The 115,343-nt window shown below is 47.0% G+C and carries 91 protein-coding genes (1 of these 91 running past the window's edge); 44 read left to right on the top strand and 47 right to left on the bottom strand.

Going from position 1 to position 115,343, the window contains the following annotated elements:
- The 3 genes in view from H6A28_RS05000 to H6A28_RS04990 are tightly spaced (at most 39 nt apart) and all read right to left on the bottom strand, a layout consistent with a single transcriptional unit that may run on beyond the window.
- Positions 1 to 548 carry the beginning of a tetratricopeptide repeat protein gene (locus H6A28_RS05000; protein ID WP_204474182.1) on the bottom strand. The gene continues 814 nt to the left of window position 1, outside the view, so 548 of the gene's 1,362 nt are visible here — the first part of the coding sequence; the start codon lies at positions 546 to 548; the stop codon falls past the left edge of the window.
- Between the two features lie 39 nt (positions 549 to 587).
- Positions 588 to 1,859, bottom strand: coding sequence for an OmpP1/FadL family transporter (locus H6A28_RS04995; RefSeq protein WP_204474181.1), 1,272 nt, complete (start codon positions 1,857 to 1,859; stop codon positions 588 to 590).
- Positions 1,849 to 2,574, bottom strand: a complete 726-nt coding sequence (locus H6A28_RS04990) for a type III pantothenate kinase (protein WP_204474179.1) — start codon at positions 2,572 to 2,574, stop codon at positions 1,849 to 1,851. Before H6A28_RS04990 ends, H6A28_RS04995 begins: the two co-directional genes overlap by 11 nt.
- A 180-nt stretch (positions 2,575 to 2,754) precedes the next feature.
- Between H6A28_RS04990 and H6A28_RS04985 the strand changes: the two genes are divergently transcribed.
- The 6 genes from H6A28_RS04985 to H6A28_RS04960 all read left to right on the top strand — a co-directional run bounded on the left by H6A28_RS04985 (position 2,755) and on the right by H6A28_RS04960 (position 11,589).
- The gene (locus tag H6A28_RS04985) at positions 2,755 to 3,963 is read left to right on the top strand and encodes a DUF4105 domain-containing protein (RefSeq protein WP_204479155.1); all 1,209 of its coding nucleotides are present in this window, start codon (positions 2,755 to 2,757) and stop codon (positions 3,961 to 3,963) included.
- Positions 3,963 to 5,546: an alkaline phosphatase family protein gene (locus H6A28_RS04980; RefSeq protein ID WP_204479153.1), complete on the top strand. Its 1,584-nt coding sequence runs from the start codon at positions 3,963 to 3,965 to the stop codon at positions 5,544 to 5,546. Before H6A28_RS04985 ends, H6A28_RS04980 begins: the two co-directional genes overlap by 1 nt.
- Positions 5,547 to 5,645: 99 nt before the next feature.
- Complete coding sequence (secA, locus tag H6A28_RS04975; protein WP_204479151.1) at positions 5,646 to 8,942, top strand: preprotein translocase subunit SecA; 3,297 nt, start codon at positions 5,646 to 5,648, stop codon at positions 8,940 to 8,942.
- 145 nt (positions 8,943 to 9,087) lie between these two features.
- Entirely contained in the window at positions 9,088 to 10,074 is a 987-nt protein-coding gene (locus H6A28_RS04970) for a DUF6340 family protein (RefSeq protein ID WP_204479149.1), read from the top strand.
- Between the two features lie 55 nt (positions 10,075 to 10,129).
- The gene (locus H6A28_RS04965) at positions 10,130 to 10,579 is read left to right on the top strand and encodes a hypothetical protein (RefSeq protein ID WP_204474170.1); all 450 of its coding nucleotides are present in this window, start codon (positions 10,130 to 10,132) and stop codon (positions 10,577 to 10,579) included.
- Between the two features lie 11 nt (positions 10,580 to 10,590).
- Positions 10,591 to 11,589 (top strand): MBL fold metallo-hydrolase, encoded by a 999-nt coding sequence (locus H6A28_RS04960; RefSeq protein WP_204479147.1) that lies wholly within the window; start codon positions 10,591 to 10,593, stop codon positions 11,587 to 11,589.
- A 588-nt stretch (positions 11,590 to 12,177) separates the two neighbouring features.
- Here the strand turns inward: H6A28_RS04960 and H6A28_RS04955 are convergent.
- The 5 genes from H6A28_RS04955 to H6A28_RS04935 form a co-directional block, all read right to left on the bottom strand.
- Entirely contained in the window at positions 12,178 to 13,608 is a 1,431-nt protein-coding gene (locus H6A28_RS04955; protein ID WP_204474166.1) for a nucleoside hydrolase-like domain-containing protein, read from the bottom strand.
- A gap of 328 nt (positions 13,609 to 13,936) precedes the next feature.
- Positions 13,937 to 16,615, bottom strand: coding sequence for a valine--tRNA ligase (locus tag H6A28_RS04950; protein ID WP_204474164.1), 2,679 nt, complete (start codon positions 16,613 to 16,615; stop codon positions 13,937 to 13,939).
- Positions 16,616 to 16,904: 289 nt separating this feature from the next.
- Positions 16,905 to 19,208, bottom strand: a complete 2,304-nt coding sequence (locus H6A28_RS04945) for a hypothetical protein (protein WP_204479145.1) — start codon at positions 19,206 to 19,208, stop codon at positions 16,905 to 16,907.
- A gap of 42 nt (positions 19,209 to 19,250) precedes the next feature.
- Positions 19,251 to 21,467, bottom strand: a complete 2,217-nt coding sequence (locus H6A28_RS04940) for a FimB/Mfa2 family fimbrial subunit (protein ID WP_204479143.1) — start codon at positions 21,465 to 21,467, stop codon at positions 19,251 to 19,253.
- A gap of 31 nt (positions 21,468 to 21,498) precedes the next feature.
- The gene (locus tag H6A28_RS04935) at positions 21,499 to 23,352 is read right to left on the bottom strand and encodes a hypothetical protein (RefSeq protein ID WP_204479141.1); all 1,854 of its coding nucleotides are present in this window, start codon (positions 23,350 to 23,352) and stop codon (positions 21,499 to 21,501) included.
- Positions 23,353 to 23,737: 385 nt separating this feature from the next.
- Between H6A28_RS04935 and H6A28_RS04930 the strand changes: the two genes are divergently transcribed.
- Positions 23,738 to 24,964, top strand: coding sequence for an MFS transporter (locus H6A28_RS04930; protein WP_204479139.1), 1,227 nt, complete (start codon positions 23,738 to 23,740; stop codon positions 24,962 to 24,964).
- A 72-nt stretch (positions 24,965 to 25,036) separates the two neighbouring features.
- On the opposite strand, the gene H6A28_RS04925 is transcribed toward H6A28_RS04930, so the two are convergent.
- From H6A28_RS04925 to H6A28_RS04895, 7 genes are all read right to left on the bottom strand, one after another.
- Positions 25,037 to 25,696: a carbohydrate-binding family 9-like protein gene (locus H6A28_RS04925; protein WP_204474149.1), complete on the bottom strand. Its 660-nt coding sequence runs from the start codon at positions 25,694 to 25,696 to the stop codon at positions 25,037 to 25,039.
- A gap of 32 nt (positions 25,697 to 25,728) precedes the next feature.
- Positions 25,729 to 25,884 carry a YqaE/Pmp3 family membrane protein gene (locus H6A28_RS04920; RefSeq protein WP_204474147.1) on the bottom strand — a complete coding sequence of 52 codons (156 nt, stop codon included), beginning with the start codon at positions 25,882 to 25,884 and terminating at the stop codon, positions 25,729 to 25,731.
- Between the two features lie 553 nt (positions 25,885 to 26,437).
- Positions 26,438 to 26,866 (bottom strand): Fur family transcriptional regulator, encoded by a 429-nt coding sequence (locus H6A28_RS04915; RefSeq protein WP_204474146.1) that lies wholly within the window; start codon positions 26,864 to 26,866, stop codon positions 26,438 to 26,440.
- Between the two features lie 81 nt (positions 26,867 to 26,947).
- Positions 26,948 to 28,135, bottom strand: coding sequence for an aminopeptidase C (locus tag H6A28_RS04910; protein ID WP_204479138.1), 1,188 nt, complete (start codon positions 28,133 to 28,135; stop codon positions 26,948 to 26,950).
- 40 nt (positions 28,136 to 28,175) lie between these two features.
- Positions 28,176 to 29,720 (bottom strand): dipeptidase, encoded by a 1,545-nt coding sequence (locus tag H6A28_RS04905; protein WP_430622418.1) that lies wholly within the window; start codon positions 29,718 to 29,720, stop codon positions 28,176 to 28,178.
- Positions 29,721 to 30,107: 387 nt separating this feature from the next.
- A complete protein-coding gene (locus H6A28_RS04900; protein WP_204474140.1) occupies positions 30,108 to 31,682 on the bottom strand; it encodes an Rne/Rng family ribonuclease in 1,575 nt (524 codons plus the stop codon).
- A 242-nt stretch (positions 31,683 to 31,924) separates the two neighbouring features.
- On the bottom strand, positions 31,925 to 32,200 hold the full coding sequence (locus H6A28_RS04895; RefSeq protein WP_007563675.1) for an HU family DNA-binding protein: 276 nt from the start codon (positions 32,198 to 32,200) through the stop codon (positions 31,925 to 31,927).
- Positions 32,201 to 32,406: 206 nt separating this feature from the next.
- On the opposite strand from H6A28_RS04895, the gene mutY reads away from it, so the two are divergent.
- From mutY to H6A28_RS04855, 8 genes are all read left to right on the top strand, one after another.
- The gene (gene mutY, locus H6A28_RS04890; RefSeq protein WP_204479136.1) at positions 32,407 to 33,471 is read left to right on the top strand and encodes an A/G-specific adenine glycosylase; all 1,065 of its coding nucleotides are present in this window, start codon (positions 32,407 to 32,409) and stop codon (positions 33,469 to 33,471) included.
- A gap of 4 nt (positions 33,472 to 33,475) precedes the next feature.
- Positions 33,476 to 33,907 carry a single-stranded DNA-binding protein gene (locus H6A28_RS04885; protein WP_204474137.1) on the top strand — a complete coding sequence of 144 codons (432 nt, stop codon included), beginning with the start codon at positions 33,476 to 33,478 and terminating at the stop codon, positions 33,905 to 33,907.
- A 43-nt stretch (positions 33,908 to 33,950) separates the two neighbouring features.
- Positions 33,951 to 35,318, top strand: a complete 1,368-nt coding sequence (gene gldE, locus H6A28_RS04880) for a gliding motility-associated protein GldE (RefSeq protein ID WP_204479134.1) — start codon at positions 33,951 to 33,953, stop codon at positions 35,316 to 35,318.
- A gap of 2 nt (positions 35,319 to 35,320) precedes the next feature.
- Positions 35,321 to 35,959: a 4'-phosphopantetheinyl transferase family protein gene (locus tag H6A28_RS04875; RefSeq protein WP_204479132.1), complete on the top strand. Its 639-nt coding sequence runs from the start codon at positions 35,321 to 35,323 to the stop codon at positions 35,957 to 35,959.
- Positions 35,960 to 35,997: 38 nt separating this feature from the next.
- The gene (locus tag H6A28_RS04870) at positions 35,998 to 38,997 is read left to right on the top strand and encodes an AsmA-like C-terminal region-containing protein (RefSeq protein ID WP_204479131.1); all 3,000 of its coding nucleotides are present in this window, start codon (positions 35,998 to 36,000) and stop codon (positions 38,995 to 38,997) included.
- 106 nt (positions 38,998 to 39,103) lie between these two features.
- Entirely contained in the window at positions 39,104 to 40,660 is a 1,557-nt protein-coding gene (locus H6A28_RS04865) for a peptide MFS transporter (RefSeq protein ID WP_204474128.1), read from the top strand.
- A gap of 163 nt (positions 40,661 to 40,823) precedes the next feature.
- On the top strand, positions 40,824 to 42,425 hold the full coding sequence (locus H6A28_RS04860) for a hypothetical protein (protein ID WP_204479129.1): 1,602 nt from the start codon (positions 40,824 to 40,826) through the stop codon (positions 42,423 to 42,425).
- Positions 42,426 to 42,571: 146 nt separating this feature from the next.
- A complete protein-coding gene (locus H6A28_RS04855) occupies positions 42,572 to 44,878 on the top strand; it encodes an outer membrane beta-barrel family protein (protein ID WP_204479127.1) in 2,307 nt (768 codons plus the stop codon).
- 264 nt (positions 44,879 to 45,142) lie between these two features.
- Here H6A28_RS04855 and H6A28_RS04850 read toward each other — a convergent pair whose 3' ends face one another.
- The 10 genes from H6A28_RS04850 to trpB all read right to left on the bottom strand — a co-directional run bounded on the left by H6A28_RS04850 (position 45,143) and on the right by trpB (position 55,316).
- Complete coding sequence (locus H6A28_RS04850) at positions 45,143 to 46,930, bottom strand: sensor histidine kinase (RefSeq protein WP_204479125.1); 1,788 nt, start codon at positions 46,928 to 46,930, stop codon at positions 45,143 to 45,145.
- 17 nt (positions 46,931 to 46,947) lie between these two features.
- Positions 46,948 to 47,634, bottom strand: a complete 687-nt coding sequence (locus H6A28_RS04845) for a response regulator transcription factor (RefSeq protein ID WP_204475916.1) — start codon at positions 47,632 to 47,634, stop codon at positions 46,948 to 46,950.
- A gap of 105 nt (positions 47,635 to 47,739) precedes the next feature.
- Positions 47,740 to 48,789, bottom strand: coding sequence for an asparaginase (locus tag H6A28_RS04840; protein ID WP_204475915.1), 1,050 nt, complete (start codon positions 48,787 to 48,789; stop codon positions 47,740 to 47,742).
- 86 nt (positions 48,790 to 48,875) lie between these two features.
- Positions 48,876 to 49,655, bottom strand: coding sequence for a tryptophan synthase subunit alpha (gene trpA / locus H6A28_RS04835; protein ID WP_204475914.1), 780 nt, complete (start codon positions 49,653 to 49,655; stop codon positions 48,876 to 48,878).
- A 13-nt stretch (positions 49,656 to 49,668) separates the two neighbouring features.
- Entirely contained in the window at positions 49,669 to 50,292 is a 624-nt protein-coding gene (locus H6A28_RS04830) for a phosphoribosylanthranilate isomerase (protein WP_204475913.1), read from the bottom strand.
- Positions 50,289 to 51,083, bottom strand: coding sequence for an indole-3-glycerol phosphate synthase TrpC (trpC, locus tag H6A28_RS04825; protein ID WP_204475912.1), 795 nt, complete (start codon positions 51,081 to 51,083; stop codon positions 50,289 to 50,291). The genes H6A28_RS04830 and trpC overlap by 4 nt, the downstream gene beginning before the upstream one ends.
- A 3-nt stretch (positions 51,084 to 51,086) precedes the next feature.
- Positions 51,087 to 52,085, bottom strand: a complete 999-nt coding sequence (gene trpD, locus H6A28_RS04820) for an anthranilate phosphoribosyltransferase (protein WP_204475911.1) — start codon at positions 52,083 to 52,085, stop codon at positions 51,087 to 51,089.
- Between the two features lie 49 nt (positions 52,086 to 52,134).
- Positions 52,135 to 52,701 carry an anthranilate synthase component II gene (locus H6A28_RS04815; RefSeq protein WP_204475910.1) on the bottom strand — a complete coding sequence of 189 codons (567 nt, stop codon included), beginning with the start codon at positions 52,699 to 52,701 and terminating at the stop codon, positions 52,135 to 52,137.
- Positions 52,702 to 52,707: 6 nt separating this feature from the next.
- Positions 52,708 to 54,108 carry an anthranilate synthase component I family protein gene (locus H6A28_RS04810; protein WP_204475909.1) on the bottom strand — a complete coding sequence of 467 codons (1,401 nt, stop codon included), beginning with the start codon at positions 54,106 to 54,108 and terminating at the stop codon, positions 52,708 to 52,710.
- A gap of 11 nt (positions 54,109 to 54,119) precedes the next feature.
- A complete protein-coding gene (trpB, locus tag H6A28_RS04805) occupies positions 54,120 to 55,316 on the bottom strand; it encodes a tryptophan synthase subunit beta (RefSeq protein WP_204479124.1) in 1,197 nt (398 codons plus the stop codon).
- A gap of 310 nt (positions 55,317 to 55,626) precedes the next feature.
- Here trpB and H6A28_RS04800 point away from each other — a divergent pair, with 310 nt between their 5' ends.
- Positions 55,627 to 56,337, top strand: a complete 711-nt coding sequence (locus H6A28_RS04800; RefSeq protein WP_204479122.1) for a DNA alkylation repair protein — start codon at positions 55,627 to 55,629, stop codon at positions 56,335 to 56,337.
- A 30-nt stretch (positions 56,338 to 56,367) separates the two neighbouring features.
- On the opposite strand, the gene prmA is transcribed toward H6A28_RS04800, so the two are convergent.
- Complete coding sequence (prmA, locus tag H6A28_RS04795) at positions 56,368 to 57,216, bottom strand: 50S ribosomal protein L11 methyltransferase (RefSeq protein ID WP_204479120.1); 849 nt, start codon at positions 57,214 to 57,216, stop codon at positions 56,368 to 56,370.
- A gap of 219 nt (positions 57,217 to 57,435) precedes the next feature.
- Here prmA and H6A28_RS04790 point away from each other — a divergent pair, with 219 nt between their 5' ends.
- From H6A28_RS04790 to H6A28_RS04735, 12 genes are all read left to right on the top strand, one after another.
- Positions 57,436 to 58,254: a TonB-dependent receptor plug domain-containing protein gene (locus tag H6A28_RS04790; RefSeq protein WP_204479119.1), complete on the top strand. Its 819-nt coding sequence runs from the start codon at positions 57,436 to 57,438 to the stop codon at positions 58,252 to 58,254.
- On the top strand, positions 58,241 to 60,826 hold the full coding sequence (locus tag H6A28_RS04785) for a SusC/RagA family TonB-linked outer membrane protein (RefSeq protein WP_204479117.1): 2,586 nt from the start codon (positions 58,241 to 58,243) through the stop codon (positions 60,824 to 60,826). Before H6A28_RS04790 ends, H6A28_RS04785 begins: the two co-directional genes overlap by 14 nt.
- 104 nt (positions 60,827 to 60,930) lie before the next feature.
- Positions 60,931 to 62,334: a RagB/SusD family nutrient uptake outer membrane protein gene (locus tag H6A28_RS04780; RefSeq protein WP_204479114.1), complete on the top strand. Its 1,404-nt coding sequence runs from the start codon at positions 60,931 to 60,933 to the stop codon at positions 62,332 to 62,334.
- A 12-nt stretch (positions 62,335 to 62,346) separates the two neighbouring features.
- Positions 62,347 to 63,267 (top strand): putative zinc-binding metallopeptidase, encoded by a 921-nt coding sequence (locus tag H6A28_RS04775; RefSeq protein WP_204475902.1) that lies wholly within the window; start codon positions 62,347 to 62,349, stop codon positions 63,265 to 63,267.
- Between the two features lie 14 nt (positions 63,268 to 63,281).
- Positions 63,282 to 64,376, top strand: coding sequence for a DUF4302 domain-containing protein (locus H6A28_RS04770; protein WP_204475901.1), 1,095 nt, complete (start codon positions 63,282 to 63,284; stop codon positions 64,374 to 64,376).
- A 15-nt stretch (positions 64,377 to 64,391) separates the two neighbouring features.
- Positions 64,392 to 65,030 (top strand): hypothetical protein, encoded by a 639-nt coding sequence (locus H6A28_RS04765; protein WP_204479112.1) that lies wholly within the window; start codon positions 64,392 to 64,394, stop codon positions 65,028 to 65,030.
- Between the two features lie 17 nt (positions 65,031 to 65,047).
- A complete protein-coding gene (locus H6A28_RS04760) occupies positions 65,048 to 66,175 on the top strand; it encodes a DUF4856 domain-containing protein (RefSeq protein ID WP_204479110.1) in 1,128 nt (375 codons plus the stop codon).
- Between the two features lie 17 nt (positions 66,176 to 66,192).
- A complete protein-coding gene (locus tag H6A28_RS04755; RefSeq protein WP_204479108.1) occupies positions 66,193 to 67,338 on the top strand; it encodes an imelysin family protein in 1,146 nt (381 codons plus the stop codon).
- Positions 67,339 to 67,351: 13 nt separating this feature from the next.
- Positions 67,352 to 69,865, top strand: coding sequence for a TonB-dependent receptor family protein (locus H6A28_RS04750; RefSeq protein WP_204479106.1), 2,514 nt, complete (start codon positions 67,352 to 67,354; stop codon positions 69,863 to 69,865).
- Between the two features lie 23 nt (positions 69,866 to 69,888).
- Positions 69,889 to 70,857 (top strand): sterol desaturase family protein, encoded by a 969-nt coding sequence (locus H6A28_RS04745; RefSeq protein ID WP_204479104.1) that lies wholly within the window; start codon positions 69,889 to 69,891, stop codon positions 70,855 to 70,857.
- Positions 70,858 to 71,043: 186 nt separating this feature from the next.
- Positions 71,044 to 72,009, top strand: coding sequence for a hypothetical protein (locus tag H6A28_RS04740; RefSeq protein WP_204479103.1), 966 nt, complete (start codon positions 71,044 to 71,046; stop codon positions 72,007 to 72,009).
- Positions 72,002 to 73,216, top strand: coding sequence for an acyloxyacyl hydrolase (locus tag H6A28_RS04735; protein WP_430622430.1), 1,215 nt, complete (start codon positions 72,002 to 72,004; stop codon positions 73,214 to 73,216). Before H6A28_RS04740 ends, H6A28_RS04735 begins: the two co-directional genes overlap by 8 nt.
- Positions 73,217 to 73,240: 24 nt before the next feature.
- On the opposite strand, the gene tpx is transcribed toward H6A28_RS04735, so the two are convergent.
- Positions 73,241 to 73,846 carry a thiol peroxidase gene (gene tpx / locus H6A28_RS04730; protein ID WP_204479100.1) on the bottom strand — a complete coding sequence of 202 codons (606 nt, stop codon included), beginning with the start codon at positions 73,844 to 73,846 and terminating at the stop codon, positions 73,241 to 73,243.
- A gap of 495 nt (positions 73,847 to 74,341) precedes the next feature.
- Between tpx and H6A28_RS04725 the strand changes: the two genes are divergently transcribed.
- The 14 genes from H6A28_RS04725 (at position 74,342) to H6A28_RS04660 (ending at position 89,418) form a co-directional block, all read left to right on the top strand.
- Complete coding sequence (locus H6A28_RS04725) at positions 74,342 to 74,707, top strand: BlaI/MecI/CopY family transcriptional regulator (protein ID WP_204475892.1); 366 nt, start codon at positions 74,342 to 74,344, stop codon at positions 74,705 to 74,707.
- 40 nt (positions 74,708 to 74,747) lie between these two features.
- Complete coding sequence (locus H6A28_RS04720) at positions 74,748 to 76,016, top strand: M56 family metallopeptidase (protein ID WP_204475891.1); 1,269 nt, start codon at positions 74,748 to 74,750, stop codon at positions 76,014 to 76,016.
- A gap of 119 nt (positions 76,017 to 76,135) precedes the next feature.
- A complete protein-coding gene (locus tag H6A28_RS04715) occupies positions 76,136 to 77,326 on the top strand; it encodes a TlpA family protein disulfide reductase (protein WP_204479099.1) in 1,191 nt (396 codons plus the stop codon).
- Between the two features lie 145 nt (positions 77,327 to 77,471).
- Entirely contained in the window at positions 77,472 to 79,364 is a 1,893-nt protein-coding gene (locus H6A28_RS04710; RefSeq protein ID WP_204479097.1) for a S9 family peptidase, read from the top strand.
- A gap of 210 nt (positions 79,365 to 79,574) precedes the next feature.
- A complete protein-coding gene (locus tag H6A28_RS04705; RefSeq protein WP_204475889.1) occupies positions 79,575 to 79,958 on the top strand; it encodes a hypothetical protein in 384 nt (127 codons plus the stop codon).
- A gap of 59 nt (positions 79,959 to 80,017) precedes the next feature.
- On the top strand, positions 80,018 to 80,980 hold the full coding sequence (bioB, locus tag H6A28_RS04700; protein ID WP_204475888.1) for a biotin synthase BioB: 963 nt from the start codon (positions 80,018 to 80,020) through the stop codon (positions 80,978 to 80,980).
- Positions 80,970 to 82,259: an adenosylmethionine--8-amino-7-oxononanoate transaminase gene (gene bioA, locus H6A28_RS04695; RefSeq protein WP_204479095.1), complete on the top strand. Its 1,290-nt coding sequence runs from the start codon at positions 80,970 to 80,972 to the stop codon at positions 82,257 to 82,259. The genes bioB and bioA overlap by 11 nt, the downstream gene beginning before the upstream one ends.
- Before the next feature lie 18 nt (positions 82,260 to 82,277).
- A complete protein-coding gene (locus H6A28_RS04690) occupies positions 82,278 to 83,453 on the top strand; it encodes an aminotransferase class I/II-fold pyridoxal phosphate-dependent enzyme (protein WP_204479094.1) in 1,176 nt (391 codons plus the stop codon).
- 19 nt (positions 83,454 to 83,472) lie between these two features.
- The gene (locus H6A28_RS04685) at positions 83,473 to 84,141 is read left to right on the top strand and encodes a DUF452 family protein (RefSeq protein ID WP_204479092.1); all 669 of its coding nucleotides are present in this window, start codon (positions 83,473 to 83,475) and stop codon (positions 84,139 to 84,141) included.
- Positions 84,126 to 84,875 (top strand): malonyl-ACP O-methyltransferase BioC, encoded by a 750-nt coding sequence (bioC, locus tag H6A28_RS04680; protein WP_204475884.1) that lies wholly within the window; start codon positions 84,126 to 84,128, stop codon positions 84,873 to 84,875. Before H6A28_RS04685 ends, bioC begins: the two co-directional genes overlap by 16 nt.
- An 18-nt stretch (positions 84,876 to 84,893) precedes the next feature.
- Positions 84,894 to 85,544 (top strand): dethiobiotin synthase, encoded by a 651-nt coding sequence (gene bioD / locus H6A28_RS04675; RefSeq protein WP_204475883.1) that lies wholly within the window; start codon positions 84,894 to 84,896, stop codon positions 85,542 to 85,544.
- Between the two features lie 9 nt (positions 85,545 to 85,553).
- Entirely contained in the window at positions 85,554 to 86,426 is an 873-nt protein-coding gene (locus H6A28_RS04670) for an EamA family transporter (protein ID WP_204475882.1), read from the top strand.
- A gap of 129 nt (positions 86,427 to 86,555) precedes the next feature.
- A complete protein-coding gene (locus H6A28_RS04665; protein WP_204475881.1) occupies positions 86,556 to 87,779 on the top strand; it encodes a hypothetical protein in 1,224 nt (407 codons plus the stop codon).
- A 25-nt stretch (positions 87,780 to 87,804) separates the two neighbouring features.
- Positions 87,805 to 89,418 (top strand): OmpP1/FadL family transporter, encoded by a 1,614-nt coding sequence (locus H6A28_RS04660; RefSeq protein ID WP_204475880.1) that lies wholly within the window; start codon positions 87,805 to 87,807, stop codon positions 89,416 to 89,418.
- A gap of 64 nt (positions 89,419 to 89,482) precedes the next feature.
- On the opposite strand, the gene H6A28_RS04655 is transcribed toward H6A28_RS04660, so the two are convergent.
- From H6A28_RS04655 to H6A28_RS04615, 10 genes are all read right to left on the bottom strand, one after another.
- Positions 89,483 to 90,643 (bottom strand): DUF4421 domain-containing protein, encoded by a 1,161-nt coding sequence (locus H6A28_RS04655; RefSeq protein ID WP_345944492.1) that lies wholly within the window; start codon positions 90,641 to 90,643, stop codon positions 89,483 to 89,485.
- Between the two features lie 14 nt (positions 90,644 to 90,657).
- Positions 90,658 to 91,647: a Gfo/Idh/MocA family protein gene (locus tag H6A28_RS04650; protein WP_072542950.1), complete on the bottom strand. Its 990-nt coding sequence runs from the start codon at positions 91,645 to 91,647 to the stop codon at positions 90,658 to 90,660.
- Between the two features lie 12 nt (positions 91,648 to 91,659).
- Positions 91,660 to 92,478, bottom strand: a complete 819-nt coding sequence (locus H6A28_RS04645; protein ID WP_204475878.1) for a transporter substrate-binding domain-containing protein — start codon at positions 92,476 to 92,478, stop codon at positions 91,660 to 91,662.
- 5 nt (positions 92,479 to 92,483) lie between these two features.
- A complete protein-coding gene (locus H6A28_RS04640; protein ID WP_204475877.1) occupies positions 92,484 to 94,571 on the bottom strand; it encodes a putative porin in 2,088 nt (695 codons plus the stop codon).
- A gap of 173 nt (positions 94,572 to 94,744) precedes the next feature.
- Positions 94,745 to 95,287 carry a 2-oxoacid:acceptor oxidoreductase family protein gene (locus tag H6A28_RS04635; RefSeq protein ID WP_204475876.1) on the bottom strand — a complete coding sequence of 181 codons (543 nt, stop codon included), beginning with the start codon at positions 95,285 to 95,287 and terminating at the stop codon, positions 94,745 to 94,747.
- Between the two features lie 14 nt (positions 95,288 to 95,301).
- A complete protein-coding gene (locus H6A28_RS04630; RefSeq protein WP_204475875.1) occupies positions 95,302 to 96,075 on the bottom strand; it encodes a thiamine pyrophosphate-dependent enzyme in 774 nt (257 codons plus the stop codon).
- Between the two features lie 21 nt (positions 96,076 to 96,096).
- The gene (locus tag H6A28_RS15300; protein ID WP_262483167.1) at positions 96,097 to 96,225 is read right to left on the bottom strand and encodes a hypothetical protein; all 129 of its coding nucleotides are present in this window, start codon (positions 96,223 to 96,225) and stop codon (positions 96,097 to 96,099) included.
- 45 nt (positions 96,226 to 96,270) lie between these two features.
- Positions 96,271 to 97,353, bottom strand: a complete 1,083-nt coding sequence (locus H6A28_RS04625; protein WP_204475874.1) for a 3-methyl-2-oxobutanoate dehydrogenase subunit VorB — start codon at positions 97,351 to 97,353, stop codon at positions 96,271 to 96,273.
- A gap of 32 nt (positions 97,354 to 97,385) precedes the next feature.
- Positions 97,386 to 97,616 carry a 4Fe-4S binding protein gene (locus H6A28_RS04620; protein ID WP_204475873.1) on the bottom strand — a complete coding sequence of 77 codons (231 nt, stop codon included), beginning with the start codon at positions 97,614 to 97,616 and terminating at the stop codon, positions 97,386 to 97,388.
- Positions 97,617 to 97,630: 14 nt separating this feature from the next.
- The gene (locus H6A28_RS04615) at positions 97,631 to 97,909 is read right to left on the bottom strand and encodes a tetratricopeptide repeat protein (protein ID WP_204475872.1); all 279 of its coding nucleotides are present in this window, start codon (positions 97,907 to 97,909) and stop codon (positions 97,631 to 97,633) included.
- 341 nt (positions 97,910 to 98,250) lie between these two features.
- On the opposite strand from H6A28_RS04615, the gene H6A28_RS04610 reads away from it, so the two are divergent.
- A complete protein-coding gene (locus H6A28_RS04610) occupies positions 98,251 to 100,545 on the top strand; it encodes a bifunctional dihydroorotate dehydrogenase B NAD binding subunit/NADPH-dependent glutamate synthase (protein ID WP_204479091.1) in 2,295 nt (764 codons plus the stop codon).
- A 162-nt stretch (positions 100,546 to 100,707) separates the two neighbouring features.
- Here the strand turns inward: H6A28_RS04610 and H6A28_RS04605 are convergent, their stop codons facing one another.
- A complete protein-coding gene (locus tag H6A28_RS04605) occupies positions 100,708 to 101,748 on the bottom strand; it encodes a DUF4468 domain-containing protein (protein ID WP_204475870.1) in 1,041 nt (346 codons plus the stop codon).
- Positions 101,749 to 101,982: 234 nt separating this feature from the next.
- Here H6A28_RS04605 and H6A28_RS04600 point away from each other — a divergent pair, with 234 nt between their 5' ends.
- Positions 101,983 to 102,756 (top strand): arginase family protein, encoded by a 774-nt coding sequence (locus H6A28_RS04600; protein ID WP_239465261.1) that lies wholly within the window; start codon positions 101,983 to 101,985, stop codon positions 102,754 to 102,756.
- A gap of 68 nt (positions 102,757 to 102,824) precedes the next feature.
- Here the strand turns inward: H6A28_RS04600 and rpiB are convergent, their stop codons facing one another.
- The 9 genes from rpiB to H6A28_RS04555 all read right to left on the bottom strand — a co-directional run bounded on the left by rpiB (position 102,825) and on the right by H6A28_RS04555 (position 114,485).
- A complete protein-coding gene (rpiB, locus tag H6A28_RS04595) occupies positions 102,825 to 103,259 on the bottom strand; it encodes a ribose 5-phosphate isomerase B (RefSeq protein WP_204475869.1) in 435 nt (144 codons plus the stop codon).
- On the bottom strand, positions 103,259 to 105,274 hold the full coding sequence (locus H6A28_RS04590) for a transketolase family protein (protein ID WP_204475868.1): 2,016 nt from the start codon (positions 105,272 to 105,274) through the stop codon (positions 103,259 to 103,261). Before H6A28_RS04590 ends, rpiB begins: the two co-directional genes overlap by 1 nt.
- A 136-nt stretch (positions 105,275 to 105,410) precedes the next feature.
- Positions 105,411 to 107,009, bottom strand: a complete 1,599-nt coding sequence (locus H6A28_RS04585) for a xylulokinase (protein ID WP_204479089.1) — start codon at positions 107,007 to 107,009, stop codon at positions 105,411 to 105,413.
- Between the two features lie 107 nt (positions 107,010 to 107,116).
- Positions 107,117 to 108,643 (bottom strand): L-arabinose isomerase, encoded by a 1,527-nt coding sequence (gene araA / locus H6A28_RS04580; protein WP_204475866.1) that lies wholly within the window; start codon positions 108,641 to 108,643, stop codon positions 107,117 to 107,119.
- A 46-nt stretch (positions 108,644 to 108,689) separates the two neighbouring features.
- Positions 108,690 to 109,382: an L-ribulose-5-phosphate 4-epimerase gene (locus H6A28_RS04575; RefSeq protein ID WP_204475865.1), complete on the bottom strand. Its 693-nt coding sequence runs from the start codon at positions 109,380 to 109,382 to the stop codon at positions 108,690 to 108,692.
- A gap of 4 nt (positions 109,383 to 109,386) precedes the next feature.
- Complete coding sequence (locus H6A28_RS04570) at positions 109,387 to 110,064, bottom strand: NUDIX hydrolase (RefSeq protein ID WP_204475864.1); 678 nt, start codon at positions 110,062 to 110,064, stop codon at positions 109,387 to 109,389.
- Positions 110,065 to 110,110: 46 nt separating this feature from the next.
- Entirely contained in the window at positions 110,111 to 111,265 is a 1,155-nt protein-coding gene (locus H6A28_RS04565; RefSeq protein ID WP_204475863.1) for an aldose epimerase family protein, read from the bottom strand.
- 180 nt (positions 111,266 to 111,445) lie between these two features.
- Complete coding sequence (locus tag H6A28_RS04560) at positions 111,446 to 113,191, bottom strand: sodium:solute symporter (protein ID WP_204479087.1); 1,746 nt, start codon at positions 113,189 to 113,191, stop codon at positions 111,446 to 111,448.
- 451 nt (positions 113,192 to 113,642) lie between these two features.
- Positions 113,643 to 114,485, bottom strand: a complete 843-nt coding sequence (locus tag H6A28_RS04555; RefSeq protein ID WP_204475861.1) for an OmpA/MotB family protein — start codon at positions 114,483 to 114,485, stop codon at positions 113,643 to 113,645.
- Positions 114,486 to 115,343: the final 858 nt, after the last annotated feature.

Below are 115,343 nucleotides of genomic sequence, written 5' to 3'. Positions count from 1 at the left end.
TTACGAGAGGACATATCCATCAAATCTTGGAACATGAAATAATCGGAAGCAGATTTTTCCAAGTCTACGGCTTCTTTAGTCATTTCATAAGCCTTATTCACATCAATGTTTGATCCAGAGAACATGATGTAGTCGTGAGCTTTCATTCCGAGGATGGAACCTTTAGTGGTCGGAGTTTTTACCAGTTGATTCAATCCGTCAAGGTATTTGATTCGCTGGTCATGAACGGCCATCAATTCATCCAGATACTTCTTCTGTTGTGCAGCATCTTTTGAACTGGCAATCAATGCACGTAGGATTTTTGCACCGTTTGTGTAAGTACTTACTTGAGCCAAAGGTGCTTCAGTAAATACAGCCATCCAAGGCTTGTATGCGTCCACATAGTTGTCAGTTTTTACATACTCACTGTAAATACTGATGTTTTGCAAACAGCGGAGACTGTCTTCTCCGTGTCCAAAACGAGAACCGTCTTCCACTCCTTTTTGAGCGAAAGTTGCTGTAGCACTTAAAGATAAAGCACACAGCATTGTAAACATTTTCATTTTCATCGTATGTAAGATTAGTTGTTCATTGTGTTTATTCTCATATTAATTAACTCTCCACTTCATGAACCAGTGTTCATTGAAGGTCAGACCTATTTTTAAGACAAACCGGTTTTCGGATAGCATGTTGCTCGTTGATGGTTTTGCATGGACATATTGGCCAGTGATGCTTAACACGCTGTTCCGCTGGTAAAGTCTCAACGGTAGTCCGAATCCGAAACTAACTCCGTATTCATCTGGTCCTTTTACCATATTCTGTCCGATTGGAATCTGGAGATTAGAGTTGGCATAATAGGCACCTACTCGATAGCGTATACGGCTGAGATAGTTTCTTCCGTATTCTTTGGGCAGGTATTCAGCTCCCACTGCTACTTTTGTACGGTCCTGATATAAATCAGTGCGGTTATTATATTTTACTCCGCTCCATTTCTGCAGGGTATAGTCTGCTTCTACAGTCAGATTCTTTTGGTGTTTCCAAGCTAATCCGGCCCCGTAGGTATGAGGAGTTCCATAAGAATCATCTATTCTCTGTTCATTCACGACAGAATAGTTGCTGCCATTTGTGATTTGTGTACCTTGGGTGTCATGGCTGTTGAGCACGTGCCCTAAGTTATAGGTCAATCCCAGTGTGATTTCATCTGTTTTATTGATAGGTTGAGTATACTGAAGACCGAAACTTGCATGATAAGTGCTTACCGATACGGTGTTGTAGGTAATGGTCTGGTCTCCTCCGTTACTAAGGGTGGCTGTAGTCTGATATTGAAGTTTTCCATACAGATAGCCGATGTTGGCGCCAATAGACAAGTGGTCAAACACCTTGAAACCCAGTCCTCCAAAGATCTGCTGCAAGCCTCCGTCGCCATAAAAGTTGTTGGAAATGGTAACATCGCTGCTGTTATCTATCGGTTTGGTTCGGGTAAAGTTGTATCCGACAGTAGAAAATGGAGTATATCCAATGGTCATACCCAAGCGGGGATGAAGTCTGAACTGCATGCCGATATAGTCAAAACTTGCATTTTTCGCGTTTGATTTATATTGTCCTTCCTGGAAATTCGAGCTTTTTAGTGACATACCTGCATCAAAAATAAAGGAAAGAGAGTCTACCGCCGTATAAGATGCTGGATTCATTGCGTTTATGTGTTCGTTTGTGCGGAGTGCATAGCCTACACCTCCCATAGCCGCATTGTTTGTGAAGCTCTGGTCAAACATGTCTCCTAATCCATAACGCGTGTAAGGTGAGTTTGTGCTTATCTGTGCACTCGCAATCGTAGCACTTGCTATAAAACATGAACCAACAAGTATCTTTTTACTTAACATTATAATTCAATATTCTGTTTAAACCTTTCAATACTAAAAATCTATCTGCAAAGATGATACTTTTTAAATTGGTATCAAAAGAAAATTTATCTCCTCCAGTTAAAAAAACCAAAAGGTCAGGATATTTCTTCTGCAGTAGGGTGATATAACCGATAATCTCAAATTCAATTCCTCGAATGACTCCGGCTCGGATAGCTGTTTCTGTGTCGAATCCGAATTCTGGTGTTTCCCCTTTACTTTCTATTAAAGGAAGTTTGTCGCAGCAGGCATTTAGTGTCTTGAAGCGAGTATACATGCCCGGTGAGATATTCCCTCCCCAGTAGTTACCTTCTGCATCAATAAATTCGTATGTGAGCGCTGTTCCGGCATCTACAACCAACAGGTTCTTTCCGGGGGCAAGGTAATTTGCGCCTACTACGGCTGCAAGTCGGTCCATCCCAAGTGTTTCGGGGGTCTTGTATAAGTTCCGGATAGGAATAGGGGTTTGATGGTTCAGTTCGATGACGTCAAACGGAACTCCGGCCAATTGTCGTCGTATAGTGTTGCTCAGTGTGATGACTGATGCGATAATCCCTCTTTCGATTGGATATTTGTTGCATAGCATTGACAGCCAGTCCAGCGAATGGTTCGATCCTCGTAAAACTTCCACCACTTTATCGCCTTCGAACACTGCCAGTTTTGCAACAGTATTGCCAATATCAATTACTAAATTCACCTTTGTTTGCTTTGTTTTGCTTGCAAAGTAAGATAAAATTTGGATATGTACCTCAATAAAACTGATTATTTATTTCGCGGTTATGTGAGAATCCATGTATTTTTGCATGCGAAAAAAGAATATTATGGATTATTCAGATTTCAGAAAGATGAATTTGAGGTCTGATAAGTATATTAAATTATGAAACGGAAGTGGATAGTTCTTTTATGGATTGTAGGGATGATTCAGCTGGTATTCCCTGTGGAGACTTATAGTGACATCCGGTCGGATGCAGAGTCGACTTTCCAGAATGATAGCATTCAGTTTAGTTTGTTGACGTGTGCTCCTGGTAATGAAATTTATGAACTTTTCGGTCATACGGCTATTCGTTACCAGAATTTTTCTCGGGGAATAGATTTGGTTTTTAATTATGGCATGTTCAGCTTTAATACTCCTCATTTTATATATCGTTTTGTAAAGGGAGAAACTGACTACCAACTGGGAATTATGCCTTATCCTTATTTTGAATCGGAATATGCATTGCGTGGTTCTTCTGTTTACCAGCAGGTCTTGAATCTGACTTCGTCCGAAAAGCAAACTTTATTGGGGTTGCTTCAAGAGAACTACCTCCCGGAAAACAGAACTTATCGTTATAATTATTTCTATGATAATTGTACGACTCGTGCGCGTGACCAAATAGAAAAGAGTATCCAAGGGAAAGTGATATATCCGTCGGGGGAGAGTGACAAGTCTTTCAGAGGGATTGTACATGAATTTACCGCACATTCTCCATGGGATGAGTTCGGCATTGACCTCTGTCTCGGAGCAGAGGCCGATGCGCCTATTGATAACAGAGGGCAGATGTTTGCTCCTTTTTATATGCGTCGTTTTGCCGGTGAAGCCTATATTCAGGGGGCGGATGGAAAGACTCGTCCGCTGGTGTTGCGGGAAGAGAAGATTGTAGATGTGGCCCCGGAAGTTGAACCGGCTTTTGCTCTGACACCAATGGGGGCGGGCTCGTTGTTCTTGCTTTTAAATGTATTGATTGGTTTCTGGCAGTGGAAAAAGAAACGCGTGTTCTGGGGATGGGACGTGATTCTGTACGCTGCACAAGGGATAGCGGGGTGTATTATTGCTTTCTTGTTTTTTGTTTCTTCTCATCCAACTGTAGGGTCCAATTGGCTCTTGATATTGTTCAATCCGATTCCTTTATTTTATCTTCCGTTTATGATTTATCTTGACATAAAACATAAAAAGGACCTGTATCATTTGGTGAATATGGTGTATTTAACACTTTTTATGCTGTTAATCCTGCTTTTGCCGCAAAAATTTAATTTAACAGTGTTACCTTTGGCACTCGGTTTGTTGGTAAATGCTGCAAGCCATGTATTAGTATTGAATAAGAAATAATGAAAGAACGCATACTGACATCTTTATTGACGGTATTTGTTATTACCGGCATTCAATCTCAGTCTTCTGCTCCCGTTCCGCGATTGGTGGTGGGCTTGACAATCGATCAATTGCGGGCAGATTATATTGAGGCTTTTTCTGCACTGTATGGAGAAAGAGGATTTAAACGTCTGCTCAAGGAAGGTCGTATCTATACAAATGCAGAATATGATTTCATTAATGTAGACCGCTCTTCAGCCACGGCATCTATTTATACAGGAACTACACCTTATTATAATGGGATTCCTGCGAACCGATGGATGGATCGCAATTCTTTACGGATTATAAAATCGGTAGACGACCAGAGTTTTATGGGCGTCTATACGTCAGAAAGTTCATCCGCAAAATTGTTGCATTGTTCCACGCTTTCTGATGAATTGAAGGTGGCCACTCAAGGGCAGGCAGAAGTCTATTCCATTGCACCGACGCGCGAAATGGCTATTTTGGCAGCAGGACATGCGGCCGACGGAGCCTTCTGGTTGAATGATGAAACAGGAAAATGGGCTGGTACAACTTATTATGGAGATTGTCCGGAGTGGGTGAGCAATTATAATGACAAGGAGGGACTTGATTTTCGTATCAACAGTCTTGAGTGGCTTCCTTATCTTCCAGTTACTTCGTATCAGTACGTAACTACAGAGACCAAACAATTAAGTTTTAAACATAACTTCTCAGACGAACGTCTGGATAAATATAAGAAGTTTAAAACGAGTCCGTATGTGAATGATGAGGTGAACCGTCTGGTAAATGTTTGTTTGAACAGTACACAGATGGGACAGGATGCGGCTCCAGATTTACTTACCTTATCATACTATGCAGGTAATTATGACCATAAACCTACCACAGAATATGCAATGGAAATCCAGGATATGTATGTCCGTCTGGACAATAGCCTGGGTGATTTACTCGATTTGATAGACCGTAAGGTAGGGTTGCGTAATACGTTGTTTTTCATTACCTCCACAGGATATACAGATCCGGATCCGGTAGATCCTGAGAAATATAAGATTCCCGGTGGAGAATTTCATATCAAGCGTTGCGCGGCTCTGTTGAATATGTATCTGATGGCCATTTATGGTCAGGGACAATATGTAGAAACTTATTATGACCGGCAGATTTATCTGAATCATAAGCTGATAGAAGAACGGAAACTGAACCTGGTGGAGGTGATGTCACGTTCGGCGGAGTTTATTGTGCAGATGAGTGGCGTACAGAATGCGTACTCGGCGCAGCGCCTGCTATTAGGGGCTTGGACTCCGAAAATAGATAAGATTCGTAATACTTACAATCCGAATTGTTCGGGAGATATCTATGTGGAAGTAATGCCGGGCTGGTCGGTTGTGAATGAATATTCTCAGAAAGTAGAGGTGATGCGGGCAGCTTGTGCCACAGCTCCTTTAGTTTTGATGGGATTTGATGTAAAGCCGGAAAAATTATATTCGCCGGTGAAAATCACTTCGATAGTTCCTACATTAGCTCATTTCATGCGTATACGGGCTCCTAATGCCTGTTCCGATGCTCCAATGCTTAATATTCGTAAATAAATATTGTGACAGAACGGAAAGATAATTCACAATTTGGTTATCTTTGCACCGGTGAGACCAAAAATTTTAATTAGTAAATAATAAAAAGAAATATATATAATGGGATTTAATGAATTTATAAGCAAGCTGTTCGGAAACAAGGCAACTCGTGACATGAAAGAAATCCAGCCATGGGTGGAAAAAGTAAAAGCCGCTTATCCGGAAATCTCCAAGTTGACAAATGATGAGCTTCGTGCGAAAACGGAAGAATTGAAGAAGTATATCAAAGATTCTGCCGCAGAGGAAAACAAGAAAATAGAGGACTTGAAAGCCACTATTGAGGATACAGACCTGGAAAAGCGTGAAGCTATCTTCTCTCAGATTGACAAGCTGGAGAAAGAGGTGCTGGAAAAATATGAAAAAGCACTGAATGAGGTACTCCCTACAGCATTTGCGATTGTAAAGGATACAGCCCGTCGTTTGGCTGAAAATGAGGAACTGGAAGTGACAGCTACTGATTTCGACCGTGAATTGGCGGCTCAGGGACGTGACTTCGTTCGCATTGAAGGCGATAAGGCCATCTGGAAGAATCATTGGAAAGCGGGTGGTAATGAAATGACGTGGAACATGATTCACTACGACGTGCAGTTGTTTGGTGGTGTGGTTCTGCATCAGGGTAAGATTGCCGAAATGGCGACTGGTGAAGGTAAAACCTTGGTGGCTACTCTCCCGGTATTCCTGAATGCGCTGACAGGAAATGGAGTACATGTGGTGACAGTCAACGATTACTTGGCTAAGCGTGACTCTGAATGGATGGGCCCGTTATACATGTTCCATGGTTTGAGCGTAGATTGTATTGATAAGCATCAACCTAACTCTGAAGCGCGTCGTCGTGCATATATGGCAGATATTACATTCGGTACCAACAACGAATTCGGTTTCGACTATCTGCGTGACAACATGGCGATTTCCCCGAGAGATTTGGTACAGCGTAAACATAATTATGCAATCGTCGATGAGGTCGACTCTGTATTGATTGATGATGCCCGTACGCCGTTGATTATTTCAGGTCCGGTCCCCAAAGGCGACCAGCAGTTGTTCGAAGTGCTTCGCCCGTTGGTAGAACGTCTGGTAGAAGCACAGCGTAAGTTGGCTACTCAATACTTGGCTGATGCCAAGCGTTTGATTGCTTCCGACAAGAAAGAAGATCAGGAAGCTGGATTCTTGGCTTTATTCCGCAGTCACAAAGCATTGCCGAAGAACAAGCCGTTGATTAAGTTCCTGAGTGAACCGGGTATCAAGGCTGGTATGCTGAAGACGGAAGAAATCTACATGGAGCAGAACAACAAGCGTATGCCGGAAGCGGTAGAACCGTTGTACTTCGTGATTGATGAGAAACTGAAGAGCGTAGATTTGACCGATAAGGGTGTTGATTTGATTACAGGTAACTCACAGGACCCGACCTTGTTCGTGTTGCCGGATATCGCTGCTCAGTTGTCGGAACTGGAAAATCAGAAAGGTCTTTCGGATGAAGAACGTCTGGCTAAGAAAGACGAGTTGATGACCAATTATGCGATTAAGGCTGAACGTGTGCATACCATCAATCAGTTGTTGAAGGCGTACACTATGTTCGAAAAAGATACAGATTATGTGGTAATGGACGGTCAGGTGAAGATTGTGGACGAACAGACCGGACGTATCATGGAGGGTCGTCGTTGGAGCGACGGTCTGCATCAGGCTGTGGAAGCGAAGGAAGGAGTGAAGGTGGAAGCCGCAACTCAGACATTTGCTACCATTACCTTGCAGAACTACTTCCGTATGTATCACAAGCTGTCGGGTATGACCGGTACGGCTGAAACAGAAGCTGGTGAGTTCTGGGATATCTATAAATTGGATGTCGTGGTAATTCCGACAAACCGTCCGATTGCCCGTATTGATATGAACGACCGCGTTTATAAAACCAAACGTGAGAAATATAAAGCCGTTATCGAGGAAATCGAGAAGATGGTACAGGCAGGTCGTCCGGTACTGGTAGGTACGACTTCTGTCGAAATCTCTGAAATGTTGAGCAAGATGCTGACCATGCGTAAGATTCCGCACAATGTATTGAATGCGAAACTGCACCAAAAAGAAGCGGAAATTGTAGCAAAAGCTGGTCAGAGCTCTACGGTAACCATTGCCACCAACATGGCCGGTCGTGGTACCGATATCAAGCTGAGTCCGGAAGTGAAGGCCGCTGGTGGTTTGGCCATCATTGGTACGGAACGTCACGAGTCACGTCGTGTAGACCGTCAGTTGCGTGGTCGTGCCGGACGTCAGGGAGACCCGGGATCTTCCGTATTCTTCGTGTCATTGGAAGATGACTTGATGCGTTTGTTCTCGTCCGACCGTATTGCGAAAGTCATGGATAAGCTCGGCTTCAAGGAAGGAGAGATGATTGAACACAAGATGATTTCCAACTCTATCGAGCGTGCCCAGAAGAAGGTAGAAGAAAATAACTTCGGTATCCGTAAGCGTTTGCTCGAATACGATGACGTGATGAACAAGCAGCGTACGGTAGTATATACCAAACGTCGTCACGCTTTGATGGGTGAACGTATCGGTATGGATATTGTGGACATGATTTGGGACCGTTGCTACAATGCTGTACAGCAGCCTACTTATGAAGATGCCAAGATGGAGATTCTGCAGGTATTAGCTATGGAGACTCCGTTCTCAGAAGAAGACTTCCGCTCCAAGAAGAAAGACGACCTGGCAGAAGAAACTTTCCAGAACGCGATGGCTCTCTTTAAACGGAAAACAGAACGTATGGCTCAGATTGCCAACCCGGTTATCAAGCAGGTATACGAGGCACAAGGTCGTATGTATGAAAATATCATGATTCCGATTACCGATGGCAAGCGGATGTATAATATCTCTGTTAACCTGAAGGCGGCTTATGAAAGCGAATCAAAAGAAATTGTGAAAGCATTCGAAAAAGCGATCTTGTTGCATACGATTGACGATGCATGGAAAGAAAACTTGCGTGAACTGGATGAATTGAAACATTCTGTACAGAACGCAAGCTACGAACAGAAAGATCCGCTGTTGATTTTCAAACTTGAGTCTGTGAACTTGTTCGACAACATGGTCAACAAAATCAACAACAATACGATTTCTGTATTGATGCGTGGTCAGATTCCGGTGCAGGAGCCCGAACAGGTGCGTGAGGCTGCTCCCGAACCTAAGGCTCCCCGTCAGCAGTACCGCGAAGAAAAACAGGATTTGAACGATCCGGCTCAGAGCGAGGCAGCTGGTCAGGATACACGTGAAGAGAAACAGGAACCTTATCGGGCTGAAAAAACCGTAGGTCGCAATGATCCATGTCCTTGCGGTAGCGGATTGAAATACAAGAACTGTCATGGAAAGAATGCTTGAGTAAGCATTTGAATTCCCTTAGATAGACACGTATTCTGTCGTTTTTCAGATTTTTATTTCTTAATTTAGAATAATCTGTGAAAACGATGGAATCCGTGTCTTTTTTATTTATTACTTTTGTTTCAAAACAAAAAAGTCACAGATTATGAAGAAATATATGATAGCTGGAATTGTGCTGGCAGCGACCATGTTGGTCTCTTGTGGAGGCTTGCAGTCGTTCTCTTTTGATCAGCTTCATCCGGCAGACGTCACTTTTCCTGAGCAGGTACGCACAGTAGCTATTGTCAATCATGCTCCTTCCATTCCTTCTCCTAAAAAAACGTTGCTTACGTTGGGAAAACTGGATGGGGATGGCAAGGTGCTGGCAGAAGGCTTGGCTGGCGGATTGGCTGATAGCCGATATTTTAATCAGGTTGTCATTTCAGATTCGATACTCACCCAGGAAAGGACGGGCGGAGAGTTGCTTCCTCAGGCTGTGGTAGATAGCTTGAGTCAGGTTTTAGGAGTTGATATGATTTTCTCTGTAGACCAGATACAAATCTTGACCGCAAAGAAAGAGATTTATTATCCAGGATTTGTGCCGTTGACAGCCTTTGATTTGAAAGTTCGTCCCGTGGTACGGGCTTATATACCGTCGCGTCTGATGCCTGTAATGACGTTGTCGAAAGTTGATAGTCTGATGTGGGATTTCACGCCTACTTTGTCTGATTACGATGTAGTGCATGAGGGCTCTAACCATGCGGCCTATACATTGGTCAATCTGTTAGTGCCTCATTGGCAAAATGCTGACAGAATCTATTTCGATGGTGGAAATCCGGATATGCGGGATGCAGCGGTTTGTTTGCGGGGAGGCGATTGGCAGGAGGCCGGCCGCATTTGGACGAATCTGTATGACTCCACCAAAAAAGGACGACTGAAATCACGGGCTGCCTTCAATATGGCGTTGGCTTGTGAGGTACAGGGACAAATGGAGGAGGCTAATTCTTGGATTGCAAAGGCGCAGCAAAGTGCTTCTCCCGGTTCGGAAGAGGAGCGTGCAGCAAAGTTCTATGCGACCATATTGCAGGAACTCACGAAAGATTTTCAGCGATTGAACCTGCAAATGCGCCGTTTTGGAAACAATTTCAATTAATATTTCTTGTCTGATTCATTTTTTTTTGTACATTTGAGTATAATAAATATAGCCTATGGAATTAAGTGAACAATCACGTGCTGCAATTGCTGCTGCTTTACAGGAAGCTCTTTGCCGTTATGCCACGGGAGGAGAAGAGTCTGTGGTAACAGACATTCATCTGCAACCGAATTCAGACAGCGGGGAATTGGTGATTTACGACGACGATGATCATGAGTTGTCGCGTACGATTATCAATGAATGGGTAGAGTATGAAAGCGATGACTTTTATGCCGTGGTAGAACCGATACTTCGCAAGGAAATCGAGTCTTTGAAGGAAACAGGACGACTGGATAAACTCTGTCTGATGAAACCTTATTCCTTTGTGCTGGTAGACGATGAGAAGGAGACGGTGGCAGAACTTCAGATTATCGATGAAGATGATACCTTATTATTGAGTGGCGATTTATTGAAAGGACTTGATGAAGAACTCGATGCCTTTCTAAAAGACCTGCTGGAACGCTAAATTCCGAGAAAATGGGAGAGCGAATCACATTCCGCCGCAACGAGGGGTTGCGGAGCATACATCCCCAATGGAGGGGGAATCCGACGGTCAACGGGAAATTTTTTAATCGTCAGCACCGTTGGAAGCCAGGTATGGGAAGTGTATTGAAGTGGCGTTTCTCTCCCAATCCCCAGCGGAAGGAAAAACGTACCATCAAATGGAATCCGAAAGTGAATTACCTCACCTCTTTAGAGAAAGTGGTGGGAAATTCCCTGATTTGGCTGGGGCATAATTCTTTTTTTCTACAGTTAGGCGGAAAGCGTCTGATGATTGATCCTGTGTATGGAAGTATTCCGTTTGTCAAACGCCGCAGTCAGTTTCCTGCTGACCCCTCTATTTTCCGGGAAATTGATTATTTGCTGATAAGTCATGATCATTTTGATCATCTGGACAAGCCGAGTGTAGCACGGTTGGTGGCTGATAATCCGCATATGAAATTGTTCTGCGGGTTGAATACGGGAGCGCTTATAAAAAGCTGGTTCCCGGATTTGGAAGTAATAGAAGCAGCATGGTATGATCAGTATACTGACGGGGATTTCCGACTTACTTTTCTTCCTGCACAGCATTGGAGCAAACGTGGAGTAAGCGACGGGGGAGAGCGTCTGTGGGGCTCCTTTATGATTCAGGGAGGCGGCATTACCATCTACAACAGTGGAGATACCGGATATGCTCATCATTTTGAGGAAATTGCCCGATTCTTTCCGCATATCGACTATTGCATGATTGGGATAGGAGCCTATAAGCCGCGTTGGTTCATGAAACCTAACCATATTTCTCCGTATGATGCCTTGACAGCTTCGGAAGATATGCATGCACGTGTCACGATTCCCATGCATTATGGTACGTTCGACCTTTCAGATGAACCACTGTTTGACCCGCCTCATGTATTTGCCGCTGAGGCTAAGAAACGTGGAATGTCGGTTATTATTCCTGAGTTGGGAGAAATTGTCAAGTTGCAGCCTCTTCGTTGATGGAAATCCTGTAGAAATCGATAGAAAGATGATATAACAAAAAAAGTCCGGAAACCTGCCCTCCGTCTTTCGACAGGGAACTGATTTCCGGACTTTCTATATGAGTCTGTTTTGTTCAAGTCATACATAAATCGCCGGTCATCGGCAGCGGGTTACTTCGTGTGAGTGTTTTCACTCAACATGACGTACCCCCAGATCATCGGATCTGCATTTGCAATTTTGTTTAGAATCTTTGTTACCTTTTTCATAACTGTTATCCTTTCATTTGCTTTTTGGTTAGTACCTATATATAATTCTAGTTTAGTTTTTTCCAGGTGCTCTTCGCAGAGGACCTTTCAAAATTCTATTGTTTGTTTTTGTTATCCTTAATCTTTTTATCCTTTCTCCGGTACCCTTTCGGGTTCCTTCGTTCGTTTTATTACACTGCAAAGGTAATGCCTTTTTTTTGAAAAACATGTTTTATAGCATATAATTTTATTTTCCCCTCTTTTTATTGACATAAATCAATGCTTTGATTGAAATTGACAAAATGACTTGCTAATTTGTCAGTTGGTTATAAAAAGCAGGACTTTTTGTCATATATCCTAACTATTTTACGTGGATAATTATTCTTCTATAACTTTTTAGATTGTATTTTCCGTTGTCTGTCACTTCGCATATTATGTGGATGGTTCTTCCTTTTGCTTCTTGGGGAATGGTGAGCTTGGCTATGGTTTTGTCTGTATCATTTATTTCAAGTGTTCCGTCGTAGTTTCCGGCTTCGGGCATATACCACCATTTATATGTGAGCAGGTCTCCGTCAGGATCGTAGGTGCCTGATGCATCCAGTTCAATTGTTTTTTCGACTTCGCATTTTATTGTAACTGCATTTAATCCTTTTTCCCCTTGTACAATTACTACCGGATTTCTATTTCCTTTCCCGTTCTTTGCCCACTCCATTCTGGCTGCAAAGTTATTGAATGCTGCATCGTAGAAATATTTCTCGTATTTCTGTGAGATGGTTTTGATTTCTTTTGAGCTATTGGTGTAGCAATAGGTTTCATTATCTGGAGTTTTATCCCATACAAAATATCCGCCCCATCCTATTTGGTTGGGCAGAGTAGGGTTACTCAGTCCGTTGGGGAGTACGTACAGGAAGGATGGGGTGTCTCCTTCTACTCCATATTTATTTTTAGGATACATTTCGCCCAGGTATCCATGCCCTTGTATGTGTTGGGCATATTCATTCCAGCGGCTTGCCCCTATACTGTTTTGTGAAAGCCATGCACTTTCATCCCAAATAAAGTTTATTTTATCTCCAAATTCTTTTCTTAACCAATAGTGAGAACTTAAGGTATGTTTTTCTCTATCGTTCCATGCCACATCTTGATCTGTGATGGCATAGATATAAATTTTCTTCAAAATCTTTTCCACCTCTGCTTTTCCTCTTTCTTGTTCGATTTTCCAGATAGCTTGTGCCAAGGTGTTTCCTCCTCCCCATAATCCAATGAAAAGAGGGCGGTTGTCTTTTTCATCAATTAGTGTAATTAAAAAATCACTTCCGTCGGAGTTGTTATTCTCGCCTAATATTTTGTGTCCGAATTCCAAGCTTCCCATTTTTATGCGGCTTCTTAAATATGCCGGACTTGGCCAGTAGCCTATATATTGTTTTTTAGCTTCTTCCTCAAGTGTCATGAATTCCTTCTGTTGCGAGCGTTTCATCAGATTTGTCACATCCTTTTCATACGCATTGATTACTTTATGAAGATTATTCGTCCATTCATTGGGATATTTCTTTCCGCTGCTGTTCCATCCACTATTGGTGATAAGCGCTTCTATTTCAAATAAGTCGGCATGAGAAAGTAGTCTTATCATAGATTCCATATCATCAGGTTCAACTTCCACTGGGGCAATGTCGGTCAAGACAACTAATCGGGGTTTTAGTATTTTGGTTTCCTTTGGGATACTTGCGGTCAATGGCTGATAGATAACAGAGGTGATAGCCATAAATAAAGATAGGATAAGTTTTTTTCTTTTCATGATATTTGCGTTTTTCAGATTAATACTGCAAATATACTTTTAGATAATACTTTGATTAAGTTTGTTTTTATTGATAAATAGAGTGAATACCGAGATTTTTAAGAGTTTTAACTCTTCTGGGAAGGATATAAATGAATATAGTTTTTCGTGGAAGAAAGATTATTGTTCTTCAACGACATCTTATCGCTTTTTGGGGAGTGATTCCTTATCAGATAGTGGGGTATAGCGTGTCATTTTCTTCTGGTTTTGTGGATATGATTTTCAGGTTATATAAAAAAAGAGAGCACGTCAATTGGCATGCTCTCTTTTATTTTGAAATGATGATTATTTAGCGTTTCAATGCAGCAATGCTTTCTTTCAAAGCTGCAATCTTAGTTTCAGCGTCAGCCTGTTTCTTGCGTTCCATTTCAATGACGTTAGCCGGAGCCTTGCTGACAAACTTCTCGTTGCTCAGCTTCTTCAGTACGCTCTGCAGGAATCCTTCCTGGTATTTCAGGTCAGCTTCCAGCTTCTTCAGCTCTTCTTCCACATTAATCAGGTTTCCCAGAGGTACCGCATATTCGGTAGTGCCCACCATGAAGGCGGCTGCTCCATCTGCCTTAGTAGCTACCTGTTTGATTTCCGACAGGTTGCAGAGTTTGGCAATGACAGAAGTGAACTCAGCTACCGGATTTTCTCCGATGACTTCCAGTGTCAGAACTTCTTTCTGTGCGATGTTCTTCTGCAAGCGGATGGTACGGATACCGCTGATGACCTCCTTCACGGCTTCAAAGCGAGTAATCAGGGTTTCATTGTACGGCATGTCTTTTACGAGGGTCTGCGTCATGATGCTTTCGCCCGGCTGACGGTCGTAAATGTGTTGCCACAATTCCTCCGTGATGAACGGCATGAACGGATGCAACAGTTTCAGCAAGGTTTCAAAGAAGGCCAGAGTCTTTTCATAAGTTACCTTGTCGATAGGCTGTCCATAAGCCGGTTTCACCATTTCCAGGTACCAGCTGGAGAATTCATCCCAGAACAATTTATAGACAGCCATCAGGGCCTCGCTCAGACGGTACTTGCCAAACAGGTCGTTCACTTCTTCTGCGGTCTTCGCCAGCATGGAGTCGAACCATTCAGTCGCAAGTTTTGCATATTCCGGCTGTTCGATGTCGGCCACCTGCCAGCCTTTTACTAGGCGGAAGGCGTTCCATATCTTGTTGTTGAAGTTACGTCCTTGTTCGCACAGAGCTTCGTCGAAGAGAATGTCGTTTCCGGCAGGAGCTGCCAGCATCATTCCCATACGTACGCCATCGGCTCCGTAACGGTCAATCAGATCCAGCGGGTCGGGAGAGTTACCGAGTGACTTGGACATCTTACGGCCCAGTTTGTCACGCACGATACCGGTGAAGTATACGTTGCGGAACGGCATGTCGCCCATGTATTCGTAGCCGGCCATAATCATACGTGCTACCCAGAAGAAGATGATATCCGGTCCGGTTACCAGGTCGGAAGTCGGGTAGTAGTATTTGATTTCCTCGTTGCCCGGGTTGTTGATACCGTCGAACAAAGAGATAGGCCACAGCCAAGAAGAGAACCAAGTATCGAGGCAGTCATCTTCCTGACGCAGGTCTTCCAGTTTCAGGTTGGCATCGCCCGTCTTTTCCTTGGCCAGTTCCAGTGCCTTTTCCGGAGTCTCAGCTACCACGAAGCCACCTTTCGGCAGATAGTAAGCCGGGATACGGTGTCCCCACCACAGCTGACGGCTGATACACCAGTCCTTGATGTTTTCCAGCCAGTTGCGGTAAGTGTTCTTATATTTGGCAGGATAGAACTTCAGTTCGTCGTTCATTACCGGCGGCAAAGCCATGTCGGCAAAGTGCTGCATCTTCAGGAACCACTGCATGGACAGTTTCGGCTCGATGGCCACGTTGGTACGTTCAGAGAAACCTACCTTATTGGTATAAGCTTCTACCTTTTCCAACAGTCCGGCAGCCTCCAGGTCTTTTTCAATCTGTGCACGTACATCGAAGCGGTCCATGCCTACATACAGGCCGGCAGCCTCACTCAGTGTACCGTTGTCGTTGAAGATGTCAATGGAAGGCAGGTTGTATTTTTCTCCTAACATGTAGTCGTTTACATCGTGTGCCGGAGTCACTTTCAAACATCCTGTACCGAATTCAATGTCTACGTAGCTGTCTTGAATGACCGGAATGACGCGTCCTACCAATGGCACGATAACCTTTTTGCCTTTCAGCCACTGGTTTTTCGGGTCTTCTGGGTTGATACACATGGCCGTATCACCCATGATGGTTTCCGGACGGGTTGTAGCGACTACGGCGTAACGGCGTCCCTGTGCATCGCGGTGTACCACTTCGCCTTCGGCTCCTGTCTCACCGCTCATGTCGTCGTCGGCAATATAATAACGCAGGTAATACAGCTTGCTGTGTTCCTCTTTGTAGATAACTTCCTCGTCAGAGAGGGCGGTCAGTGCTTTCGGGTCCCAGTTTACCATACGTACGCCGCGGTAAATCAATCCTTTGTTATATAGGTCTACGAATACCTTGATGACACTCTTGCTGCGGGTTTCGTCCATGGTGAACGCTGTGCGGTCCCAGTCGCATGATGCCCCCAGTTTGCGGAGCTGTTTCAGGATGATGCCTCCGTGTTCTTCTGTCCATGCCCATGCATGTTTCAGGAACTCTTCGCGGGTAAGGTCTGTCTTTTTGATGCCCTGTTGTGCCAGACGGTTAACTACCTTAGCTTCCGTGGCAATGGAGGCGTGGTCCGTACCCGGTACCCAGCAGGCATTCTTACCCATCATGCGGGCACGTCTTACAAGGATATCCTGGATGGTATTGTTCAGCATGTGTCCCATGTGGAGTACTCCTGTCACGTTGGGAGGAGGAATGACGATGGTGTAAGGTTCACGTCCGTCGGGTTTAGAACTGAAAAGTTTGTGGTCCAACCAGTATTGGTACCATTTTCCCTCCACGTCAGCGGGATTGTACTTACTTGCTAATTCCATGGTTATAATAGTCTTTTTATGTTTATCGTATAATCGGCTGCAAAAATAATAAAACTCCTTGGATTTTAGGGGCGATTCATCCGAAAAGTTCATTCCTCATTGTGCGGGAACAGGTGGAATGTGTCGTGTGGAAAGGTAAAATGGAGGCGTTGGGAAGGGGGTAAAAAAACGCAAGTGCGTTTGGAGTCAAACGTCAAAGAGTTTTTGTCCAAACGCACTTGCGTTTCAAGTAAAACGTCCTTACGTTTTCATCCAAACGCAAAGACGTTTTTGGGAACGTTATTCATAGTCACTCATAGATATATTCCACGTCCGATTTTTTGAACCGCAGAAGGCGGGAATCGTTGGAACCGGCTCCGTTCTTGCTCGGGTAAAGGCCGCCCATCGTACCGACATAATACCAGCCTTGTCCGTTGTCGGGAGAATACGTGGCCCACAGCATGGCATTGTAATGTCCGTGTTTGATGCCGCTGTCGTTCCATTGTGCTCCTGATCCGTACCACACGAGCGGTTCGTATTGCTGTTCTGCCTGGTTGTACATCTGGATATAAATCAGGTCGGTCATTTCGACGGAACCGACCGTTACATCGTTCCGTCGGCGTTGACGGCGCTGGATGGTGGTATTTCCGTTCCATGCAGTAGTATGGCTTCCGTCCCACATCAGCCAGATGGTACCGCTGGTGGAGTTCAGTACACGTTCGAAGTTTTCCATCGAAGGTAGTTCGTACCCGTCGGGAGCCATGGCTGTAGGTTCCAGCTTGTTGATATGGACGCTTGACGTGCTGTATCCTTCCAGCTTGGCTACTCCGTTGTCATCTATCACCTGCATACCCTGGGTGGTTTTTCCCTGATATTGCCATTTCCAGAGTTTGAAGAATTCTTCCGGAGTGCAGTCACGCAGATAATCGAAAACTGTTTTTCCTGCTTTCGCAGCCGGGTCGTTTGATGAAAGTATCTGGTCGTTGAAGTCCTTTGAATCGCCCATGGCATTGTACTTGCACCACCATACTCCGTTGAGGTACGTCACCGGGAGTCCCCAGTTGCGACGGCTCACCGTATATTCTTCACGTTCCGTGCCGTCGTTATTGCAGATTACCAGTGTGGCTTTCTGTACACGTCCGTTGGCTGTGGGGTCATTCGGTTTCCATCCTCCCAAGATGCGGAAGGAGTGGGAATTGTTTTCTCGTGCCGCCAGTTTAATCCAGTGGCCTTCTCCATTCTTATACTCTACAGTTAGTTTTTTAGACTCCGGCAAGGTCAGTACCCCCAGTTCATTGTCGATATAGCGGTCAAAGTGGAACTCGTAGCTGTCATTGTAATTGAGCAATCCTTCCATACGGGTCGGGTTCTCCGTCAGAACCACGGTCAGGAAGTCGTCCGGGTAAGTTTGTTGCAATCCCTTCCGGTGGTAGCGCAGCTTGATTTCTTCTCCGGGAACCCCTAAGCGCCATCTGTCTTTTTGTATACGGAACAGGTTCTTTTCCATGGTTTCTGCGCTGCTGCCTCCCAGTGTCTGTACGGTCAGCGGCATCGGGTCTGGGATGAACTCCAGCTGGTCGTCACAGTCAATGGCCAGTGTCAGTTCGGTAGCCGTATAAGGCAATACAATCCGGTTCTTTTCGTCGTTTACTGTCACATTTTCTGGAAGGGTAGAAGCTTGAGTATCTACTTTCAAGGCCCCAGCTTCGGAAGAGAGGTTGTGATCGCCTCCATTTTCCCATTCAATGACTTGGAGCTTCACGCTTCCGCTGACAGAGTCTTCGCTGAGGCTCAAGGTATAGACTGTGTTGCGCTTCAAGGTGGAAGGCAGGCTGCTTTCTACGGTAGTTTCTTTTCCTTTCTTTACGACATTAACCTGGGCTTTCACATCGGTACCAGTCTGTTCGTACAGGTAAGCCACTCCTTGGGTGCTGGCATTCAGCGTCTCTGAAAAATCAACGCGCTTATCTGTCCGTTCCGTATTTTCCGGACTTGCTACCGGATTCTGCGGGAACAGGAATGTGCGTTGTGCGATTTGGGTGAATGTGATTCCTTTTACCTGGAGGGAACTGTTGGCCGGTAAAGACAAGTCAAACCGGGCCGATCCTCTTTCCAGATCCGTGTGCAGCGTACTCTCATTATTCTTGCCCAAATCCAGCATACCGGAGAAGAATTCCGAAGCTTGTGCATCTTTCTTGGCGTATTCTAAAGTGGTTTTCAGCCATTCTTCTTCTGTCAGGCCTTGTTCCTTGAGGGCTTGCAGGTCAAGCTGGCTCGCTGTGTTACCCACGAAGTACAAGTGGCCGGCTTCTTTGTCGGTCTGAAGGGTATATTGGTCATCCTTTTGAGATAGTTGCGTATAGATATGGGTCAATACTCCTTCTTCAAACAGACAGGCTTGCAGGTCTGTGACGCTGTTTTCTCCAGAGAGAGAGGCATCTTCTCCTTCTATCTGGAAGGCCTTGACGCGGGCACTGACTGTCCGTACAGGGATACTTCCGTTGTCTTCATTCGGGGTATTTTCATCTTTAGGGATAAAATCGTTATTGCAGGCTGTTGTGAGCAAGATGGCCGAGAGTATCCCGAAATGCTGTATGTATTTTTTTATGTGCATATATGTTCGTTTACTTGTCTGTAAGGTAAAATCTGTTGTTTCTTATTCGTAGATGTATTCTACCGGAGTCTTTATGCATCGGATGGTACGGGTCTTTTGGGCATTGCTGCCTGCATACTTGAACCAGTTTCCTTTTCCGGTGCTTTTGGCATATCCTTCTATCATCCAGGTGTTTCCTGCATTGCCGTAGGTGGCAAACAGAATCATCATGCTGGAGAGGGTCGTTTCATTGTATTGGTGTCCCAGTCCGCAAAGCGTCAGATGATTGCCTTCGTATTCAAAATCATAGAACGAAATCGGACCATAGTTCAGCCCCTTGAAAGTGGCATTGCGTTCTACTACGTTGAAGTTGAGGCGTTGTCCCAGTCCGTTGTTGAAGACTCCGGGGTCGAAGTAAGCTAAGTTGCAGTTGGAGCCCCATGTATAGAAGCGGTAGTCGTCGTAATCCGGAATCTGGTATCCGTCGGGAGCCATCTCGGTGGGAGCCATTGTGCCGAAGTTACCCGTCTGGCTTTGATACCCTTCATAATAGAACTGGCCGTCCTTGTGAGTCAGTTTCAATCCATCTGGATTTCCTGCCTGATACTGGTCGCCTAACACTTGGAGGAAGTCTTCGTCCGAACAGCTTCGCAGATAGTCAGCCAGACTGCCGTTGGCCGCAGGATCCGATTTTATTAAAATCTGGTCGCTGAAACTTTTTACATTTCCTCTCAGGTTATACTTGCACCACCATACGCCGTTGATTTGTACCACTGGCAATCCCCAGTTGAGGCGTCGGATGGTATATACTTCCGAATGTCCACCGTTTGCATCCGCAATCACCAGTTCACCGGTTTGTGCCCGTCCGTCTGCTTTCGGGTCGTTGGGTTTCCATCCTCCTAACAGGCGGTAGGTGCGGTCTCCTTCTTCTGCCAGCTTCATCCACTGAGCTTCTCCCTCGTTGAAGTTCAAAGAGATGGTTTTTCCCTCTGGAAGGGTAATGCGAGCCAGTTCTCCGTCAACGTAAGTGTGGAAATCACAAAGTCCATTGTCGTCAAATTGCAGTGAGCCGGTCATTTGAATTGGATTAGGGATGAATACCAGTACGACACGGCCTGTCTGCACCTCGTTTTTATGTACGTCCAGATACATATATTCATAGTGGCTTCCCGGCATTTTCTGTTTGCTCGATACTTGGAACTGTGCCACCGGTGTGAGGGAGCGTGAAAGTGGAGTAGGTGTTACGGTGACTCCGTTGGCCTGTCCCTGGATTGTCACTTCCGCTCCGGCTTCTGCTGCCAGTGTCAGTTGAAAATCGCTTTTCCAGTAAGGAACGAATACCGTATCTCCTTGTGCATTCAAAGTCACTCCTTCAGAAAGTTGTGAGTTTTCTTTATCCACTAATCCTTTGTGGGTGAGACCTGATTCAGAAGAAGAGCCAGTTTCCCAGTCATTCGTCAGGACTTCCACTTTCCAGTTGGAACCGTTTCCATACACCTTGAGCGTGTAGACGTGGTTGCGTTTCAGTGCCGGAAGAGTAGTCTTCAACCGGTGCCATCCACCGTGGGTCGTTATCATGATTTCTACTTCATGTCCGTTTGAATTTTGTTCAGGAAGATAGAAAAGCGAAGTCTTGTCATTCTTGAAGGGTTGTTTGCCGAAATCTTTGGTCAGGTCGGTCGTTTCAAACTTCTCAGAGGTTTGGAGTGCATCCTGCTCATAGAGATAACCCGTCAGTGCCACGTTCTTGAGTACGACACTATTCACTTCAGCATCTTCGAACGGTGAATCCAGATCGATGCGGGCCACCGCACGTTTCAGGGATACTGATACCGAAGTATCGTCTGTGCCCAATTCCGTCTTTCCTGTCATTAGCATAGATTCAGAAGCCATGTTTTCGGCGGTGGCTTGCTGCTTTAGAAACGCTTCCAGAGTAGTGACTCCTTCTTTCAGGTTTTCTGGAGTGATGGCTTTTTCTCCGTTGGCCAGGAAGTAAAGGCTGCCTTGCATTGAAGCAATATCCAGGTGGCAGATACCTTCTGCATCCATTTGCAGGGAAGAGAATGTTTCTTTCAGAATGCCGTCTTCGAAATGATAACCGTTGAGTGTGTGGATCTGTGATTCTGCATCCGCATCTGTTCCGTTTATCATCCCTGCTTTGGAGAATTTTACAGCGAGCATTCCATGGGTATCCGGTGTTTGCCGGATATCTTCCTGCTGGCATCCGCTCAATAAAAGTAAGCTTGCACTGGTCAGTGCGAGTATATATTTCATCATCATTCGTTCAGGTATTTTTATGGTTTTCTTCTGTTTATTTGTATTGATAAGGATTCTGTGAGCTGTTCAGGTAATCACGTGAGTCAATCGGCATCTGCTGGATGTTGTCTACATAGAAGTTGTTCATCAACTGCTCTGCCCATGGACCGTACGTGAAGGAACTGCTATGTCCATATCCCATGACGTGTCCCAGTTCATGGAACATCACACTGCATGCATATCGGTTGAAGTAATGTTCGAACCATCCTCGTTGGTAGGCTCCAAAGGTACTTCCTCCTCCCAGTCCGATGATTCCGTTTCCAGGATAAACCAGTCCCACCTGAAGTGTTCTGCTGGCTCTCATTTTTTTCAAAACCTCTTCTACCTTTACAAGCTGTTTGTTGTCATCGTAAAGTTGGTGGGCATTGTCATGCAGAATCTGTTCGTGTTCCGGCATGTCAATCATGTAGGTGAAGTTCAGGAAGAGAGCGACCGATTCCCGGCAATGTACCGGACGGATTCCCATCCAGTTTCCTACTGGACCTCCATCTTCTTTCTCCGGGTCACCTCCGTAGAGTCCCCAGTAAATGGTCCAACCGTGTTTGATTTCCTGCAGCTTGCTCCAGTAAGGGTCGTCCGATTCAATCTTGAGTACGGCCTGACTCAATTCAGATGCTGTCTTCTTTTGTATTTCTATGTATCGTCCGGATTCTGTGCGGCACATGGCGGCACGTTGCAGCAACGGAATTTCTTCCCAGAAGTCGCCGAAAGCCGGAATTGAATCAAAATAAGCCAAGTCGAAGAACTCTTCACTTACTTGCGGCAGTTGCATCTTGATCAGTACATTGGTCAGTTTGCGAGGAGAGTAGAAGCGTGTATGCAGTTTTCCTTCTTCTGTGACGGAAACCTGTAGTGGCTGGGCAGTATTGAAGCACCGTACAGTCTTGTCAGTATATACTTCTTTCCGTTCTGTATCCTGCAGAATCAGGCTGTGCTCACCTTGATTATAGGCTGCTGGAGTGATGAACATGGTCACCGCTTTGTCGTCCGGATGATTCACTTGGGTTTCAACTAAATGAATATGGTTGGGGGCCAGTTCTTTCTGCTCGAAGCTGTATACCTGCTTTCTGTTTTCTTTTCGGTAGTTGCAAGTTGAGAGGTTGATATCTCCGTGAAGAGTTGAACCGTTGCACAAGGGCATGAACAGATAAGATGTCTGCTGGTTCAGTGAAAGGACGTCCATTGTGCCGTTGCTTTCTCCGCCTAAATCCCCGTTGCCAGAAAGAGTAGTATAGAACCGTACGTCTTCCAATGCCAGACTTTTGTCTGTGACCGCGTAGCCCACGTAGGGATTCTGATACGCAAAGTCAAAATCCACCCGGCTGACAATTCGTTTCTGCGTCACTTCCTCCGGGATAGAGGCTACTTCTTGGATGCCTTCTTCCGTTTGTTGTTCTACAATGGAGAAAGGAGTCTGTGAATAGAAGTATTCAGCTTCCAGCGGTTTCTGCAAGTCCGCCGGAAATTCGAGCCACTCGTCTTGAATATGTTCCGGAGTATGGATAATAGCCTGGTCAGCCGTCGGATTGCCTTTGATGCCTAATACCACCAATCGATACTCTCCTTTGTGAAGTCCTTCGGTATAGATTTCCGAGGTAGCGGCTTCATAATAGCTCTTGATGTTTTTTACTTTGTCACCGTTTTCATTGACAATAAAGTAATACAATTGGTCATAAAGGGAAGTCTCCGTTTCCGAGGCGCGTGAAGAGACTCCTTCATAGCCTTGTTTTTGCAGTTTGAATACAATCCCAGATTTGTTCTCTGTGGAAGATGTGCCTAAGTGTTCTTCCTGGTTACAAGAAACCAATAGCAAAGTGCATAAGAATGCAATAAAAGTAAATTTTCTCATTTTGTTGTTGTTTTCTCAGTAATCACAATCTTTCTATCGCTAATATCCTTAATTTATATGTCCAAAAAAGTAATTAATCAGTTACTTTTTCTGTTAGTTTCTGTGTATGTCGTTAGTAAAGTAGTTCGTTTTGTTCTTAAACGTAAATTGTTTTTGTTTTGTTCAATCCGGAAAGAGACTTGCGTGTATTTTTTATACTTTATATCCCTTAAACATCTTTGAATGAGGCTTTCATAAAATAAAAAAGAGCGGAATAAGATAAAATATTTTTTATATTCATTGTTCTTTTCGATGGATATCATTGATAAAAAGCATTTTTCCGATAGATGAAGATTGGAAGTGACGGCCTACCTTTGTTTTCCTAATCATGAAAGGAAAAAGGGAAATGAAAGAAATGAATCGTTCGCGTGAGGCAGTTGCTCGGTTTCGCCTGATACGTAACTGCATGTTTTTGTCCGGATTGTCGGTTTTTGCCCAGTTGTATTTGTTTCAACCCCTGCTTTCGGAAATGTGTCGGAACTTTGGCGTCAGTCCGGCGGAAAGCAGTCTGTCAGTGTCGGCCTCTACTGCCGGCATGGCATTGGGATTGATTGTTATGGCTTTCAAGGCTGATTCCGTGTCACGCGAACGCCTGATGGGAGCTTCGTTGCTGCTTTCTTCTCTGTTGACCATTGTGTCTGCCTTTACTGATAGTTATTTCCTTCTGTTGGTCCTGAATCTGTTGAAAGGAATGGTGTTGGCCGGAGTGTCATCGGTAGCGTTGGCTTATCTTTCGGAGGAAGTAGATAAAGCTATGATTGGGTTGGCCATCAGTCTGTATTTGAGTGGAAACACCCTGGGAGGAATGTCAGGGAGAGTCGCTGCCACGTTGGTGTCTGGATGGGGAGGATGGCAGTCGGCCGTGTGGTTGATTGGTATTGTCAGTCTGCTGTTAGGAGGATTGTTTTGCTGGAAGATTCCAGCGGGCCGGAATTTTTCGGCAGGTCATGTATCATTGAAGGAGAAGTTGCATCAGATGCGTTTTCTGCTGACGCGGGGTACTTTTGTTTCCATGTATCTCATTGCCGCGCTTTCCATGGGTATTTTTGTGAGCATCTACAATTATCTGTCTTTCTTGCTGGAGGCACCTCCTTTCTCATTGCCCCATCATTGGGTCGCACTGATTTTCACCATGTATGTGGCGGGAATCATCGGTTCGGTCGTGGCCGGCACTCTTTCAGATAAGTATAGTCCGGAGAGGCTCTTGCAAGGCACGTTGGGACTGATGGGGGCAGGAATGGCCTTGTTGCTCTGGATGCAGCTTTGGGCCATCGTGCTGGGACTGGGGTTGATGACTTTTGCTTTTTTCGGAACTCATACGCTGGCCAGTCGGATTGTATCGGTACATGCTGGGCAGATGAAAAGCAGTGCCACCAGCATTTACTGGTTGTTCTATTATGCCGGATCCAGTGTGGTAGGCTCTTTGTCCGGCATCGTGTTGTCGGGGTATGGGTGGAGCTCGTTCATGGAGTTGCTTTTTGTGCTATTGGCTGTGGCATGGATTATTTCCTTGAGCGTTCTATGGCTGTTTAAAGGAAAGAAAAGTGTTTATGTGTGGATTGCGAGGAAGTGATACGGACAGCGGCCTGCTTTCAAAATTCTATGTTTGAAGGCAGGCCGCTGGCGTGTTTATCAGGGGGGAGGATTATTCGAATATAACCTTCCCGAAGAATTCCGGACAGTGGAAGCACGGTTTCGGCAAGTCGATGGGATTCCATGACAGGAAGTGTGGCGTGTTCTGCAAGTCTCCGCATTTGTAGAAATTGGCACGAGCAGTCAGTCCTTTGAAGCCTTTCAGCTGATGACGGAAGAACGCTTCCTTGGGGATGCAAAGAGCCAGTTGCCAACTGCATTCTCCCATTCGTTCTTCAAACGGAGCCTTTCCGAGTGAAGTCCATCGGTCTACTTGCTGGAGAATCTCTTGGGGAGCATGAGGTCTGTCGCCCGGGCGTCCGCCACCGATAAGAAGGGTTCCCCCACAGTTACATTCAAAGTTATAATATACGTTTTCTTCCTGGTCTTCCGGAAGCTGGAAAAAGAATTCACAACAGGAGTCTTCCCAAACTCTGCCGTTGTCTTCGGCAGCGATGGCCCGTACGCTTTCTTCTTTTACGCGGTAGTTCAGCAAGATGCAATCGCCAGTGTGGGCCATTCGGAAGGACACCTCCGGGCAGTAGGGAAAATCTTTCCAGTTCACGCAGGAAATCGGCTGGAACTCTACCTGATGCGTATCGAGCAGGGTTGGGATGTCTTTGGCAGCCACGTGGGACTGTCCGGTAATTTCGGGTACATGTAATTCTTTCATGGTGTAAGTATTTAGGATATTGAATTAGAAACTTAATTTTGTTTGTTCAGGATGATAAGGGCGCCGATGACTCCTGGAATCCATCCGCACAGCGTGAGGATAAAGACAATCAGTACCGATCCGCACCCTTTGTCGATGACGGCAAGGGGCGGAAAAATAAGAGAGAGAATCACTCTGATTAATGACATTTCTGTGTTGGTTTTAGAAATTTGAGGGAAAGTTAGGGAAAAGATTTAGAACTGGCAAGGATTTGCTTCAGATTCAGGCAAGGGGGAGAGGTAAAAACAAAAATATCCCACCGACGGGTTCGGTAGGATACTCTTAGATTTATACCGGAATACCGGTACAGAATATGCAGTAAACTTTACAACTTTCAATTAAACAAGCTGACATCCTGGCCAGCAAAGGGGTTACTTGCTCCTTATCCGAGCATTACGTAACCCCAAACCATCGGATCTCCCTTGAAGATCTTCTGAATGAAATTTTTCATCGTTTTCATGTTGTTACCCTTTCTTTTTAAATAAACCTTAATACCTTTTCAATTTAACCTTAAAAATATCGTCTCCCGACGAGGTTGAAAACAATCTTATAATCTAAAAAAACAATCTTTCTACTGTGTGAATCATTGAACTTCCGTTCTTGATTACGCTGCAAAGATAGGGCTTTTCTGAATAGAATTCATGCTTTACAACATAAAAATGAAGGAAAACAGCGTTTTATTGATGTAGGTCAAAAAAACGTTCATTTCTGGTGCTTGGAGGCGCATTTGGCGCATACGCCTTTCACGATATAGTTCACTTTCCGGGCGATGAATCCTTCGGGCAGGTCGATGTGCGGAATGAGGTCCTGGCTCAGACAATAGGTATTCTGACATACCTCACAATAGAAATGGCAGTGGGCTTCATCGTCGTTGCAGTGGCCGTGGTTGTGGCAGATGCAATATTTGTGGGAGCCACTTCCGTCGTCTACACTGTGGATGAGATGATGTTCGTGGAAGAGCACGAGTGTACGGAAAATGACCGACTTGTCGATGCTGTCGAGTTCCTTTTCCAAAGTACTCAGACTGAATGTGTCGGTTTGTCCGGCAATGGCTTCGTAGATGAGTAGTCGGGTGGAAGTGGGGCGGATGCCAGCCGTTTCCAGAATGAGGGCATAGTCTTCTGTTTTCATAAAAAAGGATGCTTATCTTGTGACTTGCTGCAAAGATAAGCATCCCTTTTGGCAACCTGGTTGTTTTTCAGGTAGGTTTTTTTATTTGTCCAGACCGAGTTTCTTCTTCAAGTCCTTGGTCAAGGCATCCTTGTGCATCAGAATATAGATGGTTTTGGCACGTACGTAGCTTTCTGACATGTTCAGGTAGCCGCCGAAGTCGTTACGGTTGGTTCCCCAGGAGTTTTTGGTGATGTAGTACTTGGTGCCGTTCTGATCCTTGGCGATACCGGTGAGGTGCATCAGGTGGTCGTCGGTCGTAGTGAAGGTTTCGTAGCCTTTCTGGCGGATTTCAGGAGTCACCTTTACTTCCGGACACGGGTATTCAAACTTGAAGGCTTCGTCAAGTTTTTCCTTGGCATCCATTTTCTGCCAGCGGGCAAAGTCAGTGTCTTTCAAGTCTTCGGTCTTTTCTACTTCCGGATTGATGGCCACTCCGTGTTTGAACGAGAATCCTTTTTCACTGACATCTCCGTCCCAGGCAACGGTATATCCGTTTTCCAGGGCATGGTCTGCGGCCTCCATCATTTCGTCGAGGGGAAGATTATAGATTTTGGCGTGTTCCCAGTTGTCCGGAATTTCGAGGTCGAAAGCCTGATAGTAAGGCTGGTGTGTGAAGCTGGTCAGCATGACGTAGTCTTCCGGATGAATGTCCAGGCTCTGTGCAAAGGATTTCGGAGTATATTCCTTGCCTTTGTAGGTGAACTTTTCAGGAAGTTTTCCCAGGTAAATATCAAACAGACTCTGAATCAGTTTTTCATATTCAGGGCTTTGCTGGCGAAGCTTGATCGCCTTTTCGGCAATGGCTTCCAAGTAAGCGGTCAGCTCTTTGTGGTTGTGGGTAGGTGAGTTGTAGTTGATGCCGCTGTACACCTCTTCCGGAACGATGCCTACCTGCTTGAAGGCCGTAAACCAGCTGGGAGAGATACTTCCCGGGCCGATGTTGCCGCGTCCGTGGCGCAGGTAATTGTCCTTCAGCTGGTTCATGTATTTCTGACGGACGATGTACATTTCCGAAAGGTCGTATTCGCCTTTTCCCTGGCGGAGTAGTTCTGCTTCAATGAAGGAAGTGGTGGCAAAGCACCAGCAGGTGCCTGTGGCAGCCTGATTCTTGACCGGAGTCACTTTCTGGTTGACTACGGTAGTAAACTGATAGCCTTTGGCTTCGGGTTGTGCCTGGAGAGAGGCGGAAGCAAGCAATAAGGCTGAGATAAACGCAATTGTTTTCATATTTTCTGTATATTATAGGTAATGAATGAAATTGAGAGATTTAGAATCCGAAGCGGTAATCGTTCCAGTATTTGGCGGTCATCTCGTCCCAGCGCAGCAAGGTAGCTCCGATGAAGTCCTTGGTATAATCAGTCAGATAGGCTTTGGCAGCTTCTTCGCCTTCGCTCTTGACCAGTTCGGCATAACGCTGTTCCACCAGCGGGAGTTCTTCCAGTCCTTTCCGTTCAAAGTGCATCTGGTTCTTCTCTAAAATCTTCCGGGCATTTCCCCATCTCACGGTAGCCAGCTTGTTGGCCTGGCGGTAGTGCCACAGAGCTGCATCCAGACGGTAGCGATGGTTGCCGCAAATCTTGAACATTTCAGGAAGGTCGGTCGTACCACAGAAAATAGGTACGCGCGGGCTTTGTCCCGGGTTGTCCATGGCAAACCAGCAGACACCTCCTACGGCGTCCGGAAGCCAGCTTCTCAACTGGATGACGGTAGAGTAGGCACATTGTGGTACGGCGATGTTTCGGTTGGCTTTCACGCTGCCTTTCTGAAGCGCGTTGTACAGCTGTACTTCGTCGGTACGCATCCACGGGTTGGCCCGCGGGCTGGTGATAGTATCTGTTTTTCCCGTTTTCCGGTCTTTGACGACTACTTTCAGGTTTTTCGTCGCACTCCATTCCGTGCCTTCATAGGTCTGTCGCAGATAGGCCATGACATCGGCATTGCTGAGTTTCTTTTCCGGTTTTACGCTCAACGGCAGTTCTTCATCGTCCATGCTGAGCTTGAGTGAAGGAGCCAAGGTGCTCAGGATAAAGAACTCGCGGATGCTGAAGGATCGCATCTTGCCCGAATAGTTCGGACCTCCGTAGGCTTTCCAGAACTTGAACGGTTCTTTTCCGTCCCACAGCTTGAGCTTCTTGGCCACGCTGAACACATTGTCGGAAGCCATGTAATTGCGGGTGTCTTTCAAATCGAGAGTACTGATACGAGGAATGTTGGCTGATACGCCCACTTCATCGTCGGGAATACGGACAGCTGCCCATACACCTCCGATTTTATCAGGACCTTCGCCGAAGATTTCAAAGTGCCATACTTCCTGCGGGTCGGCAATGGTAAGGCATTCGCCTGAGTCACCGTATCCGTATTCCTTTACCAGTTTCCCCATGAGCTGGATGGCCTGGCGGGCGGTAGTGCAACGTTGCAGGGCTACCCGAGCCAGTTCTTCAATCATGAACATACCTTTGGAGTTGCGCAGGGTGTCTCTTCCACTAATGGTGGTTTCTCCCATGGCCAGCTGCTTTTCGTTGAGGCAGGGGTAAGCCGTATCCAGAAAGGCATAAGTGTGTTTGACTTGCGGAATTTGTCCCTTTACGGTCAGGTTGGTCTGGTCAGTGACCGATTCCGTGTGCATGCGGCCGTGGTAAATGTTCATGACTGTGTCGTTGGCATAATCTGCCGCTGGAACTACATTGACCCAGGTTCGGTACCAGCTGTCGCAGGTGTGACTGGTCATGACGGAGCCGTCGGTAGAGGCTGCTTTTCCCACCATGATGCTGGTGCAGCAGTCCGGGTCATGAAGCAGTGTCTGCTGTGCCATAGACAGCTGTGAGAATGTAATCCCAATGAAAAATAAAATGCTACTTATTTTCATGTTTTTGTGTTAAAATGTTATCTGTTTGCAAAGATAGAGAAAAATATGTGAATTATCAAAGTAATTCTCCTATGAAAATGCTTCGATAAAACTGAAGTATGCGTACAAAAATATTCATTTCTGGGTGAAAAGTAGTCAGAAAGCATAGGTAAATTTACCTCGACACGAACGTGCGGAGAGCTCAGCATGAACGTGACGAGAGGTCGACACGAACGTGATGAGGTCTTGACACGGTCGTGACGAGGTATTTATGCAAAGACGGTTGAATAAATGGGTGGGATGAGTATACAAAAAAGGCCGTTTCCTTTATTTTGCGGGAAACGGCCTTTTTGCTTATTTGATTTCGAATTCTTCCTTCATGTCCAGTTCCTGGTTGTGTGCATCGAAGAATTTATATTGCAGGAATGCCAGGTTCTGGTTCGGAATGACTTTGATGCCGAATCCATACTTCATCTGCCATTTTCGTTTCAAGGACATGAGTCCTTGGTTTACGTAGGCAGCCACATAAGGATGGATGTGCAGCGTGAATTTCTTCACTTTCAGCTTGTTGACCAAATAGTCTATCTTACTTTCCAATGTATCGGTGAACAGGATGGAAGGTTTGATTTTCCCCTTTCCGAAACAAACAGGGCAGTCTTCATCGGTAGTGACATCCATTGCCGGACGTACACGCTGGCGCGTGATCTGCATCAGTCCAAACTTGCTCAGAGGCAGGATGTTGTGTTTGGCCCGGTCTTTCTGCATGTTCTGACACATGCGTTCATAAAGTTTCTGCCGGTTTTCTGCCAGATTCATATCGATGAAGTCTACCACAATGATTCCGCCCATATCTCTCAACCGGAGCTGGCGTGCCAACTCATCGGCTGCGCCCAGATTCACGTCGAGTGCGTTTGCTTCTTGTCCGTTGGTTGATTTGGAGCGGTTTCCACTGTTCACGTCCACCACATGGAGCGCTTCCGTGTGTTCGATAATCAGATAAGCCCCGCTCTTGTAGGAAACGGTTTTTCCAAAGGAGGACTTGATTTGTTTGGTGATTCCGAAATTATCGAAAATAGGAAGCTGGCCGGTGTAGCGCTTCACGATGCCTGTACGTTCAGGGGCAATGAGCGCCACATAATCTTTTACTTCGTTATAAACGGTTTCGTCGTTGACGTAAATGTTTTCGTACGACGGGTTGAACAAGTCGCGCAGCATGGCTACGGTACGGCTTGTCTCCTCATAAACCAATGAGGGCAGTTTGGTGGCCTTCTGTACTTTTGTGATGGTATCTTCCCAATGTTTCAGCAAGACTTTCAGTTCCGCATCCAGCTCTGCTACTCGTTTGCCTTCGGCTACGGTACGTACAATCACTCCGAAGTTCTTGGGCTTGATGCTCTGGAGCAGCTGTTTGAGGCGAGCTCTTTCCTCGCTGGATTTAATTTTTTGTGAGACGGATACCTTGTCATTGAAAGGAATCAATACCAGATAGCGTCCGGCGAACGACAGTTCACAGGTCAGTCGTGGGCCTTTGGTCGAAATCGGTTCCTTGACAATCTGCACGATGACCTCCTGTCCCTGCTGGAGTACACTGGAAATGGTTCCGTCTTTTTCAATGTCGGGAAGCATGGAAGCTTTCGACATGGGATAGAGTTTTTTCCGGTCACTGATGACTTGCTTGAGGTACTTCTGGTAAGAATGAAATTGTGGTCCCAAGTCTAAATAGTGGAGAAAAGCGTCTTTCTCAAAGCCTACATCTACGAAACAGGCGTTGAGGCCGGGCATGAGTTTCCGGACTTTTCCTACGTACATGTTGCCGACCGAGAACGACAGGTTGCGTTCTTCTTTCTGGAACTCTACCAGCTTCTTGTCTTCCATGAGGGCGATAGAAATTTCCTTGGGCTGTACGTCTACTACTAATTCGCTTGTCACTTTTTGCTTGGTTTTTTGTTTTTACTAAATTGCTAATTACACAAAGAACAAACCTGAAAGACTTTTTTTAGCTTTGCAAGTTTGTTCTTTATTGAAGTCGGACAGACTAACAATTATTTTTTGCTTTTATGTCTGTTCTTTCTCAGTCTTTTTTTACGTTTGTGAGTAGACATTTTATGTCTTTTTCTTTTCTTTCCGCTTGGCATAGCTTCAAAATTTTATGGGTTAATACTAAATGTTAATTATTTTTTTACTGATAGAGTAAATGTTTTTGCAGGTTTGAAAGCCGGAATATTGTGTTCCGGGATGATGATTGTAGTGTTCTTAGAAATGTTACGAGCAGTCTTCTGCGCTCTTTTCTTCACAATGAAACTACCGAAGCCACGGAGATAGACATTCTCATCTTTCGACAAAGATTCCTTAACTGATCCCATGAACGCCTCAAGGGTTGCCAATACTGTTGCCTTGTCAATTCCTGTGTTCTTGGCAATTTCGTTTACAATATCTGCTTTAGTCATTTCGCTAATAATTATTGTTATACGTTATCTTAATTTTTTGGACTGCAAATATATAGCTTTTCTGTATCTTTTGGAAATATATCGGGAATATTTTTTTTGAAAAGTCGTGCTTTTCGAGGGTTTTATTCCTTTTTAAAGGGTGTGTGAAGAGGTTTGTCTGTATATGTCGGGCAAATATATTATTTTTGCGGGCAAATATGTGTCAGATGAATTTTTTTGCAGATAAGATAATCGGTTGGTACGAAGAAAACAAGCGTGATTTGCCTTGGCGGAACACCAAGGATCCTTATAAAATATGGATTTCAGAAATCATTCTTCAGCAGACCCGGGTCGTACAGGGATATGATTATTACTGTCGTTTTATGGAACATTTTCCCGACGTGGACACGTTGGCCCGTGCTTCGGAAGACGAGGTGATGAAGTGCTGGCAGGGATTGGGTTATTATTCTCGTGCCCGCAACCTGCATGCGGCAGCAAAGGTAATTGCCGAAAAAGGCAGTTTCCCTACGACCTATGAGGAGGTGAGGGCCTTGAAAGGAGTGGGAGACTATACGGCGGCGGCTATTTGTTCCTTTGCCTATGATTTGCCCTATGCGGTGGTCGACGGCAATGTGTACCGGGTATTGTCACGTTGGATGGGAGTGGAAGAACCCATTGATACAGGTGCCGGGAAGAAATTGTTTGCCTCCCTCGCGGGTGAGATGCTGGATAAGAACCGTCCGGCTTTATATAATCAGGCCATCATGGATTTCGGAGCCCTGCAGTGTGTGCCTTCGTCTCCTTCGTGTCTGTTTTGTCCGCTGGCAGACAGTTGCGTGGCCTTGCAGAAAAACTGGGTGGACAGGTTGCCTCGGAAGGAACGGAAGACCAAGGTGCTCGACCGCTATTTTTCATATATTTATGTGCGGGCAGGCGCATATACTTATATAAAGAAGCGGGCGGCAGGCGATATCTGGCAGAATCTGTATGAATTTCCATTGATAGAAACCGCTAAGGAGGTAGGAGAGGAGGAACTTCTCTCTCTTCCTGAATTTCAGGCTCTTTTGGGCGGTGGGGAAATGGAATCGTTCCGGGTGGTATGCCCTGAAATCAAGCATGTGTTGTCGCATCGAGTGATTCACGCCAGGTGCTATGAGGTGGTGTTGAAGGAAGAGCCTGTCGCACTTCCTGGGTATCAGCAGATTCCGATTGACGATTTTCATAATTTCCCGGTATCGCGCTTGATTTCTCGTTTTTTTTCGTTACTTTTGAAACCAAATCATAAAAAATAGAATTATGTCATTGAATAAAGTACAATTGATTGGTAACGTGGGTAAAGACCCTGAAGTAAGATATTTGGACAGTGGTGTGGCAGTAGCGACTTTTCCGTTGGCGACTACTGATCGTGCTTATACGCTGGCTAATGGCACGCAGGTGCCGGAACGTACGGAATGGCATAATATCGTGCTGTGGCGCGGATTGGCGGAGACCGCTGAAAAATATGTGCATAAAGGCGACAAATTGTATATTGAAGGTAAAATCCGTACGCGTTCGTATGACGACCAGAATGGTGTGAAACGTTATGTGACGGAAATTTTCGGTGACAATATGGAGATGCTGACCCCACGGAGTGCGCAGACAGCAGTGCCTGCACAAGCTCAACCGGCTTCTTCAGCATCGGCTCCGGCTCAATCTGAAAATAACCCTTCGGATGATTTGCCGTTCTGATACTCAGATAGTCTCTTTAATTAAAAAATAGGAATATTATAGGATGGACCCTGACTCGTGTTTGCTCCGCTTGTCGGAGCTGTGTGACGGAATTACCGTAATGCCCCTTACATGGGGGGCGGTTATAGCTTTACTTCTGACCCTGATGCTGCTGTATGTATCGGGTTTTGTGTCGGCTTCTGAAATTGCTTTCTTTTCGCTTTCTCCTTCTGATTTGAATGAAATTGAAGAGGAGAATCATCCTTCTGACACCAAAATCAAAGGCTTGCTGGATGATTCGGAGCGTTTGCTGGCCACAATTCTGATTTCAAATAATTTTGTCAATGTGACGATTATCATGCTGTTGAACTACGTGTTTGCCAGTTTGATAGATTTTGGTCAGGCAAAAATCCTGGAGTTTCTGATTGTCACCGTGGTACTGACCTTCTTGCTGCTGCTGTTCGGTGAAATCATGCCTAAAATTTATTCGGCTCAGCATACGTTATCGTTTGCCCGAAAAGCGGCGCCAGCCATTACTGTGCTGCGGACGGTGTTTTGGCCAGTATCTTCAGTCTTAGTCCGCTCATCGTTTTTTCTCAATCGTTTCTCTCAGAAGAAAGCACGGAACCTGTCGGTTAATGAACTCTCTCAAGCTTTGGAACTGACGGATATTCAGGATACCTCGGAAGAAAGCAATATGCTCGAAGGCATCATCCGTTTTGGGGAGGAAACTGCGAAAGAGGTCATGACCTCCCGTCTGGATATCGTAGACTTGGATATTGATTCTTCTTTTTCAGAGGTGTTGAAATGCATCAATGAAAACGGCTATTCACGTATTCCTGTATACGAGGAAACGCGCGATTGCATCAAAGGTATTTTGTACATCAAGGACCTGCTTCCGTATTTAGGAAGAGGCGACGATTTCAAGTGGCAGAATTTGATTCGGCCGGCTTTGTTTGTTCCGGAGAATAAGATGATTGGCGACTTGTTGCGTGACTTTCAGGCCAACAAGATTCATATTGCGGTGGTCGTGGATGAATTTGGTGGTACTTCGGGTATTGTGACAATGGAAGACATCATTGAGGAAATCGTCGGAGAAATCAATGATGAATACGATGAAGAAGAACGTACTTATGTGAAGCTGACAGAGAACGTTTATGTGTTTGAGGGAAAAACGTTACTTTCTGATTTCTATAAGATTATCAAAGACAGTGAAGATGTGTTTGACAAGGTTTCAGGGGATGCTGATTCGCTGGCGGGACTTTTGCTGGAGTTGAAAGGCGAATTTCCGGCATTGCATGAAATCATCAACTATATGAATTATCGCTTTGAAATCCTCGAAATGAATTCTCGGCGGATTTTGAAAGTGAAAGTAACCATCTTGCCTTCTGCTCCGGCGGAAGAAAACAATGACGAGAAGGAGAAAAAGTAATTATGCCGCTGTGGAAGACCTGGGAAGAAGAGGAAGGAAGATGGGGCATCTGGCGAGTGACCGAAACGCCAGAAGAGCTTCGTGCCTGCCTGTCGGATACGAGGGTACAGGAAGAACTGGACCGTTTGAAGGCTCCTTCGCGGAAGTTGGAATATCTGGCTGTACGGGTTCTGCTGAAAACCTTGTGTGGAAAGGAGGTCCGAATTGGGCATGAGCTGTCGGGAAAGCCTTTCCTGTGGGAGGATAGCAGGCGTATTTCCATCTCTCACACCCGAAATTATGTGGCTGTAGGCTTGCATGCCACTGCCTCTCCGGGAATTGATATCGAGTGGTATGGCGAGAGGGTCCGGAAGGTGGTTTCTCGTTTTGTACGGGACGATGAAATGCCCGACCGGAAAAATATGGAACCACAGGAAGAACTATATCAACTGTTGTTGCACTGGTCTGCCAAGGAAACGATGTTCAAGGTGCTGGATTGTGCAGAAGTCGACTTCCTGGCTCATCTGAAAGTGAAACCCTTCAAACTGGCTGCTTCCGGGACGTTTAGGGGAGAATTTTGCCGCCCGGATTCATCCAGGCATTTTATGATTCATTATCTGATTCATCCGGAGTTTGTCTGTACGTATGGCATGGGTACATAACGAGACAAATGATGGATGATTTTATTTTAAGGAAAAAGATGAACAAGAAATTACGTAAAACTATCCGGCTGACGGCTATTTCACTTGGTTCGTTATTGGTTGTTTTCTTGCTGGCCGTGACAATCGTGGTGAATTTTATTTTTACGCCGGAAAAACTGACTCCGGTGGTCTTGAATGTGGCTAACCGTACGTTGAATGCCCATTTGGAGATGGAGAAAGTGGAACTGACGTTCTTTTCTACTTTTCCGCGTTTCGGACTGAAAGTAACGGACGGAGTATTGGTATCCAAGGCGATGAATGATACGTTGTGGCAGAAAACCGATTCGCTGGTTTCGTTCAAGAAATGCGTGGTAGTGGTCAATCCCATAGATTATTTATGGAAACATAAAATCAATCTCCGGTATTTGGGACTGGAGGATGCTTCGGTATACGCATTTACCAACAAAGAGGGAAAAAGCAACTGGAATATCGTGAAGAATACGGACGACCAGCTGGAAGAGGATACAGTGGCGCAAAGGGATACCACGATTCAGGAGATAGAAATCAATCGGGTCTCTTTGAAGCGGTCGAATGTGACGTTTGATGACCGGAACACAAGGGTATATGCCCGGATACAGAATTTGAATCTGAATTTGAAGGCTTCCTTGAAAAAGGATTATTCGATGCTGGCACTGCAATATGACAATGAGAATCTGCTTTTCTGGCAAGACGGACAGTTGCTGGTCAATCATTTGGCCGTAGGGTTGAATGCGGATATGCAGCTGGATCGTGCTTCTAGGACGCTGACCTTTAAAGATACTGGATTGACGTTGAACGGAGTGGCACTCGATGTGTCGGGAACACTTGGCAGAGACAGCGTGGGTGGTCCGGCTCGGGTGGATATAGGCTACAGACTGCATGCACCTTCTTTGGAAACGGTATTGAACATGGTTCCGGAGAGTGTGTTGAAGCGTCAGAAGCTTACGGCTAACGGAGAAGTTACGCTGGAAGGTACCTTGAAGGGACTTTACGGTAAGCAGCACATGCCGGAGGCAACGTTAAAGGTGAACATACAGAAGGCTTCGGCTAAGTATGCCGATTTGCCTTATGGAGTGGATGAACTGACGGCGGAATTCAACGGTTACGTCGATTTGATGCGTCAAAAGGAGTCGTACGCTCATCTGGAGATTTTCCAGTTTAAGGGGGCTCATACGGATATATTGGCCGATGGAGAGGTGAAAGACTTGTTGGGTGATCCTGACATCACGTTTCACACTCGTTCGGAGATTGACCTGACATCGTTGGCCAAGACGTTTCCTTTGCAAGAAGGAGTGTCTATCGGAGGACGGGTAGGAGCCGATTTCCGGTTGCGCTGTCGCTTGTCGTCTATTCAGAAACAAGACTGGGGACGGGTACGTCTGAAAGGAAAACTGGACATGCAGAATATGTATTTGCGTGATACGAAGAAGAATTTTGAGTTTACCAGCAATGCGGCTTTACGTTTCATCGGAGAAGATAACCTGGCGGCTCAGATTAATATTCAGAAGGCAGTGTTGCGGGCTTCGACCCTGTCGGCCGAACTGGAGGCGCTGAATGCGACCATTAAATCAACAAATCCTCAGGATACCACTCGTTTGATTGATGTGGAGTGTAAATTGCAGATGAGTCGTCTGAAAGGAGGAATAGGAGACTCATTGAGGGTATTCAGTAAAAAGGCGAAAGCTTCTTTACATTTGCAGCCCAGCAAGCGGAACCCTTCCATGCCGAATGTAAAGGTAGCCTTGGAAACCGATACGCTTTTCTGCCGGATGGGTAACATGAAGATGGGCATGGACAAGGGTGGCTTTAATTTGTCGGCAGACAAAGTGCGGGATTCGCTCTGGCTTCCGAAAGGAATTGTCGGATTTAACCGGCTTACCCTCCGGACACCGGAACTGGCTTTGCCGGTAAGGATGCGAAAAACGGCTGTGACGGTCGGCGACCGGAAGATTACGCTGAAAAATGCCAGCCTTCGTATCGGGCGTTCCAATCTGACGGCAAGTGGAGCGGTATATGGGCTGTATGCAGCCATGAAGAAAGGCAAAATGTTGAAGGCCAATCTGGAGATTTCTTCCCGTAACTTGGACTGCAACCAGTTGATCAATGCATTGAACTTTCCTCAGGATACACTTCAGGCAGAAACGGATACGGTGTCAAGTACTGAACCGTTGCAATTGTTTGTCATTCCGCCGAAGATCGATTTCGAGCTGAAAACCAATCTGAACAAGGTGACGTATGGCAATATGGTCTTTGAGCAAGTAAAAGGAGCGGTGGATATTCGTAATCAGGCCGTATATTTGAGAAAACTGACAATGAAAGGTCTGGGTGCAGATGTGGAAACGACTTTGGTATATCGCGCTCGCAAAAAGACTCGTGGATATGCAGGATTTGATTTCCGGTTGCGGCAAGTTAATATCGGAAAGCTGGTCGATTTCATTCCTTCTTTGGATACGATTGTGCCGATGTTGCGTTCGTTCAAGGGAATGGTCGATTTTGATGCGGCTGCTGAAGCAGTACTTGATTCCAATCTGAACGTGAAGATTCCGACGTTGAAGGCAGCCATACACATCAAAGGTGACAGTCTGGTCCTGATGGATGGAGAAACCTTTGCAGAAATATCCAAGACGCTGATGTTCAAGAACAAGAAACGGAATGTGTTCGACAGTATCTCGGTGAATCTGACCGTGAAAGATGGAAATGTCACCGTCTATCCTTTCGTGCTTCAGATAGACCGTTATAAGGCGGCAGTAGGAGGAACGCAGGGACTGGATATGAACTTTAATTACCATATCTCCATTTTGAAATCGCCGTTGCCGTTCAAGGCGGGTGTCAACATTACCGGAAACCTGGATAAGATGAAGATACGCATCGGAAAGGCGAAGTATAAAAATGCAGTAACCCCGGTTGAGATTCGGAAGGTGGACAGTACCCGTGTCAACATGGGACAGGAAATCATTCATAGTTTTGAACGGGTTATGAATCGGGCCTATCGTGGAAGGCTTCCGGATGGAGCGGAGTAAATGAATCTCCATTTTGCATATTTATCTGAATAATTGTATATTTGCGAACTAGAGACAGAATATATACGAGTATTAACACTATTAACTATTAAAATCTTCATTATTTATGTTTAACAAGCATCCTAAAGGTCTGATACCTGCTGCACTTTCTAACATGGGGGAGCGTTTCGGCTACTACATCATGAATGCCGTATTGGTATTATTTCTTTGTTCTAAATTTGGTATAAGTGAGGAAAAAAGTACACTTATCTATTCATTCTTTTATGCAGGTATTTATCTGTTAAGTCTTGTAGGGGGTCTGATAGCCGACAGAAAGCAGAATTATAAAGGTACAATCATGGCCGGTCTCGTGGTCATGGCTGTGGGATATATTGCATTATCTATTCCTATTACTGCCAATGCAGGCAATACATCATGGTTGCTTACACTTACTTGTATTGCCTTGTTCTTCATCGCATTTGGTAACGGTCTGTTCAAGGGAAACCTTCAGGCTATTGTAGGTCAGATGTACGATGATCTTGAGGCAGAGGCTGCAAAGAAGGGGGAAAAGGAACTGATTGAAGCTAAAAGTAAGAGAGATTCCGGATTCCAGATATTTTATGTATTTATTAATATTGGTGGACTTATCGCTCCGTTTATCGCTCCTCTGTTGAGAAGCTGGTGGCTGAGTGCACACAATATGGTCTACAATGCAGGTCTTCCTGCTCTGTGCCATGAATATATAGCGAAAGGGGCTGACGGCATGTCGGCTGAGGCGATGGGCAACTTGAATCAATTGATGTCACAATGTGTGGGCGCAACTACCGATATGGCTGCTTCTTGCGCACAGTATTTGCAGATATTTAATGAAGGTATTCATTATTCATTTTTGGCATCTGTGGCCGCAATGCTTATTTCTTTGGTTATCTTCTTTGTGACCAAGAGTAAGTTCCCAAATCCGGGAAAGAAAGAAGCCGCAGCTGCTGTTACTTATTCAGCTGAAGAAAAGACTGCCATGGCGAAGGAAATCAAACAGCGTCTTTACGCATTGTTTGCAGTGCTTGGGGTGGTTATTTTCTTCTGGTTCTCATTCCATCAGAACGGTACTTCACTTTCACTCTTTGCGAGAGACTTCGTAGATACATCCACCATTGCTCCGGAAATATGGCAGGCTGTGAATCCGTTCTTTGTGATTACATTGACTCCGATTATCATGATGATTTTTGGTTCTCTTTCAAGAAGAGGCAAGGAGATTTCTACTCCGCGTAAGATTGCCATCGGTATGTTCATCGCTGGTCTGGCTTATCTCTTCTTGTCTGCATATTCACTCATTATGGGTTATCCTTCTGCTGCTGAATATCGGGAACTTCCTATTGACCAGCAGGTAAAGGCAGGTGCATGGGTATTGATTGTTCTTTACTTCCTGCTTACTGTGGCCGAGTTGTTTATCTCTCCACTTGGATTGTCATTCGTTTCGAAGGTAGCTCCAAAGCATCTTTTAGGACTTTGCCAGGGATTGTGGCTGGGTGCAACTGCTGTAGGTAATCTTCTGTTGTGGATTGGCCCTCTTATGTATAATGCCATTCCTATCGGATATTGCTGGGCTATTTTCATGATCGTATGCCTCGTTTCAATGGGAGTCATGCTGTTCATGGTGAAATGGCTGGAACGTGTAGCGAAATAAACTTTTAGACAGATTACATAGAGAGTCCCTCGTGCTTGTGGTAAGTACGGGGGATTTTTTTAATAAGAATGGTACAATTCATGAATAAGCGTCCACATATTATATTTCAATTATAGGATAGCAATAAAAAGAAATATATACTTTTGCATCAAAAGGGACAAATATGAGAAATATACTATATGTCATTATATTAGCAGTGGCGTTATGTGCTTGTAACAATTCCACACAAAAAGAGAGGATTTTAGATACGGCAGAATCAATGGCCGTTGAGCATCCCGATTCTGCCCAAACAATACTGGAAACATTATATCCATATTCAAAATTGACCCAGCAACAAAGAGCACGATGCGGCATATTGCTCGCTACGACAAAACTTCAACAAAGCAAAGCCTTTGCCTCTGATAGCCTATTGGACAACAGTGTATCATATTTCAAGCAGAATTGTGACAGTATAGAGCTATTCAAAGCCTATCAACTCAAAGTCTATCAGGCGATGTGGCGTGGACAACAGGATTCAATGTTCTATTATTGGCAGCAGTCAATCAACATGATAGGTGAGGGAAATAAAACCCAGCTGTATTCTTTGTATATGAAACTGGCAGATATTTATTGTGAACCGTCTGCTGAAAAAGATTACAATAAAGCAATACTATATGCAAGGGAAGCATTAACTTATGCGGAGACAGCACAACAAAAGGCCTATGCTCTGCACCAAATTGGAGCCTGCTATGGCTTCATCAATGAAAATGACTCCGCATTGGTTTATATCGCCCGCGCCATTGATTTTTCACAACAAGATAAAGGAGAATCTAATTATACCACCTATGTGCTGAATTATGCAAATACGCCAGGCGTAAATTACGAAAAAGCCAAAAGCTATTTAACGGAATTACCTGAAAACAGTTTGGGAAAATTGATTACATTAGGTTTTCTCAATCTAAACAACAGGCATACAGGCATTGCAAAATATTTTTGCGACAAAGCTGATTCGTTATATAGTAGCGCCCCTGATAAGTATTCAATCAATACATACAACAGTCTTAGAATACTCAATGCATGTGTAAAATACACCTTGGGTGAAGAAGTTTCTGCAAGTGAAGGGATTTCAAGGAACGATTCAATTTCACAAGTCATTTCAAGAAAAGAAGCTCTGAATAATGAGATTTCAAGCAACAACTTACTATTGCAGAAACACATTCATGAATCTCAACTAAGAACCCAAAGAAAGATTGTCATCATATTGTCAATCGTATTCTTTGGTATAATATTGTTCTTCCTATACGACAGAAATAACAAGAAACGATATATCAAAATAAGAAAAGAACTGGACCAGATTCGTGTCAATCAGATAGAATTACAATCTATCGATTCTGAAAATGACCAAAATTCTGAATTGACTAAAATTTGGAAGAAAAGAGTAGAAATTTGCAGAGACAATTTCATTCGGAATGGATGGATGAAGAAACTTCAAATATTGGAAGGGAATGACAAGCATTCCAATGGTTCTTTTCTTCCGCCTGCAGAAAGGGACAAGCTCAGGAAACAGTTATTCGAAGAATTCACAGACATGATAATCGATATAAAAGCGGCAGGCAATGGAGTCAATCTGGATGATTTGACACTATGTCTCTTTTGTCTTCTGAAAATAAATAATACAACGATTTCCAAGTGCATGGGAGCTTCGGAAAACGCTATCAGAACCCGAAAAAGCAGACTTAAAGAAAAGCTTGACCCTCAGATGTATCAATTTATATTCGGTAGATAATAGGCTGATATACATTATAATATACAGGGGTTGAAACAAAAGTGAAACACGGAAACCTTCATTGCAATAAATCTGCAATGCATAGTCCTGAAGCTCCTATAACTAAAATCATACTTTTGCATTGAGTCATAAAAATGCAAGTAAGTATGAAAAGAAATCTTTTATTTATTTTTGTTTTAATGATTGTGCCATTTACAGTCAAGGCGCAAATCAAAGGTGCGGTATGTGACGAGAATCAAAACCCCGTAGAGTTTGCAAATGTTATTTTGATGGGTGCTGATTCCGTATATATCGCAGGAACAGTAACAGACGCAAGTGGTAAATTTGATTTTTTTACCGATTATGCAAAAGCAAAGTTTCTACAAATTTCCGCTCTCGGATACAAGACAATTATAAAAACGCTGGATGAGAAAAATGATATTGGAACACTCGTACTTGTTTCAGACAATATCCTATTGGACGAAGTTACGGTAACGGCAAAACGACCTTCTCAACATTTGACAAAAGGGGGTATAATCACAACTGTAAATGGGTCTGTTTTGAGCCTGCTCGGGAATGCAATGGATGTGATTGGACAACTTCCGGGCGTGATGCGTGAAGATGACAAATTTACTGTTTTTGGCAAAGGGACACCAATCATATATGTGAATGGGAGAAAACTGACGGACAACAGCGAATTATATAGATTGTCATCAAAAGATATTGCAAGTGTAGAAGTCATCAGTAATCCGGGGGCTAAATATGGCGCGGAAGTAAAATCGGTGTTATTAGTCCGCACAATCAAGAAACAAGGAGACGGATTAAGCGGCTCAATACAAGGTGTCGTCCGGGCTGCTCACTCCTGGTCTAATTCAGACAACCTTTCTCTCAATTTCAGGAAGAATAATCTTGACATATTCGGGGCCTTTGCTTTTGACCATTCAAGACGATATCAGCAGCAGAACAATGTCACCATGATAAATACTGGGCATAATCTGTATGAGCTGAATTCTGACATTATCATATTGCCTGTCAGCACAACTTATAATGCCAATTTAGGTCTCAACTGGCAAATAAACCCTAAGAATGTATTGGGAGCAAAATATGAATTTCGAGGTACACCTTATAATCATTCAGACTGGACCACACATGAAACAATCGAATTAAATGGTGCCCTTGATGATAAAATAGATTACTATACCTACTGGAAAAGAAAGAATGTGCCGACGAACATATTGAATATGTATTACATAGGTGAATATGGTGATTGGACGCTTACTGTAAATAACGACTATTATTCAAGTCGCAATAAAGCTGAACAGGAAATAGATGAAGTCAGTTTATCGGAAGGAGAATCGACAATAAGCAGCCTGAATCACATCAACAGTTCAATGTTTGCCTCCAAATCCGTCCTGGATTACGACTTTGGCAAAAATACACTTGAGGCCGGTTATGAGTACACTTATACAAATAGAACTGACCGATATGATAACTATAATGATTTTTTGCCGGATGCAGATGACAATATCAAGGAACATAATATTGCTGGTTTCATAAGTGCCACTTTCCCCATAGGAGTGTATGAACTTTCAGGGGGATTAAGGTATGAGCATACCATATCCGATTACTATGAGAATGGGTTCTTGATATCAGAGCAAAGCCGAAAATATGACCGTCTGTTTCCCAATATAGACTTTACATTCCCTATTAAAAAAGCTAAGTTTACGCTATCATATACTGCCAAGACAAGGCGGCCGCTGTATAGTCAATTAAGCAGCAATATACAATATGATGACCGCTTTACCTATGAGACAGGGAATCCTCTATTGAAACCGGAAATGAATCACGATGTTTCTTTGGCTGGCATTTACAAATGGGTTTTCTTTTCAGCAGGCTATCAATATGTAAAAGATGCTATAGTCGGGATTGTGGAAGCATATAAGGAAGGAGAACCTGTAAATCTGATGACTTATATGAATTATGATCATATCTCAAAATATACAGCGATGGTATCTCTATCCCCTAAAATATCAATCTGGTCACCTCGTCTCCAATTTAATCTGATGGGACAAAACCTTAAAATACCATTTATGGGGACAGAACTGCGAATGAACAATCCATTGTTGTTTATCAATTTCTACAATAGTATATCTGTCGGAAAAGGTTTCACCATTACAGGTGATATGCTATATCATTCATCGGGAGATATGGATGTGGTTACACTAAAACCGTCATGGCAAATAAATCTGGGTGTAACCAAAACAATTGGTAACTGGTTTTTCCAGCTTAGTGCCACAGATATATTCAAAACAGCCCGTAATTCAATGATAACCTATGGAACTCAAATGAAACTTGATAAATGGAACTATAGTGATTCACAGGCTGTTCAGTTTACCATACGTTATGCATTTAACTCTACGATGAGCAAATATAAAGGAAGGGGTGCTGGTCAAAGTGAAAAGAATCGTTTATAAGATTAAGAGAATTGCTTTACTAAAAAGGGAGAACCCGGCGGCAATATGCCGAAAGATTCCCAGTTTATCAATTGAGAGATAGTCTGGTTAAATCAGGAAAAAAGTCTTTTCTCAGTACTGCCAAGGAAGTACTTCAGTACTGTCAAAGGAGTACTGTAGTACTTTCAGGGGAGTACTCCAGTACTTCCAAGGAAGTACTGGCATTGAGGGGAAGAATGGCAGCTTCAGTTCTTAATGAGTACAGAATGTCTTGCCTGAAGTGCCTTATCCTTGTTTTGCTTTCTGTAACGTGAAGACAAATTCCAGTCCGCCGGTCGGCATGTTCTTGGCAAAGATGGTGCCTCCGTGGAAAAGAACGGCATTCTTGACGATGGCCAGTCCCAATCCTGTGCCTCCTAATTTCCGCGACCGTCCTTTGTCCACTCGGTAGAAGCGTTCGAACAAGCGGTTCAGGTGCTCTTCGGGTACACCAACACCTGTATCCGAGAAGCTGAAGTAATAGAATTTCTCGTCTTCGCGGAAACACTTGATTGTGATTTGTATGTTCGTTCCTGCGTAGGCGATTGCATTGTCAATCAGGTTTCGGAAGATGGAATAAAGTAAGGAACTGCTTCCGGTCAGGGTGATGTTTGGCGGAAGTTTGTTGACCACGGTGATGTGTTTCTCTTCTAGTCCCAAAGTCACCTCATTCAATATGTTTTCTACAATCTTGCTGAGGTTGACCGATTCTTTTTCTACCATTTCCGGTGCTTCGTCCATGCGGGTCAGTACGGAAATATCCCGTAACAGGAAGGTCAGTCGGTTGCTTTGCGCATAGCTTCTTTCCAGGAAGGTGCGGACATTCTCTTGTGGAATATTTGGATTGTTGATGATGGTTTCCAGATATCCTTGAATACTGCTGACGGGTGTTTTCAGTTCATGGGCGATGTTCTGGGTCAGCTGGCGTTTCAAACGCGCCTGTTCTTCTTCCTGAGTGACGTCGATGATGGATATTTCGAACGACATATCTTGAAAGATGATACATTCGAGCGTGAAGCTGCGCGCATTCTTGTTGATATGCAAGGAATAGCGTTTCTCTTCTTTGTTAGGGTTGCCTTCGTTCCGGTTCAGAAATTCTGTGATAGGTTTCAGTTCCGGGATGTCGAAGATTTCATTGGTAGAACGAAGGTTCCGGTCTGAGATATTGTTGATGTATTGTGTGAACAGGTTATTGACCAGAATCTCCTTCCGCTCCTTGGTGAATACCCCGAGTCCTTCATGGGAGGTCTGGAGGTGAGAAATCAGCTTCTCACGTTCAATGTAAAGCGCTTCTTTGGCACGGTGCAGACGTTTGTATATCTTGATGATGTGCTGTGAAATCTCTCCCAGTTCGTTTTTAGGGAAAGTTTGCAGGATATCCATGTCAATCGGCTCATTGCGGTCGGCCTTCATGGCAAACTGCTGCAGTTTGGTGATGGACTTTCCTAACTTCCGGGTGAAACGGTAGAAGATAAAAATCAGCACCAGGCAGATGATAAGGGCAAACCACAGGTAGCCGGAATCTGCTTGCAGATGTTCTGCCAAACTCAGGTTATAGGGAAGGGCTGACCGTATGATGAGACGATAGGGGGGGAAATAACGTGTCGAATAAAAATATTCTTCCCCTTGAATGCTTTCTGACTGTCGGCTGATAGAATAGCCGCTTCCATACATCAGGGCATCTTGTACTTCTTTGCGGGAAGAATGATTGGCAAATTTATCCCAATGTGGGTTGGTATTGTCATAGATAACTTTACCGGAAGGTTCAATCAACGTCACACGCAGATTGGGCATCATGTGAGTGGTCACATAACGCTGCATGGAGTCGGGGTTGAATCCATGATGTTCGCCTATAAAGTCACACAACTGGTTGTTGTAGTTCTGTAATTGGGTGTTCAGCAGTTCTATTTTGTAGGCTTTTTCGCGTTTGTATTGGAAGAGCATGAAACATACCGCATAGGCCAAGAACAGGAAGATGACAGAAAAGAACAACCGCTGACTGAACGGAAGAATGCGATAATAGAATTTTGTCATGGTCGTGCAGCCTTCATTTATTCACATTCAAAACAGTAACCATAGCCCAATCGGGTTACGATATATTGTCCGTATTCACCAATTTTTTTGCGGAGGCGGGTGATGTTGACATCGATAGTACGGTCGAGTACGTACACTTCGTCATGCCATACTTTGGCCAGAATGTCCTCGCGTGAGAATACTCTTCCCTGGTTTTGCAGCAGCAACAGGAGTATTTCGAATTCTTTTTTGGTCAGTGAAACTTCTTCATTATTGATGGTGACCTTTTTCTTGGGTATATTGACCACCAGACCTTTATAAGTGAGCTGGTCCGGTACCTGTGTCTGTACTCCTCCCGTACGGCGTAATACCGCCTTTACCCGCATGATAACTTCACGCAGGGAGAAAGGTTTGGATATATAGTCGTCAGCTCCCAGGTTGAATCCTGTCAGTGTATCGTTTTCCGTATCTTTGGCCGTAATGAAAATGATAGGTATGTTTTCCGTATCTTTATTTTTTTTCATCATGCTGGCCATCTTGAAACCGGATATTTCGCCCATCATCACGTCCAGCAGGATTAAATTGTAGCATGGAAGATCCAGTTTCAACGCTTCTTCTGCAGAGTTGGCAGTATCTACCGTATAACCTTCCATTTCGAGATTGAACTTGAGAATCTCGCACAGGTCTTCTTCATCGTCTACGACTAAAATCCGATAATCGTTCATGTGCATTTTCTATTAAAGTTAATACAAAATTCTATATGATTTAGTTTTCGTGACAAAGATGCCCCTTTCTTGTTTCGTCCTTATGAAATAGATGTTACATTTGGGTTACAGTGTGGGCTTGGTGAACTCTCCGGCAATAGAACGGCTCATTTCAATGCGTATTTCCCTGGGGCTGAGCTTGTGTCCAAGCAAGAACATTAGTTTGGTCAATACACTTTCTACCGTTGCATCATAACCGCTGATGACTCCAGCATCCAGCAGATGAAGTCCGGTTTCATAACGTGCCATTTCGACCATACCGGTCTGGCATTGGGAGATGTTTACGATGACGATTCCTTTGGATGTAGCTTCCGACAGCAGCCGGATAAACCAAGGCTTTTGTGGAGCATTTCCCGAACCGTAGGTCTTCAATATGACTGCTTTCAAGCCGGGAGTATTGAGTACGGTACGTACCATGTTTTCCTGGATACCCGGGAAAAGAGTCAGGATAATCACATTGGTATCAAATACGTAATGAGGGTGCATGGGTAAATTCGGGTCTACCTTTCGGATGCGGTTGTATTCATATTTGATATGGATTCCGGCGGTGGCCAATGGAGGGTAGTTATAGGAGCGGAAGGCGTTGAAGTTTTCCGCATTGATTTTTGTGGTACGGTTGCCGCGGAGCAGGAGGTTTTCAAAAAAGATACAAACCTCCGGCACTACGGCTGTTCCGTCAGGATGTTTGGCGGCTGCTATTTCGATAGAAGTAATCAGGTTTTCCTTCCCGTCTGTACGTAAGACTCCGATGGGCAGCTGACTGCCGGTAAGAATCACCGGTTTGCTGAGGTTCTCTAACATAAAGCTCAGGGCAGAGGCGGTATACGCCATGGTGTCAGTTCCATGCAGAATGACGAAGCCGTCAAAATTGTCGTAGTTGTACTGGATAATCTTGACCAGTTTGGCCCACAATGCCGGTTCCATATCTGAGGAATCGATGGGAGGGTTGAACTGATAGGAGGAAATACGATAGTTGAATCGTTTCAGTTCCGGCACATTTTCTTGTAGCTGGTCGAAGTTGAATGCTTCCAATGCACCGGTTTCCGGATTTTCAATCATACCGATAGTTCCCCCTGTGTAAATCAGCAGTACGGAAGGATAATCTGGTTTTATCATGTGGCTCTTCGTTTAGTTTGGCACAAAGATAGCTAAAATATGCTGAAACCGAAAGAATAAGCCCTTAAAAATAGCAGAATGATTAATTATTCTTCCTTTTTCAGCATTTCTTTCAGTTTGTCGATGGCTTTTCCTGGGTCTTTTTCTTCTTCCAGCAGAGTGACAAACTTACTTCCGATGATGCATCCGGCTGCATGGGCTGCGGCTGCTTCATAAGTATTCTTATTGGAGATGCCGAAACCAATCATGCGCGGATTCCGCAGATGCATCTGTTCGATGCGTTGGAAGTAGGCTTGTTTCTGTGCGTTGAATTCTTTCTGTGCCCCTGTCACGGCAGCCGAAGAAACCATGTAGATGAATCCGTTGGTATGTTCATCAATCAGGCGGATACGTTCTTCGCTGGTTTCCGGAGTAATCAGCATAATCATGTGGAGGCCGTATTTCTCGGCTACGGGACGGTATTCGTTCATATAATCCTTGAAAGGCAGGTCGGGAATGATGACTCCGTCGATGCCACACTCTTGGCATTTCTTGCAGAAGTTCTCAAAACCATACTGCATGATGGGATTCAGGTAACCCATCAGTACCAGCGGCATCTGTACCTCCGGGCGGATATGCTCCAGCTGGCTGAACAAGGTACGGAGGGTCATGCCGTTGCGCAGGGCCTGAGTGGCGGCGTGCTGGATGACGGGACCATCGGCCATCGGGTCGCTGAACGGAATACCGATTTCAATCATCTGTACCCCTTTCTGTTCCAAGGTACGGATTACTTCGACAGTTCCTTCCAAGGTAGGAGTGCCTGCACAGAAATAAATGGAAAGTACATGGTCTTTGTGTGTATGGAATAATTGGTCAATGCGGTTCATAGTTGCTAATTTTTTAAAAGTTGTACTTGTTTTGTTTGAATGAATGAATAAAAGTGGAGAGAGAAGCGGCATCTTTTATACCAGGAGCCTGTTCAAAACCACTGTTCAAGTCAATGCCGGCCCACTGAGGGTGATGAAAGGCAGACAGGGCTTCCAGACTCGTAGGGTTCAATCCTCCACTGAGCAGGAACGGAACGGACCCTTGGTAGTGCGTCAGCAGTTCCCAGTCGAAGGTTTTTCCGGAGCCTCCGTATTCCTTGCAAGGGGTATCGAAGAGAAAATAGTCACAATAAGGAACATACTCTTCTGTGGCCTGCACGTCTTCGGGAGTGTGCAAGGAAAATGCCTTGATGACTTTTACGCCTGTAGGCCGAAGCTGTTGGCAAAAATCGGGTGATTCCTTTCCGTGGAGTTGTACGAAATCCAAGCGCCAGTCAGCGATTCTTTCCTGGATGTGTGGAAGGGAAGCATTGACAAACACTCCCACTTTTTGCAAGGAGGCCGGAAGGTATTCCGGTACTCCTTTTACATAACGTGGCGAACGGTCGTAGTCAATAAATCCCATCCAGTCGGCCCCGGTCTGTTCTACCTGACGGATATTTTCCGCGTCCCTCATTCCGCAAACTTTGACAATCATAAGGCAGCTGCTTGAATAAAATCTGACAATGCCTGTGCCGGAGAAGGCGTTTTCATGAATCTTTCTCCCATCAGGAACCCTCTGAATCCGGCTTCCCGCAGTTGCTTGAGGGTGTCAGGCTGTGAAATGCCGCTTTCGGACACCCATAAAAGTTCTTTGGGAAGTTTTTCTGCCAGGCGGAACGAATTCTCCACGTCTGTATGGAAAGTCCCTAAGTTGCGGTTGTTCACCCCAATCAAGTCTACAGATTCATTCACGTAGTCGAGTTCTTTTTCGGAATGAATTTCCAGCAGGACTTCCATTTCCAGCTGATGAGCCAGTTTGCCCAGTTCTTTACATTCCTCTATGGTCAGGTCGGCGGCAATCAGCAGGACCACATCCGCTCCTGCAACCTTGGCTTGATAAAGCTGGTAAGGACTGATGATGAAATCTTTTCGCAGTATCGGCAGCTCGGTCAACGGGCGGATGGTTTGTAAATCCTTCAGTCGCCCCCCAAAGAACTCCTGGTCGGTCAGCACAGAGATGCCAGAGGCTCCGGCCTGTTCGTATCCGGGAACGATAATAGCTGGATCAGCTCCTGGGGCAATCCACCCTTTGGACGGAGAGCGTCGCTTGAATTCAGCAATGATACCGGTTGGAGAGGTAGCCAGTGACTGTTTCAGGCTCTTTGCCGGGCGAGGAGGATTCGTTTCCAATTGTCGTATCAGGAAATCACGAGATACGGCTTCCTCCTGGTGGGCTATTTCTATACGCTTATGGGCGACAATCGTTTGTAAAATATCAGTAGTCATAATTTATTCTTGGTTGAGAGTAAGGAATTTTTGCAGGGTGGCCAGTGCTTTTCCACTTTCGAGCGATTCTTTGGCCAGTGCGACACATTCTTCGATTTTCTTCTGCGGTTCCAAGGCCTGGATGGCAAAGGAAGCATTGATCAGTACACAATCGGTCTGCGCCTTGCTGCCTTCATTGTGAAGTACACGGTCGAAAATGGCGGCTGCCTCTTCCGGGGTCTTTCCTCCGTAAAGTTCTTCTTGGCGGGCCATGGAGAAGCCCAAATCCGATGGACGGTAAATGGTCTCGTAGCGATTGGTCATTACCTTGAATTCGTCGGTCAGCGAAATTTCGTCGTATCCATCCAGGTTGTTGACCACCGCAAACTGAAGGCCGAGCTTCTGAAGTGTGTTGGTGTAAAGTCGCATTTGCGGCAGGTCGGCTACTCCCAACAGCTGGCAGGCCGGATGACAAGGGTTGACCAGCGGCCCCAGCAAGTTGAACAAGGTACGTACGCCCAGTGCTTTGCGGACAGGAGCCACGGTTTTCAGGGCCGGATGGAAGAAGGGTGCATGCAGATAGGCCATGCCACACTGTTCGATAGAGCGTTTCAGTTTGTCCGGATTGTTGGTGAACTTCACTCCGTAATGTTCCATGACGTTGCTGGCTCCACTTACGGAGGTCGCTCCATAGTTGCCGTGTTTGGCTACCCGATAGCCGGCTCCCGCCACTACAAAGCAGGCACAGGTAGAAATGTTGAAGGTGTTTTTTCCGTCTCCTCCGGTTCCTACGATGTCAATCGGATGAAATTCATGCAGGTCGATGGGGACACAGGCCTCCAGCAAGGCATCCCGGAAACCAATCAGTTCGTCTACCGTAACGCCCCGCATCTGAAAAGCCGCCAGCAAGGCAGCTGTTTGGGCTTCGTTCATTTCACCACTGGTCATTTTGTGCATCAATGAGCAGGCCTCTTCACGGGTCAGCTCTTCGTGGTGGAATATCCGTTTCAGTATTTGTTTCATATTGTATTTCTAAATTTTATCAGTTATAAAATGAGTTTCTTTTAGAGGCTTATTGGTGCTGTATCCAATTAGCCAGTATTTGCTTTCCGTCGGGAGTCAGCACGGATTCGGGATGGAACTGTACGCCGCGTACATCGAGTGTCTTGTGACGGAGCGCCATGATATACCCTTCTTTGCTGACCGCAGTGACTTCCAGACAATCGGGAAGTCCTTTTTGGTCCACTACCCAGGAGTGGTATCTTCCGACTTGGATCTGTGAGGGAAGTCCTTCAAACAGATAATCCGGGGTGGTCAGGGTGATGGGGCTCTGTATGCCGTGGAACACTTCATCCAGGTTGGTCAGTTTGCCTCCATACACTTCGCCGATGGCCTGTTCGCCCAGGCAGACACCAAGAATGGGCTTCTTTCCGGCATACGTACGGATGACATCCAACAGAAGTCCGGCTTCTTCCGGAATACCAGGTCCCGGGGAGAGAAGGATTTTGTCGAACTCTTCCAGTTCTTCCAGTTTGAATTGGTCGTTACGTTTTACAGTGACCTCAGCTCCCAGTTCTTTCAGTAGGTGACTCAGGTTGTATACAAATGAGTCATAGTTATCGATGATGACAATTTTCATAGGGTGTTATCTTTTTTCGGCCAGGAGAATGGCTTTCTTCAAGGCTCCCAGCTTGTTGTTTACTTCTTGCAGTTCATTGTTCTCGTTACTCTTGGCTACGATGCCGCCTCCAGCTTGGAACCAGAGTTCGTTGTTGCGGCTTACGAAGGTGCGGATGGTGATGGCTTGATTCAAGTCGCCGTTGAATCCGATGAAACCGATGCAGCCTCCGTAAGCACCTCGGTTGTGCGGTTCAATTTCACTAATCAGCTGCATGGCTTTCACCTTTGGAGCTCCACTTAGCGTGCCGGCTGGGAACGTATCAATGAACGTCTTGATGGGGTCGGCTCCTTCATCCAAGGTACCGCTTACTCGGCTTACCAGATGGATGACGTGACTGTAGTACTGCGGTTGCTTGTAGAATTCCACGTGCGTATTGTGGCAGTTCCGGCTCAAATCGTTGCGAGCCAAATCGACCAGCATCACGTGTTCTGCATTTTCTTTCGGATCAGCCAGCAAAGCTTCGGTCAAGGCTTCATCGGTTTTCTTGTCTCCGCTTCTGCGAGTAGTACCGGCAATCGGGTCGATGGTCGCTTTTCGATCTTCAATTTTGCAGTGAGTCTCGGGAGAAGAACCGAAAATACGGAATCCACCGAAATCAAAGTAGAACAAGTAAGGAGAAGGATTGATGCTTCTCAAGGCACGGTAGAGGGTGAAGTCATCGCCTTCGTAGCGTTGGATGAAACGACGGGAAAGTACAATTTGGAATACATCTCCTCTTTTACAGTGAGCGATACCTTTACGGATGTTGGCTTTGTGCTCTTCATCGGTCAGGGTGCTGGTAGTTTCACCGATTACCCGGAAGTCGTAGGTCGTATAGTTCCGGTTCTGGACTGCCTTTTCAATTTCCTCGATGTGGCTCGGTTCGTTGTCAGCTTGCAGTTCCACCAAGACCATTTCGCTTTGGAAGTCGTTGAATACAATCAGGTATTTGTAGAGGATGTACAGAATATCCGGTGCATCGTTTTTCGGGTCACTGCTGTCTTTCACCGGAATCGGTTCAAAATAACGGACCGCATTGAAGGTGGTGTAACCATAGACACCGGTGTAGCGGGCATATTCTCCTTTTACCTCGAAATGTTTCAGAAAATCCTTGAAAGCATCTTCCACTTGGAAGTTAGGAGACAAAGGACGTTCTTCGCGGCTTTTGTCAGGGAAGACGGTAGTGACTATTCCGTGGTTTACTGAAAAACTGGCGATAGGGTTCAGTCCGATAAAGGAGCGGTTGTTTTCCACTCCGTGGTAATCTGAACTTTCCAGCAAGATGCTCTGCGGAAACAGGTCGCGTACTGTCAGGTACGTGCTTACGGGAGTATGCAAATCGCCGGGAAGTGTTTTATAGCTGGTTGTATAAGCAAAAGTTTTCATTGTTTTCTCGTTTAAAATTGTTCAGGGTGATTTTTGTATCTCAAATAAGTTTCGATGTCTTTGTCTCCTCTTCCTGATACGGTCAGAACTACGATGTCAGAAGGTTGGAATTTAACTTTCTCCAGTGCTCCTAAGGCGTGAGCTGATTCCAATGCCGGAATGATACCTTCCAAGCGGGTCAGTTCGAAGGCGGCCCGCAAGGCTTCATCGTCGTTGATGGCCAATACGGTAGCTCGTTTCTGAGCGGCTAAGTTAGCGTGCATAGGACCGATGCCCGGATAATCCAGTCCGGCGGATACGGAGTAAGGTTCCAGAATTTGTCCGTCTTCATTTTGCATCACCAGAGTCTTTGAGCCGTGGATGATACCCAAGCGTCCCAACTGGATGGTAGCAGCCGAGAATCCACTGTGGATACCCTTTCCTCCGGCTTCTGCCAGAATGATTTTCACCCGGTCGTCGTCCAGATAATGATAGATGGTGCCGGCAGCATTGCTTCCGCCCCCTACGCAGGCCATCAGGTAATCCGGATAGTCACGTCCTTCGTGTTCCATCAGTTGTTTCTTGATTTCCTCGCTGATGACCGATTGCAGACGGGCCACCATGTCCGGATAAGGATGAGGCCCTACCGTAGAACCAATTACATAGTACGTGTCTTCCGGGTGGCAGCACCAGTCGCGTATGGCTTCGTTGGTGGCATCTTTCAGGGTCATGTTGCCGGAGGTGACGGCTTCCACTCTGGCTCCCAGCATTTGCATGCGTTCCACGTTCACCCGCTGGCGTTCCACATCGGTCTTTCCCATGTAGACCACGCATTCCATTCCCATCAGGGCACATACCGTAGCGGTTGCCACACCGTGCTGTCCGGCTCCTGTCTCGGCAATGATTCGTTTCTTTCCCATTCTTCGGGCCAGCAGTACCTGCCCGATGGCATTGTTGATTTTATGGGCTCCCGTATGGTTCAGGTCCTCTCTTTTCAGATAGATTTTGCATCCGTATTTTTCCGACAACCGTTTGGCGAGGTAAAGCGGAGAGGGGCGTCCTACATAGTCTTTGAGTAAAGCTTGATATTCTTTTTGGAAACTTTCATCTTCCAGTACCTGGAGATAAGCGTTTCGTAATTCTTCCACACAGCGATGGAGAATTTCCGGGATGTAGGCTCCACCAAAATCTCCATAAAATCCTTCTTGATTGACTTGATAACTTTTCATGAGTGTATTTGTATTTTTTAGGGGTAAAAACAAAAAAGGCTGTCGTAAGTACGACAGCCTTTCTGTATGGTTATATCTTTTTGAGGTATATACGCGCGACTGAGTTCCCTTACGACTATTAGAGTTGTAAGCGGCGCCACCAGAAGAATGTATTTACCATAGAATGTTTCATAATGTTATTTTTCTTGTTCTTTCTTTGTTTCGGCTACAAAGGTAGCGAATCGGATGAAATATCCAAACAAAAATGCATAATTTTTTCAGTTTTTCCTATCTTTGCCCGGAATTTAAAAAATGCGTATATAATAAGGTCATGGAGGAATTCAGACTGGACGGTTTGACCGTCAAAGAACATCTGCTGATATTGGCGGAAGATGGGAACCGCAAGTTTACGGAAGGGCTTCACCCGGGTGTAGAACATGTGTTGGGCATTCGTTTGCCGGCACTGCGGAAACTGGCTGCCAGGATTGCCAAGAGCGACTGGGAAAAGTATCTTGAAACAGCCGACGGGTATTACATGGAAGAACGTATGTTGCAGGGGATGGTATTGGGATGCATCAAGCCCGATGAAGATATAGAGGTCTACCTTCACCGTGTCACCTGTTTTGTATGGAACATCAACAGTTGGTCGGTGTGCGATACGTTTAAGTTTGGGGGTGGTCCGGCGTTTGTCTGTCAGCATTCAGCCCGTCTTTGGAATTACCTGAAGGAATGGATGAAGGCATCGGGCGAGTATGAAGTTCGCTTCGGGGTGGTGATGGGCATGAGTTATTTCTTGGATGCGAATCATGTGGATGAATTACTTTCCTTGCTCGATGGTATCCGGCATGAAGGATATTACGTACGCATGGCTGTGTCATGGGCCCTTTCAGTATGTTTGGTGAAATTCCCGGAAAAGACTTTGGCTTTCCTTCAAAACTGTCACTTGGATGATTTCACCTTCCGCAAGACCCTTCAGAAGATTGGTGAATCTTATCGGGTAAGTGAAGAAATGAAAAAGGCTGTCAAAGCATTGAAGCGCTGACAGCCTTTGCTGTTTTCTTATTGGAGAATCTTATTTTTTCATGATGAATTTTACAGCTGCCCAATTGTGTTTTTCTCGGTGGTGTACATATTCCATGCCCAAGCTTTCTGCCTTTTCACGTAATACCGGAATATCTTGTGTATAAAAACCACTAATGTACAATTCTGAACCTTTTTTCATACAGGCTGCATAAGCCGGCATATCTTGTAACAGAATGTTGCGGTTGATGTTAGCAATGATGACATCAAACGGTTCGTGTCCTTTCAGCAGGGAAGCGTCGCCCAGTTCCACGGTGATGTTGGAGATGCCGTTCAGGGCAATGTTGTCGCGTGAATTGTTCACGCACCAGTCGTCAATGTCGATGGCAGTCACCTTTTCTGCTCCTCTCATGCTGGCCAGGATAGCCAGGATGGACGTTCCGCATCCCATATCGAGTACCGATTTGCCTTTTAAATCGGCTTCCAGCAATTCACCCAAAATGGAACTGGTGGTTTCATGGTGTCCCGTACCGAACGCCATCTGCGGATTGATCACGATGTCGTATTCCGCCTTTGGGTAATCTTTATGGAAAGTACTGTGAATCACGCAGCGGTTGTCGATGACGATGGGCTGGAAGAAATTCTTTTCCCATTCCTCGTTCCAGTTTTTGTCTTCCGGCTCCGTGATGGAGTAAGTAATGGCTGTATCAGGTATTGGGAAATTTTCCACTACCTGTTTGAGGGCCTCTTCATCAAACTGGCTTTGCTGGATATAGGCCTGCATACCGTTTTCACATTCCACGAAACTTTCAAAGCCGATGTCGGCAGTCAGTCCCGAGAGTACGTCGGTGATGATCTCATTGCACGGCTGTGCGGTAAAGGTCACTTCAAAATATTTCATACGTTTGTGCGGTTTAAAATAGAATTTTAGACAAATGTACGGAAAATCCTTGACATAGTGGATTTATCTGATATGAAAAACAATCACTATATGTGGGGATATTCTATCGTTTGTGGATACGTAAAATAACCATTTTTGGCGATTTCCCATGGAATAGGCTTGTCGTATTTTTGCAAAGAAAATTTTTACTTGTGTAAAAAACCTTAACCGAACTATTTTATGGATAAAAATCACAACGTAGGGCTCTTCTTGGCTCTATCTTTCCTGTTGCATATAAGCGCTTTATATGCAAGCTCTTCTCATGGCACCCGAGAGGCGATGCCACAGATTGTGGTGAGGGGAGTCGTGACCGATGGCGGTGGAGAGCCGTTAATCGGGGCCGCTGTACAGAATGTACGGAAGAAAAGCGGTGTCGTCACAGATTTGAACGGTCAGTTTGAAACCCGTACTTCTGTGGGTGAAAAATGGACGGTCAGTTATATTGGGATGAAACCCTATGAGTTTGTTGTCAAGTCGGAAAAGAAATTGCACATCGTGTTGGAATCCGATGTGCAGGCCTTGGCGGAGGTGGTCGTGACGGGATATAGTAAGGTGAATTCCCGACTGTTTGTAGGGGCTGTCACCAAAGTTTCTACCCAGGACTTCCTTTCAACCCCCCAAGCCGATTTCAGTCGCCTGTTGGAAGGAAAAGCGCCGGGGTTAAATGTCTCTGCGGTTTCCAGCACTTTCGGGGCGGCTCCGAAGGTCAACATTCGAGGAGGCAGTTCCATTCATGGAAATGTGCAGCCTTTATGGGTGGTGGATGGAGCAGTAGTAGAGGATATGGTCGCTTTGAACGAGGAACAGCTGGCTTCCGGGGATGCCATTACGTTGGTCAGTTCTACACTGGCCGGACTGAATCCGGCAGACATTGAAAGCGTGGAGGTGTTGAAAGATGCTTCGGCCACTTCCTTATACGGAGCCGGAGGGATGAACGGAGTCATCGTCGTGGAGTCCAAGGCTGGCAAACGCGGAAAAGGACTCAATGTTGACATATAATCTGACGACCTCTTTGCGGCTCAGACCGTCGTATACGCAGTTTGACATGATGAACAGTGCCGAAACGATGCAGGTTTATCACGAGATGGAGAATAAAGGCTATTTTACGATGAACCGCGCCCTTTATGGGCGAAGGGGAGGGGTATATTCTCAAATGTATCAGCTTATCGATTCCTTTCAGCAAGACGGATTCGGTTTACCCAATACGTTGGAAGCCAGAAGGGCGTTTTTACACAAGGCATCCACGCATAATACCGATTGGTTCAAGCACATCTATACCCAGTCGCTGACACGAAATCATTCTTTGTCCTTGAGTTATGGGGGAGAGAAATCGGCCACTTATGCCTCCGTGAGTTTTTACAATGATCCGGGTGAAACGGTAGCGGAGAAGGTGAAACGCTTTACGGGTTTCTTGAATTCGAGTTTCTTTCTGTCTCCCCGTCTGAAAGTATCTGCCAATCTGCAGGCCAACTTCCGGGAACAGCGTGCCCCGGGAACGTTTCCACGTATCCGGAATCTGGAGGCAGGAGCTTATAAGCGTGATTTTGACATCAACCCGTTCAATTATGCGTTGAATACGTCCCGTACGTTGCGTCCTTACGATGAGGCAGGAAATTATGAATATTACCGGAACGATTGGGCACCATTTAATATTCTTCAAGAGTATCAAGAAAATTACATGCGTATCCGCGTGTCTGATTTCCGTTTCTCGCTGAGCGGGGAATGGGAGCCTGTCAAGAAACTGCGTCTGTCGCTTTTGTTGAATACCCGTATGGCGGTGACGGGGATGGCGCATTTTTTGGGAGAAAACTCCAATGTGTTGTGGGCGTACCGGGCCGACCGGGGATTGTGGGAAAGACAGCACAACATTTACCTTTACCGTCCAGAGAAGGGGGAGCCGCAGGTGATTCTGCCCATGGATGGGGTTTACCAGAAATCGTCACAGACGATGAATAGTTATCTGGGACGTGCCTCATTGGATTATGCTCACGAATGGGGCGGACACCGGATCAAGTGGTTCTCTTTTGCCGAGGTGAAGATGAAAGACTTGTCGTCCGATACTTTCAAGGGATACGGTATTGGGTTTAACCGGGCCAACAGTGTCATGACTTCACCGCTGGTGTTTGAAAAGACACTGAATGAAGGGGAGGACTATTTTTCCTTGCGCGACCACCATGAGCGTGACGTCGTTTTTTCCGGCTCTTTCACCTATGACTACCGGGATCGGTACATTTTGAATCTGGTAGGAAATTACGAGGGTTCCAATGCGGCCGGAATTGGTTGTCGGGTCAGATGGTTGCCCACTTGGAATGTGGGGGTGAAATGGAATGTGGATGCCGAGTCGTTCTTTGCGCCTTTCCGTCGTTTCTGGAACCAGTTTTCCCTGCGCATGAGTTATGGGTTGGTGGCCAAGATGAATAGTGAAGCCATCAATTCCTTGCCGGTGTACGACAGTCGTCTGACCTTCCGCAAGGATATCTCCGACCGGGAATATGCCATTTACATCCAGCACTTGGAAAACCGTGACCTCACTTGGGAAAAAATGTATGAGTTCAATGTGGGGACCGACCTGTCTTTTTGGAACGACCGGATCAGCTGTTCGCTGGATGTGTATTCGCGCCGTTCATTCGATTTGATTGACTGGGTACAGACTTCCGGTATCGGGGGGGAGTACAAGAAATGGATGAACTTTGGGGATATGAAGACCGTGGGCCTTGATTTTCTGTTGAATACGCAGAACATCCGGCAGAAAGATTTCAGCTGGAATACGGTCTGGGGATTTTCGTTCTATCACCAGGAGATAACCCGTCTGCTGAATCGACCTACCACTTTCGACATGGTGGCAGGCAACGGGCGAGGGAACATCGAAAGGTTTCCTCGGGGAGGATTGTATTCTTTCGACCTCCGGGGACTGACGGATAGAGGATTACCCCAGTTTTATTTTGGCAATCTGCCATTGTCGTCCAACGGCTATTCGCAGATTGCGGGGGCCAATTTTTATGATACGACTTATAACCGGTCTTATCTGTTGTATGAGGGCCCTTCCGATCCGTTTATCACCACCAGTTTGGAAAACACTTTCCGCTACAAAGGCTGGAGCCTCTCCGTGTTCCTGACTTCCCGGATAGGCAATAAAGTGCGAACCAGTCCGACATTTGACCCGGAATACAACGACCTGAATGTGTTCACCACCCGGTATCGCGACCGTTGGCTGGTAAAGGGGGATGAACAGACCAAGCACATTCCGGTCATTCCGGGATATGACATTTACAGCTTGATGGGAAAAGAGAATGTGGAGCGGGCTTACAATACCTACAACTATTCGCAGGTGAATGTGGCCGACGGAAGTTTTGTGCGCTTGAAGAGTCTTTCACTGGGATATACTTTCCCTCGCGCGGTTTGTGAGAAAATGAAGATGAAAGGCCTCAGTCTGTACGCCCAGGTGACCAATCCTTTTTTGATTTATGCGGATAAGAAACTGCAGGGAAGAGATCCGGAGTTCATCAATTCCGGAGGGGTTTCTTCTCCCACTCCCAGGACGTACAGTATGTCGGTACAGTTAAGTTTTTAATGAATAGAAAATATGAGAAAGATAAATAGATATGTTTCCTCCCTTTTGGGAGCGGTTTGCCTCGTACTATCTGCCTGCAATGATTTTCTGGAACAGTATCCCGATTGGAAGTCGACTCCAAAGAGAAGATTGCCCAACTGCTGACGGCTGCTTATCCGGAAGCCAGTTATTTCCGTTTCCTGGAGTTGCGGACGGACAATGTAGACGACCGGAGCGTGCAACTGCCGGCTTCACGGTTGAACGAGGCCATGTTTTATTGGAACGATTACCACGAGGAAGAGTTGGATTCTCCCAAGCTGTATTGGCTGGATTGTTACCGGGGAATCGCCCAGGCCAATCAGGTGCTGGAATTGCTGGCCGCTTATCCGGACAAGGAAGACCCGCAGTTGCAGGCCCTTTATGCCGAGGCGTTTTTGGTTCGTGCTTACCTGCATTTCATGGTGGCCAATATCTGGGCGCCGCCTTTTGCCGACGAGGAAACCAACAAAGGCCTGCCCGGCATCCCTTATGTGGAGAAATCCGAGAAGAATGCGTGGGTGTCTTATCCGAAAGAGAACTTGCAGGACACTTACCGGAAGATTGAAAGAGACCTTTCTTACGGTCTGGCTTGGGTGCGGGACGAGTATTATGAGAAGAAAAAATTTCATTTCCATAAAAAAGCGGCTTATGCATTGGCCGTCCGCTTTTTTGCTTACACGGGGCAGTGGCAGAAAGTCATCGACTATGCCACGTATGTGCTGGGAAACGATGTCAAGAAATCCATCTTGCCTTATCAGGAGTATAAGGAAAAATCGGTGGAGGAGATGGTGGAGGGGTATGCTTCGGAAGATAATCCCAGCAATCTGCTGATTACTACGGTGGAGAGTCTTTGGGAAGAGAACTACAAGACCGACCGCTACGGACTGGGAAGCGTATCGTATGAGGAGGTTTTCCAGCGTTTCTCGTCCAAAAGTATCCGGCAGATAGAAGGTTATTTCAAGGCGGTGCGCAGACTCGACCGGACCCGTGCCTACTGGCCGAAGTTTACCCATTTCCAGTCGGCCGACGGATTGCTGAACGAACGTCGCGGACAGTACACAAAGAATGTCTTGCTGACCACCGAAGAAGTTTTTCTGCACCGTATTGAAGCTTACGCCATGACGGGCCGCGCTGATTTGGCCAAAGACGACCTGATTACGTTCATCAACCAGAAGCATATTGCGGATGGCATCGGGAGTGAGTTGTCGGGTACTGAAATCGAGAATGTGAAACCGTCCGACCGGGAACGGATACAGCCTTTCTATCGTCCGCTTACGCAGGAACAGACGGGTATTCTGTACTATGTTAGTGAGGTGGCCCGGCAGCAGTTCATTCACGAAGGACTCCGCTGGTTCGATTTGCGTCGCTTCAATATCAGTGTAGACCGTAACCGGGTGGGAGAGGCTAAGAAGGCACGCTATGTGTTACAGCCGGAGGATTCCCGCAAAACGCTCTCTTTGCCCGAGGGGGTAACTCTTATTAATCCGTAAACTTATAATGATATGCGAAAACAGATTTATTTATTGCTTTTGGTAGGAATCGTTTGCTTGGGAGGGGGATGCCGGAAGGAAGAGGGGGCCGTACAGTATCCTTTTGCTTCGGAACCTGGACCACAAACCGAACTGGACCAATGGCTGTCGGAGGAATTTACTCGTCCCTATAATATAGAGGTAGGGTACATCCGGACGCCTTATAGAGAAACAGACTGGCCTGACAACCTGCCGCCCAATCGGGAGAAAATTCGTCCGTTGCTGGAGGCCTTGAAGGCTTTGTGGATAGTACCTTTTGAACAGGCCGGTGGTACGCCTTTCGTGAAGGAATATGCCCCCCGGCAAATCCTTCTGCTGGGAGAGGTCAATTTGAATTCCTTGCAGATAGGTGAAATTAATACCTCTTTGGGGGAAGCTGTTCTTCCGGTGTTTGGGGCCAATCGTTTTTCGGCGGAAACGGCAGAAAAGTTGTTCCCGTATGTGCGGATGGCGACTTTTGCTTTTGCCAAACGGCTGGTACAAGGACGACCTTCCTTACTCGACAAGTTTGCAGCGCTCAATCCGTCTTCTCTTTATTATGAGTGGTCGAAAAGTGCGGACATACCCAAAGGGGAGTATCAGTTTCAGGGTACACCTTACAGTTGGAAGAAAGGTTTCTTCAGCAATGGGGCGATGGAATCTTCCCTTTGCGATTTTGCCGAGACATTGAGCATGCTCGTGAGCTTGTCTGTCAGTGAAATCAACGAATGCCTGAATACGGCACAAGAGCTGGGAGGTGAAGGAGCCAAGGCGATATTGCAGCGTAAAATGGCTTTTGTCGATGAGTTTTTGTGGGAGAACTTTAAGATTCGCAGGGAAGCGCAGCTGACCCGGGTCATTTCAGCTTCTCTCAAGCATTATAATCAACAACCACACGATGCTCCGGCCTCGTGATAAAAAACAGTGTGATGAAAAAATTGATGTTTTGCATAGTGATGGTTTGCGGATTAGGTATGGGGTGCAGCAAGCAGGAACCTGTATCGGTGAGTAATATTGAGGACTTGCCGGCGGCAAAGGATTTCCGGGAACGCTTGTGTCAAGCCGAAAACGGATGGCTGGTGCGTTATTTCCCGCAAGTGGACAATTATTTGAATACGAATATCACCGAAAATATAAAGACAAATTACAACTCGTTGTATCCTGAAATCTTATCCCGCCGTCTGGGCGTGGGTGGCTACAATCTGTTTGTGAAGTTCCAACCCGACGGTACTTTGAAGATGCTGACGGATATCGCTTACCGGCAGTCGGACGCTGACCAAACGGAAATGGAGCGAAAAACCTATTATGCTCCGGAATTCAATCTGGAGGTGATGGAGGCAAACTATGAGATAAAGGTGGCGGAGGGATTGAACCTGATTTTGACGACGCCTACTATGCTCGATCAGCTAAAAGGATTTGAAGTCAATGTGGAAAACCGATTTTCTCCGGTACGTGTGGAGAAAGACAAAATCGTGTTGCGTACAGCAAACTATCTGGGGGAAGGTTCCGAATGGATTGAACTGACTCCTCTCGATTTCTCGATGGAGGAATGGAAGGAACGGATGCAACGGCGGATTGACCGGAAAGAACGGTTTCGGAAACGCTCTTTTGTCGCAGGCAGCCAGAAATCTCAACGTCCCTGTGTTTTACAGGTGTTGTTGACGGCCACCGGAGAGGTGGTGTATCAGAGTACCATGGATTTTGGGTATACGCTGATGGACGACCGTATGACTTATCATTATGGACATACGCGGGAGAATGGAGAACGGGTGGCCCGTTACGACCGTTTGCAGTATGAGCTGTTCTACAAGAACGAGCAGCCGGAAAAGACGGTGGAAGGCTACGATGGCAGCACGTATTACACGGCGTTGGGGTCGGGATATATGGCTACTGAAGAGGGCGTTTTTTTCTTGCCCGGACTGAAGTTCAACGAGGAGGTCGTATTTCAGGAGTTTGTAGAAAAAGGAAACCGCGAGTGGGAAGGAGTGGCAGGACCTTATACCGCCCGAATAAAATTGAATTGATAAATGAAGAAATGTATGAAATATTATGTATGGGTAGGAATGGCCGTGCTGCTGGTTGGTTGTCAGGAAGAAACGGTGGAGATGCCACCCGAAGATTACAGCAAGTTTATTTCCTTGAAGGAAGCCGACAAGTTGCCGCTGGAGTTGGGAGTACCTTTCAACTGTTTCCCGAAGCATCCGGGCGACTGGGGGATTACTCCGTCGGACGAGTTTCAGAGAGAGGATCACAATACTTATTCGATAGAGTTGAATTTCTATGCGCGGGCAGACATTCACAACCGGCAGGACCCGACCAATCTGACGGCCATGGTGATTCAGTACTTGGACACCGATAACCGGTTGGTGGTCGACACCTTGTACGACGGGAAGAACTGCATTGCTTCCAAGGTACGTAACGGAGTATTGTCTTTTTCCGGCAAGCAAGTGGACCGGAAATACACGATTGAAAAGAGAAGTGGCGACCTCTTCTATTTTGCCGTGTTCCTCAGTCCGTATGGCCGGGTGGATGTCTCTTCGGAATTCTATGTCAATGGAGATGCCGATGATACGTTCTACGGAATGCAGTATGAGTATAGCCGGAACGCGGAATCTTTCCATATCACCGATTATGGGGTGGACTACCTGATTTATTCAAAAGCTATGTATTTACCTTAACTTAAATAATTTATCAAATGAAAAAAATCACTTTATGGATGATGTATTTGGGAAGTGCAGCTTGTCTGCTCTCCGGTTGTGCGAAAAAAGAATTGGAAAGAATGACCGATTCAACCGAAGAGAAGAAAGAGGAGCTCCTGATGGAATATAAGTTTACTCAAAACGGAATTTCTACGGTGGACATTGGAGAATCGAGAGACATGATTCTGGCTTTCCGCCATTTCAACAATGCCATCAACAGCAAGACGCAGAGCAATTTTTCCAAACAGCTGGAGAACTACCGGAAGGTCATTGCGAGTGCCTTGTCTCCGACGAATGAAGCACTCAGAAAGCCGGTAGCCGACCGTATTTCCGGACTGGCAGACCAGCTGTATGCACTGGTGAATAGTGAGGCAGTCAGCCGGAAAGCACAGCTAGGCGTGTCGGGTACGGTGGCGGTGTCGAATGAAGAATCTCGGATGCTGGACGAAAAAGGGGTGGAATTAGGGCAGGTCATCCAGAAAGCCCTGATGGGGGCTTTGACGCTCGACAAGGTCGATTATTTCCTGGAAAAGGCCCTGAAGGCGGACAATGCATCGCTGGTGGCCGGTAAGAACTATACGGAGATGGCGCATTGCTGGGACATTGCTTATGGCTATTTGGGTACGTTGGACGTAGACCCGAATCGGCTGGCTCCTTTGTTCTTGGCTAACTATATTGAAAAAGAGGCGGTGGGCATGCAGGGACTGAGCGGCATCAATACCTCGGTCTATCAGGCTTTTTACAAGGGACGGAAGGCCATTGGGGACCACAATCTGGAGGAAGTGCGGAAGCAGGTGGCTTTCCTTCGCGGGCAGATGGCCCAATTGTTTTCCTTGCGTACGGTCTATTATTTGCGGGAAAGCCAGACCTTCCTGGAACGGACAGTTTCGGTGCCGAGCGAAGGCTATTTCCATTCCATGGGAGAGGCGCTTGGGTTTATCCTGGCCCTTCCGTTTGTGAAGGATGAGGCTGGGAAATCCCGGATCACGTGGGAGCAGGCGGTCGCCCTTTACAACGGACTGACGCAAGGCGAGACAGGCGTGTGGGAGAAAGACCGACTCACCGGGGTACAGGAAGGTTCCATCAGCGCGGCTATTGAAAAAGTACATCAGTATTTTCACTAAAAAAGCATTGACCAAACATGAAGAACTATGTGTGGATAGGCCTGCTTTTGCTGGGTAGCATGGTGGGTTTTACCTCGTGTGTGTACACCCCCATCAAAGGATACAATGGAAACTCCAAGATTGATCCGCAATACCTGGATTTCTGGTATCGGCAACAGATATTACCTGCCTATGCTGGCTATTTGGCTCAGGTGCGGCGTTTGGATGAAATCGCTGGAGAACTGGAGAAATATCCTGAAAAATTAGTAGAGCTGAAGCAGCAGTATGAGACCGCTTTCCTGTCCTTGCAAGACCTGATTATTTTCGACCAGCCTTATTTCGTGGGAGAGCTTTATGGTCTGTACCCGGTATCGGCCCGTTTTCCGGTCAATAAGGCCCAGTTGGAAGATGCTGTGCGGAATCGGTATTCGGCAGAGGCTTTGTCGGAGCGGTTGGACCGTGGGGTGTTGTCTCCCAATGCCTTGGGCTATGCGGCACTCGATTATTTGCTGTATTCCGGCCGGGTGGATTTAACGGGAGAAACGGGACGAGAGTATCTGTCTTTCTTTCCGGTATTGACCCGGTTGTTAGTGAAGCAGGCTGAGGCGGTGTATGCCTCTTATGAGAAAGGTGGCGACAATTTTGTGCGTAACGATGATTTCTCCGTGGGCGGTAGTCTGAACGTGGTGCTCAACCTGCTGATGAGTAACTTTGAGGCCCATATCCGGACAGCCAAGGTCGGCATTCCGGTGGGCATTTATGGCGTTTCAGTCCATCAGCCGGAGCCGATGACGGTGGAGGCTTATTACCATGGAGAGGGACTTTCCACCCGCTTGTTGGTTCGGTCTGTTCAGGCTTTCCAACGCTTCTATGACGGTTATCCGTATGGGGAGTCCTCGGTCAAGAATGGGGCGCTTTCTTTTGCCACGATGTTGGGAGAATACCTTCCTCCTGCCAAGAGAACGGAGATTCTGCAAAAAATGGAACAGGTGTTCACGGCGCTGCATGCCGAACTGGATAAGGAGACGACCGACCTGGCCCGGCTGGCTGCAACTCCGGAAGGAACGGAGAAGCTGAAGCGGGTGTATGCGGAACTGCAGAAAGTGGTTGGAATCTTGAAAACGGAAGTGGTGTCGGCGTTGGGGCTTACGGTGACGTACAGCGACGGCGAAGAGGGCGATTAAAAACGGAGGACCGATGAAAAAGATTTTATTGTGTATCATTTTATGCGGTGGAAGCATCGGGTGGGCAGTGCCGGGATTTTCTCAGTCACTGCTGCATCTTTACGGCGATATTCAATGGGAAGAAAAGCAGGTGAAGGGACCCGTTTGCCTGGAGATTTTCGGTCTGGCGGGTAATCAGTCGGTACAGGTGCAGACCAATGACAAAGGAACTGGGTATGCGCTTACCGTGAAACGTCCTGATTACACCTTCCTGTCCCTGATGTTCCGTCGCTGCGGACAGCCCGACAAGGTGACCTACGTCAACGTGCAGCTGACGGAGCGTGATTCCGTGCGGTGCGACCTGTCGTTCCGCCCCCAGGAGTATATGTTAGGTGAGGTACAGGTGAAGGGCAGTGCTTCCCGCAAGGAACAGGGACAGCGCTTTATGCGCGATGTGGAGGAAGCCATGATTTTCGCCGGCAAGAAAAGTAACGTGACTTTGACGGAAAATATGCTGTTCAACAAGGCAGCCAACAATACCCGTCAGTTGTTCCGGAACGTGCCCGGCATCACGATTCAGGAAGGAAGTGAGGGCGGGCTGCAACTGAACATCGGTACCCGGGGACTGAACCCCAACCGTTCTTCCAATTTCAATATGCGGCAGAACGGCTACGACATCAGTGCCGACCCTTTGGGCTATCCGGAAAGTTATTACACCCCCAATGCCAATGACATCAAGGAGGTGCAGGTGTTTCGCGGGGCTTCGGCCTTGCAGTACGGTTCACAGTTTGGGGGGATGGTGAACTTCAAACTTTCGGAGCCTCCGGCCGACAAGAAAGTGGAGGTAAGGCAGCACGTGTCGTATGGCAGTTACGGTTTTTTGAGTTCCTATACCCGACTGTCGGGTACGTTGGGCAAATTCGCCTACTACCTGTCGGGGACGGTCAAGAAGGGAAACGGGTGTCGTCCCAATGCCGACTTCAAAGGATACAGCGTGTTAGGTCAGTTTTTCTACCGGCCCAGTACCTATGAACTTTACAAGCTGGATGTGCTGAAATACCATTATCTGGAACACCAGCCCGGCGGACTGACCGACAAGATGTTTGCAGAGAATCCCTACCAAAGCAACCGGGAACGCAACTGGTTCATGGTGGACTGGAACATTCTGTCGTTCAAGTACCGGAAAACCTTTGAGGAGAGTGGGGATGAGGTGAATTTCCATGCGGTCGGTTTGTATGCTCGTCGCTTTACGGTGGGATACCACACCAAGCGGGTGGGGTCACCCGACCCGCAGAATGTAGATCGGGATTTGCAGCGCGGCATCTTTGTCAACTGGAGCCTGGAGGCCCGCTACTTGAAACGATTCCATCTTCCTTTTTCAGAAGTGAAATCCTCGTGGGTGGTCGGCATGAAATACTATCAGGGACGGAATACGGGGGAACAGGCTCCGGGCAGCCGGGGAAAAGGCCCCGATTTCACGCCAGTGGAGCGGACCACGGATTTGTCGGACATGAACGGCAGGGTCGGACTACATTCTTTCTACCGTTATCCCAACCTGAACCTGGCCTGCTTCAGTGAGGCTTCCATCCGTTTGGGAGAGAAGTGGACCGTGGTGCCGGGTCTGCGTTTCGAGATTATCCGTACCGGAATCTTGGGTGAGTTGTCACACTACCGTGTGGCCTACACCGACGGGACACCCCAACTGCAAAACGATGTGCTGAAAGACCGGGTGCATAAGAACCGGACCATCCTCTTGGCCGGAATTGCGGCTTCGTGCAAGTTGCCCCGTGCTGAATTCTATGCCAACGCCACCCGGAATTACCGGGCCATTACGTTCAATGACATGCGTACCGTATCCCCTGGACTGGCCGTCAATCCCGACTTGAAGGATGAGTCGGGCTATTCCAGTGATGTGGGAGTCCGTTCCCGCGGGAAGAGTCTGCTCAGTTATGATGTCAGTGCTTTCTTCCTCTACTACGGTAACCGCATCGGAGAATACTATCGGGAGAATCCGGAGATGAAGGGCACCTACCACCGTTACCGCGACAATGTGGGGAACGGTATCAGTTATGGGATGGAAGGTACTTGTTCAGTCGACTTGTCTTCCTTTGCCCGGGTGATTCACGAGGATCTGAAGCCGGAAGTCTATGCCAGTGTGGCTGTGACCGGTTCCCGTTACCTGGGGCAGTCCCGGAAGCAGATAGAGTTTGTGCCGTTGTATAACCTGAAAGGAGGACTCAATTTGAGTTTCCGGCGCTTCTCGGCAGCCGTGCAGGTGAGCGGTACCTCTTTCCAGTACACCGACGCTTCCAATGAACCGATGGACCCTAACGACGGAGTGTATGGTATCTATGGAGCCATTCCCGGTTTCTGTGTGGTGGATGCGAGTGTCAGCTACCAAGCCACCCGTTATGCGGGGCTGGTACTCTCTTTGCAGAACATCGGAAACGAGATTTATATGACCCGCAGGGCTACAGGCTATCCGGGGCCAGGCATCATTCCCTCGGCTCCGTTCAACATGATGCTGACCCTGGAATTACATTTCTAAATCAACGCAGAAAAATGAATTGGATGGAATTATTTAAAGAAGCAGTCTGGTTGCCAGTGGCGTATTTGTTCGACCCTGCACGGAGAGTCTTTATCGGTTATCTTCTGATGTCCGGACTGATAGGGCTCTGTCTTTTGTATTTTGTACATAGAAAATCGTTGGCGGAAAGCTGGCGGGAATTGTTTGCCAAGCGTAACTGGTGGAGCAGTTCTGCCCGTACAGACTATGGTCTGTTCTTCATCGGTTTGTGTTTCAAGGCGGTATGCATCGTGCCCTATTTGTCGGTCGGTTCCATGCTGGCCTACGCCTTGTCCATACAACTGACCAATTGGCTGGGACCTCGTCCGGACGCTTCTTCCAGTCTGTGGGTGGCTTTTTGCTATCCCGTGGTTTTGTTTCTCGTGAAAGACTTTTTTGTCTTTGTCACGCATTACTACTTGCACCGCAACCGTTATCTGTGGGAGTTTCACAAGGTGCATCATTCGGCCACGGTCATGAACCCGTTTACGCTCTATCGTATGCATCCCGTGGAAATCCTGTTGCAGAACTTACAAGGTATGGCGGCTTTTGTGCTGGTGACCGGCCTTTTCTTCTACTTCAACAATCACTTGGTGGCCCGCGCCACGATTTGGGGCGTCAACTCGTTCAGCTTTCTGTTCTTCATGGCTGGGGCCAATCTCCGCCATTCTTCTGTGCCTTTGAAATATCCGCGGTGGCTGGAAGTAGTGTTGATGAGTCCTTATCAGCACCAGATTCATCACAGTGACGAAGCCCGGTTCTGCCACAGCAACTTCGGTTCCCGCCTGGCTATTTGGGATTATTGGTGCCACACGTGGGTACGTTTCGTCGATTGTCCGGAAAAAGACCTGCACTTCGGTCTGCCGGGGCGGGGACTTCATGCTTCGAATACCATAGCCGGAAATTTGCTTTCTCCTTTCAAGGGATGTGTCAGCATTTTCCGAAACTCAGGTTGCCGGAAACATCGTATGTAAGTAAAGAGGAAGATTGGTAAGAGCCCGTCATTGCTAAAAATAGTTCAATGGCGGGCTTTTTTATGAGAATCTATTTGTCATATTGAAAAAAACTCTAATTTTACGCGACCAAAGCTGTCAGTCTGTTTGTCGGCAAAAGATTCACGTTTGAATGAAATTACAGGTATGATGAAAAGCACGTTTTGTATGCTGCAATGCAGTATCCTAAGTTTGATGTCGGTGTTGGCTGGATGCAACAGCGAGGTCTTTATTGATGAATTTTTGACGGATTGTCCGACTGTTTCCCTTTCGGAGACAGAAAACGAGGTTACGGTTCGTTTTGATACCGACAATTGGAGCATTATAGATATAAATTATTTGCGGTCGGATATGTCCGTGTTTGCCACCGACCTGGAAGGGAAGAACGGAAAATCGCTTCCGTTTGAAGAAGGCGAAACCGGTATTGTGCATTGCCGAAATACCTTTCTGGATTTTCAGGTGGAAAAAAGGACTAGTCGCGAATTGCATCTGATTGCCGGAGAAAATCTTTATGACAGGCCGTTTGAGGCCGCAATCAGGGTAGGCAACCGTTACGAAGAAAAGATGATTCAAATTTCTTTTGCACCGACCAGGAAATATCAGGTAGACAGTGTAGCATACGACTGGAGTCAGTTCTCTTTTTATGACAATATGTTGGAGCCGGTAGACGAAATGGTAGTGAATACCCTGAACAGTACCCAGCCCGTGACAGTGTGTTTTTATCCCTACCGCAATTCAGCCCGTACAGTAGAATTTTCCATGTTGGGTAGCAGCGGAAATATAGGGAGAGAGGATGTACAGCAATTGTTGGAAGATTCTCTTTCTCAGGTTGAGATTCCGGATGTGGTGAATGGCGTGCCGGGATTATATGGCACGAAGGTGCCTTTCTGTGTTCAGGAGCAAAGGCTGGATGCGGGGCTGGACAAAAACCTGGGGGTGGAAAAGAAACTGGAACCCGGCAGGAAAGTACGCTTGGAAGTCTTTACTGGAATGAAGATGTATAATATACCTTATAAGGTTTATCTCTCCAATTCGTTTACCGGAAAGAGAATGATATTTTCCGGGACGCTTTCCAGTTCAACTCCATTCGATTATTTGATAGTACCTTTTGACATTACCAATGAAGATGAATAGATTCATAGTCAGGATGTACGTAGGTGCAGTCTTGTGCACTTGCGCCCTGTTGTTGTATGCAGGCGGCCGTGACAGCCTTTCCCATAAGATGGTGCATGCGGTAGGCTTTGACCTGAAGCCGGCCTATGTGTTCCCCACCCATGAGTTTTTTGCCGGAAACAATGCGGTTTTTGCGCCCATCCGGAAAAACCTGTCGGTCAACCTGAAATACGGATTCAAGTTTGCCCCCGATTCATATTTCGGCCGGATGTATCCTCATGCCGTGCAAGGTATCGGAGTGGGGTACCACTCGTTTTTCAATTCGGCCGAGCTGGGAAATCCCTGGTCTGTTTATGTGTTCCAGACTTCCCGTATTGCGAGTATCACTCCCCGTTTGTCTTTTGATTATGAATGGAACTTTGGAGCCTCTTTCGGGTGGAAAAAGTTTGATGCAGAATCGAATCCCTACAACCGGGTGGTCGGTTCCAAGGTGAACGCTTATCTGCATCTGGGATTTCTGTTGAACTGGCAGCTGGATGCACAGACCAGTCTGCGGGCCGGGGTTGTCGCTTCCCATTTTTCAAACGGGAATACGGGCTATCCCAATGCGGGTGTGAATACGGTAGGAGCCACTATCGGCATTACCCGTTATTTTGGAGGGAGTGAAAAAGCGGCATCTGCCTGCACCTTCCGGCGTCCGGCTTTCAAACCCTATCTCAGTTATGATTTGATTGTGTATGGTTCCACCCGGAAGAAAGGCGTGTTTCTGGAAGACGGCACTCCCATTCTGGTGCCCGGCTCCTTTGGTATTCTAGGATTGAATTTTACGCCGATGTATAATTTCAGCCGCTATTTCCGTGCCGGAATATCGTTGGATGCCCAGTATGATGAGAGTGCGAATATTTCCCATCATATCGCCAACAGTGCGACACCTCCCGATGCGGAGACCATCAAGTTTTATCGCCCTCCGTTCCGGGAACAGTTTGCCGTCGGACTTTCGTTGCGTGCTGAAATTGTGATGCCCATTTTCTCCATCAATCTGGGAGTCGGACGAAACCTCATCTGTCAGGGAGCCGACACCGACGCCTTTTATCAGGTATTGGCCTTGAAGACGGATATCACCAAGAACCTCTTCCTGCATGTGGGCTACCAGCTGCATGATTTCAAGGACCCCAACAACCTGATGCTGGGAGTGGGGTTCCGTTTCAATGCCAAAGGAAGGGAATAGCGTATCCCTTCACTTTGGGGCAGATTATTGCACGGCTTTCAGTGCGGCTTTATAATCAGGCTCATTGGAGATGTTCTTCACCAGCTGCGTGTAGCATACCTTCCCATTTTCATCCACCACGATGACCGCCCGTGCCATCAGTCCTTCCAGCGGACCATCAGCTAATTGCAGACCGTAGTTCGTGACAAAATCCCGGCTGCGGAACACCGACAGCGGCACTACGTTGTCGAGTCCTTCGGTAGAACAGAAACGTGATTGCGCGAAAGGCAGATCCATGGAAAGGCATAAAACTACGGTATTTTCCAGTCCTGCTGCCTTGGCATTAAACTGTCGGACAGACAGCGCACATGTCGGCGTGTCCAAGCTGGGGAAAATATTCAGAATCACTTTCTTCCCTTTGTAGTCCGACAAACTGACCTCTTCCATTTTCGCATTGACCGCCCGAAAGTCGGGGGCTGTTTTTCCCACTTTGACCATCGGTCCGGAAGTGTGTGCTTCTACTCCCCGGCAGATAACGGTTTCTCCATTTTTCTGTGACAGGTGGCTGGCGGATGGGTTGGCTGTCACATTCAGTGACAGACAGAGCAGGCACGCCGCCGTCATTCCTAAGATTCTACTGATTTTTTTCATATCAAAATAATTAAGGGCTAGGGCTCTAAAGATACGGAGATTTTTCGATTCTCCAAATGGAATGGGAAATCTTTCCAAGTTTTTAGGCACATCGTATATCGGATGCTGAGGAGATGATAATCACTTGATTTTGAGGAAAATCTCTTTGAACAAACAACCACCTGTCAAGGCCTTTTTTACGTTTTCCTTACTGGAAACGTACGTTTCGTGGCAGGGAAACCTACGTTTCCGCCAGGAAAGACGTACGTTTCTGGACAGAGAAACGTAAAAAACGATAAGGCACTTTGCTCAAAATGTGGGCGCATTGCCGGAAACAAATCGGGGTGTTTGATATGATTGTCTGTGTATAATCTGAATCTGCGCTGCGATTTTGGGTGTGTATGGGTGAGATAAGAAAAAATAATCTTTCCTTTTAAATTAATTAACTGTTTGTTTGAATGACTATTACGACAACTTCGTAGATTTGCGAAAAGTTCGTAGAAAACCTAATTCGATATGGAAAAGCTAACTTATCAGGAAGAAGAGACCATGCGTTTCATCTGGCATTTGGGACCGTGTTTCGTGAAAGAAATCGTGGCATGTTATGACGAGCCGAAGCCGCCTTACACCACGGTGGCCTCGATTGTGAACAACCTGAAGCGGAAAGGCTACCTGAAGGCCGAAAAGTTTGGGAACACTTACCGCTATACGCCGCTGGTAGCGCAGGAGGAATATACCCGCAATTCGGTGGGCAACCTTGTGCGCAACTATTTCGCCAACTCTTACAAGGAGATGGTGTCGTTCTTCGCCAAGGAGCAGAAAATCTCCAAGGACGAGCTGAACGAGATTATCGACCTGATTGAGAAGCGGGAAGACAAATAGAATATTTTAGATTTACTTACCTTTTAAATTGTTTTTTACTATGCTATATCTTCTTCAAGTCAATCTCGGGCTGGTCCTGTTTTACGCCTTGTACAAGCTGGTATGTACGCGGGACACATTTTTCCGTTCCAGAAGATTCATTCTGCTGCTGGCGCTGGTGCTGCCTTTCGTATTGCCGCTGGTCGACGTGCGGGAATGGCTGGAAAGTCGTGACAGCCTGATCATGCTCACGCATTTTGACTATTCGGTGGTGTTGCCGGAAATAGTGGTGGGAAGTGAAACGGCGGAAGCGGGAAACGGCGTGTGGGTGTTGTCCGATTGGATGGAATACCTGTATCTTGCCGGTATGCTGGTGCTGTCTGTCCGGTTCCTCGTGCAAGCGTGCAGTTTGTGGCACCTGATCTTGCGTACGCCGGAGAAGACGATAAATGGCATCCGTGTGAAATGCCTGAATGGCTCGTCCGGACCCTTCTCTTTCTTCGGGTGGATTTTCCTGAATCCGGCGACGGTGAAGGAAGACGAGCTGGACGAAATCCTGACGCACGAGATGGCACACGTAAAGCAGCGACATTCCGGCGATGTGCTGCTTGCCGAGATGGTCAGCATCTGCTGCTGGATGAATCCTTTTGCCTGGCTGCTGAAACGGGAAGTCCGGCTCAATCTGGAGTTCCTGGCCGACAAGAGAGTCGTGGAAGCGGGATTCGCCACCAAGAGTTATCAATATCACCTGCTTGGGTTGGCTTATAGCCACAAGTATGGATTATCCAATAATTTCAATTTCTCTCATCTTAAAAAACGTATCATTATGATGAACAAGAAAAAATCAAACGGAACAGGGCGTATTAAATATGCACTGTTCATGCTTCCGGCCTTTGCTCTACTCGTTGCCGGAAACACCTCCTGCTCGCAGGGAGCATCCGAAAAACAGGATGCCAAAGAAGAAACCGTCGCACCGGATTCAGTAGCGGCTCCTACTGACAGTGTGGCAAAGGACGAAGTGTTTATGGTAGCGGAACAGATGCCTGAATATCCAGGAGGGATGAAGGAGTTGTTCAAATTCCTTCAAGACAACCTGAAATATCCGGAAAGTGCCAAGAAGAACAATGTGCAGGGACGGGTAATCGTGCAGTTTGTAGTGGAAAAAGACGGAACTCCTACCGAGTTCAATGTGGTTCGTGCGGTGGATCCGGATTTGGATGCAGAAGCTTTGCGCGTGCTGAAGACCATGCCTAAGTGGAAACCGGGCATGCAGAAGGGAGAGGTCGTGAGAGTGAAATACACCGTGCCTGTTACGTTCAGACTTCAGTAATCAGTTTTTTGAGTCCGCTTTCAAATCGGTTTCTACGCATGTTTTATATGCTTCTGAGAGAAGTTGAAAGGAAGAAACCGCATTTGAAAGCGGACTCATTTTTATAAAAATATAATACCATGAAAATCACTACAATATTATTCTTTTCCATGTTATTGGGGATGGTGATAGGGGGGTGCCATTCTGGGCAGAAGGTTCCGGAAGGTGAATTCCTGATAGAAGGATTTGTGAAGAACCTGCCCGACAGTTCAATTGTTTCCCTCTTTCAGTTTGAAAACAGAAAGTATGCGGCCGCTATGCTATCTGATACGGTTACAGATGGCAGGTTTGTGTTAAGGGATACCATTACTTCAAAGGAATCTTGGCAGCTGTTGCTATTAGTAATCTATAAGAAGACATTTTCAGTGTGGCCGCTTTCTCTATGGGTAGTTTCTGGGGCAAAAATCCGGATCCAGGGTGAAGGCATGCTCTGTCCGTTCTGGACGGTAGAAAGTGAGGTACCGGAGCAGCAGGCGGAGGCTGAATTTACCAAGCTGGGAATGCCGGAAATGGTGGAAGCCTTTAAGCAAGAGATGATAGTCTATGAAATGTTTGACAAGAGCATAAATGATATTTCCATCCGAAACAAGATTGATTCTATCCGTCGGAATCATATATATCCTCTGCAAGACAAAGTTCGGTTACGGGAATTGGAATACATGAAAACGGCTCCGGTCACAAAAGTCTGGCTGGAAAAGTATTGTGATCAGTTGTCTTTCCTCAATTGGAACCCCGACTCTCAATATTCCCATAAAGAATTGGTTTATCCGTTGTATGCACGTTTGTCTGAGGCTGACCGCAAGTCGCTGGTAGGACGTGAAATAGCAACTTATATCAAGATGGTGGAACCAGTAAAAGAAGGCGACCACATGGTAGACGGCACACTGTATGATACGGAGGGGAATAAGCATCATCTCTCTGAATTTGAGGGTAAATACATTCTGCTTGATTTCTGGAACCTCGGTTGCCAGCCTTGCATGGAGGCACTGCCGGAAATGGAAGAAGTGAGTCGTATGTATAAAGGCAAGCTGGAACTGGTTAGCATTTGTGGGGCTGCGAAGAACAGGTGGAAGAAGTTTGTGGCAGAAAAGAAACTGACCGGCCATCAATGGAATGAACTTCGTGAGGTGAATGACAGACTTGCAGCGGTTTATGGTGTAAAGGGAGTGCCTCATTATGTGCTGATTTCACCGGAACGCAAGGTGATACATAGCTGGATGGGGTATCGTAAGCATATCTTGAAAGAGAAAATGGCAGAATTTGTGAAATAGTCGTTATTTTTTCCAGACTATAGGAAAGTAGGTAATGGCAAACTTGTAGACCGAAAAAATGTATTCTTCCAGTACCTTGTATTTTCTGTAGATTTTTCTATACATTTGCAGCCGTATATTTATATATAAACAAAAATAAGACACAATGAAAAATTTAAGAAACATGCTGGCAGCCGGTCTGTTCATGGCTGGAATTTGCTTTACCGCCAGCGCACAGACACAGATTCCGCTGGAAAACTTTTTCAAGAACCCGGAAAAGATAAACTATCAGGTATCGCCCGACGGGACCTACTTCTCATTCATGGCTCCCTATGAGAACCGCATGAACCTTTTTGTACAGAAAATCGGATTGGATACGACCATCCGTATCACCTCTGAAACGGAACGTGACATCGCCGCAAGCATGTGGGCCGGCAATAATCGCATCCTTTTCGTCAAGGATACGGGAGGCGACGAGAATTACCAGCTCTATGGCGTGAACATCGACGGTTCTGACCTGAAATCGTACACCAATTTTCCGAAAGTCAGAACCCATATTATCGACCCGCTGGAAAAAATCGATTCACTGGTCATCATCGGCATGAACAAGCGTAACCCTCAGGTATTCGACCCGTATCGCTTGAACCTGAACACAGGAGAACTGACTCTGCTGGCCGAGAACCCGGGCAATATACAGGGATGGATGACCGATCACGACGGCAAGCTGCGTGTAGCCCATGCTATAGTAGACGGCGTCAATAAGCAGATACTATACCGTGAAACGGAAGACCAGCCGTTCCAACCGGTATTGACCACCAACTTTAAGGAAACCGTCGGTTTTGCCGTCTTTACGCCCGACAACAAGATGGTCTACGCACTGACCAACATCGGACGCGACAAGACCGCACTGGTTTTGATGGATCCGAAAACCTGCGAAGAGAAGGAGGTCCTGTACATGAACGACAAGTACGACATCTCGGATTTCGGCTACTCCGAAAAGAAGAACCGGCTGACAGTAGTAGCCTGTGAAGGGCACAAGGACATGATCCGCCACTATTTCGACAAAGAAGAAGAAGGGATACGTAAGAAACTGGAAGCCCAGCTTCCGGGCTATAACGTCAGTATCACCAGCCAGAGCCGAGACGAGAATATCCGCCTGATCCATGCCGGCAATGACCGTACATACGGATCTTACTACCTCTATAATGTGAAGGAAAACAAGCTCACCAAGGTGGCCGACATAGCGCCCTGGATCAAAGAAGAGGAAATGTGCGCTATGAACCCGATTACCTATACCAGCCGTGACGGACTGACCATAGAAGGTTACCTGACTCTGCCGAAAGGTTATACCATGGAAAATGCAAAGAACCTACCGGTTGTAGTCAATCCGCATGGAGGACCGTGGGCCCGCGACACCTGGGGATACAATCCGGAAGTACAGTTCCTTGCCAGCCGTGGCTATGCCGTACTGCAGATGAATTTCCGCGCCTCAACCGGATATGGACGCAAGTTTACCGAGCTGGGCTACAAACAATGGGGACAGGCCATGCAGAATGACATTACCGACGGAGTAGAATGGCTGATCAAGGAAGGTATAGCCGACCCGAAGCGGGTGGCCATCTATGGAGCAAGCTATGGAGGTTACGCTACCCTGGCAGGAGTGACTTTTACTCCCGACCTGTATGCCTGCGCCGTCGATTACGTAGGAGTGTCCAACCTGCTCTCGTTCATGAATACGATTCCTCCCTACTGGAAACCGTTGCTCGACATGATGCACGAAATGGTGGGCGACCCCGCAACCGACAAAGAAATGATGGAAAAATACTCGCCTGTATTCCATGTAGACCAGATCAAGGCTCCGTTGTTCATCGCCCAGGGTGCAAACGACCCGCGCGTCAACAAAGCCGAATCTGACCAGATGGTAGAAGCCTTGAAAAAACGAGGTGTGGAAGTGGAATACATGGTAAAAGAAAATGAAGGACACGGATTCTATAATGAAGAGAACAAGTTCGACTTCTACCGTGCCATGGAGAAATTCCTTGACAAGCATCTGAAATAAACACTTCAGGCTTACAGACAACTTGCCGATTATAGCCATCCGGATGCCATGCCGATTTTCCCGTTTTTTGAAACTTGGAACCATATACAGGAAACCCAAGCTAACCGGAAGACATAGTGGAATATTGCGCAAGAAAGGAAAAATCCTTGCATTTTCTGTAGATTTTTCTATACATTTGCAGCCGTACATTTAAACAAAGAGAAAAAACAGATGCATCGTATCGCTTCCTATTCGCGCAAAGTCATGCTTCGGTTCCGTCGCTGGAGCCGGAAGGAATATGCTGCGTTCGTGAGCCTGCATCGCCATGTTACCATCGGACAGGTGGGGCGGGGAATTGCAGATGCTTCATTGGGCAAGCAGAAAACGGCGGTGTGCAAAGGGAAGAAGACTGAGGTTGCATCATGGAATATCCTCTCAGAGGAGGATGTACTCTTTGGAAGCGGAGGACCGGGACTTGGAGGAAATCTATTCGAGATAGACCAGAAAGGATTGTGGTGTCTGGTGGTGCCGCAAAAGGAAGAAGTGTCTGCGACGCTTGTAAACAGAATAAATAAGATAATAAATAACCGAAAGGGGTGTACCCGTTTCAGGTAAAGTCTGACAGACTTAACCGAAGCGGATACATCCCTTCTTTTTTATTTAATACAATACGTATGGAAAGATTACAGAAATTAGAAGAGAAAATAAAAGAAGGACAGGTGCTGACCGCCGAAGAAGCTTTGTGGCTGTTGGAAGAAGCGCCTTTTGACGCATTGTGTGAAACGGCCCATCGCATCACCGAGGCATATGCTTCGCGGAAGTTTGACATGTGTTCCATCATCAACGCCAAGTCGGGACGTTGCCCGGAAAACTGCAAGTGGTGTGCCCAGTCGGTACATCATCACACGGGCGTGGAGGAGTACGGACTGGTGAGCGAAGAAGAATGTTTGCGTCAGGCACAGATGAACGAAAGCCAAGGAGTATCGCGCTTCTCGCTGGTGACCAGCGGACGCCGGCCTTCGGCGGGAGAAATAGAAAAGTTGTGCCAGCACGTTGAATATCTGCGGGCACACAGCGGCATCAAGTTATGTGCATCCTTGGGACTGGCCACGGAGGAACAGCTCGTGGCCCTGCACCGTGCGGGGGTGAGCCGTTATCATTGCAATCTGGAAACGGCACCGTCGTTCTTCCCGAACCTGTGTTCCACGCATACCCAATCCCAGAAGATAGATACGTTGCAGGCGGCTCGCCGGGCAGGCATGGACGTGTGCAGCGGAGGCATTATCGGCATGGGAGAAACACCTGCTCAGCGGGTGGAACTGGCGCTGACCTTGCGGGAACTGGAGGTGCAGTCCATCCCGCTGAACTTGTTGCAGCCCATCAAGGGAACGCCGCTGGAACACGCGAAACCGCTGACGGCGGAAGAGGTGTTGCGCACGGTGGCCATGTTCCGCATGGTGAACCCGACGGCTTTCCTCCGTTTTGCTGGAGGACGTTCGCAGTTGAGTGAGGAGACGGTAGACCGTGCCCTGTATGTGGGCATCAATTCGGCCATTGTGGGCGATTTGCTGACTACTCTCGGTTCCAAAGTATCAAAAGACAAAGAACGTATAAAAGGAGCAGGATATGAATTGTGAGAAACTGTTTGACGAATTTGACCGGGACCACCTGTGGCACCCGTACACTTCGACCTCAAATCCGTTGCCTACTTACAAGGTGGAACGGGCAGAGGGCTGTACGTTGACCTTGGCCGACGGCACGGAACTGATTGACGGCATGTCGTCGTGGTGGTGTGCCGTGCATGGATACAATCATCCGGTATTGAACCGGGCGGTGGAGGAACAGGTCCACCGGATGTCGCACGTGATGTTCGGGGGACTGACCCATGAACCGGCCATCGAACTGGGAAAGGAATTGCTGAAAATCGTGCCTCCCAGCATGGAGTATATTTTTTATGCCGACAGTGGGTCGGTGGCCGTGGAGGTGGCCTTGAAGATGGCGGTGCAGTATCAGTTTGCGGCCGGTTATTCGGAGAAGAACAATTTCGTGACTATCCGCTCTGGATACCACGGCGACACGTGGAACGCCATGTCAGTGTGCGATCCGGTGACGGGCATGCACAGTCTGTTCGGTTCGGCCCTTCCGGTGCGCTATTTCGTGCCTGCTCCGCAGTGCCGTTTCGGTGCGGAATGGGACGAAAAAGACATCGAGCCGTTGCGGGAAGTCATCATGCAGCACCACGACGAGCTGGCGGCCCTGATTTTAGAGCCGATCGTACAGGGAGCCGGCGGAATGCGTTTCTACCATCCGCAGTATTTACGGGAGGCGGCACGCCTCTGCCGGGAACACGGCATGCTTCTGATTTTTGACGAAATTGCCACGGGCTTCGGGCGTACGGGCAAGCTCTTTGCGTGGGAACATGCGCAGGTGGAACCGGACATCATGTGCATCGGTAAGGCACTGACCGGAGGGTACATGACCTTCTCGGCGGTGCTGGCTTCGGCGAAGGTGGCCGACTGCATTTCTTCCAAGGAACCGCGTGCCTTCATGCACGGGCCTACGTTCATGGGTAATCCGCTGGCGTGTGCCGTGGCACTGGCTTCCGTCCGGCTGTTGTTGTCGTCGGGCTGGCAGGAGAAGGTACATCGTATCGAGGCACAGTTGAAAGAGGAACTGGCGCCGGCGGCTTCGTTGCCGCAGGTGGCCGATGTCCGGGTGCTGGGGGCCATCGGGGTGATTGAAACCAAGAAGCCGGTCGACATGGGCTGGATGCAGCGGCGGTTTGTGGAAGAAGGTATCTGGGTACGTCCGTTCGGACGGCTGGCTTACATTATGCCGCCTTTCATCATCCGTCCGGAACAGCTGACCAAGCTGACGAGCGGTTTGTGTAAAATTGTGGGCGAAATGCCGGAATAAAAACAAAGGAGGAACATCATGGAAAATGAAATACAACCCGGACCGGACAGGGATTTCCAGCTGGAGCTGGACAAGCTGGAGGCGTGCGGCAACCTGCGCGTGTTGCCGGAAACCTGCTGTGACGGGAGATGGATTGAAGCCGGTGGACGGCGGATGCTGAATCTATCGTCGAACGATTACTTAGGACTGGCTTCGGACAAGGCGTTGCGCGAGGAGTTTCTGCGGACGGTGAAGGAGAGGGACTTGTACTTTTCTTCTTCGTCCTCACGGTTGCTGACGGGCAACTTCCCGGCTTATCGGGAACTGGAAACGCTGTTGGCTTCGCTGTTCGGGGCGGAGAGTGCGCTGGTGTTCAGCAGCGGGTATCACATGAACACGGGGATTCTGCCGGCGGTGACCGATGCGAATACCCTGATTCTGGCCGACAAGCTGGTGCATGCGAGCTTGATTGATGGCATCCGCCTGTCGGCGGCCAAGTGCATCCGCTACCGCCACCAGGACTATGCACAGCTGGAGAATTTGCTGGCCAAGTATCACGGGGCGTATCACCGGATTATCATCGTGACGGAAAGTGTGTTCAGCATGGACGGTGACGTGGCTTCGCTCGATCGACTGGTGGCACTGAAGCGCCGGTATGACCACGTGATGCTGTATGTGGATGAGGCGCACGGCATTGCGGTGCGGGGGGCGCACGGACTGGGGGTGGCCGAGGAACAAGGCTGCCTGAAGGACATTGATTTCCTGTGCGGCACCTTCGGTAAGGCGATGGCTTCTGTCGGGGCGTATGTGGTGTGCCGGAAGGTGATTCGGGATTATCTGGTGAACCGGATGCGGACATTGATTTTCACCACGGCCTTGCCTCCCATCAACGTGGCCTGGACGCGCTTCGTCTTGTCGCGGTTGGAGGAGATGCAGGCACGGCGGGAGCACCTGGCACGGATTTCAGCACGTTTGCGGGCGGCTGTCCATGAAAGTGGGGCTGATTGTCCGTCGGAAAGCCACATCATCCCTTTGGTGGTAGGGGCCAACGAGAAGGCTATCTGGAAGGCTATGCAGATGCAGGAACACGGCTTCTATGTGTTGCCCGTACGTCCGCCTACGGTGCCCGAAGGGACGGCACGGTTGCGTTTCTCGCTGACTGCGCTGATTGAAGAGGACGAAGTGGCGCGTTTGTGTCACGAATTGAAGGAATGAATCGGAAAGAATTGAAGGAATGAAACAACTGTTTATCAAGAAAGAAGGAAACCCGGTGTTGCTGCTTTTCTTTGCGGGCTGGGGGTCAGACGAAAACCTGTTTGGCAGTCCGGTCCCGGAAGGGTGCGATTACTTGCTGTGTTTTGATTACAAGAATATGGACTTTGACTACAGCCTGTTGGACGGTTATCAGGAGATACGGGTCCTGGCTTGGTCCATGGGCGTATGGGTGGCCTGCCAGACGTTGACTGGGAAAGATTATCCTTATGGAATGAGGCTGGCTGTGAACGGGACACCTTATCCTATCCATGATACCAAAGGAATTCCGGAAGCCATCTTCCGGGGAACGCTGGAGAATTTCTCGGAACCGGTGCTGGTGCGTTTCCGTCGGCGCATTTGCGGGTCGGCGGCGCAGGTGAAAGCTTTTCTGGCACATCACCCTTACCGGACGTTGGACGACTTGCATCAGGAACTGGCAGACGAATGGACAATGGTGAAGGCCCGTCCGGCGTGGAAGTGGGACTGGGACAAGGCGATTGTCGGGACCTCGGATAAGATTTTTCCACCGCAGAACCAGCGGGAAGCGTGGCAGGGCGTACCGGTGGAAGAGAAAGACGTGGAACACTATGACGAGGAGCTGTTCCGGCAGTTGCTGAGCGGAGAAAGTAGTTTATGGACAAGACCCTGATTAGTCGGCGTTTTGCGAAGGCCGTGGGCACTTACCTGGACAAGGCTGACGTGCAGCGTTACGTGGCATCCCGGATGGCGGAACTGACCAGTCGTTACATTCCTTCGGACATACAGGAACGGGTGCTGGAAATAGGCTGTGGCACGGGCATGTTCACGCGGATGTACTTGCAGCAGGCTGCACCGGAAGAAATGTGGCTGAACGACCTTTGTCCGGAAGTGGAACCTTATCTGGCGGATGTGTTGGGTGAAAAGGTGCATTTCATGGCGAAGGATGCGGAGACACTGGCTTTTCCGTCAGGACAGGACCTGATTGTGTCGTGCTCGGCGGTGCAGTGGTTCGACGATTTGCCGCGTTTCTTTTCGGGATGCCGAAGGCTGCTGCACGAGGGGGGCTACCTGGCTTTCAGTACTTTCGGCCCTCACAACACGGAGGAGGTGGCGACGTTGGCTTCGGCTGGGCTATCGTATCCGTCGCTGGAGGCACTGCGGGAGATGCTGGCCGCCCGTTACGAGGTAGTGTATGCCCACGAGGAGCAGTTGCGCCTGTCGTTCGCTTCCCCGCTGGAGGTGTTGCGGCACCTGAAAGAGACGGGAGTGACGGGCACGGCGGCACAGGCCTGGACACGGGGCAGGCTGCAGGAGTTTTGCCGGGAATATACCCGGCAGTTTTCGGATGAACGGGGCAGGGTGTACCTGACTTTTCATCCCATTTATATGATATGTAGAAAATAGAATAATAACTATACGAGAATGAAAAAGAATGTATATTTTGTGAGTGGCATCGATACGAACATCGGAAAGAGTTATGCTACGGCTTATCTGGCTAAGACATGGAACGAGCGGGGCATCCGCACCATTACGGAAAAACTGATTCAGACGGGTAACATGGACTTGTCGGAGGACATCGAGCTGCACCGTCGGATTATGGGTACCGGTTTGCTGCCGGAGGACAAGGAACGGCTGACGATGCCGGAGATTTATTCTTATCCCTGCTCTCCGCATCTGGCTGCAGAGATTGATAAGCGTCCGATTGACTTCGGCAAGATTGAACGGGCGACGGAAACCCTGAGCGAACGCTACGATGCGGTGCTGCTGGAAGGGGCCGGGGGACTGATGGTTCCCTTGACGCGCGACTTGTTGACCATTGACTACGTGGCGCAGAAACAGTATCCGTTGGTGTTCGTGACTTCCGGACGGCTGGGAAGCATTAACCATACGTTGTTGAGCCTGGAGGCGATGAGCCGCCGGGGCATCCGTCTGCACACGCTGGCCTACAACCTCTTTCCGGAGGAAGATGATGAGATTATCCGCCGCGATACCGAAGCGTATATGCGTGACTTGCTGAAACGGGACTATCCGGAGGCAGAGTTTGTAGTGGTTCCTTTTCTGGGTGACAAATAACGGGAAATAGTGAAACTGGGATATTATCACCTGCTGGCCATTTTGGTGGTCGCAGTATGGGGATTGACGTATATCTCCACCAAGGTGTTGATTCAGCATGGACTGCATCCGCACGAGATTTTTTTCTATCGTTTCCTGATTGCGTATGCGGGTGTCTGGGTGATTTCCCCCCGTCGGTTGCTGGCTGATAGCTGGAGGGATGAAGGTCTGCTGCTTTTGGGCGGCTTCTTTGGAGGTGCGCTGTATTTTTATACGGAGAATACGGCATTGGGCATCACACAGGTATCGAATGTGGCCTTTCTGTTGTGTACGGCTCCTCTGATGACGGCGTTGCTTTCGTCGGCGCTTTATAAAGGGGAACGGCTTACCCGACGATTGCTTGGCGGTTCGGCACTGGCCTTGTGCGGCGTGGCCCTGATTGTGTTCGAGGGGCAGCACGGGGTACAGGTCTCTCCGTGGGGCGACTTGCTGACCTTGTGTGCGGCGTTTTCGTGGGCGTGCTACAGCCTGGTGATTCGTCAGCTTTCGGGGCGTTATCCGGTGTCGTTCATCACCCGGAAAGTGTTTTTCTATGGAATTATCACCATCCTGCCGCTGTTCGCGGTTTATCATTTCCGGCTGAACGCAGAGATTCTGGTGCAGCCGCCGGTTTGGATGAACCTGTTGTTCCTGGCTTTGGTGGCCTCGCTGGTCTGCTTTGTCGTCTGGAACGTGGCACTCAAAAAAATCGGAGTGGTGCGGACTTCCAACTACATCTACTTGGGACCGCTGGTCACGCTGGTTGCTTCCATGTGTATTCTGGGAGAGAAACTGAGCCTTTGTGCGATTGTGGGGGCTGCCTGCATTTTGTGCGGAGTCTATTGGGCGGAAAAGAAACATTGAATTTTTTTGCTCAACCGACAAGTTTAGGGAAATCCCTATCTCAAAATAGGGATTTCCTGCTTGACGGGGAGAAATATCTTCCTATTTTTGTACCAGAATAAAAAGGTAAAACCGTTAAAAGATAGAACTATGAGGAAGTTGAAAGTATTTGCTTCGTTGATATGGGCAAGTTTACCGCTTTTTATGGCGGCCCAGAGTAACGACGACCTTTACTTCGTGCCCAAGAAAAAGGCAGAAACGAAGAAGGAGACCGTAGTGGCCCCGAAGCAGAATCAGGGGACAACGGCATATTCCACATTGTCTTCTTCCACTCCAGTGGTGGTGAAAGATGCAGCTGGAAATACACGTGATGTAGATGAGTACAACCGTCGGTATACTTCACGGGAGAATACGTTCTCCATGCAGAACGATACACTTTACATACAGGAAAAACCGTATGGAGAGCGGGGAGAATGGGTGAACGGATTTGAAGGTTCACAGGATGATTATGAGTACGCCATGCGAATTGTCCGTTTCCGGAGTCCGCGCTACGCCATTCCGGTAAGCAGTCCGTTGTATTGGGACGTGGTGTACGGTGCCTTCCCATCTTGGGATTGGAACGTGTATGACGATGGCTTGTATGCATACATTTTCCCGACTTACAGCAACCCGATGTGGTGGGACTGGAGATGGAACTGGAGCATTGCCGGACCAAGTTGGGGCTGGGGATGGTATTCTCCATGGTATTATAGTTGGTACTCTCCATGGTATTCTCCTTACTGGTACGGTGGCTACTGGGGTGGCTATTGGGGAGGTTACTGGGGTGGTTATTGGGGCCCCGGATGGCATCACCATTACCCGTATTATGGATGGGGAGGAGGTGCTTATCAAGGACATTCCTATACCTACAATAACCGTCGTGCAGAGCAGGTGGTACGGAGAGGTACCGTGGGTTCTGTGTTTGACCGTAACGGCAGAACGGGCGGTCGTGTAATGGGTGGACTGGACCGTAATAGTAGAACGGGTGGTCGTGTTGTGACTGGTACCGATGGAATACGTTCTATCCGTCCGGATGGTGCTTCCAGAGTGCGCAGTACAGGCACAAGATATACCCGTCCGTCACAAGGTTTGGGTGAATCTACTTATTCTCGTCCCAGCAGTACACGCCCGAATTCTTATCGTAATACGGATGTGTTTAACCGGATGAACCAGAACAACAGCAACCGGATGAATAATGGATTCAATAATTCACGTACCAATTCTTCTGTCAGAAGTTATAGTAACTTTGGAGGCGGTAGCTACCGTTCTACTACGGGTGGCGGCGGATCCAGAGGAATAAGTACGGGCGGCGGTGGCGGCGCACGCAGAAGATAAATGTGTAACTAAAAGGAGATTGAAGATGAAAAAGAAATACATGTATGCAGTGGCCTGTTCATTATTGTGCGGTGCACAGGCCATGGCACAGACTGCTTATGATGCGGCCCGCTATGCGGGGGATGAGTTGAACGGAACGGCCCGTTTTGTCGGAATGGGTGGAGCCATGAGTGCGCTGGGTGCAGATATTTCAGTGATCGGCACCAACCCGGCGGGTATCGGTTTGTTCAGAGGCCATGAGGTGGCTACGTCATTTGGCATGAATGCCACAAAGGCAGAGAGTGACTTTAATGGAAGTGTGATGAATGACAAACGGAATAAGGCTTCGTTTGACCAGATTGGTTTTGTGTACTCTACAAAGATTGGTAACCGCACGACGCTCCGTTACCTGAACTTTGGATTCAACTATCATAAGAGTCAGAATTTTAACCGTCAGTTTGCGGCAGGAGGTATGTTGAATGGTTTATCCCAGACGCAGCAGCTGGCCAATATGGTAGCAGGCTCTATTTACTCCATCAGTGAGATGGATGATATTTATAATTATGGAGTAGAAGGACACAGCGGTCTTTCGAACCCTTATTATAATACCAATTATCCGTATTTGGGAGTGATGGGTGTCCGGTCGGAACTGGTTGGAGTGGGTACCTTCGAGGATGGAAAAGGAGGTACTGTTCAAATGCCGATGGGATGGAACGGAAATGCTAACGGATTCCGCAGTCGGGAAGAAGGTGGTATCAACCAGTACGATTTTAATGTGGCCTTTAATGTGGAAGACCGGATGTATTTCGGAATCACCTTGGGTGTGAACGATGTGAACTATACGCGCAGTACGTATTATACAGAGGATGTATATGATGGCAATCATTCAGGATATTATGAGTTGCGGAATGCGTATCGTACAGAAGGGACCGGACTGAATCTGAAGTTTGGGGCCATTTTCCGTCCGATAGAAGATTCTCCATTCCGTTTTGGTCTGGCCATTCATACACCCACCTGGTACTCGCTGACTGATACCTATTCTGCTGAACTTTATTCGGAACTGAATTACAAGTTTGCCAATGAAGCTGATAATACGCAGTTCAAAGCAGACGAGCGGACGATTGATTATGCAGGAGAATCAGTTCAGGATTATCGTTTGGTGACCCCGTGGAAATTCAATGTAAGTGCCGGAACTACGGTAGGCAGTTTCTTGGCTATGGGGGCAGAATATGAATATGCCGGTTATAACGCTTGCCGGATGTACTATAACGACGGGACTCCGATGGAGAACCAGAATGAGTACACCAAGTCTATTCTGAAAGGACAGCACACGGTACGTGTGGGACTGGAGGCACGCATTTCTTCAGCTTTCAGCGTACGGGCCGGTTACAATTATTCTACATCGGCTTTCAAAGATGGAGCATATAAATCGTTGAATGCAAACGATATGCGTACAGATACGGAATATATGAATGATTTGTCACGCAATACGGTGACCGCAGGTTTAGGTTATAGAGGAAAATGGTTTTATACGGACCTGGCTTACAAATACAACGTGTACAAGTCTGATTTTTATGCGTTCAGTGATGAGGCTTTGCCAGCCACTAAGGTCACCAACGAACGTCACCAGGTGTTGCTGACACTGGGCGTTCATTTCTAAGCGTTCATTGTGTTTGTTTTATTTAATAGAGGAGTTGCTTTAATTTGAGGGGCGGCTCCTTTTTTTATTCTTTTTTTTCACGGTACTCTTTCTTTTTCCAGAAATTGAATCCCATGTAAACGCGCAGACTTCCGAAGGAATTGGTGATGGAGAAGGTGGGCTTGCGGTAGTTGTAGGTGTGGAGCACCAGCGAAGCTCCCACATAGTATTTGCTGTTGTTCCAGGTAATACCGGCCCGCGTAATCAGATCGAAATTGATGTCTCTGATCCATTGTGCCCAGCTGGTACCGCTTTGGGTAGGTTGGTCGTTGATACGTGATTTCTTATAGGCAATGGCCGGGAGTAGGGATACATTCAGCAGACAGTTTTTCGCGAATACCCAGTTGTAGCCGTAGCCCACGCTAAGATTGTAGTCGGTATAACGCAGGCTGTGGAATTGCAGGGAGGGATTCAACTGCTGTTTTATTTCATCAGGCAGTTGAGTATGGTCGAACGAAATGTTGTGCTGTGAGTAGGAGAATCCTGCCAGTAAAGAGCCGCAGCTTTTCCGTTGATTGGTCGACTGACTGTAAGCGGCCGGATAGGAGAAACGCTTGTGGTTGAAAATCCAGTAGGCATTCAGTCCCTTGATGTCGCTTTGGAAGCCGTTGAACGGGGTGTTCGTGTAGTCCTTGCTCAGATTGAACTTCTCGTAGGAAGAGATCTTGAAGTCACTTCCCGTTTTTCGGTAATAGAGATCGACACCGAATTTGGCACTGTACAAGTTGAACACAAATTCTTTTCGGGGAGCCTTGTTCTTCCCTTTTCCAAGCAAGTCTCTGATGTCGAAAGAGACTCCTAAGAAAATCCATCTCCATCCGAAATACACGCCTAACTTGGTATTGATGTTGGGTGCGAAGCTCAGGCTTTGTCCGTCGTTGCTTCCCAGGCGGTAGTGCTCATACCAGGAACTTTGTTCCAACATGAAAGCCAGGTTATATTTGTTGGGAGAGATGTAGGTGGTATCTACCGTGTTCAGCTTGACGCCGACTTTCTTGATTTCTTGTCCGGTGAACTTGATAGAGCGTACAATGTCATGGGTCAGACTGCCCAATAAGGGACGCGAAGATGGAACGGGAGCAGGTTCCGTATTGGCCACACTGTCTCGCTTCTCTACTTGTGCCTTTCCATAGGCGGGATAGAGAAGAAACGAAGGCAGTATGGTCAACAAGGAAAGGTATTTCACCTTATGAAAGAAGTTTATAGTTTGTTCAGAATACGGTCCATGACCCAGTTGGTGGGTGTGGCACTGATGCCGTCGCAGGTACATACTGCTTTTCCTTGCAGGTGTTCCACCACGGCCTTAATCAGCGGTAGCTGTACGTGAGGCGGATTGGGCGGAAGAATCTCTTCGCGTCCGCGTTCGGTGTGCAGGGCTATCGGGTCGTAGGTAAAGACGGAGAAACAGATCATGCCTTTATCACCGATGATTTCGATACGGTCTTCCTTGGCCGATTCATGTGCCACGAAGCACCAAGAACCTGAACCCGGCAGGCCGGAATCGAACTTGAAGCAGGCACTGATGGTATCTTCTGCTTCATAGAGTCCGCCGCGGTTGCTCTTGTATCCTTCCGCTTCGAGGATACAGCCGAACATGTCCTGCAATAAATCCAGCTGGTGTGGAGCCAGGTCGTAGAAATAACCTCCTCCGGCAATATCGGGTTGCACGCGCCACGGTAAATTCTTGCTGTTGTAGTCCAAGGCCCGAGGGGGTTGTGCGAAACGGATCTGTACGTTGATGACGTTACCGATTTCTCCTTCGTCGACCAGTTGCCGTACTTTTTGGAAATAGGGCAGGTAGCGGCGGTAATAAGCTACAAAGCAAGGCACTCCCGTTTCTTTGGAGATACGGTTGATACGGGCGCAATCCTCATAGCTGGCAGCCATCGGTTTTTCGATGTAGACCGGTTTCCCGGCTTTCATGGCCATGATGGCAAAGGTGGCATGTGAGGACGGAGGGGTAGCGATGTAGATGGCATTCACATCTTCGTCGCCAATCAGTTCTTGCGCGTCGGTGTACCACCGGGGAATCTGGTGGCGTATGGCGTAGGATTTGACTTTTTCTTCTTCACGGCTCATGACCGCTACCACTTTGGAGCCTTCAATCATGTTGAAAGCCGGACCGCTTTTCTTTTCGGTGACTTCACCGCATCCGATGAATCCCCAGTTTACTTTATCTAGTTTGATCATAGATGAGTGGTTTTAATGAAAGTATTTTTTATATAAATTCCGATAGTCTTCACTCTTCATATACTGGTCGAGCCAGCTGTTCAGGCTGTCGAGCAGGATAGGGGCATATTTAGGCGCTCCCCATGCATAAAACTGAGTGAAACTGATATCGGTATCAATGTCCAGATTGGGATACAATGCGATGTTGCCTTTGGCGATGTTTTCGTCGCAGACGGCATAGTCGATGTCACCTCCGGAAACCATGGCCATGAGTTGTTCGGGGCCATACTGGTCTACTTCCTGCAGATAGATGGTATCGGCTATTTCATTGATAAGGTTGTGCAGGCGCAGCAAAGCCGGTGAACCTTTGACTACGTGCAAGGTCTTCCCTCCCAATTCCAGCTGGTTGTGGATATAAAGGCTGTCTTTTCCTTTTTCCGGTTTGCGCTGTACTAAGATTTGCTTGCTCAGCCACAACGGATGGGTGAAAAGCAGGGTATCTTTGGAGCGGGTAGTAATCACAGTCCCCGTGGCAATCAAATCGTATTTTCCTTCGGCAATACCTTTCAGCCGTTTTTCAAAGCTCATTTCGGGAGTGACTTCCAACTGCAGGTGTTTGGCTTGGGCAAAGGCACTCAGCAATTCATAATCAAACCCGGAGACGCTGTCCTTGTCGGCATGGTAACTGAGGGTGTTATACTCCGTGACTGCCCGCAAGACTCCTGAACGGAGGATGTCGGGATAGTCACGTGGTGTGAATTCCGGACGAGGCTCTGAATGGGAGCAGAGGCGGATGACTACCAGCAGAAGGATAAAGCCGCCCAGCAGATAATAAGTCTTGTTCTTTTTCATGGCCGTTAATCAAAGAAGTTCCATGAAATACCGATTTTCAAGATACGCGGATTGAGCGGGTAGTGGGGAGCGAGGAAGTAACTCTTCTCGCCGGTACGTTGCAGCAGATTGTACATCTGCACGAAGATACGGGTACGTTTCAGATGCAGGTTGATGTATCCGTTGATAAGCGGATAGCCACCCACTTTGTAGCGAGTATCTGGATTCTGCAGATAGAACTGTCCGATGGCCGGTGCATAATCGGGAGCATAATATTGTGTGAAGTAACGCATATCGGCTCCCATTTCAATTTGGAGTACCTTCTTGGCCAGTCCGAACCGGATATACAAATCATGGTAAAGCACCAGTTCCGGTAAGGGCAATACGGTTTCGTTGCTGGTCTTCTGGTAGGTGATTTCATTATCCAGGTGCAGGATTCCTAATTTGAAGTCCTGCCGTAAGGTAGCACTGAATACCTGGATACTTCCGGAATACTGACTGACGGCCATGTTATTCTTATAGCTGGTCACATCATTGGAGTTCGTGTATTTTACCGACGTATTGTCAAGATAGGTGTAATTGGTGATGTTTTCCACTCCTGCCTTCAGTTGTGTCCGCCAGCGGTCGATGCTCAGTTTTCCTTCAATACGGGTACGCATGATTTTGCTCAGGTCATTGTCCCACCAATAGTGCTTGGAATGGAAATGCCGATAGTAGAAAGTCGGGTTCAGGTTCTTGATGTAGGCATTGGCTTCTAAGCGCACTGTATCATTGAACAGGCGGAAGTTTAGGTCACCTTGTCCTTCTACACTGAATTGTCCTGCATCTTCTCCAATCATGGCGATTTCACCCAGCACATTGTAGTGCAAGGTCTTTCCCTGCGATTTGATGAGCTGACCGCCAATGGATACCACATTTTCCTTGTGGCTGGTAGGAATACGTCGGCCCGCTGTTCCCGTAATGGTATCCGTCAGGGTAAAGTTACGGTGTTCGAAGCTGGCAAACACCGTCAGTCCAGCTTTGGCCCACTTGTTGAAACCTTCCCGCAGGGCGATACCCACCGTATTCTTGATGGAGAAGTTCTTGGTGACATCCAGCGAGTCTTTTCCTAAGTAGTTGTGTTCAAAATATTCCTCGTTCTGGTCTGTATTGTAAGAAATATATTTTCTCCGGTTGATGTCCATGTTGACCGTATGGATAAAACTGGTGACCGGTACAAACTCTGTTTTGGTAATGGTATCGTTTTCGGTCGTCACGTCACGATAGAACCCTAAATTGTAGCGATGGGTCAGGAAGGCGTGATATCCCGTGTTATGGTTCCAAATGTCCGATAGGTTGGTCGGAATGGAGTAGGTTTCATACGTACGGTTTCCTTCAGCCATTTCCAGCGGGTTGGTAATGTAACGGTCGTCCGTGATACCTCCGTTCTCGGCCACTTTCAGATTGTCGTTGATGAAGCTGAAATGCATGTCGTACTTGTCGCCATGGTAATAAGCGAAAAGGTTGCCGTTGAACAAGGCAGTAGACTGGCTGTCGTACTTACCACGCCCGTAGGTATAGTCGATATCGAAACCGAATCCCAGTCGTTTGTTCACGTTGACGGCGAAATAGGCCTTGAAGCGTTCCTCTCCGTTGCGTCCGCCACCTTGTTTGAAATAAGTCAGGTTGGTAAACGGTGATTTGGTGTTGGTATAAATCACGTCCTCCGGTTTTCTCACGGTGAAGTCGTACGGATCGGTAAAGAAGAACTGGCTGCTCTCTTTCCGTTCGAAAAACACATGCGAAATACGCGGTGCGCCGAGGTTTCCTAAGTATGTATAGTGTCCGGTTGGACCTCCCGTGTCGTTGGAGTTCTGGAATCCGTGTTGTAGAGTATCTATGGGAACCGGGGTCATTTCGCCGAAGCGAGTGTCAATTTTCCAGGCACTCAGTCCTACCGGTACGGTGCTGGCATCGATGACGGCAGTTGTATCTATCGGGTTTCCATTCCGGTCATACCTGTTATTATCCATTCCGGTGGCAGACATTCCTTGTCCGTATTGTGAAATGGTGTTCTGAGCAAATAATGTGCCGCACAGAAACAGGAGTATGGCTGTAAAAAGTACTTTCTTCATAATGGGGCAAAGATACAATAAAAAAGCGAAAACGGGCGGTTGTGCCTTTCAAAAAGTAGGGAAGTTTGGTGGATTCGGAAAGTGTATGGCAAACAAAAGGCTGCATGGAAATTCGATTGATAAATTTCCTTGCAGCCTTTCCGTTTTTAAGTTATATCAGTTTCCGATGAGAATCAGACTTCCTTGATGATTTCCATGCCGATTTTGATAGCCTCTTCGTTCATCGGAATGAGGTGATGATGGCGTTCGGGCAAGGTCTTGCGGAGTGCCTTGATCACACTGTCGATAGATACGATGGGGCGTATCTTGAGCAGACCGCCCAACACAATCATGTTGAAGGTCTTGGCCATTTTCCGTTCGTTGGCTTCATCCATGGCATCGATGCGGTATACGTGGATGTCCTTACGAGTCGGAGGATTGATGATGCCATAGCCGTCGTAAATCAGTACGCCGCCTGGTTTTACTTTGTTTTCAAACTTGGCAAGCGAAGGCTGGTTCAGTATGATGGCCGTATCGTATTTGCTGAGAATCGGGGAAGAGATACGTTCGTCGCTGACGATGACGGTGACGTTGGCCGTACCTCCGCGCTGTTCGGGACCGTAGGCAGGCATCCAGGTCACTTCCTTGTTTTCCATCAGCCCGGAGTATGCCAGGATTTTTCCCATGGAAAGTACCCCTTGTCCTCCAAATCCTGCGATGATAATTTCTTCTTTCATAGGTATGCGAGTGATTATTTAATATCTGTAGTATCTTTCAGGTCGCCCAGTGGGTAGAACGGGAACATATGTTCTTCCATCCATTTGTTGGCATCGGCGGGTGACATCTTCCATCCGGAGTTGCAGGTAGATACGATTTCTACCAGGCTGGAGCCTTTTTTCTGCATGGAGCATTCAAAAGCTTTGCGGATGGCTTTCTTGGCCTTACGGATAGCGGCAACTGACTGTACGGACTGGCGGGTCACGTAGGCTGTTCCTTCCAAAGTGGCCGCGATTTCAGTCATTTTCAGTGGATAACCGTGGATTTCCGGTACACGGCCGTAAGGACAGGTAGAAGTTTTCATGCCCACCAGTGTGGTCGGAGCCATCTGTCCGCCGGTCATACCGTAGATGGCGTTGTTGATGAAAATAATGGCAATGTGTTCACCACGATTCAATGCATGGATGGTTTCTGCCGTACCAATGCAGGCCAGGTCACCGTCGCCTTGATAGGTGAATACCAGACGGTCGGGCCAAAGGCGCTTGATGGCCGTAGCCAAGGCAGGCGCACGTCCGTGTGCGGCTTCCTGGCAGTCGATGTCCAGGTAGTTATACATGAATACGGCACATCCCACCGGACTTACTCCGACGGCTTTCTCGGCCATACCCATTTCGTCGATGACTTCGGCAATCAGTTTGTGGACTACTCCGTGGCTGCATCCCGGACAGTAGTGCATCGGGTTATCGTTCAGCAACCGAGGCTTCTGATAAACCAGATTTTCAGGTTTGATTATATCTTCTTTTGTCATAATAGGTTCTCCTGTAGGTTATCATAGAAAGAAACGGAACACGAACTCCATCATCTTCAGAAAGAGAGAAGCACCGCATACGTAGAAGAATACGGTTTTGTCATCTCCCAAGGTGAAGTAGAGTATTACGGAAATCAGCGCTCCAATCATAAACAATACGTTTAAGACGGCTCTTATTCTATCGGTATCCATAATTTATTTCTGAATCAGTTTTTCTTTAATGGCTTCGATTACTTCGTCCGGGTCGGGAACGATACCTCCCAAACGGCCGAAATGTTCTACCGGCACCTTGCATTCCACGGCCAGGCGGACGTCTTCAATCATCTGTCCGCTGTTTAGTTCCACGGTCAGGATACCTTTCACCTGTTTGGCTCTTTCTTTCAGCGCCTTGCTCGGGAACGGCCACAGGGTAATCGGGCGGAACAAACCGACCTTGATTCCCTCTTCGCGGGCATGCTCCATGGCTTTCTGTGCGATACGGGCGCATGAACCGAAAGCTACAATCAAGTATTCCGCATCTTCTGCATCCAGTTCCTCATAGCGGGTTTCTTTCTCCTCGATTTCTGCATATTTGGCTTGCAAATGCAAGTTACGCTGTTCCATTACTGCCGGATCCAGTTCCAGTGAAGTGATGATGTTCGGTTTGCGCCCTTTGCAGCCAGTGGTAGCCCACGGGCATTGTGCCAGGATTTCCTCTTCGGTACGTCTGGGGCGGAATTCCGGGAGAACCACTTTCTCCATCATCTGTCCAATGACACCGTCGGCCAGAATCATGGCCGGATTACGGTATTTGAAGGCCAGTTCGAAAGCCAGTCCTACAAAGTCGGCCATTTCCTGTACGGAAGCTGGAGCCAGTGCGATGAGGTGATAGTCACCGTGTCCGCCGCCTTTGGTAGTCTGAAAATAATCGGCCTGACTCGGCTGGATAGTACCCAGACCCGGACCGCCACGCATGACGTTGACCACCAGACACGGAAGTTCTGCTCCTGCAATGTAGGAGATACCTTCCTGTTTCAGACTGACACCGGGGCTGGAGGAGGATGTCATGACCATTTTTCCGCTACCAGCGCCTCCATACACCATATTAATTGCTGCTACCTCACTTTCTGCCTGGAGTACGACCATTCCAGTAGTTTCCCATGGTTTCTGTTCGGCAAGCGTTTCCAATACTTCAGATTGGGGAGTGATGGGGTAACCGAAGTAACCGTCCACGCCGAAACGGATGGCGGCATGGGCTATAGCTTCGTTACCTTTCATAAGAACAACTTCTTCTGCCATAATTTCTTAGGTTTTGCTTGTTGGGCATTTTTTTATTCTTCACATTTAGCTCTATATACGGTAAGACATCCGTCCGGGCACACAATGGCGCACGAAGAGCATCCGTTGCAGGTATCTTCCACTACCTGCTGTACATAAGTATATCCTCTTTGATTAACTTTTGGGGTGAGTGACAGTACGTGCAACGGGCAAGCCACCACGCATAGGTTGCATCCCTTGCATCGTTCTGTGTTTACTACAACCACTCCTTTCATTTTAGCCATAGTTCTTTATATTCTTATTGATTAAACATATCTTTGTTATAGAAGTTCAGTATATCCATCATCATGCTTCGGGCTTCTGCGGCCGGACTGTCCGGATCCAAGGAGATTGCTTCCTGGTAATTGTTCAACGCACCTTGCCAGTCACCTTTCTTTCGAAAGGCGTTCCCCAGAAGATAATAAGCTTCCGGCATGGGTGAGGAAGCGGTGAGGATTAAATCATTCAGGCAGGATATAGCGGTATCTACATTTCCTTCATTTATCAGTTGTCTGATGTGATTCAGTCGTTCATTCATGAGCTTTTATATCATATTGTAACCTTACAAAGATAGTCTTTAATTTTGTACAAGAGTCATTTTTGCGGAATAAATAGCATTTTTTTCTGGAAAAAATTTTTTTGATTAATCGTATTGAATTGATAATCATTGTTTTATTTGCCTCCTATTTTCGTTACATTTGAAAAAGATGCATAATTAACTATCTGTCGGCTGGGAACAGATAGAGATGTGTTTTTGACTTCTTGTCAGAATCTTATTGAAAGCTTGGAAAATCTTTGAAAGTGTTGTTATTTCTTTTAACTTTGTGGTAATTTATTTATAAAAGGAACAACTAATAATTAACTTTATCAGATAAAACCATGAACAGAATTCTTCAGAAGGAACATTTTTCCGAAAAAGTCTTTAAGCTGGTCGTTGAGGCACCCTTGATTGCCAAATCACGCAAGGCCGGACATTTTGTGATTGTCCGTGTGGGGGAAAAAGGGGAGCGTATGCCGCTGACCATTGCGGAGGCTGATCCGGTAAAAGGTACTATTACGCTGGTAGTGCAGGAGGTAGGACTTTCGTCCACTCGGTTATGTGAATTGAATGTAGGTGATTATATTACGGATGTGGTCGGTCCGCTGGGAAAGGCCACTCACATTGAAAATTTCGGAACGGTGGTCTGTGCCGGAGGAGGAGTGGGAGTAGCTCCGATGTTGCCTATCGTACAGGCTTTGAAAGCTGCCGGCAACCGGGTAATCACCGTGCTGGCTGGACGTACCAAAGAGTTGATTATCCTGGAAAAGGAAATGCGGGAAAGTTCCGACGAAGTAATCATCATGACCGACGACGGTTCTTACGGACAGAAAGGACTGGTGACGGAAGGGGTGGAAGCGGTCATCAAGCGCGAGAAGGTGGACAAGTGCTTTGCCATTGGTCCGGCTATCATGATGAAGTTTGTCTGCCTGCTGACAAAGAAATACGATATCCCGACCGATGTATCCCTGAATACCATTATGGTGGATGGAACAGGCATGTGCGGTGCCTGCCGTATCACCGTGGGAGGAAAGACGAAGTTCGTGTGTGTGGACGGTCCGGAATTCGACGGCCATCAAGTGGATTTTGACGAGATGCTCAAGCGTATGGGGGCTTTCAAAGATATTGAACGGGAAGAAATCCACAAGTTGGACGAGCATCCTGCGACGTGTGAGGCGGAACCGACGGTTTCCGGGCGGGATGCAGCTTGGCGTGAGGCCTTGCGCAAACAGATGAAGCCGAAAGAACGTACGCAGATTCCGCGGGTGAAGATGAACGAACTCGACCCGGAGTATCGTTCACACAGCCGCAAGGAGGAAGTGAACTTGGGACTGAACGAGGAACAGGCACTCACGGAAGCCAAACGCTGCCTCGATTGTGCCAATCCTTCCTGTATGGAAGGTTGTCCGGTGGGTATTGACATTCCGGGCTTCATCAAGAACATTGAGCGGGGAGAGTTTTTAGAAGCGGCCCGTACGTTGAAGAAAACCAGCGCACTTCCGGCCGTGTGCGGACGTGTCTGCCCACAGGAAAAGCAGTGTGAGTCGAAGTGTATTCATTTGAAGATGGGGCATGAAGCAGTGGCCATTGGTTATCTGGAACGTTTTGCTGCCGATTACGAACGGGAAAGCGGACAGATTTCGGTGCCTGAAATCGCAGACAAGAACGGCATCAAGGTGGCGGTGGTCGGTTCAGGTCCTGCCGGCTTGTCGTTCGCAGGCGATATGGCCAAGATGGGATACGATGTGACCGTATTCGAGGCCTTGCATGAGATTGGCGGGGTGCTGAAATACGGTATTCCGGAATTCCGTCTGCCTAACAAGATTGTAGATGTGGAGATTGAAAACCTTTCGAAGATGGGAGTGACCTTTGTGAAGGACTGCATCATCGGGAAAACCCTCAGTGTGGAAGAACTGGAGGCCGAAGGTTTCAAGGGAATCTTTGTGGCTTCAGGTGCAGGATTGCCTAACTTCATGAATATTCCGGGGGAGAACTCTATCAACATCATGTCGTCTAACGAGTACCTGACCCGTGTGAACCTGATGGATGCGGCCAGTGAAGATTCTGATACTCCGGTGACCTTCGGTAAGCGGGTAGCTGTGATTGGAGGTGGAAACACCGCCATGGACTCCGTGCGTACCGCTCGTCGGTTAGGAGCAGAAAAGGCAATGATTATTTATCGCCGTTCAGAAGCAGAAATGCCGGCCCGTCTGGAGGAAGTGAAACATGCCAAGGAAGAAGGCGTGGAATTCCTAACCTTGCACAATCCGATTGAATACATTGCCGACGAAAAAGGCCGTGTAAAACAAGTGGTATTGCAAAAAATGGAGTTGGGTGAACCCGATGCATCTGGCCGTCGCAGTCCGGTACCTATTCCAGGGGCTACGGTGACACTGGACATTGATATGGCCATTGTCAGTGTGGGCGTATCGCCGAATCCGATTGTGCCTCATTCCATCCCGGGGCTGGAGTTGGGCCGCAAGGGAACCATTGCGGTGAACGAAGACATGCAGTCGTCTATCCCTACCATCTATGCGGGAGGAGATATTGTGCGAGGTGGAGCTACCGTGATTCTGGCCATGGGTGACGGACGGCGTGCCGCGGCAGCCATGAATCGTCAGCTTCAGAAGGCTTGATATTTCATGAAAAATAGCTCATAAAAAAACGCAAGGACGTTTGGGAAAAAATGTCCTTGCGTTTTCTTTTAAACGCCTTTGCGTTTTAGATAAAACGTCAAAGCGTTTGAAGTAAAACGTCCTTGTGTTTTGGATCAAACGCAAGGGCGTTTTTTGATGGGGTTACTGACGCAGCAAAGTACGGGTGATTTCACCGGTATACATGGTGTACGATTTGTTGCTGTCTGCCTGGATATTCAGTGATTTTAAGTCGTCGGCCGTCATTTTCTGGCTCATGGACTTCTTGCATTCAATGACCGCTGCCGGCTGGGTGCTTCCTTGGGCATAGAAGGTAAGCTTGTATTCGGTGCACTGTTCCATCAGGGCACTGAGTGCAATGCGGTCTTGTGCAATCAGCAGGTAGGCCACGTTCTTATTAAATAGTTTTCCGAATCCGCCCCAGTTTTCCGGTTTGATTTCGATTTCTTCTTCGTTGGCGGTCAGGGTGATGCGTCCGTTCTGTAGCTGGCTGCTCCAGTTGGCAGAAAGGTCTGTTGCACTCACTTCTTTCAGTTCGCCATTCTGGGCTGGAGTTAGAGTTTGTGCTGGTACTACAGTGGGTGTGGCGGTTTCGTTGGCCAGTACTTTCTGTCCCAATGCGTCGGTAGCCGATTGGAAAAGCTGGTCTTTCAGGTCAATGGTTTCGCGGCGGAACTTTCCACAGATAGGAGCCAGTTTGGTTTTCTTTTTGTTCAGTGCCATGTCGTCGGTAATCCATTCCTCGGCCGTGTATCTCTGTCCTCCGTCACGGTTTTCATCATACCAGTAACGGATACGGGTCATGGTCATGTGGCAAATACCGTTATCTACATGGATAAGATATTGGTAATAAATACGGGTGCGGTCCAGCGAAAGGGCAGAAGAGGAGAATACAATGTATTCTTCAGCTGAAGCGGCAATGTCACCTTCTTGCTCGTTGGTGTAGACCACCCGGCTTTGCAGTTTGTCTTCAGGTTTGAAACGCTCGTTGGCCCAGTCGAGCATTTGCTGGTAGAGTTGTTCTTTGGAGAGGGAAGGGGCCTTGATGTCATGGGTGAAGGTTACTTTCCCGTCTTCCAGTGTAATGGCTCCAGCCAAGTACTTGGGATCTGAATTGTCTTTTTTATCTTTGGCCATTCCCAATAAAGGCAAACAGGCCAATAGAATGAATAATAGTTTTTTCATGATTGGTATAATGGTTTATATTTTATTTTTGGTGAATATAGTCATTCCTGACATATTGCTCGTAAAGATAGGTATTTTTTTTTCTGCTGCATGCACGAATCAGGTTTCTTATCATTTTTTTACGGGAATCTGTCATTCTGACATTTATAGGTCGGCAAGCCGAAGTCTTGAGTGTGGATGCGGGTAAAGGTATGAAATTTGTGGAATTTCCACAGAGTAAAAATGGTGAATAATATGAGTACGACAAATACCGGACGAGTGATAATTATGAATTTTACGAATGTGTACAAGTGGGAGCGTTTTTCTCATGACCGGAACTATATATGGCTGGATTGTACGCATCTGGAGGGTACGGAATGTTATTGTGACAGGGAGAGTGCAGAAGCCCTGAAGCAGTTGATGGCAGATTATCCGGCGGAGGCTATCCATTTCATCGACTCGGGTAATTATCATTATCTGACGAAGTTTTGGACTGATAAGCTTCAAAAACCTTTTTCCTTGGTGGTATTTGACCATCATCCGGATATGCAACCTCCTCTCTTCGAGGGTGTCATCTCTTGCGGAGGATGGGTGAAGGATGTGATGGACACCAATCCTTATTTGCGGAAGGTTATTTTAGTCGGGGTTTCGGAGAAATTGAAAGAGGCTATTCCGGAGACGTATCGTGACCGGGTGATTTTTTATGGTGAGCACGAACTTTCGCATGAAGAGGCTTGGAAACGTTTCTCGGCCCAGCATGTAGAAGGTCCGGTCTACCTGTCGATTGACAAGGATGTGCTGGATGCTCGCTCCGCTGCTACCAACTGGGACCAGGGACTGCTTTCGCTTCCAGAGCTGGAGCAGCTGTTGTCTGTGGTGTTACATCATGAACAGGTAATCGGCATTGACATTTGTGGTGAGTGCTCCACTACACTGGATATATTCAAGGAAAATCAGGAAGTGGCGCTCGACAGCAGGGCGAATCAGGAGTTGTTGGACTTCTTTCGGCGAAACCGACCTCAGGAATAAAAAAATCCCGTTTCCAATCGCGTGGATGGAAACGGGATTTTCTATATCGTCTCAATGCATAAGACTTTTTACCGAACCGGCATCTTGTCAATTCGTGCCTGGTGACGTCCGCCTTCAAAATCAGTCGTAAAGAATTCCGTCATAATCTTGTCGGCCATATTCTCGTCGATGAAACGTCCCGGCATGACCAATACGTTGGCGTCGTTGTGCTGTCGGGCCAGGTGGGCAATTTCCGGAATCCAGCAAAGTGCCGCACGGATACCCTGATGCTTGTTCAGCGTCATACTGATGCCTTCTCCGCTTCCGCAGATGGCGATACCCGGATAGCATTCTCCGTTTTCTACCGCCAAGGCCAACGGATGTGCATAGTCGGGATAGTCGCAACTCGCGGTAGAGTAGGTGCCGAAGTCCTTGTATTCCCATCCTTTGGCTTCCAGCCATTTTTTGACGTATTGTTTCAATTCAAATCCGGCATGGTCGGATGCAAGTCCTATCGTTTTCATCAGAGCATTTCTTTTACTTGTTTATATACATTTTCGGCAGTGAATCCCAGCTTCTCATCCAGCACTTTGTAAGGAGCAGAGAATCCGAATGATTCCAGACCCCAGATCTTGCCGTTGGCACCTACCAGTCCGAGCAAGTTCACTGGCAGACCGGCGGTCAGACCGAATACTTTAGCTCCTGTAGGAATGATGCTTTCCTGGTATTCCTTGCTCTGGCTGCGGAACAAGCCTTCTGACGGTACAGAAACAATACGTGTCTTGATGCCGTCTTTGTGCAGCAATTCAGCTCCAGCTACCAGTGTAGAAACTTCAGAACCAGAAGCTACCATGATGACATCCGGATTTTCGTCAGAACCTGCTACGATGTAAGCTCCCTTAGCAGCCTGTGCATAGTCTGTTCCTTCCGGCAACATGTTGATGTTCTGGCGAGACAGAATCAAAGCCGACGGAGTGTCGGTATTTTCCATAGCCAGTTTCCAGCAAACAGTTGTTTCTTCTGCATCGGCCGGACGGAGAACCAACATAGAGTTCTTTCCGTGGTGGTTTTTCAGTTTTTCCATCAAACGAATCTGTGCTTCCTGTTCTACCGGTTCGTGAGTAGGTCCATCTTCACCTACACGGAATGCATCGTGTGTCCAGATGAATTTCACTGGCAACTGCATGAGGGCAGCCATACGTACGGCTGGTTTCATGTAGTCTGAGAATACGAAGAAAGTACCGCAAGCTGCGATGACACCACCGTGCAGTGCCATACCGATGCAGCAGCAAGCCATAGTCAGCTCGGCTACTCCGGCTTGGAAGAAGGCGCCGCTGAAATCACCGTTGGTGAAGGCGTGAGTCTGTTTCAGGAAACCGTCGGTCTTATCTGAGTTAGACAAGTCGGCAGAAGCACAAATCATGTTAGGAACCTGCTGTGCCAATGCGCCCAATACAGTAGCTGAAGCATTACGGGTTGCATCGTTTGCTTTCTGCTGGATGTGTGCCCAGTCAACTTTCGGTGCGGCACCACTGAACCATTCTTTCAGCTGTGCGGCTTTTTCCGGATTGGCTGCAGCCCATGCAGCTTCTTCTTCATGACGGGCAGCTGCGATGGATTTCAATTCTTCTGCACGTTTGGCATAGAGTTCTTTTACGTCGTCGAAAATAACGAACGGATTTTCCGGATCGCCACCTAAGTTCAGGATGGTATTTTTGTAAGCGTCGCCACCCAGAGGAGCTCCGTGAGTCTTGCAGTTGTGCTCGTAAGAAGTGTTGTCTGCCTTGCGGGCACCCTTACCCATGATACAGTGACCGATAATCAGGGTCGGGCGTTTGCTTTCTGCTTTTGCTGCATTCAAAGCAGTACGGATTTCGTCGCAGTCGTTACCGTTGATTTCGATGACGTTCCATCCCCATGCACGGTATTTCATGGCTGTATCTTCGGTAGTTACATCCTTTGTTTCAGTAGACAACTGGATTTCGTTGGAGTCATAGAACATAATCAGGTTGTCCAGTCCCAGGCATCCGGCAATACGTCCGCTGCCCTGAGAGATTTCTTCCTGGATACCTCCATCTGAAATATAAGCGTAGATTGTTTCTTTAGCAAAAGTAGGATTGCCTGTGCGGGCAGCCAGGAATTTGGCAGCGATGGCAGCACCTACCGCAAAGGTATGTCCCTGTCCGAGCGGACCAGATGTGTTTTCAATGCCGCGCATTACGTCTACTTCCGGATGTCCCGGAGTAGGAGAACCCCACTGGCGCAGTTGCTGCAATTCTTCCAATGTGAATTTTCCGATAAGTGCCAATTGTGAGTACAACATCGGAGACATGTGTCCCGGGTCGAGGAAGAAACGGTCACGTCCTTCCCATTTCGGGTTTTGAGGATCATATTGCAGGAACTCAGAGTACAGTACATTGATGAAATCGGCTCCACCCATTGCGCCTCCGGGATGACCGGATTTTGCTTTTTCAACCATTGATGCAGCTAAAATACGAATATTATCAGCGGCATGGTTCATTACTTGTTTACTGTTCATATTATTAATTTTTTAATTTATATGCTACATAAAGCAGCCACTACTATTGGCGCCTGCTTCTTGAATTTATGAGCAAAGGTATGACATTTATATGTAAATTACAAAGTGGAAGTAACTTAATTTATTTCACACTTTTTTACTTCTTGTATTTTACTGCAGCCTCTTCTACGGGCAGACAAGCCTTATATTTTTCAATGTAGGCATTGAATCCGGCCACGTCTTCCGGGGTAGGAGATACTTCTACACCGGCATTGCCTGCAAATACCTTTTCGTCGAGGAAGTCGGCTAAAGACTGCTTCTTGTCATTATTTACCAGATAAGACCCCAGCAGGGCGATACCCCATGCACCACCTTCACCGGCTGTTTCCATAACGGAAATCGGTGAATTGATGGCTGCAGCCAATACACGCTGGCCTACACCTTTGGTGCGGAACAAACCACCATGACCTGTGATGCGGTCTACTTTAATCTTTTCTTCATTGAAGAGGATGTCATTACCAATTTTTAATACGCCTACAGAAGCATACAAGTGAGCACGCATAAAGTTAGCCAAATTGAATTTGTCGTTGGCTGTACGTACGAACAACGGGCGTCCTTCTGTCAGTCCTGTGACAGGCTCACCTGAGAAGTAGTTGTAGGAAATCAGTCCGCCGCAGTCGGCATCGCCTGTCAATGCGTTGTTGTACAGCTTGCCGAAAATCTCATCCATGTCGACCGGCATACCCATCAGTTCCTGGTATTCCTTGAACAGGTTGACCCATGCATTCAAATCGGAAGTACAGTTGTTGCAGTGTACCATGGCTACCAGACTACCGTCGGGAGTGGTGACCATATCAATCATTTCATACGGTTTTGACAGGTCTTTTTCCAGTACAATCATAGAGAACGAAGAAGTACCGGCTGATACGTTACCAGTCCGCTGTTTTACGGCATTGGTAGCGACCATACCTGTACCTGCATCTCCTTCTGGAGGACATACAGGAATACCTGCTTTCAAGTGGCCTGATACATCCAGTTTCTTGGCTCCTTCTTCGGTCAGGTAGCCGGCATTTTCTCCAGCCAGCAAAACTTTAGGCAGGATGTCGGTAAGTTTCCAACTGAAGCCATAAGGAGCGACCAGCTTGTCGAATTTAGCCACCATTTCGGCAGAGTAGTTCTTCGTAGCTGGGTCGATAGGGAGCATACCGGATGCATCACCGATACCCAGTACCTTTTCACCGGTAATCTGCCAGTGTACGTAGCCTGCCAGGGTAGTCAGGAACGTAATGTCTTTTACGTGTTCTTCCTTGTTCAGAATGGCCTGATACAGGTGAGAAATACTCCATCTCAATGGAATATTATAGACAAATAGTTCAGATAATTCAGCAGCTGCTTTTCCGGTGTTGGTGTTTCTCCAAGTACGGAACGGTACCAGAATTTCGGCCTTGTCATTGAAAGGCATATAGCCATGCATCATGGCGCTGATACCGATGGCGGCCAGTGTTTCTATTTCTATGCCATATTGTTTTTTTACGTTAGCGCGAAGATCGGCATAGCAATCTTGTAGTCCAGCCCAGATGGCTTCAATGCTGTAGGTCCAAAGTCCGTCTACCAACTGGTTTTCCCAAGTATGGCTACCTTGTGCGATGGGTTTGTTTTCCTGGTCAATCAAGACAGCCTTGATTCGGGTGGAGCCGAACTCAATGCCCAGAATGGCTTTGCCTGCCTCAATGGTTGACTTAGCATCTGATTTCATATCAAAATCAACAATTTAAAGTTAAGAAATAAAGCAATATTAAAAATTAAAAGTGCTGCCAGAAAGAAGTATTCTGTCCAGCACTTTTAATGGATACTGACAAAGTATTAGCAGAGTGCTTTGTTCAGCATATAGTAAACTTCGTTCATGCGAAGTTCTTTCTTGAATTCACCGATGGTAGTGTCTTTGTTGATGTGTACCATTTCGATGCCGGCGATTTCAGCATAGTCTTCCCAGTATTCTGCAGTCAGGTCGTATGAGAAGCAAGAGTGGTGAGTACCACCGGCCAAAATCCATGCACCTGCACCGATTTCGAAGTTAGGCATCGGTTTCCAGAGTGCAGAAGCAACCGGCAATTTAGGCAGCGGTTTCGGTTCGATACATTCTACGTCGTTTACAATCAGACGGAAGCGGTTGCCCAAGTCTACTACAGTAGCTGTACATCCTGTACCTACCTTAGAAGTGAAGACAAGACGTGCAGTTTGGCTCTTGCGAACACCGATACCTAGGAAGTGTACTTCCAGACGCGGTTTCTTGGCAGCAATCATCGGGCAAACTTCCAGCATGTGTGCCTGCAGGATAGCGCTGTTTTCACCGTCGAAGTTCAGGGTATAGTCTTCCAAGAAAGAGCAGCCGTTAGGCAATCCTTGATTCATTACCCATACTGTACGGTACAAAGCTGCAGATTTCCAGTCACCTTCTGCACCGAAACCGTATCCTTCTGCCATCAAGCGCTGTGAAGCCAGTCCCGGAATCTGATCGAAGTGGCTGCCGTCTGTTTGGCCCAGGTCGTCGAAGTTAGTAGTGAAACCTTTGGCACCTTTTGCTTTCAGGATGGCACGCAGAGCCAATTCAGCTTTGGCTGAGTTCCATACTTTCTGGTATGCTTCAGTAGATTTGTCTTCCAGTTCCGCATCGTGGTCGTATTCGCTGAAGTAAGTTTTTACCAATGCATCTACATCTTCATCTTTTACAGCTTTGTGATATTCCATCAGTTCGCTTACCGGACAGTAGTCTACATGGTATCCCATGCGCTGTTCAGCTTCTACCTTGTCACCGTCGGTAACGGCTACGTTGTTCATCTGGTCGCCGAAACGGATGATCAGCATATCCTGAGCGTCAGCCCATGCGGCACATACACGCATCCAGACAGCGATCTTCTTCTGAGTAGATTCTTCTTTCCAGTAACCCACTACTACTTTACGACGGATACGCATACGAGTGCAGATATGTCCGAATTCGCGGTCGCCGTGAGCAGACTGGTTCAAGTTCATGAAGTCCATGTCCATTGTGTCCCATGGAATTTCCTTGTTGAACTGAGTGTGCAGGTGGAGCAACGGTTTCTTCAACTGCTGCAAGCCGTGAATCCACATCTTGGCTGGAGAGAAAGTGTGCATCCAAGTGATGACACCGATACATTTTTCGTCATTATTGGCTGCTTTGAATACGGATTCTACTTCTTTTGAAGAGTTGGCTGTACCTTTATATACCACTTTCACAGGCAGTTTGCCGCTGGCATTCAAACCTGCTACCATTTCGTTACTGTGTGCGTCTACTGCGATGACTGCATCGCCTCCGTAAAGGAGCTGAGCTCCGGTTACGAACCATACTTCATATTGGTCAAATGTGTTCATAGTGATTTTATTTTATAATTAATTGGTTGGCGTTATAGAGTTAGGTTTATTTTTTCTTTTGTCCGTAGTAAGCGTTCGGACCGTGCTTGCGGCTGAAGTGTTTCTCAATCAGCAGCGGGTTCATAGTCAGGCGTGGGTTGATGGCATAAGCAATGCTGGCCATTTTTGCGACCTGTTCCATGACAACGGCATTGTGTACAGCATCGTGTGCATCCTTACCCCATGCAAAAGGTCCGTGATTCTTTACCAGCACCCCTGGAGTGTGTACCGGATTCATGCCTTCAAAGCGTTTCACAATGACATTTCCAGTTTCCAGTTCGTAAGCTCCCTTCACTTCTTCTTCCGTCATGTCGGCCGTGCAGGGAATTGCTTCGTGGAAATAGTCTGCATGAGTAGTGCCGATGTTCGGAATGTCGCATCCGGCTTGAGCCCATGCAGTGGCATATGTAGAGTGGGTATGTACCACTCCTCCAATTTCAGGGAAAGCTTTATAGAGTACCAGATGGGTCGGAGTGTCGCTGGAAGGGCGCAAGTCGCCTTCTACCACATTTCCTTCCAAGTCTACTACTACCATATCATCGGCTTTCATTTCATCGTAAGATACTCCACTGGGTTTGATGACTACCAGACCACTTTCACGGTCAATGGCTGACACGTTTCCCCACGTAAAAATCACCAATCCGTGCTTCACCAAATCCAGGTTTGCATGGAATACTTTTTCTTTTAGTGCTTCTAACATGTGATTAAAGTTTAAATTTCGGATCTTTCTGATAAGCCTTGTCGTTGAATTTGTAAAGAGAAGCTCCTCTTCTGGATCCTGTTTTATCTATTTTATCTGTTTTCTCAATAAATCCCATTTCAGCAATGCGTTTACGGAAGTTGCGCTTGTCCATCGGTTCTCCGTAAATGGCTTCGTACAGGTTCTGCAATTGTGTCAGAGTAAACAACTCTGGCAGTAGATTGAAGCCGATAGGTGCCCTAGATGCCTTCTGTCGCATGATGGCACGGGCCTTTTCTACCATTTCGTTGTGGTCGAAAATCAGGTCCGGAATCTCATTGATGTTCACCCAGTGGGCATTGTGCTGTTGTACCAGCTCGCGGTCGTACTCGTTGATGTTGATCAGCGCGTAATAGGCCAGTGAGATGACCCGTTCTCCGGGATCACGGTCAACGGCACCGAAGGCTCCAATCTGGTCCATATAGACATTTTCCAGTCCCGTCAGTTCGCTTAGTACCCGTTTGGCCGCATCGTCTGCACTTTCATTTTCCTGAATGAATCCTCCCATCAACGACCACTGCCCCATGGCCGGTTCGAAATTGCGTTTCAGCAGCAGTAAGTTGAGTTCTCCTTTTTCGAATCCGAAGATGATGCAGTCGATGCCGACGTAGAATTTGGGATTATGTGTATAGTATGTGGTCATTCAATCTAACTTTTTGTTCTTTCAATTGGGTTCCTTTGCACTTCTCTTATTTTTCTACTGTAAACTTGAAGATACAGTGGCTCTGGTAAGTTTGTCCCGGAGTCAGGATAACAGAAGGCCATTGTGGTTTGTTGGGGCTGTCAGGATAGTGCTGTGTTTCCAAGCAAACAGAAGCCCGCTGCGGATAGGCAATACCTTTCTTTCCTTTTACTGTGCCGTCGAGGAAGTTTCCGGTATATACCTGGATACCCGGTTCGTTAGTGTAGACTTCCAAACTGATACCGTTGGTTGGGCAGGTCAGTTTAGCTGCTACTTGGCTGATATCACCTTTTGTTTTCAATACCCAGTTGTGGTCGAATCCGTTGCCGAATTTCACTTGCTCGTTGCTGAAGTCGGTCACTGATGGGCTGATAGTTTTCGGTGTATTAAAGTCGAACGGAGTATCTTTCACTGCCATCATTTCACCTGTGGTCATGAAGGTACTGTCTACCGGAGTGATGCTGTCGGAAGCTACATAAAGGATGTGGTCGGTAGCTGGTTTTGACGGGTCGCCGCTCAGGTTGAAGTAAGAGTGGTTCGTCATATTGATGACGGTTGTTTTGTCAGTCGTTGCATCATACTGGATGTCGATGGCATTGTCAGCAGTCAGAGAGTAGGTGACATGTGCAGTGACGTTGCCCGGGAAATTGTTGTCTCCATCCGGTGATTTCATAGTCAGCACAATGGTACTGTCATTGGTTTGATTGGCATCATATACCTGATATTGCCATCCGGTAGGACCTCCGTGTAGGCAATGGCCGAAGTTGTTTGTCGGAAGTTGGATTTCCTGTCCGTCAATGGTCATTTTTCCTTTGTTGATTCGGTTAGCATATCGTCCGATGGCTGCACCGAAATCACTGGGGATATTCTGATAATCAGCAATGCTGTCGAAGCCAAGGACTACATCTGTCATCTTGCCGGTTTTGTCCGGGACCATGATTGAGACCAGACGTCCTCCAAAGTTGGTGACACAGACTTCCATGCCTTGATGATTTTTCAACGTATAGAGTTTGACAGGTTTCCCTCCCACTGAAGTTTCAAAGTTAGCAGGGTTCAAGCCTGATAATGTCAGTTCAGGTTGCTGGGCTTGTTTGGAAGCGCAACCGCTCAATACTGCAAGAATGATACTTGCCCCTAAAATAGATTTATTCATGCTTTTCATATGAAATTATTGATGTTTTTATTTGTGGTGTAAAAGTAACACTTAAAATGATTGCTTGTTCATTTTCTTCAAATGTTTTTCAACATAGAATCGATGCTTTTCGATAGTTTTTCTAAAAAAAGAGGATATACAAATTTTCTGCATATCCTCTTCCTTTATATGATGTTTGTTTTTTACGGATTACCAGAAATATGCATAGAACAATCCGCACAGAACAACTACGCCTAATGTGGCAACCACATCCCATGCATTCCAGCTTTCACGGATGGCTTTCTTGTAGTCACTCGTGAAGGTGATGGCCGCAATTTGCTCAGCTGTCGGTTTAGCAGTGAACATGGATACTACGTACATCATGATGATGATGAAGACGAGTAACCAAACTTCGAAAATCAGCCAGTTGGTCTGCCAGAACCAAGTGGTATGTTCCCAAAATGCTCCTTCCATAGTGGCTTTACCTGATTCGGTGAGTACGTTGGTCAACAATCTGAGCATACCGATGAGGAATCCTCCAATCAGACCCCATTCACCAGCTTTCGGAGTGATACGTTTGGAGAAGATACCGAGAGTAAATACAGCTACCATGGCAGGGGCAATCAGAGACTGGATATCCTGGAGGTAAGAATACAGGTTACCCATGTTCATCATGATAGGCATCCAAGCCAATCCCAAGATTACGACTACGATAGTGGCAATACGTCCTACCATTACATAGTGGCTTTCGCTCATGCCTTTCTTCATCGGTTTATAGAAGTCTTCTGTAAACAATGTCGCACAACTATTGAAGAAGGCAGCCAAGGAAGCTACCAGGGCGCAGATAAAGCCTACGGTTACAATACCTTTCACACCTGCAGGCAGGATATCTTTTACCATCATTGCGAAGGCACCGTCTGTGTCATGTGTGTTAGTGATGTCCATCACGATGTTGCTGCCAGTCTTTTGTGACAAAGCGAAGGCTACCATACCAGGAATCAGGAACATGAAGACAGGGAGCAACTTGAAATAGCCGGCTGCAATTGTACCACGGCGTGCACGTGTCATGACTTTGCGGTTGTCTTCTCCTTTGGTCTGGCCAAGTACACGTTGTACGATGTGCTGGTCTGTACACCAGTACCAGAAACCGATAATGGATGCTCCGAGGAATACCACATAACCAGGGAATTGCGGATACATCGGGTCGGCAGGATCTGTATGGAACATGTGGGTCGTACCGAAACCGTCGTGTGCGGCATTACAAGCGGCCATCATCTGCGACCATCCTTCCGAAATGCTGCCATCGCCCAAGATATTCAATCCAAGAAACAGAACAAGGAATGATCCGATAATAAGAATCGGTGTCTGGATGGCAGAGAGTGTCATGACTCCTTTCATACCACCAAAAACAGTGAAAATAGCTGTAATAAAAATAAGGCCAAGAGCTCCCCACCAGAAAGGAAGTCCAAGTAGATATTCAAAGAAGATACCACCAGTGAATGCAGTTACAGATACTTTAGTCAGCACATAAGCAATCAGGGTAATGATGGACAGCCATGAACCGGTGCGTTGTGTGTAACGGAATTTCAGGAAGTCCGGCATGGTGATGATTTTTCCCATCTTGTTATTCAGCAGCTGATAGAACGGAACGAACAACCATCCCAAAATAAGAATCATCCAGCCTTGCATTTCCCAGTGTGCCATACCCACACCGTCTTTGGCGCCTGTACCGGCCAATCCTACAAGGTGCTCAGAACCAATATTGGCTGCAAAGATGGCAGCACCGATGATGTACCAAGGTTCCCCTTTACCGAAAAGGTAGTCCTGACTGTCTGCACCTTTCATTTTTTCTTTATCCTTTTTAATTGCACGGTAAACAGCCCATACAATCGCTACGACTCCGACGGCGAGGACCAGCCAGTCGAGCCAAATAAATTCAGTTGAATTCCAATTCATAATTGTTTGTACTTTAATTATTGTGTATTGATTTCATGGTTATCAAAATATGTTTTTCTGTGTTTTCTTTTCAAAGTGTATGAATAACACTAATTCGACTGCAATATTACGGATAAGTGTAAAATTACACTAATAAAAACCCATGTTTTAGAGCATGTTTTCCTGTTTTTTTAGTCTTTCTTTTGCTTTTAACATTCGAGAAATCGGAAAAATGAGAAATCTGTTGTTTTGAATTGGGCTAGAAAAGGGAGATTGATGTCTGTGGAATTTGAATAGCAGTCAGGAATTGGTGGGTAGGGTGGAAAAGTGAGGGCAGAATGTGGTTGGGCTCATAGAGAGGAAATGGAGGGGCTATGAGATTATTATAAAAATATGTGTAATAGAAAAGCCGACTTCCCATATATATTGCAGGGAGGTCGGCTTTCTTATTTCATATTATTATGGGGCAGCTTTATTTTTGCAGCATTTGGAACAGCTTGTCCAGCTTCGGGGCCATGATGATTTCAGTCCGGCGGTTTTTGGCCCGTCCTTCAGCACTTTCATTATCGGCAACTGGCATAAATTCTCCACGGCCGCAGGGCTGTATTTGGAGGGGGTTGACTTGATATTTTTCAATCAGGATGCGGACCACGGAGGTTGCTCTGATGACACTCAAATCCCAGTTGTCTTTGAATTGCGCAGTATGGATGGGTTTGTTGTCTGTATGTCCTTCAATATACACATCTATTTCGTTTTGTTTATTTAGTACCTCTGCCAGTTTTCCTAAGGCTTCTTCGCCACGCTTGTCAAGTTTGGCGCTTCCGGATTGGAATAACAGCTTATCGGACATGGCCACATATACTTTCCCGTTTTGCTCGCGTACAGTCAATTCGTCGTTGCTGAAGCCGAGCAATGCATCCTTTACGCTGTTAAGTAGATTTTGTACTTTGGCATTCTGCTGGTCAATCATTCCTTGAAGCTCCTGAATGGTTTTCTCACGTTCATCTAGCTCTTTCAGCTTTTCTCCTAATAGCGTGTTTAGTTTTTCTTGTTCGCTCATGTTGCTGGACAATAGCTGCTGGTAATGTCGGATGGAATTTCCTTGTCGGTTTGTATCTTGCTCCAGCTGGCTTATTTGTTCACGCATTTTTTCCATTTCGTTATGGCATTCATTCAGCTGTCCTTGCAGGTTATCTCCTCTGGAAAGGGCTTCGATTCTACCATTCTCAGCAATCAGAAATTTTTTCTTTGTAACGCAAGATGTACTGCTTATCATTAGTAATCCTGCAAGTGGAAGTAAGAGGGATTTTTTCATGGTTTTGTATTTTTCTGCAAAGATAAGTCGCTTTGTGCTATGTTAGGGCAAAGTAGGTATAAATTTGTGGGCACATGTATATTTATATTAAGGTAGTTTCTTTCTTTGTTGTAGATATGGGTGGATGAAATAGAAAATCTAATTAGTTGGTGCCTCCGTGTCGTTTGTGAAATAAAGGTGTTGAAGGCATTCTATGATGAATAAAGATATGAATGATTTGCGGGTGAGATAATTCTCCGTTGCCTTTAAGTTTTCTATGTTTCCGTCAGGGGAGACGTATGTTTCCCTGCCGAGAAACGTACGTTTTCCAGAGCGGAAACCTACGTTTCCCGAGAGGAAAACATAGAAAAAGTCGGGAGTCTCTGAAAAAAATGTGCCTGCGGTGCGAGTATATATGTGCGCACGTACGCGCCCGCGCGAAATACATAATGTAGGACCTTTTCTGCCCATCTTTGGAAGCATCAAAAAATGTTCACCTGTAACCGTCTTGTTCACAGCAATTTACAAAAAATCTGCAAAAAATCTACAAAAAAGTATTGCGTAAAAGTTGCAGGAAAGGAAAAAGTGCGTACCTTTGCAACCGCTTTCGAGAGGGAGAGCCGCTGAGAATGACAGACTGACAAAGAGAGGCAGACACTTGAAGGCACTGCACCCGAGTATCTTACCTTGCAAGACGGCAAGGGAGCGAGAAAAGGATAAGCCCCGGGAGGTCACCCTGAAAAACTTTTTCGAAAAAACTTTCGGAAAAATTTGGAGGGAAAGAAAAAACGCCTTACCTTTGCAAACGCTTTCCCGCTGAAACGGGAGCTCAAGAAAAGATAGTTCTTTGAAAGACTTTAGATAAACAAACGAAGATGT

Origin of the sequence: Bacteroides mediterraneensis, assembly GCF_016900355.1 — a bacterium.
Classification (GTDB): domain Bacteria; phylum Bacteroidota; class Bacteroidia; order Bacteroidales; family Bacteroidaceae; genus Phocaeicola.
The sequence above is the reverse complement of the archived record's forward strand: the minus strand, read 5'-3'. Positions and strand labels throughout refer to the sequence as shown.

Coding starts and splice junctions, on each gene's coding strand:
- H6A28_RS04660 (WP_204475880.1), top strand. CDS start 87,805: ATGAAAAAGAAATACATGTATGCAGTGGCCTGTTCATTATTGTGCGGT.
- H6A28_RS04790 (WP_204479119.1), top strand. CDS start 57,436: ATGGATAAAAATCACAACGTAGGGCTCTTCTTGGCTCTATCTTTCCTG.
- H6A28_RS04610 (WP_204479091.1), top strand. CDS start 98,251: ATGAACAGAATTCTTCAGAAGGAACATTTTTCCGAAAAAGTCTTTAAG.
- H6A28_RS04745 (WP_204479104.1), top strand. CDS start 69,889: ATGGAATTATTTAAAGAAGCAGTCTGGTTGCCAGTGGCGTATTTGTTC.
- H6A28_RS04800 (WP_204479122.1), top strand. CDS start 55,627: ATGGAGGAATTCAGACTGGACGGTTTGACCGTCAAAGAACATCTGCTG.
- H6A28_RS04895 (WP_007563675.1), bottom strand. CDS start 32,200: ATGACTAAAGCAGATATTGTAAACGAAATTGCCAAGAACACAGGAATT.
- H6A28_RS04560 (WP_204479087.1), bottom strand. CDS start 113,191: ATGAATTGGAATTCAACTGAATTTATTTGGCTCGACTGGCTGGTCCTC.
- H6A28_RS04970 (WP_204479149.1), top strand. CDS start 9,088: ATGAAGAAATATATGATAGCTGGAATTGTGCTGGCAGCGACCATGTTG.
- H6A28_RS04725 (WP_204475892.1), top strand. CDS start 74,342: ATGGAAAAGCTAACTTATCAGGAAGAAGAGACCATGCGTTTCATCTGG.
- H6A28_RS04810 (WP_204475909.1), bottom strand. CDS start 54,108: ATGAAAACTTTTGCTTATACAACCAGCTATAAAACACTTCCCGGCGAT.
- H6A28_RS04925 (WP_204474149.1), bottom strand. CDS start 25,696: ATGAAAGAATTACATGTACCCGAAATTACCGGACAGTCCCACGTGGCT.
- H6A28_RS04960 (WP_204479147.1), top strand. CDS start 10,591: ATGGGAGAGCGAATCACATTCCGCCGCAACGAGGGGTTGCGGAGCATA.
- H6A28_RS04715 (WP_204479099.1), top strand. CDS start 76,136: ATGAAAATCACTACAATATTATTCTTTTCCATGTTATTGGGGATGGTG.
- bioA (WP_204479095.1), top strand. CDS start 80,970: ATGAATTGTGAGAAACTGTTTGACGAATTTGACCGGGACCACCTGTGG.
- H6A28_RS04600 (WP_239465261.1), top strand. CDS start 101,983: ATGAGTACGACAAATACCGGACGAGTGATAATTATGAATTTTACGAAT.
- rpiB (WP_204475869.1), bottom strand. CDS start 103,259: ATGAAAACGATAGGACTTGCATCCGACCATGCCGGATTTGAATTGAAA.
- H6A28_RS04770 (WP_204475901.1), top strand. CDS start 63,282: ATGAAAAAATTGATGTTTTGCATAGTGATGGTTTGCGGATTAGGTATG.
- H6A28_RS04985 (WP_204479155.1), top strand. CDS start 2,755: ATGAAACGGAAGTGGATAGTTCTTTTATGGATTGTAGGGATGATTCAG.
- H6A28_RS04640 (WP_204475877.1), bottom strand. CDS start 94,571: ATGAAGAAAGTACTTTTTACAGCCATACTCCTGTTTCTGTGCGGCACA.
- H6A28_RS04995 (WP_204474181.1), bottom strand. CDS start 1,859: ATGTTAAGTAAAAAGATACTTGTTGGTTCATGTTTTATAGCAAGTGCT.
- H6A28_RS04710 (WP_204479097.1), top strand. CDS start 77,472: ATGAAAAATTTAAGAAACATGCTGGCAGCCGGTCTGTTCATGGCTGGA.
- H6A28_RS04645 (WP_204475878.1), bottom strand. CDS start 92,478: ATGAAAAAGAACAAGACTTATTATCTGCTGGGCGGCTTTATCCTTCTG.
- H6A28_RS04840 (WP_204475915.1), bottom strand. CDS start 48,789: ATGATAAAACCAGATTATCCTTCCGTACTGCTGATTTACACAGGGGGA.
- trpA (WP_204475914.1), bottom strand. CDS start 49,655: ATGAACCGCATTGACCAATTATTCCATACACACAAAGACCATGTACTT.
- H6A28_RS04935 (WP_204479141.1), bottom strand. CDS start 23,352: ATGAGAAAATTTACTTTTATTGCATTCTTATGCACTTTGCTATTGGTT.
- H6A28_RS04565 (WP_204475863.1), bottom strand. CDS start 111,265: ATGAAAAGCATGAATAAATCTATTTTAGGGGCAAGTATCATTCTTGCA.
- bioB (WP_204475888.1), top strand. CDS start 80,018: ATGGAAAGATTACAGAAATTAGAAGAGAAAATAAAAGAAGGACAGGTG.
- H6A28_RS04755 (WP_204479108.1), top strand. CDS start 66,193: ATGAAGAACTATGTGTGGATAGGCCTGCTTTTGCTGGGTAGCATGGTG.
- H6A28_RS04875 (WP_204479132.1), top strand. CDS start 35,321: ATGCCGCTGTGGAAGACCTGGGAAGAAGAGGAAGGAAGATGGGGCATC.
- H6A28_RS04980 (WP_204479153.1), top strand. CDS start 3,963: ATGAAAGAACGCATACTGACATCTTTATTGACGGTATTTGTTATTACC.
- H6A28_RS04920 (WP_204474147.1), bottom strand. CDS start 25,884: ATGTCATTAATCAGAGTGATTCTCTCTCTTATTTTTCCGCCCCTTGCC.
- H6A28_RS04860 (WP_204479129.1), top strand. CDS start 40,824: ATGAGAAATATACTATATGTCATTATATTAGCAGTGGCGTTATGTGCT.
- H6A28_RS04785 (WP_204479117.1), top strand. CDS start 58,241: ATGTTGACATATAATCTGACGACCTCTTTGCGGCTCAGACCGTCGTAT.
- bioC (WP_204475884.1), top strand. CDS start 84,126: ATGGACAAGACCCTGATTAGTCGGCGTTTTGCGAAGGCCGTGGGCACT.
- tpx (WP_204479100.1), bottom strand. CDS start 73,846: ATGAAAAAAATCAGTAGAATCTTAGGAATGACGGCGGCGTGCCTGCTC.
- H6A28_RS04845 (WP_204475916.1), bottom strand. CDS start 47,634: ATGAACGATTATCGGATTTTAGTCGTAGACGATGAAGAAGACCTGTGC.
- H6A28_RS04620 (WP_204475873.1), bottom strand. CDS start 97,616: ATGGCTAAAATGAAAGGAGTGGTTGTAGTAAACACAGAACGATGCAAG.
- H6A28_RS04750 (WP_204479106.1), top strand. CDS start 67,352: ATGAAAAAGATTTTATTGTGTATCATTTTATGCGGTGGAAGCATCGGG.
- H6A28_RS04740 (WP_204479103.1), top strand. CDS start 71,044: ATGCTGCAATGCAGTATCCTAAGTTTGATGTCGGTGTTGGCTGGATGC.
- H6A28_RS04705 (WP_204475889.1), top strand. CDS start 79,575: ATGCATCGTATCGCTTCCTATTCGCGCAAAGTCATGCTTCGGTTCCGT.
- H6A28_RS04690 (WP_204479094.1), top strand. CDS start 82,278: ATGGAAAATGAAATACAACCCGGACCGGACAGGGATTTCCAGCTGGAG.
- H6A28_RS04605 (WP_204475870.1), bottom strand. CDS start 101,748: ATGAAAAAACTATTATTCATTCTATTGGCCTGTTTGCCTTTATTGGGA.
- H6A28_RS04955 (WP_204474166.1), bottom strand. CDS start 13,608: ATGAAAAGAAAAAAACTTATCCTATCTTTATTTATGGCTATCACCTCT.
- H6A28_RS04945 (WP_204479145.1), bottom strand. CDS start 19,208: ATGCACATAAAAAAATACATACAGCATTTCGGGATACTCTCGGCCATC.
- mutY (WP_204479136.1), top strand. CDS start 32,407: ATGAATTTTTTTGCAGATAAGATAATCGGTTGGTACGAAGAAAACAAG.
- H6A28_RS04965 (WP_204474170.1), top strand. CDS start 10,130: ATGGAATTAAGTGAACAATCACGTGCTGCAATTGCTGCTGCTTTACAG.
- H6A28_RS04940 (WP_204479143.1), bottom strand. CDS start 21,467: ATGATGATGAAATATATACTCGCACTGACCAGTGCAAGCTTACTTTTA.
- trpC (WP_204475912.1), bottom strand. CDS start 51,083: ATGACTACTGATATTTTACAAACGATTGTCGCCCATAAGCGTATAGAA.
- H6A28_RS04685 (WP_204479092.1), top strand. CDS start 83,473: ATGAAACAACTGTTTATCAAGAAAGAAGGAAACCCGGTGTTGCTGCTT.
- H6A28_RS15300 (WP_262483167.1), bottom strand. CDS start 96,225: ATGATTGGAGCGCTGATTTCCGTAATACTCTACTTCACCTTGGGAGAT.
- araA (WP_204475866.1), bottom strand. CDS start 108,643: ATGAACACATTTGACCAATATGAAGTATGGTTCGTAACCGGAGCTCAG.
- H6A28_RS04905 (WP_430622418.1), bottom strand. CDS start 29,720: ATGGCACAGCAGACACTGCTTCATGACCCGGACTGCTGCACCAGCATC.
- H6A28_RS04915 (WP_204474146.1), bottom strand. CDS start 26,866: ATGAAAACAGAAGACTATGCCCTCATTCTGGAAACGGCTGGCATCCGC.
- H6A28_RS04950 (WP_204474164.1), bottom strand. CDS start 16,615: ATGGAATTAGCAAGTAAGTACAATCCCGCTGACGTGGAGGGAAAATGG.
- H6A28_RS04665 (WP_204475881.1), top strand. CDS start 86,556: ATGAGGAAGTTGAAAGTATTTGCTTCGTTGATATGGGCAAGTTTACCG.
- H6A28_RS04830 (WP_204475913.1), bottom strand. CDS start 50,292: ATGATTGTCAAAGTTTGCGGAATGAGGGACGCGGAAAATATCCGTCAG.
- secA (WP_204479151.1), top strand. CDS start 5,646: ATGGGATTTAATGAATTTATAAGCAAGCTGTTCGGAAACAAGGCAACT.
- H6A28_RS04910 (WP_204479138.1), bottom strand. CDS start 28,135: ATGAAAACAATTGCGTTTATCTCAGCCTTATTGCTTGCTTCCGCCTCT.
- H6A28_RS04760 (WP_204479110.1), top strand. CDS start 65,048: ATGAAAAAAATCACTTTATGGATGATGTATTTGGGAAGTGCAGCTTGT.
- H6A28_RS04615 (WP_204475872.1), bottom strand. CDS start 97,909: ATGAATGAACGACTGAATCACATCAGACAACTGATAAATGAAGGAAAT.
- H6A28_RS04885 (WP_204474137.1), top strand. CDS start 33,476: ATGTCATTGAATAAAGTACAATTGATTGGTAACGTGGGTAAAGACCCT.
- trpD (WP_204475911.1), bottom strand. CDS start 52,085: ATGAAACAAATACTGAAACGGATATTCCACCACGAAGAGCTGACCCGT.
- H6A28_RS04630 (WP_204475875.1), bottom strand. CDS start 96,075: ATGACAAAAGAAGATATAATCAAACCTGAAAATCTGGTTTATCAGAAG.
- H6A28_RS04870 (WP_204479131.1), top strand. CDS start 35,998: ATGAACAAGAAATTACGTAAAACTATCCGGCTGACGGCTATTTCACTT.
- H6A28_RS04635 (WP_204475876.1), bottom strand. CDS start 95,287: ATGAAAGAAGAAATTATCATCGCAGGATTTGGAGGACAAGGGGTACTT.
- H6A28_RS04865 (WP_204474128.1), top strand. CDS start 39,104: ATGTTTAACAAGCATCCTAAAGGTCTGATACCTGCTGCACTTTCTAAC.
- H6A28_RS04720 (WP_204475891.1), top strand. CDS start 74,748: ATGCTATATCTTCTTCAAGTCAATCTCGGGCTGGTCCTGTTTTACGCC.
- prmA (WP_204479120.1), bottom strand. CDS start 57,216: ATGAAATATTTTGAAGTGACCTTTACCGCACAGCCGTGCAATGAGATC.
- H6A28_RS04775 (WP_204475902.1), top strand. CDS start 62,347: ATGCGAAAACAGATTTATTTATTGCTTTTGGTAGGAATCGTTTGCTTG.
- trpB (WP_204479124.1), bottom strand. CDS start 55,316: ATGAAAAGTTATCAAGTCAATCAAGAAGGATTTTATGGAGATTTTGGT.
- gldE (WP_204479134.1), top strand. CDS start 33,951: ATGGACCCTGACTCGTGTTTGCTCCGCTTGTCGGAGCTGTGTGACGGA.
- H6A28_RS04650 (WP_072542950.1), bottom strand. CDS start 91,647: ATGATCAAACTAGATAAAGTAAACTGGGGATTCATCGGATGCGGTGAA.
- H6A28_RS04765 (WP_204479112.1), top strand. CDS start 64,392: ATGAAATATTATGTATGGGTAGGAATGGCCGTGCTGCTGGTTGGTTGT.
- H6A28_RS04585 (WP_204479089.1), bottom strand. CDS start 107,009: ATGAAATCAGATGCTAAGTCAACCATTGAGGCAGGCAAAGCCATTCTG.
- H6A28_RS04930 (WP_204479139.1), top strand. CDS start 23,738: ATGAAAGAAATGAATCGTTCGCGTGAGGCAGTTGCTCGGTTTCGCCTG.
- H6A28_RS04815 (WP_204475910.1), bottom strand. CDS start 52,701: ATGAAAATTGTCATCATCGATAACTATGACTCATTTGTATACAACCTG.
- bioD (WP_204475883.1), top strand. CDS start 84,894: ATGAAAAAGAATGTATATTTTGTGAGTGGCATCGATACGAACATCGGA.
- H6A28_RS04850 (WP_204479125.1), bottom strand. CDS start 46,930: ATGACAAAATTCTATTATCGCATTCTTCCGTTCAGTCAGCGGTTGTTC.
- H6A28_RS04590 (WP_204475868.1), bottom strand. CDS start 105,274: ATGAACAGTAAACAAGTAATGAACCATGCCGCTGATAATATTCGTATT.
- H6A28_RS04555 (WP_204475861.1), bottom strand. CDS start 114,485: ATGAAAAAATCCCTCTTACTTCCACTTGCAGGATTACTAATGATAAGC.
- H6A28_RS04625 (WP_204475874.1), bottom strand. CDS start 97,353: ATGGCAGAAGAAGTTGTTCTTATGAAAGGTAACGAAGCTATAGCCCAT.
- H6A28_RS04855 (WP_204479127.1), top strand. CDS start 42,572: ATGAAAAGAAATCTTTTATTTATTTTTGTTTTAATGATTGTGCCATTT.
- H6A28_RS04575 (WP_204475865.1), bottom strand. CDS start 109,382: ATGTTAGAAGCACTAAAAGAAAAAGTATTCCATGCAAACCTGGATTTG.
- H6A28_RS04735 (WP_430622430.1), top strand. CDS start 72,002: ATGAATAGATTCATAGTCAGGATGTACGTAGGTGCAGTCTTGTGCACT.
- H6A28_RS04570 (WP_204475864.1), bottom strand. CDS start 110,064: ATGACCACATACTATACACATAATCCCAAATTCTACGTCGGCATCGAC.